This window comes from Stenotrophomonas sp. KH_052, assembly GCF_057838755.1.
Map to the genome: position 1 here is coordinate 2671021 of NZ_CM174475.1, position 115084 is coordinate 2786104.

The following is a 115084-nucleotide window of genomic DNA, read 5'->3' on the forward strand; positions in this document are numbered from 1 at the left end:
TTTTCCCTGCTCGCCTTCGCCCTGGCCGCTGCTCTTCCGGTCGCGCACGCCAGGGCCGCCGAGGCACCACTGCCGCAGTTGCGGGCCTACACCGTGGATGCTTCCTGGCTGCAGCCGATGGCACCGCTGCAGATTGCTGACCACACCTGGCAGATCGGCACCGAGAACCTGACCGCACTGCTGGTGCAGACCGCCGAGGGCGCGGTGCTGCTCGACGGCGGCATGCCACAGATGGCCGGCCACCTGCTGGACAACATGAAGGCACGCGGCGTGGCCCCGCAGGACCTGCGTCTGATCCTGCTCAGCCATGCGCATGCCGACCATGCAGGCCCAGTGGCGGAACTGAAGCGCCGCAGCGGCGCGCACGTGGTCGCCAACGCGGAATCGGCAGTGCTGCTGGCGCGTGGTGGCAGCGATGACCTGCACTTCGGCGATGGCATCACCTACCCGCCTGCCAATGCAGACCGCATCGTGATGGATGGCGAGGTGGTCGAGGTGGGCGGCATCGAATTCACCGCGCACTTCATGCCGGGGCACACCCCGGGCAGCACCGCGTGGACCTGGACCGATACCCGCGAGGGCAAGCCGGTGCGCATCGCCTACGCCGACAGCCTGAGTGCACCGGGATACCAGCTGCAGAGCAACCCCCGTTATCCGCACCTGATCGAGGATTACAGGCGCAGCTTCGCGACGGTGCGGGCGTTGCCCTGCGACGTGTTGCTGACCCCGCATCCGGGTGCCAGCAACTGGGACTACGCCTCCGGCAGCAAGGCCAGCGCCAAGGCGCTGACCTGCAAGGCCTACGCGGATGCGGCCGAACAGAAGTTCGACGCACAGCTGGCCAAGGAAACAGCCCGCGCCCGCTGATTCTGTAGAGTCGAGCTTGCTCGACTGAAGCAGAGCAGTCGAGCATCGCTCGACTCTACAAAAAAGCAAGTCGAGTGTGGGCTCGACTCTACAAAGAGCAAGCCGAGCGTGGGCTAGGCTCTACACAGGACGCGTGGAAGGGTGCCGGTCAATACCACCGGCACCCGTGACTGTCAGCCGCCCTGGCCGTGCTGCGCGAACGGCTCGGTGGTGCCATCGGTGCGCACCAGCTCGACGGTATACGGCTGCACGTAGCCATCCGGCATTTCCATGCCTGGCGAACCGGCCGGCATGCCAGGCAGCACCAGCCCACGCGCCGCCGGACGTTCGGCCAGCAGTCGCTTGATGTCCTCGGCCGGGATATGGCCTTCAACCACGTAACCACCGATCTCGGCGGTGTGGCAGGAGGCCTTGCCGACCGGCACACCCAGCCGGACCTTGATCGGGTTCATGTCATCGGTATTGCGCACATCCACCTGGAAGCCTTCGGCCTTCAGGTGGTCGACCCAGATACCGCAGCAGCCGCAGCTGGCGGTCTTGTGCACGATGGCGATGGGCAGTGCCGGATCCACCTGCGACGGGCTGGCCTTGATCGGCGCCGCCGGGGCTTGGCTGACAACCGGTGCGGCAGGCGATTCTTCAGCAGCACGCGCGCAGGCGGTGGTGGCCAGCACGGTGCCCAGCAGCAGGCCGAGGGAGAGAGAGCGGTTCATGGTGTTGATTCCTTTGCAGATGCGGGCAACGCGGCCCGCTGCCTGCGCGTCGAAGGCACAGGCAGAGTCGAGAGTGAGTCGAGCAGCTACGGCAGGCGCTTGAGGCCTGCAGGGAATCACACGATGGGAGGGCGCAGCGGATCCGGCAACGGAGGCGGTGCGCGTTGCTGGGTGCTGGCGGGCAAAGGCACCTCACGCCAGGGTGACGCCGGGGTTCCGCTCAGGGTGGCCAGCATGCCGAGGCTGGCCGGCGGGCATTCGCACTCATTGCTCTGGCAGACCGTTGATGCTGCCTCGTCGCAGCATCCGGGCATGGCAGCGGAATGCGGTGCGGCGCAATGGTCCGCGCTGGATTGCGCCGCGTACGAGGATGAGGCAACCGCAAGCGCCGGTGCATTCAGCACCAGGGCAAGGAGAAGCATCCATCTCAGCAGCAGGCCAGGCAGGTTCACCCGTTGATGATAGCCGATGAACGCATCACGCAATTGCCTCGGCCATCGCCCGCATCCGCACCGGAATCGACTTGGCCGCCGGCGTGCCGCTGACCCGATCGTAATAGTCCAGCGGTAGCAGCGGGTTCAACTCGGGGTAGTAACCGGCCAGCGCGCCGCGCGGCATCGGGTAGTCCAGCACGGTCAGGCCCTCGATGCGCCGCTGCACGCCGTCGCCACTGATCGTCTCCAGGCTGACCAGCGCTTCCTTCTCCAGCCCGCGCGCCAGCCGATCCTCGATGTTCATGAACAGCACCATGCGGTCGTTGTACACGCCGCGGTAGCGGTCGTTGTAGCTGTAGATGGTGGTGTTGTACTGGTCGTGCGAGCGCACTGTGGCCAGCCGCAGCATCTCGGGGTCGTCCACCGGCGCGTCCACGTCCAGGCCCGGCATCACCAGGATGTTCGCCTTGCCGTTGGGCGTGGGCCACACCCGACGGCGCGGTGGAATGTCCAGATGGAAGCCGTGCGGCTGCTGGATGCGCTCGTTGAAGCCGGTGTAGATCTCCGGGTACACCGCTGCGATCAGCTCGCGGATGGGTGCGTAGTCATGCATGCACCCGGCCCAGTCGACCTGGCTGTGCGGCAGTGTTGCCACCGCCATGCGGCAGACGATCTCGACCTCCGGGAGCACGTCCGTGCTGACCGGCTCGAGCACGCCGCGCGAAGCGGTCACGTTCGACATCGCGTCCTCGATGGTGACGAACTGCTCGCCTGCCGGCGTGACGATGCGCTCCGAACGTGCGACCACCGGCAGGATCAAGGCATCGCGGCCATGCACCAGGTGACCGCGATTGAGCTTGGTGGCGATGCCCACCGTCAGCTCCAGGCCGCGCATGGCCTCGTACGCGCGCGGCGTATCGGGCACGGCGTGGATGAAGTTGCCGCCCATACCGATGAACACCTTGGCGCTGCCGTCCAGCATCGCCTCGATCGATTCGACCACGTGATGACCGTGCTCGCGCGGCGGATCGAAGCCGAACACCTGCTGCACGCGGTCCAGATAGGCCGGCTTGGGCTTCTCGTCGATGCCGACGGTACGATCGCCCTGCACGTTGGAATGGCCACGGATCGGCCCGATGCCTGCGCCGGGCTTGCCGAAGTTGCCACGCAGCAACAGCAGATTGGCCACCTGCTGCAGCAGGGTCGAACCATACTGATGCTGGGTCAGTCCCATGCCGTAGCAGATCACCGTGGCCTTGGAGCGGATGTAGATCTCGGCGCAGCGGCGGATCTGCGCCTGCGTGATGCCGGAGACCTGCACGATCTCGTTCCAGTCCTGTGCCATCACGTCCGCGCGCAGTGCGTCCAGGCCTACCGTGTGCTCAGCCAGGAAATCGTGGTCAAGCACGCGCTCGCCCTGCGCTTCGCGCTCGAACATCACCTTCATCATGCCCTTGATCAGGGCCAGGTCGCCGCCGATGCGGATGTGCACGAACTCGCTGGTGATCTCGGTCGAACCGAACGTGGCCATCTGCACCATGTCCTGCGGTTCGGCGAAACGGATCAGCGCGCGCTCGGGCATCGGATTGACCGCCACGATCGGGATGCCGCGTTTGCGCGCCTCGACAAGGTTGCTCATCATCCGCGGCGAGTTGGTGCCGGTGTTCTGGCCGATCACGAAGATCGCCTCGGCGTGCTCGAAATCCTGCAGCACGATGGTGCCCTTGCCCACGCCGATGGCCGGCGGCAGGCCGCGGCTGGTCGGCTCGTGGCACATGTTCGAGCAGTCCGGGAAATTGTTGGTGCCAAACTCGCGCACGAAGATCGAATACAGGAACGCGGCTTCGTTGGGCGTGCGGCCGGAGGTGTAGAACTCAGCCTGGTGCGGGCTGTCCAGCGCCTGCAGATGACGGCCGATCAAGGCAAACGCCTCGTCCCAGCTACACGGAACGTAATGATCGGTGGACGCGTCGTAGCGCATCGGCTCGGTCAGCCGGCCCTGCATCTCCAGCCAGTAGTCGGTCTGCGCCATCAGCTCGGTGACCGTGTGCTGGGCGAACAGCTCGCGGCCGGCACGGAACTGGGTGGCTTCCCAGGCCAACGCCTTGGCACCGTTCTCGCAGAATTCCAGCTTCTTGCGTTCGTCGGCATCGGGGAACGCACAGCTGGGGCACTTGAAGCCACCGGGCTGGTTCATTGCCAGCAGCGCCTTCGAGCCCTTGCCGATCACACTCTGCTGCAACAGCACCTTCGCCGTGGCACCGGCGGCACCCCAGCCACCGGCCGGCTGGTTGTAGGGCTTGTAACGCGGCGGCTTCTGCTCGGACATGTTCGGGAACCTGGCGGGAGGAACACAACAATCAGCGGCGCGGGATGGGCCGGATGCGGCGTCTGCAGCGCGGCCAGCCCCGCAGTCAAGCACGGACAAGGCCGCTTCGCCAGAGGCAAACGCTGTTTTCAGCGCAGCCTGCCATGACAACGGTTACACCCGCGTCAGCGCCCGGCCACTGCGCTATTCTCGAAGCCGTGGGTGGTCCACCACCTGCGTATTTCCCTTGCCCGGACGCGCTGCATGCCTGACTCGACCCCGCCGCACACCCCGCCTGCCGGCACGGCCCAGCGCCCGTTGCAGCGCTGGCGCAGCGAGGGGCACCAGCAGCAGGTCGACGTGGTAGCCGAGGAAGTGCCGGTTGCACTGCGCTACAACGGCGCCGCCTTCGCGGTGATGATGGCAACGCCCTGCGACTTGGAAGACTTCGCGCTGGGTTTCTCGCTCAGCGAGGGGCTGATCACTACGCCCTCGCAACTGCTGTCGATCGAGGTCCGCCCGCAGCTGGAGGGCATCGAACTGCAGATGACCGTTTCCGAAGACGCACCCGGTGCCGATCTGGATCCGGCCAATGGCCGCCTGCTGCCCGGTCGCGGTGGCTGCGGCCTGTGCGGCACGCGCCAGCTGGAGGATGTGCTGCGCCCGCTTCCGCAGATCCGCGAGCGCCGCACCTATCCGCATGCCGCATTGCAGCGGGCGCTGGCCACGCTGGCGCAGCATCAGCCGATGAATGCGGTGAGTGGATCGACGCACGCTGCGGCCTGGGCCGATGCCAGCGGGCGGATTGGCTGGGTGCGCGAGGATGTGGGCCGTCACAATGCGTTGGACAAACTGATCGGCGCCCTGCATCACAACGAGCACGCCATCGACGGTGGGTTGCTGGTGATTTCCAGCCGCGCCAGCTATGAGATGGTCAGCAAGGCGATACGTGCGGGTGCCAGCGTGCTGGCAGCGGTGTCGGCGCCGACCGCCCTTGCGATCGACCTGGCCCGCAGTGCGGGACTGTGCCTGGTCGGGTTCGCGCGGGAGAGCGGGTTCAATGTGTATACCCATCCCGAACGGCTGCAGGCGGACGACAGGTAGCGCCGCCCCCCCGTCTGCTCCATTTCGACCGGCCCGGGCGGCCCATTGCCACCCGGGCCAGACCGTACCTCAGCGCAGCGCTACCTTCGGGAAGTCCACCGGCACGTCGAAGGCCACGTTGACGTAGTTGGTGAACAGATTGAGCGCCACATGGGCGAGGATCTCGACGATCTGCTCGTCATCGAAGCCGGCTGCGCGCAGCGCCTGCACATCACCGTCGGTGATCTGTGCACGCTGTTCAACCACCTTCAGCGCGAAGTCGAGCGCCGCCGAGGTGGCCGGGTCGCTGGACTGGCCGATCTGCGCGGCGGCCATCTGCTCGCTGCTGGCGCCGGCCTTGCGACCCAGCGCCGTGTGCGCGGCCAGGCAGTACTCGCAGGCATTGTGGTTGGCAATGGCGACGGCGATCTGCTCGCCCAGCAACGGCGACAGGCGACCGCCGCCCAGCGCGCCGAACGACCCCCACATGCTCTGCAGCGCGGCCGGCGAATTGGCCACCGCGCGGAACATGGCCGGGGTGGCGCCGAAGGCGGCGTGGACCTGGCCCAGCAGGGCCTGGCGGTCGGCGGTGGTGTTGGCGGCATCGATCAGGGGGACACGGGACATGGTGGATCTCCTTGGGAAAAGCGCCCGGGATTGGACGACCCGCTTATCCTAGGTAGACTTGGCGGACGAACTGGCCGTAATCAGCCGAATATGTTGTCCATTCGTCCATGAGCATGCCCACTGACACCTCCGCACCCGACCGCCTCTCCTCTCTGCTGGAACGCTTCCGGGTGCAGGCCGCGCTGTTCCACAGCGGACCTCTGTGCGGGCGCCATGTCTTCGAGCCGCAGCCCGGTCGGGCGTTCCTGCACATCCTGCGCCAGGGTGAAATGGAGGTCCGTCATCCCGACGGCGATACCGCGCTGCCGCGTTTGAAGATCGACACCCCCAGCCTGCTGCTGTACCCGCAGCCGCTGCATCATGTGTTCTTCAATGCGCCGCTGGATGGCCCGGACTTCACCTGCGCCACGCTCGACTTCGATGGCGGCGCGCGCAATCCCATCGTGCAATCGCTGCCGCCGGTGATGGTGGTGCCGCTGTCCGCGATCAGCGAACTGGACGACACCCTGCATCTGCTGTTCACCGAGGCCGACCGCCAACGCTGCGGTTCGCGGCTGCTGACCAACCGCCTGTTCGAGGTGGCGTTGATCCAGATCCTGCGCTGGGTGGTGGATCATCCCGATGCGGCCGGGGTCAGCCACGGGCTGATGCGCGGGCTGTCCGATGCGCGGCTGGCACGTACGCTGGTGGCGATGCACCAGGCGCCGCAGGACGAATGGACGCTGCCACGCATGGCCGCGACAGCCGGCATGTCGCGCAGTGCGTTCGCAGCGGTGTTCAAGGAGGTAATGCAGGCCACGCCGGCCAGCTATCTGCTGGATTGGCGGCTGAGCCTGGCCTGCGCGCAGCTGCGTGCGGGCGTGGCGGTCAAGCAGGTGGCGATCGAAGTCGGGTTTGCCGATACCGCGTCATTGTCGAAGGCGTTCCGGAAGCGGTTGGGGGCGTCGCCGAGGGCGTGGCTGGCGGCGACCGCAGCACAGGTCGGGTAAATGGGTGAGGGGTAGAGTCGACCGCTGGTCGACTATCGCGCGCAGCGCGGGGTTTTCGTGAGCAGCCGACCAGCGGTCGGCTCTACCAAGAGCGACGTCCCCGCGTCGGTCGACGGCTCAGCTGGACGTTCCATCAGACTTCGCCAGCAGCCCGGCGATGCGCTCCGCTACCTGGGCGCGCACACTTTCATCCAGCTGCCCTTCGTACATCGCTTCGTAGATCCACAGGCCATCGGCCGCCAGCCGCGCTACGAAATTGTCGAGCGCGGCCGGATCCTGTTCCGCGGCCGACGGCGGCAACGGCGCCCAGCGCCGCACTGCCGGTCCCCACGGACGCTCGTCGGCGTCCGGGTCAGCCGATTCAAGCATGAACATCAACTCGGCACGGGTGGCGCTCTGCGCCGACACACGCACGAAGGTCTGGTAGCGCTCCAGCGCCGTGGCCTCACCTGCGGTCTTGCCCAGCAGCGATTCCATCGACGCTTCCCAGGCCTGCACCAGATGCTCGTCGATGCCGCGCAGCAGCGCTTCGCGCGACGGGAAGTGGTACAGCAGGCCGCCACGGGTCAGCTTGGCCTCGGCGGCCACCGACTCGAAGGTCACCGCGCGCACGCCGTCACGATTGATCACGTTGACGGCGGCGTCGAGGATGCGGTCGCGCTTGCTGGTTCTCATCGCGTCATTTTACGCGATCGGCCGCACCCTCGCGGCCACCGACGCGCCCCCGCAACAGGCGCGCGATGATCGCCGCGCCCACTGCCAGCACCACCGTGATCACCAGCAGCACGATCTGGTAGCCACGGTCATACGCGGCCGTGGCCAGTGCGAACCACTCGCCCTGCCCGCTTTCGCGAGCCACGTGCAGCGCCTGGGTGAAGCCCTCGCGGGCAAGCTCGGGCATGTCCGCCGAGACCGGCAGGAAGGCACCGTACGTTGCCGCACTCAGGCTGCCCAGCATCGCCACCGCGAGCAGGCCACCAAACTCGTAGGACACCTCTTCCACCGACGAGGCCATGCCCGCGCGGTGCGCCGGTACGTTGTTGAGGATGGCAGTGGACGCCACCGAGATGGCCGAGCCCATGCCGAAACCGGTGATCGCCATGCCGGCCACCACCCAGCCGAGGCCGTGCGGGAAGCCGAACGCCACAACACCGACACCCACGGTGCCAGCCGCCAGGCCGCCGCAGATCAGCGGGCGCAGGCCCACGCGGTGCAGGATGCTGCCACCCAGCAGCGCACTGGGCAGGCTGCCCAGCGCCGCCACCGATACCAGCAGGCCTGCCTGCAGCGGCGTGAAGCCCGCCACCAGCTGGAAGCGCTGGGTGGTGACCAGCTGCAGGCCAGCCATCGCGAACAGGGTGAATACCGCCGACAGCGTACCGGCCAGGAACGCCGGATTGCGGAAGATCGCGAAGTCCAGCAACGGGTACGGCAACTGCTGCTGGCGACGTGCGAACGCCGCGCCGCTGATGACGGCCAGCAGCAGTGCACCGGCACCCAGCGCATACGACGGCGGCGTGGCGATCAGCGACTTGATGGCCAGCACCAGGCCGGACAGCGCCGCCAATGCCAGCAACGAAGACACCAGGTCCCACGGCCGCGAGGTATCGCGCTGGCCTTCCGGTGCCAGCAGCAGGGTAGCGACGAAGGCCACCACCACCACCGGCACGTTGATCAGGAACACCGAGCCCCACCAGAAGTGCTGCAGCAGCCAGCCGCCGATGATCGGACCCAGTCCCGCACCGACGATGGCCACCGAGCCCCAGATGGCGATGGCAATGTTGCGCTCGCGCTCTTCGTGGAAGCTCAGGCCGATCAGCGCCAGCGTAGCCGGCATCATCGCCGCCGCACCGACCGCCAGGAACGCACGGGCGGCGATCAGCTGCGCGGCGCTGTCAGCGAAGGCCGCCGCCAGCGAGGCAGTGCCGAACACCACCAGGCCGATCAGGAACATGCGGCGGTGACCGATGCGGTCACCAAGCGTACCGGCGCCCAGAAGCAGGCCGGCCATCACCAGCGGATAGGCGTTGATGATCCACAGCGCCTGGCCGGCACTGGCCGAGAGTTCCTCGGTGAGGGTGGGCAGAGCGGTGTACAGCACGGAGTTGTCGAGGGTGACCAGCAGCAGGCCGGCGGCGACGGTGAACAACAGTGCCCAGCGACGGGCACGCGACAGGGCCGGAGCGCCGGCCAAGGGCTGGGACAAAGCCATGGGGAAACCTGATGCGGTGGAGTACGGCCATAACTATACAGGATGTCCTGTATAGTTATGGCGACGGCGCCAAACGTTCAGATTTTGTCGGGGGTAATGTTCATGTTCCGGAGAGCGGTAGCGCCGGGCCATGCCGGGCGAACGGGGTATCCGCAACAAGACCGCCGGGCAGGCCCGGCGCTACCGGCAGTCTTCCGGCAGCGCGGCAATCACCGACACCACCGCACCCTGCATGCCCTGCCCCACGGCCATGTCCAGCTCCCCGCCCGTTGCCCCATGTTGGCGCCGCAGCTCGTCCTCGCACAGGCCGCGCACCCGCGCACGCGCATTGGCGCGCAGGCTGCTGCACCGCCAATCGGTGCCCCCCAGCGGCAGCACCGAATACACCACGCTGTTGCAGGCGTTGCCTGCGCGCTGCTGCAGCGACAGGCCGCCGAAATCACGCGGTTCGCTGCTGCGCTGCGGGTCGAAGTAGCTGTCCGGGAAGGTGCGCGCGTACTGTTCGATGTCCACCTGCATGCTGCGCCCACCGGCCAACGGCATCTGCAGCGGCTGGCCACAACGCGTGGCGTCTGCACGATGCTGGATGTACTGGTAGATCGGCCGGTCCAGCGTTGGATCCTGCTGGGTCACCGCACTGACCGCCGCCAGCACCGGCAACGATGCACGATTGGCCATGCGCGCCAGCAGCCCCGTCTGTGCCGGCTGGCAGCGGTCGCGCAACGTGGCCGCCAGCAGGAACAGCACATCATTGCGAAAGGCGTGGTCTTCGCCCAGGCGTTGCTCGATGCGCTGGCTGGCATCGGCTGCCGGTGCCGGAAACGCGACCGCCGGAGGCTCCGGGACTACGGCGCGCCGCTGCCAGCACACCGCCAACGCTACGCCTGCTGCCGCCAACACCACCGCAGCGATGATCCAGCGCGCGCGCATCAGTTGTGGATCGCCGTCAGCGTCGCCGCTGCGGCGTCGTAGGACGCGCTGGCGATATCCGCATCGAAGCGCTTGACCTGCAGGCGACCGGCCAACCGGTACGGATCCCACAGGTCGCCCAGCGCGATCGGCGTGGCCAGGGTCACATGGATGATCTGGTTCGGCGGCGGTGGCGGCACATGGATGCAGGCCCCGTAGAACGGCACAAACAACAGTTCGTCGACCAGTCCTGCGTCGTTGGTGCCCAGCGGCACCACGTAGCCATCCAGGTCAACGGCGCGGCCATCGGCAGTTTCGACCACCTGCGATGAACCGAACTGCTTGGCGCGGTCCGGGCTGGAATGGTCGATCTCCTGCCCCGGTGGCGTGCCCGAGCCGGTGTCGTCGATCAGCCCGCCCACCCCGTCCATGCCATTGCGTGACAGGCCGATCTGCGGCGGCGGACGCTGGTAGGTCACTTCGTCGGGCCGCAGTGCATCCCAGCGGTCGATGGGCGCCTCGGTCGTGGCCGGCTGTGCCGGTGCCGCGGTGACGGTCGTGGTGCCCCCACCCGCCTGCGTACACCCCAGCAAGCCCAGGCAGCACGCCAATCCGATCAGGACGCTACGGTTCATACGGCCTCAGCTGCGCATCGCGCATGGTGTAGGCGGAGCCGGCCAGATCATCGTCCAGCCGTTCGGCACGCAGGGTACCGGCCAGGAAGAACGGCGAATACATGTCCGGCATCTCGATCGGGCGCGGCAGCACCACGTGCACGATCTGGTTCGGCGGTGGCGGCGGCACATGGATGCAGGCGCCGTAGTACGGCACGAACAGGAATTCGGTCAGCCGCCCGTCCTGCGCGTTGGCCAGCGGCACCACGTAACCCGGCAAGCGCACCGGCCGCTGCAGTACGGTGTCCACGGTGCGGAACGTACCGAACTGCGGCATGCGCCGGTTGCCGTTGTGCTCGACCTCCGGGCCCTCGCCGCGCTCCAACGCCGCCAGTTCTTCCTTCGGCATCATCTGCAACCAGTCCAGTTCCTGTTCCTCGGCAGCTGCCGGGGCATCGCGATCGACCATCGGTGACGGTGGCAGCGCCTGCACGCCGGTATCGACCGGGCGTTCGCAGGCGGTCAGCACCAGCAACATTGGCAACAGTGGCAACCAGCGCATGCTCAGCCCCCGGGTGAAAGGCCATCGGCCAGCGTGCGCCGATAGGCCAGCAGCGCCGGCACCAGGCCGGCCACCGCGCTGATCGCCAGCACACCTGCGACCCACGCCAGTTCGCGGCCATCCGGCCAGATGTGGGTGATCGACAGGCCGAAGCTGGCCAGCGCCCAGCCACGCCCGGCCAGGCTGGCCACCACCAGTGCGGCCAGTGCGAGCACGCAGGCAAGCGCGCTGGTCGCCACCGCCTCCACCACCAGCAGGCTGGCGATATAGCCCGGGCGTGCACCGATGGCACGCAGCACCGCCATCTCGCGCCGGCGCTCCTGCAGGGTCGAGACCAGCAGCGCCACCAGCGAGACCATGCCCAGCAGCACCACCATCGCACTGATCAGCTGCAACGCCCGCTCGGCCGTGCCCAGTGATTGCCACAGCTGCTGCAGGGTCACGCCGGGCAGGATCGCCAGCATCGCCTCATCCGGATACTCGTTGATCCTGCGCTGTACCGAGAACGTGGCGATGCGCGAGTTCAGGCCGAGCATGAAGGCGGTGATGCTGGTCGGGGTCAGGTCCAGATGGCGCGCCTGCTCGGCGCTGACACTCTGGCTGCGCAGCTGCACGCCGGAGCGCCAGTCGACATGGATCGCCTCGATGGCCGGCAGCGAGACCAGCACCGACGAATCGACCGGCGTGCCGGTGCGCTGCAGGATGCCAGCCACACGGAACGGCTTGTCGGCATGCGTGGCCAGCGTGACCGCGCCGGTGCCATGGGCCAGCACGATCTCGTCGCCGATGCCGACCTTCTGCGCGCGTGCCACCTCCGCGCCGATCACGGCGTCGTACAGATCGTCGAACGGCCGCCCCTGCGCAAATGCCAGCGCATGCCCCGCGCCGTAACGATAGTGCTCGAAGTAGCCGCCACTGGTGCCGACCACCCGGTAGCCGCGCCAAGAATCGCCCAGCGACAGTGGTACCGCCCACTTCACCTGCGGCAGCGAGGACAGCTCCTGGTAGGACTGCCACGACACGTTGTTGGTCGGGTCGCCGATGTGGAACACCGAATACAGCAGCAGGTTCACCGGCCCGGAGCGGGCACCGACGATCAGGTCAGTGCCTGAGACGGTGCTGGCGAAACCTTCGTGCGCCTGCGTGCGCACGCGCTCAACACCGAGCAGCAGCACCACGCTGAGGGTGATCACCAGCACGGTGAGGCTGACGCTCAATGCGCGGCTGCGCAGGCTGGCCCAGGCAAGTTCAAGCATGGGTGCCACCTGCGTGATTGATCTGCGACAACGCGATGGTGCGGTCGAACAAGGGCTGCAGGCTTTCATCGTGACTGACCACCAGAACCGTGGTACCGGCGGCCCGGCACTGTGCGGACATCAGCTGCAGGAAGGCGGTCGCGGCCAGGCGATCCAGCGCCGAAGTCGGCTCGTCAGCCAGCAGTACTGCGGGGCGGCCGATCAGGGCGCGTGCGGCGGCCACGCGTTGCTGCTGGCCGACACTCAGGGTACCGGCCGCACGCTTGGACAGCGCCGGGTCCAGCTGCAGCGCTTCCAGCAGGCGCAGGATCTCGTCGTCCAGCGGCCCGCTGATGCGCTCACTGCGCACCGGAGAAAAGCGCAGGCCAAACGCGATGTTGTCGCGCACGCTGAGGAACGGCAGCAGGTTGAACTGCTGGAAGATCACGCCCAGGTGATCGGCACGGAAGCGATCGCGCGCGGCACCCCGCATCATCTGCAGCGCGTGACCTGCCACTTCGACGCGCCCCCTGCCGGGTAGCAGGACGCCGGCCAGCAGGCCGAGCAAGGTGCTCTTGCCGCCACCGCTCACTCCACGCAACAGCACGCTGCTGCCCTGCTCTATCAGCAGCTGCGGGATATCCAGCACCAGGCGTGTTGCGTAGCCGAACTGCACATCCTCCAGGGCGATCACCGCTGGCGTGCTCACGGCGCCAGCACCACGCGCAGGTTGTCGGCACTCAGCACGCTGCGGTCCTGGCCGTTGGCCGTCGCACTGTTGACGATGACTTCGTGCAACCCGGGGAACAGCACCGGCAGGCGCACGACCAGGGCGCGCAATGCACTCGGATTCGTGCAGCGATACTGCAGGTTGGCACTGAAACCGGCGTGGCGATGCTGCCCGGCCGCTGGCACAGCGGCGGTCGCAGCGAAGCCTTCGGCACTGGCGTCACTGCTGGCCAGGCGGCAGTTGGCGGCGGTGGGCAGGGTGACCCAGCTGCCGCCCTTCAGCAATGCCGTGGCGCGCGACAGTGCCGCCTGCTCGGTCGCGTTGGCGGGCGGTCGCTCGAAATCAAGAATGCCGATGCCCGGCGCCTGCAGGGCGAACTCCAGCGTTCCCTGGTCGAGAGCGAGATCAACAGTGGCCTGGCCGTGCACGTGTGGCGCGTGCTGGCGGACATCGTGTGCCTGGGCCGCGTTGGCAGCCAGCAGCAGGAAAAGAGCAGCAGGAAGCTTCATGGGGGAGGCTCAAATTGTTACTATGTAACATAATGAACCACATCCCCCCGACCCCCGCAAGGGCTCTGGCCCAGCCGCCAACTTCGGCACGCTGGCATCCCCGTTTCGATCTGGCCGGGGCCTGGCTGTCGCTGGCCTGCGCCGCCCATTGCATCGCCCTGCCACTGCTGCTGGCCTTCGTGCCAGCGGCAATGATGGCGCTGCGCTCGTTCCAGCACCCCGGCCACGGTCTGATGACGCTGCTGTTGATGATGTCGCGCTGGGAATGGTTGTTCGCATTGATGGCCTCGACGCTGGCGCTGGCCAGTACCACGGCCGGGCTGTACCGGCATGGGCGCTGGCTGCCGATGCGGCTGGCCGTGGTTGGCGCGATCCTGCTGGTGTCAGCGTCGCTGTACCTGCCGTTGAAGGAATCGCTGCTGTGGCATGGCGTGGCCACCGCCTGCGGTGGCGTGCTGCTGGCATGCGCGCACATCGGCAACCGGCGGGCATTGCACGGCCCACGGTAGCGCCGGGCCATGCCCGGCGGGGTGCCGCCATCCACGCTTGGCGTGGATCTACCGTGGATTCGTCAGAAGCGGTAACCCACTTCCGCGCCGAAGATGCGCGGGCTGTCGACCGGGCCGTAGTAGTTGCCGTCGCGCCCGAAGGCCAGGTTGTCGAAGATCAGGCCATTGATGCGGCGCTTGTTGGTCAGGTTCTGCACGAACACCCGCGCGCTCCACGGCCCGGTCTCATAGCCCAGCTGCGCACCAAGTACGGCCACCGCGGGCTGGAACGCGCGGTTGCGTTCATCCAGTGCACTGGAGCCGGTGAACTGCGATTCCAGCCGTGCATAGATGCCCGAGTCGAACTGATAGCGCGCCGCCAGATAGCCAGTGTAGTGAGGGGTCAGCTTGACCCGCTTGCCATCCAGGTTCTGGTCCACGCTGACCCACAGCTTGGTGTACTTCGCATCGACGTAGCCCACATTCGCCATCAGGGTGAAGCCCGGTAGCACTTCAAACACGCCCTCCAGCTCGGCACCGCGGGAACGGATCGAGGCATCCGAACCGACGTAGTCCGACGAGATCGGGCGGCCGTTGGCATCGGTGGCCACCTGGATCTCCTGCCAGTTGTCCGAGGTGATGTGGAACAGCGCGCCGCCGATGTGGCCACGACCGCCGGCCAGGTTCATCTTGAAGCCCAGCTCATGGCTCCACATGCGTTCGGACTCGTAGCGCAGCACCTTGTCGTTGACCACATCGCTCTGCGCCGCAGCCAGATTGAAGCCACCCGGAATGTAGCCCTTGGCCGAGGCCGCGTAGAAGGACAGGTCGTCAGTGGCGTCGTAGCGCAGCGACACCCGCGGCAGCGTGGCCGAGAAGGTATGCGCCAGCGCGGCATCGCGGTACAGCACGCGGCCACCGGCGCCAAGGTCCAGCGCACCGGCACGCTGTTCGGTGGCGCGCCGTGCCTGCTCATGGCGCAGGCCGGCGCTGGCGGTCAGCTTCGGCACTGCCGGGAAGGTGTAGCTGGCGGTGGCGAAGACGCTGTAGTCCTCGCCCTTGGAAGTCTGCCGCGGGGCCAGGTTGTAGCTGTTCAGTCCATGCAGCGCCGGGCCGACGAAGGTGCCGAGGATCGAATCCTTGCTGTTGCGGTAGGTCGACACACCGGCCATCCAGGTCAACGCCTGGTCGCTGGGGGAGCTGAAACGCGCCTCGGCCGTCCATTCCTTCTTTCTGTCGTAGATGCGGCCGGCCAATGCCGGGCTGTTGGTCATGTCGAAGTCGTAGCCGGCCGAGGTCACCTCCTCGTCCCGCCAGGAAGCGGCCACGTCCAGCGTGCCGGCCTGCAGCTGCCATTGCGCACTGAGGCCGGCCACCGTTTCGTCCTTTTCGGTGCGCTTGGGCGCGTCGTTGATGTAGGTGAAGTCACCGGCACGGCGGCCGCCATTGAGCGAGGTGCCGTAGGTGCGGTTGTAGAGGCCGGTATCCAGCGGCAGGTATTCATACTCGAACATGCCCGGCGCGCGGGTGCGCAGATGATAGGCCAGCGCGTTCACCGAAACGTAGTCGCTCGGCCGCCAGCGCAGCTTGCCCTGGAGGTAGCCTTCGCCGACCTTGCCGCGCGCACCGGAAGGCGTGAGGTTCTTCAGGTAGGCGTCCTCATCGGAACCCATGAACGCCACCGAGCCGGACAGGCTACCGTCCCGGCTCAGTGGCCCGGCGAGGAAGCCATCGATGGCGGTGCCGTTGCCGTTGCCGAACCAGGTGCTGCGCAGGTTGACCTCGCCTTCGCGCTTGTCCGCAGGACCACGCGTACGCACCAGCACCAGGCCGGATTCGCTGTTGGCGCCATACAACGTGCCCTGCGGACCGCGCAGCACCTCCACCGACTCGACCTGGTTGAGCACGGCATTGCTCAGTTCGCGGAACGGAATGCCGTCGATGTAGACCGAGGCACGATTGACCAGGAATGGATTGGACTCGATGCCGCGGATCGAGATGAACATGTTGCTGAGCTGGCCCATCGCATTGAACTTGACGTTCGGCGCGAGCTTGTCGAGGTCACGGAACTCGGTGACGCCCGCTTCTTTCAGGGCCTGCCTGTCGAGCACCGTCACCGACAGATCGCTCTTCAGGTAAGGGGTATCGCGCTTGGAACCGGTGACGCGGACACCGTCGAGCGTGGCCGGGTCGGCCTGCTGGGCAAGGGCGGGCAAGGCAGGAACGAGCAGGGATGCTGCGATGAGCGCGGCAGCAGGCGTAGACGACTTCAAAGCGGGAACCTCGACGGATGGAGTGGCGGACGCGCGGGCGGCGGCAGCGCGGGACAAGAGTGTTATCCTGTAACATTAGCGTCCTGCCGCCACTCCATTTCCGGCAGCGCCGCTCCATTCCCGGATCCGTGATGCCCGCCCTCGCCGACCAGTTGCTGCAGGAAACCCGGTCGCAGGCCCCTGCTGCCTACGCCAGCGATGACGGTGCGGTGGTGCTGCTGCGCCATCGTTTCGACGCCAGCGAAGGCGAGATGGGCCATCCGCACCAGCTTCGCCTGGGCCTGGCCGTGGACGGCGGCGGACGGCTGCAGCAACGCACCCTCAACGGCCTGCTGCAGGCGCCGTGGCGGCCCGGCCAGTTCAACCTGGTGCTGCCAGGAGACACCGGCACCTATGCCAGCCCCGCGGTCGATCTGCTCGGCATCGCCATCGATACCCGCCTGCATCCGCAGGATCCGCAGCGGTTGCAACACCTGCAGCCGCTGGCGGCGCGGCTGCACCACGACCCGGTGATCACTTCGGTACTGCAGGCGTTGTGGTGCAGCGCGCAGGCCGATGTTTGCCTGCCCGGCTTCCTCGAGCATGGCGCCCAGGTCCTGCTGCATCGCCTGGGTCAGCTTGCCGGACTTCCCTGCAGGGAACGCGGCAGGGACACGGCACTGTCCACGCGGCGACTGCAGCAGCTGGAGGCTTACATCGATGCACAGCATGGCCAGCCTCTTGAAGTCGCACAGTTGGCCGCTGCGGTGCAGATGGACCCGTCCACGTTCGGTCGTGCGCTGCGCGCCGCCACCGGCCTGCCACCCTATGCGTTCCTGACCCGACGCCGCATGCAATGGGCGCGCGGGGCACTGGCCCAGGGATGCAGCGTCACCGAGGTTGCGCTGGCCAGTGGCTACGCCAATCCCAGCAAGTTCAGCGCGGCCTTCCGGCGTGTGGTCGGTTGTTCGCCGTCAGCCTGGATCGCGCAGTCGCGGGCCCGGTAGCGCCGGCTGCGGGCCGGCAGCCAACATTACAGACCGGTAATGTTCGCGTCAGGGCAGCGAAAGGCGCGCTGCATCACCCTGAGGGCAACTTCCCGACAGGCGTTCCCGCACATGATCCGCTCCCTGCTCCGCCCCACCTCGCTCGCCCTGCTGCTGTCCGGCCTTGCGGTCGCACCGCTGGCGCTGGCCCATCCCAGCCTGGTGCGCGCAACGCCGGCCGCCGACGCCACCGTGGCCCCGGCCAGCCAGATCGAGCTGCAGTTCAGTGAAAAGGTGATGCCGCGTGCCACCCGCATCGAACTGAGCATGGACCATGGCCGCATGAAGATGGCGATGCCGACCACTGCGCAGGAGATCTCAGAGGACGGCCACACCCTGCGCGCGCGCTTCGCCAAGCCGCTGCCTGCCGGCACTTACGCGCTGCAGTGGCGCGCGGTCGGCCAGGACAGCCACCCGATCACCGGCAACTACCGCTTCACCGTGAAGTAAGGCCACCGCTGTGGCCGAGCTTTCGCCGTATGCGCTGCGGCTGGTGCTGTATGCCGTGTTGATGCTGCTGTTCGGGCGGATGCTGTTCGTCCGGCCCGGGCTGCCGCGCGGCGTCTCGCTGACGCTCACCGTGATCGCGTTGGTACTGGTCATCACCGACGCGGTGACCCGGTTGTCCGGCGTGCTTGGCGTATCGCCGGCCGACATCGACGGCGAGACCGCGCGCTGGTTTCTTGCCGGTACGCCGGTGGGTGAAGCGGGCCTGCTGCGCATCCTGGCCGTACTGGCAATGTTGCCACTGCTGGCCATCAACCGCCCCGTACAGGGCCTGCGCCGCCTCGCACTGCTGGCACTGTCTGCCAGCGCATTGGCCAGCCTTTCCTGGAATGGCCATGCCGCCGCCGGCGACGGGCTCGGCGGCACGCTTCGGCTCGGCGCCGGCATGCTGCATCTGCTGGCCGCCGGCGCCTGGGTCGGGGCGATCGCCGCCATCCTGCAGCTGGCGCTGCGACCGCAGGGCCTGCGTCTGCGCGAACGCACCCGCGAGCTGTGGCAGGCCGCGCACAGCTTCGCTGTGCCCGGCACAATCATCGTCGCCCTGCTGGCGATGACCGGCACCTATACCTATGTCGATCTCGGCGGCTCGCTGCACACCCTGGCCGAAACCGCACATGGGCGCTGGTTGCTGCTCAAACTGGCCCTGGTCGGCGGCATGCTTGGGCTGGCCGCGCTGCATCGCTGGCGGCTGGTGCCGGCGCTGGCGGTTTCCATCCGCGGAGGCTGGCAACCCAGGCCACTGCGTTCGCTGCGCCACAGCCTGGCCTGCGAAGCGGTGCTGGCGCTGCTGGTGCTGGCCTGTGTAGCGGTACTCGGCACCCTGGACCCGGTGGCATGAACCACCGCTGCCGACCCACCCGCAAGCTGCGATGATGGCCGCATCATGAAACTGCTGATCGTCGAAGACGAACCCAAGACCGGCAACTACCTGCGCCAGGGCCTGATCGAGGCCGGCTATGTGGTCGACCTCGCCAGCAACGGCATCGACGGCCTGCACCTGGCCGAGAGCGGCGAGTACCAGCTGGTCATCCTCGATGTGATGCTGCCCGGCCTGGATGGCTGGACTGTGCTGTCGCGGCTGCGTGGAGCCGGCTGGCCGCTGCCGGTGCTGTTCCTGACCGCACGCAGCAGCATCGCCGACCGCGTGCAGGGCCTTGAGCTGGGCGCCGACGACTACCTGGCCAAGCCCTTCGCTTTCGCCGAGCTGCTGGCGCGCGTGCGCACGCTGCTGCGCCGCGGCCAGGCGGTGCCGCAGGTTGAACGCATCGTCATTGCCGACCTGGTGGTGGATACCCAGCGCCGCCGGGTGGAGCGTGGCGGCCAGCGCATCGCGCTCAGCCAGAAGGAGTACACCCTGCTGGAGCTGCTGGCACGCCGCCGTGGCGAAGTGCTGCCGCGCTCGCTGATCGCCTCGCAGGTGTGGGACATGAACTTCGACAGCGACACCAATGTCATCGATGTGGCGATCCGCCGCCTGCGCGCCAAGATCGACGATGATTTCGCCGACAAGCTGATCATTACCGTGCGCGGCATGGGCTATGTACTGGAGGCGCCGGACGACGGCGCCGCGCGCAACGGATGAGCCTGCGCCGCTCCATCGCGGTGCGGCTGACGCTGCTGTTCGCCACCGTGGCCACGCTGGTGCTGGCGGCACTGGGCGTGGCGATCTATGTCAGTGCCCGTCACGATCTGGTCGCACAGGATTTCACCGAGCTGGAGAACAAGGTCGCGTTGATCAGCGACCTGGCCGGCAATGGGCCTGCGTCCGTTCGCTGGCAGCGACTGGCAGAGGCGCTGAGCCACCATCCGGATATCGCCTTCCATATCGTTGATGGAGACGGCACCGTGCTGTTTTCCACCGCGCCAGCGCTGCTGCGCGAACACGCACGCAGCCAGCCTGTCGACAGTGCCTTCCGTCGGCACGACTGGATCCTTGCCGACGGAACGTGCATGCATGCACTGCACCTGCGCCAGACCCTGGCCGACGGCAGCCAGCTGCTGATCCTGCTGGCCATTGATGACGCCCGCCATGCAGACTTCCTGCAGCGCTTCCGCCACCTGCTGGCGATCGCCATCATCGGTGCCGCCGTGGCCAGCAGCCTGCTGGGTGGCTATGTGGTGCGGCGAACGCTGCGGCCGCTGCGGACGCTGGCCGATGAAGCCCGTCAGATCACCGCAGGGCGCCTGCAACGGCGGTTGAACGCGCGCAGCGCGCCGGCCGAGCTGGAACAGCTGGCGCAGACCCTCAACGGCATGCTGGCGCGATTACAGCAGGACTTCGCGCGCCTGACCGAATTCTCCGGTGATCTGGCCCACGAGCTGCGCACGCCGATCACCAACATGCTGACCCAGGTACAGGTGGTGCTGGCCCACCCGCGCAGCAACGAGGCCTACCGTGAGACGCTGGCCTCGTGCGCCGAAGAACTGCAGCAGTTGGCGCAGACCGTGGGTGACCTGCTGTATCTGGCGCAGGCCGAGGCGCCGGGCGCACTGCCTTCGCGCGAGCCGGTGGCGCTGGATGCGGTGGTGGATTCGCTGCTGGAGTTCTATGGGCTGCTGGCCGAGGACCGGCAATTGGCCCTGCGCCGCGACGGCGCCGTGCGCGTGGAAGGCAACCGGCTGATGCTGCATCGGGCAATCGCCAACCTGTTGTCCAATGCCTTGAAGCATGCGGTGCCAGGAAGCGAAGTGGTCGTGCGGCTTTCCGGGATTGATGGCGTGTGCCGGATCAGCGTGCACAACAGCGGCACGCCGATTGCCGCCGAAGCACTGCCGCGCCTGTTTGACCGCTTCTACCGGGGCGAGCGTGGCCGCCATGACGGCGTCGGGCTGGGACTGGCGATTACCCGTGCCATCGTGCAGGCGCATGGCGGCAGCGTGAGCGTTGCATCGGACGAAACCGGCACCGTGTTCGAGCTGGTGTTGCCATGCGCTGCCACCCGGTAGTGCCGGCCGCTGGCCGGCAGCCCATGCACACCCAGCGTATTGCAGTTGCCGGCCAGCGGCCGGCACTACCCCATTTGGTCGAACACCGCGGCCACCCAGTCGATGAACACCCGCAGCCGCGGCGATGGTGTGCGGTTGCGGGGGTAGACCAGGCTCAACGGGCTCGGCGTCGGCGGTGCGTCCGGCAACAGCTCGACCAGCTGCCCACTCGCGATGTAGGGGTGCATCCGGTAGCGCGGTGCCTGGATGATGCCGAGACCCGCCAAGGCGGCACCAAGGAATGCGTCCGCGCCGGAAACCCTCACCCGCGCGGGCAGCGGCACGTAGCGCACCTGCGCGCCCTGCTGGAACTCAAGCGGAATCAGCTGGCCGGTGGCGCTGGAGCGGTAGCCGACCATCTGGTGGCCTTGCTCCAGTGATTCGATGGTCTCGGGCACACCGTGCGCCTGCACATAGCCCGGTGCGGCCACCGTAACTTCCCGCAACATCGTCAACCGGCGCGCCGCCAGATCGCTGTCGGCCAGGGTCCCCACCCGCAACGCCGCATCCACGCCTTCGCGCAGCAGGTCGACATAGCGGTCGCCTTCGCTGACCTCCAGTTCGATCTCGGGGTAATGCTGCAGGAAGTCCGGTAGATGCGGAAACAGCAGATGCCGGCCCAGCGTGCCATGCACTTCAATGCGCAGCGGGCCACGCGGCGGCACGTCACGGAACGCGGCTTCGGCATCGTCCATGTCGGCGATCAGGCGCAGGCAACGCCCATAGAACGCTTCCCCTTCCAGGGTGGGCACCACCAGCCGCGTGGTCCGGTGCAGCAGGCGCACGCCCAGCCGCTGTTCCAGTGCTTTGATCGCATCGGTCACCGTGGCCCGCGGCAGGCCCAGGTCCTCGGAGGCCCGGGTGAAGCTGCGGCGCTCGACGATACGGACGAAGGCACGCATGGCCGTGAATCGGTCCATTGTTCGGCAATCCGGATGATGTTGGCGGATTATGCATGATTATCCGAACTGATGAGATGGCGAAGATGGCACTGCGCCAGTCCGGCGCGCCCTGCTGGAACCAACCATGCCCACCTCCTCCGCCCGCCGCGTCGCCCTGGTCACCGGCGGTTCCCGTGGCATCGGCGCGGCCATTTCGCGCCGCCTGGCCGCCGACGGCCATGCCGTGGCGATCAACTACGCCGGCCGCCGCGACGATGCCGAGGCACTGGCCGCCGAACTCACGGCCACTGGCGCGCAGGCCATCGCGCTGCAGGCCGATGTGGCCGACCCGCAGGCGGTGCGCCAACTGTTCGACGCCATCGAAGCCCGCTTCGGCGGCATCGACGTGGTGGTGAACAGTGCCGGCGTGCTGCAGCTGGCGCCGCTGGCCGACAGCGACGACGCGCTGTTCGAACGGGTCATCGGCATCAACCTGAAGGGCGCCTTCAACGTGCTGCGCGAGAGCGCGCGACGGGTGCGTGACGGCGGCCGCCTGATCAGCCTGTCCACCAGCGTGGTCGGCATCAAGCTGGAGAACTACAGCGTGTACGCGGCCAGCAAGGCCGCGGTGGAGACGATGGGCGCGATCCTCAGCAAGGAGCTGCGCGGGCGCAACATCACCGTGAACGCGGTAGCGCCCGGCCCGACCGCCACCGGCCTGTTCCTGGATGGCAAGGCACCGGAGCTGATCGAGCGGCTGGCAAAGATGAATCCCCTGGAGCGACTGGGCACGCCGGAAGACATCGCCGGAGCGGTGGCCTTCCTGGCCGGTGCCGATGGCGGGTGGATCAACGGCCAGGTGCTGCGCGCCAATGGCGGGATGGTGTAGGTAGTCGCCCACCTTGGTGGGCGCGTCGCCGCGTGCCCACCAAGGTGGGCACCTACCGGGCCATGCCTGGCGGCCGGGTCGCACCCACGCATGGCGTGGATCTACGGTGCCGATCATCCGGCGCGGGCCTCGCGACGCCGGTGCACCCAGTAGTACAGCGTGGGCAGTACCAGCAGGGTCAGCAGCATCGCTGACAGCAGGCCGCCGATCACCACCACCGCCAGCGGCTTCTGTGTCTCGGCACCGATCGCATGCGAGGTCGCCATCGGCAGCAGGCCGAACATCGCCAGCAGTGCGGTCATCAGCACCGTGCGCAGGCGCTGCAGCGAGCCCTGTACCACCGACTGCAGCAGGTCCATGCCCTGTTCGCGCAGCTGAGCGAAACGACTGAGCATCACTACCCCGTTCAGCACCGCTTGTCCGAACAACGCAATGAATCCGATCGCCGCCGACACTGACAGTGGAATACCGGTCAACCACAACGCCAGGATGCCGCCGATCATCGCCAGTGGTACGTTGGCCAGGATCAGCGCCGCGCTGCTGATGTCCTTGAAGGCATCGAACAGCAGTACGAAGATGAGCAGCACCGACAGCGGAATCACCCAGCCCAGCCGCTTCATCGCACGCTGCTGGTTCTCGAACTCGCCGGACCACTCCAACCGGTAGCCTTCCGGCAGCTGCACACTGGCATCCACGCGCTTGCGCATGTCGGCCACCACGCTGCCCATGTCACGCCCTGCGATGAAGATGCTGACCGCCTTCACCCGCTGCGCGTTCTCGCGCGAGATGTTGATCGCGCCGCTGGCCATGCGGAAGTCGGCCACGTCGGACAGCGTCACCGTGTGGCCATCGCCGATGCCCACCGGCACCGTGCGCAGCCGCTGCAGGTCACGATCGGCATCGTCCAGGCGCAACGTGATCGGGAACCTGCGGTCGCCCTCCCACAGCTCGCCGACCTGGCGCCCACCCAGTGCTGTCTCGATCACTTCGTCGATGTCACGCACATTCAGCCCATACCGTGCTGCACGGTCGCGGTCGATCTCGATCTGCAGCTGCGGCAACGAGCCATCGCGGTCAATGAAGGCACTCTCCACGCCCTCCACCCCACGCACCTGGCCCAGGATCGCCTGCGCCTGCCGGTTCAGTACGTCCAGATCCGAGCCACTGACCTTGATCACCACCTGGCCTTTGATCTGCGAAATGCTCTCCAGGATGTTGTCGCGCACGGGCTGCGAGATCGAGAACTCCGGCCCCGGAATGCGTTGCTCCAGCGTGCGCTGCAGGTCGCTCACCAGCTGCCGCTTGTCCACGCCCTTCGGCCATTCCTTCTCCGGCTTCAACGCCACCAGCGCCTCGATCTGGTTGGCGCCCTTGGCATCGGAGCCGTCTTCCGGGCGCCCCAGCTTGGCCACCACCGTCGACACCTGCGGGAAGGTGCCGACCAGCTCACGGATGCGCCGCGACTGCTGCTGCGCTTCGGCCAGGCTGGTGCTGGGGTCGAGTGTGGCGGTCAGCCAGATCGATCCTTCGTCCAGCTCGGGCAGGAACTCCGAGCCCAGGCGGGTGCCCAGTGCCAACGTACCCACCAGCAACGCCACTGCGGTCAGCACCACCGCACGCGGTCTGGCCAACGCACGCTCCAGGATCGGCCGGTACCAGCCGGTCAGGCGGTCCATCAGCGGATTGCCATCTCGCATGCGGTCCCGTCGCAGCCACCAGTAGCAGAACAGCGGCACTACGGTCAGCGCCAGGATCAACGCGCCAATCAGCGCGGAGGTCACCGAGTACGCCATCGGCGCGAACATGCGGCCTTCCTGGCGCTGCAGGGTGAAGATCGGGATGTGCGCGGCGATGATGATCAGCATCGAGAAGAACGTTGGGCGGCCCACTTCCGATGCGGCCGACAGAATGGTCGAGAACCGCGTCTTCCGGTCGGCCGTAGGTGGCAGTTTCGACAATCGCGAGACGATGTGTTCGGTGACGATCACTGCACCATCGATGATGATGCCGAAGTCCATCGCACCCAAGGACAGCAAGTTGGCCGGCACGCCCCACAGGTGCAGGCCAAGGAAGGTCGACAGCAGCGCCAGCGGCATCATCGCCGCCACGATCAGCGCGGCGCGGGCGTTGTACAGGAACAGCCACAGCACCAGGAACACCAGCACCGCACCTTCCAGCAGGTTGCGGAAGACGGTCTTCAAGGTGGTCGACACCAGCCAGGAGCGGTCGTAGAACGGCTCGATGCTGACCCCGGCCGGCAGCTGGTTCGCTTCGATCTCGGCGATGCGCGCATGCAGGGCGTCGAGTACGTCGGACGGATTCTCGCCCTTGCGCATCAGCACCATGCCGAACACAGCATCGTCATTTTCGTCCTGGCCGACCAGGCCCTGCCGTGGCAGGCCGGTATCGGCGATCCCGGCGAGGTCGCGCACCAGGATCGGCGTACCGCCGCGCTGCGCCACCACCACGTTGCCGATGTCACCCGGCGAACGCATCAGGCCCACGCCGCGGATCAGGAACTGCTGCTGGCCACGCTCCACGTAGCCGCCGCCGGCATTGGAGCTGCCCTTCTCCAGCGCCTCGGCGAATTCACCGAGGCTGATCCCGCGGTCACGCAGCTTGTCCAGGTCCGGCTTGACCTGGAACGTGCGCGCGAAACCGCCGAAGCTGATCACATCGGCCACGCCCGGCACGGTGCGCAGGCTGCGCTCCATCGTCCACTCCTGCACGGTGCGCAGCTGGGTCGGTGTCATGTGCGGGCCCTTGAGTACGTAGCGGTAGATCTCACCCACCGCCGAACTCATCGCTTCCAGCTCCGGGGTCACTCCATCCGGCAGCTCCGCGCCCTGCAGGCGCTCCAGCACCTGCTGCCGCGCGAAATAGTCGTCAGCCTTGTCGTCGAAGGTCAGGATGATCATCGACAAGCCGAACTGGGTATGCGAGAACACCCGCACCGAATGCGGGATGCCGGACAGCGCCACTTCCAGCGGCATTGTCACTTCGCGCTCCACCTCTTCGGCGGCGCGGCCCGGGTGCAGCGACACCACCGTTACCTGGGTGTCCGACACATCCGGGAAGGCTTCCACCGGCAGTACGCGGAACGCGGCAATGCCAGCGCCGATGAACAGCAGCAGTGCCAGCATCACCATCAATGGCTGGCGCAGGCAGTAGGCAATCAGGCGATCGATCATGGCGCAGCGTGCCCGCTACCGGTGCTGACGGCGGCCGGCGCGCTGTCGACCAGCTGCTGCAGCAGCAGGCCGCCTTCGACCACCACCCGGCTGCCGGCGGCGAGGCCCTCACGTACCCACAGCCGGCCGTCACCCAGCTCCTCCGCGTGCACGGCGCGACGCACGAAGCGGCCCTTGCCCTCTTCCACGAACACCACCTGCTTGCCGTCGATCAGCAGCACCGCCGCATCGGGCAACGAGACACCGCCCTCGGCCGGCAACGCCACCTGGGCGCGCACATATTGTCCGGCCTTGAAGCCGCGTGCACGATTGTCCAGCTCGGCGCGTGCCTGCACCACGCGGCGTTCGCTGTCGACGAAGTCATCCACGTGCTGGAGGGTCGCCTGCAGTGGTTGCCCATCGGCGCCGGGCACGCTCACCTGCATGCCCGCCTTCAAGCGTCCGGCGAGGCTTTCGGGGATGTCCAGGAACAGCCACAGGCGGTCCGGATCGCCGATCACTGCCAACGGCTGTTCACTGTCCGGGCTGACCGACATGCCCGGGCTCATTCGCCGCTCCACCAGCACGCCATCGATGGGCGCGCGCAGCGGCAGGCGCTGATCGACGCGCTGGCCGTTGCCATAGGCCTTGGCGAAGGCAGTCGTGCGCGCATGATCGGCCTGGCTGCCAGCGAAGTTGGCCTCGGCCTCGTCCAGTTCACGACCCGACGCCACTCCCGCCGCATGCAGTTCGCGGGTACGGTCCAGTTCCTTGCGTGCCTGCTGCAGCTCGGCGCGGCCACGCGCACCTTCAGCCTGGGCCTGGCCGAACTCGGGCGAGGTGATCCAGGCGATCACCTGGCCAGCCTTCACCTTCTGCCCCGGCTGTGCCTCGATGCGCGCCACCTGCCCCGGCAGCGGCGTGTGGAGTGCGCTGGAGCGCGTCTCATCCCAGACCACCCGGCCCGGCAACTGCAGGCTGGCGCTGGCGCCAGCACTCACCGCCTCGCTGCGCAGCACGTCCAGCTGGCGGCTGTCGGCGGGAAACTGGATCTGGCCGGCGCTGACCTGAGGCGCATCCTCAAGATAGGATGCTGGCTCTCGACCGCAGCCGCCCAGCAGGGCCAGCGCCAGCAAGGCCGGCAGCACGGCGTGTCGCGCCTGCGGGCGATAAGTGACGGTGGACTTCATCGGGACTCTCCTTCAGCAACGGATGTGGCCGCTTCCCAGCGCGCCAGGGCAATGGCATGGTCGGCACGCGCTTCGATCAGCGCGGCCTCGAAGTCGCGCCAGCTGCGGCGCGCGTCCAGCAGGTCGGTCAGGCTTGCAGCACCACGCCGGTAGGCCAGCTCGATGCCCTGCACCGCCTTGCGTGCGGCGTCGGACTGCAGTCCTTCGTAGTCGCTGCGACGCTGCGCGGCGGACTGAGCGCTGGCCTGCAGCTGGTCCAGTTCGGCGCGTGCTTCGCGCTGCAGCACCTGCATTTCCAGTGCGGCGCTGTCACGGTCGGCCTCGGCACGCTGGATCGCGCCGCGCGCCCGCGACGGCCCACCCAGCGGAATGGTCAACGACACACCCCAGGTGACACCACTGATGTCGGTCGGCTCTCGTTCGGCCTCCACGCCCAACTGGATATCGCGGTGGCGCTCGCTGCGTGCCAGTGCGACGCCCGCATCGGCGGCGGCCAGGCGCGAACGCGCCGCACGCAGGTCGGCGCGCTGCTGCGGATCGAACGCGCGCACATCGGCCACGCTGCTGGCATCCGGCCAGGGGTCATCGGCACTGAGGTCGCGGCTGTCATCGCTGCCGAGCAGCAGGCCCAGCGCATGCCGCGCATCGCGCAGATCCAGGGCCGCTTCGCGCGCCGCGTCGGCCACCGCCAGATCGTCCACCGCCAGCCGCGCGCGATCCACCGGCGCCATCGCCCCGGTGGCCACCTGCTTGTCGGCCGCCGCCATCTGTTCGACCGAACTCTGGCGGTTGGCGTCGGCAATCTGCGCCCGCTCCTGCGCGCCCTTCAGGCCGAAATAGGCTTCATGCAGCGCCACCTGCTGGCGGCGCCGGGTATCGAGCATGTCCAGTCCGGCCACTTCCAGCAGCGCGTCCGCCTGGCGGATGCGCAATGCGCGCTTGCCGCCACGTTCCCAGGTCCAGCCCAGGCCCACGGTGCTGTCCACGCGCTTGTCCTGCCAGCGCCCCGGGCCGATGCCATGCTTGGGGCTGATCTTGCTGGTACCGAGCGACAGCTCGGTGGCCGGGCGCAATGCCGCCGTCTGCGCATCGCCCTGCACACCGCGCAGCTCCAGTGCCGCCGCACGCAGGTCCGGGTTGTGTGCTTCCATTGCACGCTGCGCTTCTGCAAGGGACAGCGCCGAAGCCGCAGGCGCGCACAATAGAGCGGCCAGCACCGCCGCAAGACGAGGGGAGAAATTCATGCACGTCACGGTAAGGTGACGGACTTGCGCCAAACTTGCCCCAACCTTGCACGAAGCTTGCAATGCGAATCCTGCTGATCGAAGACGATGCCGCCCTGGCCGATGGACTGATCCGCGCCCTGCAGGGTGCCGGCCATCTGTGCGACCACCTCTCGCGCGGACTGCACGCGCCTGCGGCGCTGGCCAGCGCACCCTATGACGTGATGGTGCTCGACCTCTCCTTGCCGGACGTGGATGGCCTCGACCTGCTTTCGCGCCTGCGCAACGACGGCGCCACATTGCCGGTGCTGATCCTGACCGCGCGCGATGGCGTTGAGGATCGCATCCTCGGCCTCGACCGTGGCGGTGATGACTATCTGGCAAAACCATTCGCGCTGGGTGAGCTGGAAGCGCGCCTGCGTGCGTTGTCGCGCCGCCGCAGTGACGCACCAGCACAGAAGCGATTGGGCCGGCTGTGCTTCGACAGCATCCGCAACGAAGTGCAGGTGGACGGCCAGCGTATCGAGCTGACCGCGCGCGAGATGTCGCTGGTCGAAGCGTTGATGCAGCACCCCGGCCGCACCGTGACCAAGCAGCGCCTGTTCGATGCGCTGTACAGCTGGGACCACGAGGCCAACCTGTCGGTCATCGAGGTGCACGTCAGCCGCCTGCGCCGCAAGCTGGAACAGGCCCGCGCCGGCGTCGGCATCCGCATGCTGCGCGGCCTCGGCTACCGGTTGGAGGTCGTGGGTGACTGAGCGCGTGCACAGCCTGCGTGGCCTGCTGCTGCGGCGCCTGTGGCTGCCGCTGCTGGTGCTGCTGCTGTGCAGTGCGGTGGGTTCATTCGCGTTGGCGCGCTTCTATGCCGGCCAGGTCTACGACCGCTGGCTGCTGGATTCGGCGATGTCGTTGTCCGAACTGGTGACGGTGCAGGACGGCCGCGCATCCATCGAAATCACCCCGTCGGTATCGCGCATGTTCACCTGGGACACCGCCGACGAAGTGCATGGCGAGGTGGTCGATGCGGATGGCGGGCGCCTGTATGGCGACCTGCCCGAGGCACTACCTCGCCCCATGGCCGCCGCTGGGAATGACGACGCGGTGTACTACGACGCGCGGCTACGCGGGCAGGCCGTGCGCATGGTTGAAGTTGTGGTCAGCGCCGGGCCGGGCCATGACATCCGGCTGCGCGTGGCCGAGACGCTGCGCAAGCGCCACCGGTTGGAACGCAAGCTGCTGCTGACCAGCGTGCCGTTCCAGGCCGCGATCCTGGCACTGGCGGCGTGGCTGGCCTGGTCCGGCACCGGCGCCGCCGCACGCCACGCCAACCTGGTCGCGAGGAAGCTGGCCAGCCCGCGGCCGGATCCGTTGGCACCGCTGGATCCAGCGCAGGAAGCCCCGCGTGAACTGTGGCCGGCGGTGGAGGCGTACAACGCGCTGCTGCAGCGCCTGGACGCGATGCAGGATGCGCAGCGGCGCTTCGTCAGCAACGCTGCACATCAGCTGCGCACACCGTTGGCGGCCATGCAGGTGGAGCTGGAGAGTTCATTGCGCCAGCATGATCCGCAGGCCCAGCAGCTGGCGTTGTCCGGCACGCTGGCCGGGTTGGCCCGCTTGCAGCATCTGGTCAACCAGCTGCTGATGCTCAGCCGATCCGAAGATCCGCATGGCAGTGCACTGCCGCTGCAGCCAGTGGACCTGGCCGCGTTGGCGCGCGCCGTAGTGGAGCGCTACGCCGACCGAGCGCTCGCGGCAGGCGTGGACCTGGGTTATGACGGGCCCGACGACGGCATGCAGGTACAGGGCGATCCGCAGCTGCTGCGCGAGGCACTGGGCAACCTTCTGGACAACGCGCTGCGCTACGGTGCCTCGCGTGGCGTTATCACCCTCGGCGTTGGGCAGGAGGCCGAAGGCGTGCTGGTGTGGGTGGACGATAACGGCGCCGGCATCGCCGAAGCCGAGCGCGCACGCGTCACGGAACGCTTCTACCGGGCCAGCACGGAAGGCGACGGCTGCGGGCTGGGGCTGGCGATCGTGGCCGAGATCGCGCAGCGGCATGATGCGGCGCTGGTGATCGATACCGCCCCGATCGGTGGCGCTCGGGTGGGATTGTGGTTTCGCTGACCTTTGTCGAATTGCCCTTGTAGAGCCGAGCCCATGCTCGGCTGCTCCTGGCACGATGCCTGAGCCGAGCATGGGCTCGGCTCTACAGTTCCACGCATCGGAATCACGCCGGGCATGGCCCGGCGCTACCGTTACAGCGTGCTCATCGAATACGGTGCCTGCGCGCCCTGCCCTGGCCACGCCTTGTTCGGCTCGGCCTGCATGCTGAAGCGCAGCTCGCCGCCGGCCAGGATCTCGTCATGGCGCAGGAAGGTGCGCTGCAACGGCTTGCCGTTGAGGCTCACGCTACCGACGTAGGTGTGCCTGTCATCCAGCCCGTCGGCCACGATGGTGAAGGTCTTGCCGTTGGGCAGACGCATCGCGGTCTTCGGCAGGAACGGGCGGCCCAGGATGTACTCGCCCGAGCCCGGCGCCACCGGGTAGAAGCCCAACGCGGTGAACACGTACCAGGCCGACATCTGGCCGACGTCATCATTGCCGGCCAGGCCATCGGGGCGGTCGGCGTACTGGGTGTCCATGATCTGCTTCAGGCGCGCCTGGGTGCGCCACGGCTGGCCGGCGTACGAGTACAGGTAGGCCACATGGTGGCTGGGTTCGTTGCCATGTGCATACCAGCCGATCAGCCCGGTGATGTCTTCCATGTGCTCGAAGATGGACGGATCGACCTTGGCGTTGAACACCTCGTCCAGGCGCGCGAGCAGCTTGTCACTGCCACCGTGCGCTGCCGCCAGACCGGCCACATCCTGCGGCACGTACCAGGAGTACTGCCAGGCATTGCCCTCGGTGTAGTCGGTGCCGTATCCACTGGCGCTGGGGTCGAATGGCGTGCGGAAGCTGCCATCGCGCTTGCGTGCGCGCATGAAGCCGGTGTCTTTGTCGAAGGCGTTGCGCCAGTTGCCGGCGCGCTTGTCGAAGGTGGCCGCAACATCGGTCTTGCCCATCGCCTGTGCCATGCGAGCAATGGTCCAGTCATCGAAGGCATATTCCAGCGTCTTGCTGGCCGCCTCACCTTCCTCGTCGATCGGCACGTAGCCCAGCTCGCGATACTGCGCGATGCCATCGTACGGGCCGTAGTTGGCGGTCTCGACCATTGCCTTCAGCGCCTTGTCGGCGTCGAAGCCGCGGATACCTTTCACGTAGGCGTCGGCGATCACCGGCACGGCGTGGTAGCCGATCATGCACCAGTCTTCCAGGCCATGGAATGACCACACCGGCAGCATGCCGTAGGGGCTGTGCTCATGGTGGGCCAGCATGGAATTGACGAAGTCGCTGTTGCGCTTCTCCGGCTGCACCAGGGTCAGCAACGGATGCAGCGCGCGATAGGTATCCCACAGCGAGAACGTGGAGTAGTTGGTATAACCCTTGGCCTGGTGCACGGCGTTGTCCGAGCCGCGGTACTGGCCATCGGCATCCATGAACAGCGTCGGCCCCAGCAGGGTGTGGTACAGCGCGGTATAGGCACTGCGCCGGGCGTGCTCGGGGGCGTCGATATCCAGCACCGACAGCGCCTGCGTCCATTCCTGCTTGGCCTGCGCGCGAACGCGGTCGAAATCGAAGCCGGCCACTTCCGCGTCGAGGTTGGCAATGGCACCGGCTTCGCTGACCGGCGAGATCGCGACCTTGACCACCAGCGGTGCGTCCAGCTTGCCGAAGGCGAAGGTGCCGACCAACTGGCGCCCTTCGATCTGCGCACGCTGCGCCGGATCCTTCTCGCCCGGCGGCGGGAAGCCCTTGTAGGCGATGTCCTGCTCGGTGTTGTGCAGCTCATGCCCGGAAAGCGGCCGCGAGAAACGCATCGCGAAATACAGCTGGCGGCCCGGCGCCCAGCCACGGGTTTCGCGGAAGCCGGTCACCGTGCCGTCGGCGCGCACCCGTACCCGCGACCACAGCACCTTGCCGGGGTAGTCGTACATGCTGGTGCGCATGTCCAGCAGCACCTTGGCATCGGCACCCTTGGGGAACGCGTAGCGATGCACGCCCACACGCGCACTGGTGGTCAGCTCCGCGCGCACCTTGTAGTCATCCAGGGTGACCGCGTAGTAGCCCGGCTCGGCCTTCTCGTCGTCGTGGCGGAAACGCGAGGCGTAGCCGCTGCGCGGCTTTTCCGGATCACCGCGCTCCAGGCCGGGAGTGCCGGTGAACGGCATCAGCAGGATGTCGCCGAGGTCCGAATGACCGGTGCCGGAAAAATGCGTATGCGAGAAGCCGACGATGCTGCTGTCGTCGTAACGGTAGCCGGCCGCCCAGCCATAGGCCTTCTCGCGCGGCTGGATGCGTGTGTCCGGGCTGAGCTGGACCATGCCGAACGGCACCGTGACACCGGGGTAGGTGTGGCCTTCACCTCCAGTACCAATGAACGGGTCGACCGAGGCGTAGGCCTTGTCGGCGGCGGTTTTGGCGGGAGCGGCCGACGCCAGGCCGGAGGCGAGCATCGCCGTGGCGGCGACGGCGATCAGGAGACGACGGTCCAGCGTGGGCATCGGCATTTGGATCGATTCAGGTGGTTGCCGGATGCTAGCACCGGGCCTGCCACACCGCATGCTGCAGTGCGACTGCCCGGTGTCCCGCGCCCGGTTCAATCATCAACCGGGAAGTGCGCTCTGCAACGACATGAGGTCCGCGCTGTCCAGCGGCCTTACCACCCGCGCGATCTCTTCTCCATCGCGCAGCAGCACCACCGTCGGCCACAGCTTCACCTTGAACGCGCGGCCCAATGGCTTGCCCTTGCCATCTTCGATCTTCCGGTGCGGAAGATCGTTCGCCTCGACGAAAGCTCGCAGCGCCGGCTGTGCGGCCTGGCAATGACCGCACCAGGCCGTCCCGAATTCCAGCAGCTGCCAGCCCGCCTGCGCCTCCACCTCCGCAGAGGTGGGCTCGGTCAGCAGGTGATCACGCATGAACGACATGAGCGCTATGCCGCCAGTACCTTCTGGATGTCTTCCAGCGGCGCGTTGGTCAGATCCTTGGCGATATCGCCCAGCAATCGCGCCTGGACTTCCTTGTGCAGCAGCGGGCGGATGCGGCCCAGCGTGGTCGGGTCGGCGATCAACACCAGGTGCGCATAGCGGTTCTTCAACGCATCTTCATTGAGCTGTTCGGCCACCTGCTTGGCAAACGTCGCTTCATTGAGCTGCGAGATCGACATGTCCTTGGGCACAGCACCGGCCGGGCCCTGCCCGGACATGCCCTGCTCGCTGATGTCCTGCAGGCGCAGCTCGCCTTCCTGCTTCAACGCAAGCTGGTGCGCGCTACCCACGTTGGTGAACACCCTTGCCGAACCACCATCGGCCACCACGATCAACGTTCCTTCGGGAATCGTACGCGCCATTGCACCCTCCATCAGTCAGAAAAAGTTGCTGTGCGATCCACCCTATGCACATCGATGTCACAGGCGCGCCTACAGGATGTGATCCGGTCATCGCAATCTGCAATCCCCCCTAAATCTGTCCAGCGGCCTGCCGCTATGGCCTCCATCATCGCGAGGAACCTCTGTGCACGCTGGCTCACTGTTCCACGTCTACTTCGCCACCAGCCTGGCCATCCTCGGCTGCGCAGGGTGCATCCATCAGTTCCTGCAGGGCCAACCGCTGTTCTCACTCGCCATCATGTTCTCCGTGTTGACCGTGGTCGGTGCCGCACTGGTTACGCGACGGCTGGCGTTGCCGGGTGCGGTGGCGGTGGTCTGCACCGTGCTTGGATTGATGGCAAAGTCGGCCTGAGTCATCTGAACAGGCGACGTGGAACACAGCGTGCAGATCAGCCCGCTTCGCTGCACGCTCACGTCGATGCCGTTATCATGAACGGATAATCGACACGACCCACTACGTGACGGGCGCACCTGTTACGTGGAAAGCACTGCCGACCGGCGCTTCGCTTGCCACGATTGCTCCCGCCCTGCATTTCCATCGCCTCGCGCTGGATCCCGGCGGCTGACGCCCGCAGGCCCCCCTGCCTGCATCCCCCACGCTGCTGTGACACCCGGCCGCTGACTGCGCTGCCGATGTGATCCCGTTGCTGCGTTTCCGCCCCTGCGGCGGTGCTTTGCCGTGCGCGTGGCGTTGTGCCTGCACACATTCCCCGGCCCCCACGCCGCGCTCCGATGCCCCTGCGCCACTTGCGCCTGCATCGCCGTTTCCGATTTCCGGGACACATCACATCGCCCATCCCCTATTCCATACCTACAAGGGAGCCCCCATGCAGGACACGCCTGATTCCCATGCCCATTTCGGCTGGTTCAAACGCCGCCGCCACCTCAAGGTCGATGAGATCACCGTCGTCGACAAGCCCATGCTCAAGCGTGCCGTCGGTGCCGCCGCACTGGGCAACGCGATGGAGTGGTTCGACTTCGGTGTCTACGGCTACCTGGCCGTCACCATCGGCCAGGTGTTCTTCCCGTCCAGCAACCCCACCGCACAGGTAATCGCCGCGTTCGCCACCTTCACCGTGGCGTTCCTGGTGCGCCCGCTGGGCGGCCTGGTGTTCGGCCCGCTCGGCGACCGCTACGGGCGCCAGAAAGTGCTGGCGTTCACCATGATCCTGATGGCGCTGGGCACGTTCTCGATTGGCCTGATTCCCTCCTATGAGCGCATCGGCATCTGGGCGCCGGTGCTGTTGCTGCTGGCGCGCGTGGTGCAGGGCTTTTCCACCGGTGGCGAATATGGCGGCGCGGCCACCTTCATCGCCGAGTATTCCACCGACCGCAACCGCGGGTTGATGGGCAGCTGGCTGGAGTTCGGCACGCTGGGCGGCTACATCGCCGGCGCCGGTACGGTCACCGCACTGCACATGCTGTTGAGCAACGCACAGATGCTGGACTGGGGCTGGCGCATTCCGTTCCTGGTGGCTGGCCCGCTGGGCCTGCTCGGCCTGTACATGCGCATGAAACTGGAAGAGACCCCGGCGTTCCGCGCCTTTGCCGAGGAAGCCGAGAAGCGCGAGCACGAGCGTCCGGGGCTGGGTGCACTGTTCCAGGTGCACGGCCGCCAGCTGCTGGTGTGCATGGGCCTGGTACTGGTGTTCAACGTCACCGACTACATGCTGCTGACCTACATGCCCAGCTACCTCAGCGTGACCATGGGCTACGCAGAGAGCAAGGGCCTGCTGCTGATCATCATCGTGATGCTGGTGATGATGCCGCTGAACATCGTCGGTGGATTGTTCAGTGACAAACTCGGCCGCCGGCCGATGATCATCGGCGCCTGCATCGCGCTGCTGGTGCTGGCCATTCCGTGCCTGCTGCTGGTCGGCAGCGGCAACGACTGGATGATCTTCCTCGGCCTGATGCTGCTGGGCCTGGCCTTGGTGTGCTTCACCAGCTCGATGCCGTCCACCCTGCCAGCGCTGTTCTACACACCGGTGCGCTACAGCGCGCTGTCGATCGCCTTCAACGTCTCGGTGTCGCTGTTCGGTGGCACCACGCCGCTGGTGACCGCGTGGCTGGTGGAACGAACCGGCGACCCGCTGGTGCCGGCCTACTACCTGATGGGCGCAGCGGTGATCGGCCTGATCACGATGCTGTTCGTGAAGGAAACCGCCGGCCTGCCGCTGCGCGGTTCACCGCCGGCGGTAGGCAGTGACAAGGAAGCCGCTGCGCTGCTGAAGAGCGATCTGCCAGTGACAGTGGACCCGAGCCTGCCGCCGTTGCCGGAAGCAAGTGAAGGTGAGGCGCCCAAGCCGGCCTGATACCACGCCGGCACCGATGTCACACCCCGTCCGGGGGCGCCTCGGCGTCCCCGCCCTCGCGGGCCAGCTGTCCGGGCGTCCAGCGCAGGGTCCACTCATAGGGCCCCTCTGGCGGGCAGACGTGGCGAAAATCGCGGGGAATTTCGCAGACCGTTGCGCCCGCGGTAACAGTGAAGGCAACGATGATCCGGTTGCCCTCGATTCGGATCGCCTGCACCGCACCAGGAATCTGGATGCCGGCATCATCGCCATAGCCTGACTCCCGGATGGCCGCGAAATCCTCGGCCTCCATCCGCGACAGACTCTTCGGATTTGCCTGGCCGCGCGGATCGTTCGCCGTCAGCTCCGTCATCACCGCCACCACATTGCTTTGCGCGAAGCTGCCACCGGTGTAGGTAGATGTGTAGAAGTACACAACCTCCGAACGGCCATCACCATCGAGATCGGCAACAGCCGTCCACGCCGGGCGGAAGTCCGATTCGATATCGCCGCCTGGAATAAGTCGCAGACTGGCTTCGGCGGCGTGCAAGGCCTGCACCAGGCTGGGCGGCGATGGTCGCTTGGCGGCGGGCGACGCGGCCATCGCCGGCGTGCAGGACAGCGCCAGCGCTGCAAGCGTCAGGCGGATCGGGGTCGAGCGGAGCGTTGCAGGTCCGTGCATGTCATCCTCCTTGAGTGTGCGGTCAGTCTAACCGCAGCTCCGGTGGCGCCCAGTCATGCACGGCGTGGTTTCGCGCGATTTGTGGAGGGCATCCACGCCTGGCGTGGATCTACTGCGGGGTGTCCAACTCCATCGCACGCATCACGATCGGCTTGGCCCAGTCAGGCGTATGCAGCAGTTCGGCCACCGAGACCGGGTATTGCAGCTGGCCGCGCTCCATCGCCAGCACTGGCAGCGGCTCGACACAGCCCTCGGCATCGGCCGGTGCGCTGTTGTCGTAGACATGCAGCTCGGCCAGGTGTGGCAGCAGCTCCAGCAGGTTCTCGCGTGCCGAATCAAAGCGGGCGTGGATCTTCTCCACTGGAATGTCGTGGCCACCAGCCGCCACCCGCGCCGCAACGCGGGCGATATGCAGCTCGACCGTGGCCAGGCCGCAGAACCATACCGCCACATGATGCTGCTCGCAGGCCTCGCGCAGCAGGCGTGGAATGGTGTTGCCACCCAACGTGGTCTCGAAGGCGAAATCCGTGCCATCGGCCATGGCCTGGCGGAGGCGGCGGGTGCCTTCCTGCCAGGCCTCGGCATTGGCTTCGGGCAGCGGCCAGCCGGCCTCGACCAGGCGGCGGGTGAACGAATCGGGATTGAACCAGCCCAGCCCTTCGGCTTCCAGCCAGGTACCCAGCAGCGAACTTTTGCCGGCGCCATTGACGCCGGCCAGCACCAGGATCCGCCCCATCGGTCAGAGCGGACGGCCGAGGGTGACCTTGCGGCCGCGACGGATCGGCTGACCCAGCACCTTGCCCAGCCCTTCCCCGCGCTGCAGGCCGGCCAGGGTCTGGTCGAACTCGCTGCGCAGGCGCAGCAGCTCCTCGCTGCGCTCACCCGCATCACCGCCGGCGGCCTTGGCCAGCAGCTCCTGATACGTGCGGATATCCACGATCACCGCTTCCGGATGATTATGGTTGGTGATGACCAGCGCCTGCTTCTCGCGCACGGTGCGCATCAGGCTCGGCCAGCCCCGGGTCTTCACCGACGAGGCCGGGGCCTTCTCAAGGCCTGGCAGATCCAGCGGGAGGGTCATGGCACGGCTCCAGACAGAAGTGGACTATGGCCATTATACCCAATTTGGCGAAATTGGGGATTAATGGCATTCACCTGCCGGTTCCAGCCTGAGGGGCGTCGGTCTGCAACAGGCTGTCGCGCTCGCGCAGCGGGAAGCGGATCCAGGCATCCAGGCCCTGCGCGCCAAAGCGCAGCTCGCCACTGCCGGCCAGTTCATAGGGAACGCGCTGCTCGATCAGGGACCGGCCAAGGCCCCGCTGCCGGGGCAGCTCCCAGTCCTCCACCTCGGCATGGCGCTCGCACCAGTGCAGACCCAGCCACGGCTGCCCTTCCTGCACCTGCAGGTGCCAGGACACGTCGATATGCCCATCCTCATGGGTCAGCGCACCATGCCGCAGCGCATTGGTGGCCAACTCATGGATGGCCAGCGACAACACTTCGGCGGCCTTCGGTGGCAGCAGCACGTCCTCGCCTTGCAGGCGGTAGACCGCAGCAGGCGGGGATTGCGCCGCGATCTCCTCATCCAGCATGCCGCGCAGGCACACCCCCGCGTTGGCGCCACGGGTCAGCAGGCTCTGCGTGCGCGCCAGTGACATCAGCCGCCCGCACAGGCGTTCGGCATACTCATCCACGCTGCCGACCGACTCGCGGGTACGCCAGGCGATGGCATGGATGGTCGACATGATGTTGCGCACCCGGTGCTGCAGTTCGGCCAACAGCACCGATTGGCGCTCGGTCGCACGCTTGAGATCATCGATGTCCACGGCGATGGCGAACACGCTGCTGACCTCACCGTCGGCATCGCGCAGGGGCGCGGCAGCGACCCGGGTCCAGCGCGCGCGGCCATCATCATGCAGGTACTGGAACTCCAGCCCCGGCACCACAGTCTCGCCGCGCATCGCACGGGCGATGGCGAAGTCGTCCGGTGCGATGGTGGTGCCATCGGGATGGCAGCCGTGCCAGCGATGCTGGTTGTCCGCGTCCCTGGAAGGCACCTTGCCGGTGGGCAGATAGGCGCGCATCTGATCATTGGAGAGCAGCATGCGACCCTGCAGATCGACGATGCACAGGCCCACCGGCAGCATCCTGAAGGCCAGTTCCAGGCGCCGGTCACTCTCGCGCCGCCGCAGCTCCTCGCGCTCACGCGCGGCCAGCGCCATGTGTGCCGCGGTGGTCTCGAACATGGTCACCAACACCCCGTTGATCCGCCCCTCTTCGCCACGGATGGGGCTGTAGGTGATGGTGAACCAGACGTCTTCCAGGCGCCCATGGCGGGCCAGCGGGTAAAGCTTGTCTTCGAAGGTGAGCGTCTCGCCCTGCCATACACGGGTGTAGAGCGGACCGTTGATGTGCCAGACCTCGGGCCAGCATTCACGGGTCGGCTGTCCAAGCCCGCCAGGATGCTTGTCGGCCAGGATCTCGGCGTAACCATCGTTGTAGAGCTGCACCAGCTGCTCGCCCCACAACACGATCATCGGGAAGCCGTGGGCCAGCATCAGATCGACGGTGGCGCGCAGGTGCGGCGGCCATTGCTCGATCGCGCCCAACGGGCTGCGTGACCAGTCATGGCGGGCGATACGCGCGGCCATGCCATCGTGGCGCGCGTGCGGGCGCGGCGTGGGTGGCATTCCGCCACGCAGCTCGGCGGCGTGAATGCCTTCAGGACGGCGCGACATGCCGCTCAATCAGGCGATGCCCGCAGGGACCTGCGGCGTCGCCACCAGCCCGGCCAGCTGCTGGACCAGGGCTTCGATGTGATAGGGCTTGGTACAGCGCGGCGCGCTGGCGAAGCGGCTGGGCAGGTTGTCGTCGTAGCCGGAGGTCAGCAGGAACGGGGTACCGGCCTCGGCCAGGCGGTCGGCCAGCGGATAGACCTGCTCGCCGCCCAGGTTGATGTCCAGCAACGCTACATCGATGGTATGGGTATCGACCAGCTGCCCCAACGCCTGCAGGTTTCCCGCCGGCCCCACCACCTGTGCGCCTTTCAGCTCCAGATAGTCGACCAGGAACATCGCGATGGCGAATTCATCTTCCGCCACCAGTACCCGCAGCCCCTTCAGGCCCTCCGGTTTGCTGCCCGCTTCCAGCACGTTCCTCGCTCCTCGATGCACGCGACCCGCCTGCGGTCGCAACGAGGGCAGGATGCGCGATCCGGCCTACAAGAGCGCGTGACGATCGATGAAGGCCGCGGGCACGGCGCGTTCAGAAGGCCCGCTCCCACTTCAGGCTGAGCAGATTGCGATCATGGCTGTACAGCCAGCCAACGTTGCTGTCGATGCGGGCATAACGCAGGCTCAGGCTGGGCACCAGCCCGGCCACGGCCAGGCGCTCGCTGCGGACGATGGCGATCAGGTTCTGTTCGCTGTCCTCACGCCGTGCTTCCAGCAACGGGCTCCATGCGTCGTAGTCACGCTCGCGCAGCGATACGAACACGGTGGCCGTGGTGCCGCTCCATTGCCGCGCCGCGCCCAGCCGCAGGCCGCGCTGGCGGAAGCCGTTGGCCGGGTCTGCTGCGCTGCTGTCGGTGACATCCAGCCCGGCGAAGACCGTCCAGCGCGGATTGAGCGCGCGGAACCAGGTGGCATACAACGATGCCAGCTCGCCGTCGTAGTTGCTGGCCAGGCCCTGCTGGCGATACCGCTGGCGCTTCCAGTCAGCCTCCAGCTTGAGCAGGCTGCGTGCATCCAGGGCGTACTGCCATTCCCCGTGCACGCCACTGCCGCCTTGCAGCGCATGGTTGCCCAGGCCCTGATAGTCATAGCTGGGGGCAAGCAGCACGGTCTGCCGTGCACTACGCCAGCTATAACCCGCCTGCACGTTGGCATTGAGCTCGTTGTACTCACTGTGCCCGCGCCATGTCTGACCGAAGGCCAGACCGCGCACGTACAGCCCATGATGCCCGCCGAGCACCCAGCGCCGCTCCAGGCTGGCGTCGAAGTCGAGGCCCGCCGCGCGCTGGGCGTCGGGCAGTTTCCGTTCGATGATGCACGCGTCGCCCACGCCGAACAGGCAGGTGCGGCTGGCGGAACTGCGGTTGATGTTGTCGCTCCATGCCGGGCCGGCGGACAGCGCGCCTTTCCAGCGCTGACGGGCCTGCAGGGCACTCAGGTAGCCGTCCACGCGCGCGCGGACGCCGGCCGTGGCCGGATCATCGGCATTGATGCCTGCAGCGATGGCCGTGAACAGCGCAACCGCATCGCGATCGCGCTGGTCTTCCGCATAGACACGCGCCAACTCAAGGCGGGCTGGCAGGAAATCCGGCTGCGCCGCCAACAGCGCTTCGTACTCCTTCACCGCGCGACGATGGTCGCCGGCCACCCGCGCCAGCGCCCCCTGCGCATAGTGGCGCAGCAGGGGATCATGCCCCGGCAGTTCGATGTACTCCTCGAGGAACGCAGCGGCGGCCTGCCATTGCTGATGCTGCAGCGACAGGTACAGCGCCTGGCCGAGATCATCGACGGTGCGCTCCACGCGCAGCGTCTGGCCGTCGATGGTGATGGTCGGCCGCTCCGACTCGGCCTGCTGCAGCCGCTGCTGGTCCTGCTGCTGGTGGCGCAGTTCGCTGCCCTGCTCGAGCACGCGGCGCAGATCGTCCTGCTGGGCGCGTACATCGGCGGCGATCAACAGCAGGAACACAAGAAGAATGGGGTGGCGCATGGGCGATCCGTGGTGATGCGATGCAGCGGGCCGAAGCAGGGACTGGCGGATCGCGGCTTGTCCCTGCCCTGCCCCGTCAGGGGCGTGGCAATCAGTTCTTGCTGCCGCCGAAGGCGGTGTCGTACTGGCTGTTGCCGCTGAAGGTGGCGATACCGGCCAGGGTGGCCGCGTTGGCGCCGAAGAACTGGCCCTGGGTGGTGCCGGCAACGGTGCCATTGGCGGTGGCCGAACCGGCGAACGACGCGTTGGCGCTGTTGATCGAGGCGCTGACGTTGACCGACAGGCCGCCGCCGGCCAGGCCGCCCTGCAGCGTGCCGCTGCCGAAGTTGGCGCGGAAGGTGCCCGACAACAGGTTGCTGCCATTGAACTTGTTCAGGCCCGCCACGCTGTAGGTGGCCACACCGGCCGGGAGGGTGGTGCCGGTACGATCACCGACGAAATACACCTGGCGGTTGTTGAAGCCACCGGCGGCGCCATCCTTGGACCATTCGCCGAACCACACGTCACCGCTGCCGACCTTGACGAAGTTGAAGTGGCCCATGCCGGCGTGGCTGCCCGGGGCGCCGGTGATCGGCATGGCCAGCGTGCGCACGTTGGTGCCATTGACGGTGGTGGTGCCCGAGTACAGGCTCAGGCCCTGGAAATCCACCGGCTTGGCATTGGAGACGGTACCGACACCGATGCCGGCCTTGCCCGCCGAGTGCGGACCACCATTGACCTGCGATTCGCCGACGGCGACGTACAGCTCGGCATCGGTTGCCGGGCTGGCCGCACCGACGATGTCGGCTGCATGGGCGGCACCGGCCAGGGCGAAGGTGGCGGCGACGGCGAGAACCGAACGGGAGATCATCTTCATGGTATTACTCCTTGGGTTATGGGAACTACAGGTACAACGCTTGAAAGCGGGAGGTCAGAAGCGTGCGGTGATGCCGAGCTTGAAGGTGCGGCCCGGCGCCGGCAGCGTTGAGCGCGTCGCCGGATCGACGTAGTAGCGGTTGCCCAGGTTGCTGCCCACCAGCTCGACGCTGGCGTGGTCGTTGACGCGCCAGCGCGCGTAGGCATCGACAGTGGTGATGTTTCCCCAGGTGAACGGCACGTTCTGCCAGAGCAGGCTGCTGCCACCGGCCAGCAGGCGGTCGCGGTAGGCCTGCAGATCGGGGTTGTCATGGCGCTGGTAGTGGACGATGCGGCTGCCCAGTTCCAGCCGCTCGTCGAACAGGCGCGTGCCCAGCGACCAGTTCACCGACAGCTTCGGGATCGCCTGGGTCAGCAGGTAGCCACTGACGAAGCCATCCTGCACGCAGTTGGGAACCAGGCCGCGATTGGCATCGAGCAGAACGGCGCTGCTTTCGTCGCAGACTTCGTTCTCCAGCGTGCGCGAGATGCCCAGGTCGGTGAAGAAGCGCCGGTTGTCGAAACGCGCCTGCAGCTCGATGCCACGGATGGTCTGCTTGTCGATGTTGTCGAACAGGAAGTAGGCATCGCGCTCGATCACGTTGCGGGTCTTGTGCACGTAGTAGGCCAGCTTGACGTCGGCATCGGCGGTGTTGCCGAATAGCCCCGACAGGTTGTGCACGTAGCCAAATTCGTAGTTGTAGGCATGCTCGGGCTTGAGCGTGTACAGCGGATTGAGGCTGCTGGAGAACGCAATGGTGCTTTCGAACATGCTCGGGAAGCGCACCGCTTCGCTGTAGCGCAGGTAGACGCGCGCGGCCTTGGACAGGTTCACCGTGGCCGAGAAGGTGGGCAGCCACGCGTGATCGCGCTGACGATCGTTGCGCCCGTCGACCGGCCTGGACTGCATGGTGTTGCCGATGTTGCAGACCCGGTCGCTGCCGGCATAGAGCGGCAGCACCCCGGGAATGGCCGCCACCTCGCCGTTGAGGCAGGGGTTGGTCGCGCGGGCATAGTTGCCGTTGGCATCGGGCAACCAGGGCACCCTGTGCTCCACCGCCTGCGGCGTTTCGTAATAGGCCAGCAGGCCGCGCAGTGCGTCATCGACGACCGAGCCCATGCCGATGCTCTCCCAGAATTCGCGGTCGGCCTCCAGCGCATCGATCTGCGCCTGCAGGCTGGCCGGACGCTCAGGCAGTTCATTGACCCGGTAGGTGGCCTCCTTGCTTCCCACGCCCTTGGTCAGCAGTTCCGGATGCGCCTGCAGGAAGTCGTCGAAGGCCCAGTAGCGGCTGTAACGCACGCCGGCATTGAGGGTAAGGAACTCGACCGGGCGCCATTCAAGGTTGAGATAGCCTTCGCCCTCCTGGCGGCGGCCGGTACGCGGGAACATGCGCCACCCATCGGTGGTACCAAAATACGGATCGCGCGAACCCAGCTTCTCGTACTGCCAGTTGCCGCCCACGGTCAGATCCAGGGTGGAATGCAGCGCGAAGCGGTTGCTCAGGGTCAGGCCGGTACGGTCGTTGCGTGCATTGGCCAGTGCGGTGTTGCGCAGGATCGGGCTGACCCCGGGGTTCCATGCCGGATTGCCCGGTGCAAAGTTGGGGAAGCCACCGGCGGTGTAGGTGTCACTTTCCGTTTCGGTGCGCCACAGATTGGCGTACACGTCCAGCCATCGGCTACCGGCCGGCTGGAAGCGGTACTCCAGGTTCCAGGCATCGGACGCAACCCGACTGAGCGGCCACTGGATGCGACCGTAGTCCGGCGCGGACAGGATGCGCGACGGCATGATCTCGCCGTAGTGCGACAGCGTGCGCCGCCAGGTGGCCTTCAGCTGCTGGTCGTCATTGATCTGCCAGGTTCCCTTGACCAGCCACGACTCCTGTTCGCTGGAGGTGTTGGGCACTTCATCGCCCGGCTTGAAGTAGCGCGCCAGCGTGGTGATGTAGTCGATGCCCTGGTACTCGTACTGCTCGCGCCGGTCCTGGTCGTAGTACGCGCTTCCCTTGCTGCCGGAGAAATAATTGCCACGCTTGCGCCAGGCGTAGGCGGCCATCAGGTCGACGTTGTCACCGCGCACACCCAGTGCCAATCGCCAGGCCTGGTCCTCACCATCGAAGGGATTGTTGCCACTACGCGACTTCACCGGCACCACCAGGCTGCGGTCGTCATAGGGTGAGTTCGGCGAGCCCTGCGGGAAGCCTGGCACGGTGCGGTAATCCTCGCCGGTGTGCAGCCTCGGCAGGCGCGGTGCCACTGCATTGCTGCTGCCTTCGATCTTCAGCTCCCCGCCGAAGCGCTCGCCGGCAGCAACAATGTCGTCAACGTCGATGGTCTTGATCACCAGCGCACCACCGATCCCGCTGTGCACATCGCGCACCAGCCCTGGCCCCTTGATGACCTGGATGCCACCAATCAGGTTGGGATCGATGTAGTTGCGGTTGCTGACGCCGTTGTAGCCGCGCCAGACCGTGAGCGCCTGTTCGCCACCGTCGATGCTGACCGGCACCCGCCCGGGCCCCTGGATGCCACGGATGTTGACGTCCAGCGCGCCGCTGTTGCGCGCATCGCCGCTGAACACTCCGACCAGATCCTTGACCACGTCGGCCGGATTGGAACCGCGATAGCGCTCCACCCGGTCGCGCCCCGAATACGCCGTGGTCAGATCCAGCGCGAACACATCATCGTAGCCGCGCCGATCGCGCGCCTCACCCCCTTCCGAGTGAAGGCGACCGGCCACGTCCAGTGTTTCGGTCACCCGCACCCCTTCCCCTTCACCCGCCTCCGCTGCGGCCCGCAGGCTCCAGGTGCCGTCCATGCCGCGCTGTGCGCGCACGCCGCTGCCGCGCAACAGCTGCTGCAGCGCCTGCATCTGGCTGTACTCGCCTTTGACTGCACTGGAGCGCCGGCCTTCCACCAGATCGCTGCGGAACACCACCTGCACATCGGCCTGGCGGCCAAAGGCGCGCACGGCGTCGGCCAAGGGTTGTTCCGGAATGGTGTACGGGCGCAGCGGCGCGACGACCGCCGGTTGCGCCTGCACGACCGGCACCCAGGCCAGCGGCAGCAATGCAGTAGAGATGGCCAGGGCCAGGACGGTGGCGCGGCGATGACAGGCAGATGCCGTGGACGGCATGGACAGGAACTCCTCAAGCGTGGCTGGACCACGGGCACATCCGGTGCCGGTGGTGTGTCTGGCTTGAGAAGAAACGGTGTTTCGCTCTGGCTATACCTCTATAGACAGCCGCGTGTGGCGACTGCCCACGGTTTTTTCATGTTTTTTTCATGCCGCGTATTCCGCCATGAACCGGCGGCACCTCACCACAGCACCAACGCGCCACCGGGCAAGCGCTGCACGCGCAGTCCTGCCTGTGCGGCCACCGCATCAATGGCGGTCTCCGGCTGCTGCAGGTGGAACAGGCCACTGACCCGCACGTTCGCGCCCTGCCCGCCCAGTACCCAGACCGGTGCACGCCGATAGCGCGCCAGATCGGCGATGGCCTGCGCGGCCGGCAGATTGTCGATCGCGACCTCACCACGCCGCCACGGCGCCATGGCCTCGGGATCTTCCAGCTGCACCGGCTGCAGCCAGCGACCGTCACGGAACGCCCGTGACTGCCCGGCATGCAGGCGCTGCACGCTGCCGTCGCCCGGACGCACGTCGACCACACCCTCGCTGACCTGGGTGGTGACCGTGGTGTCCTGTATCGACACGCTGAAGGCGGTGCCGATATCACGGACCCGGCCGCCCGCGGCCTCGACCTGGAACGGACGAGCCTCGTGCGCCACCTGGAACCAGGCCTGCCCGCGCAGCAGGTGCAGGCGACGCTGCTGGCCGTCGAACTCGAGCGCCAGCGCGGTGCCCGCATCGAGCACGGCGGTGCTGCCGTCTTCCAGCTGCACCACGCGTGGTGCATCGCTGCTGCGCAGGTCACTGCGTGCCAGCAGCAGCGCGTGCGGTGCCGCCGTCACCATCAGTACGACGGCGGCGGCACTGGCCAGCAGCCATGGCAGGCGGCGGCGCGGCGCGATCGGGCGCAGCCCCTCGCGATCGGTCGTGAGCTCGGGCAGCGCCGCCAGCACCTCGGGCCCGGCGGCATCCAGCCCCTGCCAGAAGGCCTGCTGCTGGCGCCAGGCCAGCGCATGACGTGGATCGGCCTGCAGCCAGCGCTGCAGGGTTCGTTGCTGGCGTTCCGGCAGCGGGCCTGCACTGCACCGGATCACCCAGCGCAACGCCTGCCTGGCCTGACGCGGCGAGGGTTCGGACGTGGTCATGGTTGTGGCCTGCCGCACCGCGAACGGGTGCGCTTTCCTGTTGTGACAATGGCGGGTGCGATCTGCCCACGGCAATCGCCGGTCATCGGCGCGTTCCCTGTTGATGCTGCTGGATCAGCAGTGCCGCGCGCAGCACATGCTTGCCGACCAGGCTCTTGGAAATGCCGAGCCGAGTGGCGATTTCACGCTCGCTCAGGCCCAGGTAGCGGTTCAGCACAAAGCACTCACGCACCTGCGCCGGCAGCGCGAGGATGGTCTGGGTGATCTCGCGCAGTTGTGCCTGGTCCAACGCCTGCGCCTCGCCATCGTGGCCGGCCTCGGCCATGTCGGCGGCGTACTCGGCCATCGCGCGCCGCTCGCGGGCGTCAGCCTGGCTGCGGTTGAGCGCGTGGTGGTAGGCCATCCGGTACAGATAACCACGCGGTTCCAGGATCGGCGGATCGCCGGGCACGCTGCTGGCCTTCAGGTACAGGTTCTGCAGGGTGTCCTCGGTACTGGCCGGGTCGAGATAGCGCGCGATGAAGCGCGACAACGCACGGCGCTCGCGGATCAGCAGCTCGACCAGCGCCAGGGCATTGGGAGACATAGGTGCCAAGGCCGGACCGGGGAATGATGGGCGTGATGGCGACGGTCCGGACGTGGATTGTGGGCTGCACGGCCGCAGGCGGCAAGCGAAGGCCCGTCGCGCGGCACCAGGATCATCCACGCATGGCGTGGATGCGGAGCCTACGGTTCATCCAACGCCTCGAAACGCTCGGCGAGGTAATCGATCAACGCGCGTACCGCCGGCAGCAGCCCACGCCGCGACGGGAACACCGCATGCACGATGCCGTGTTTCGGCACCCACTCGGGCAGCACCGGCAGCAGCGCCCCGCTCTCCAGCTCATCGGTGATCATCATCCGCGGCAGCATCAACAGCCCGACCCCGGCCACCGCCGCCGCACGCAGCGCGATCATGTCATCGCTGACCAGGCGCGGACGGTGATGCACACTGGCCTGTACGTCGTCCGGCCCGCTGTACTCCCAGACGTGCTGCTGGCTGGCCGAAGCGAGGTCCACCGTCGGCATCACCGCAAGATCGGCCGGCACCTGCGGCGTGCCCAGCCGCTGCAGCAGCGCCGGACTGGCACTGGTGCACCACACTCGGCGCGCCAGCACGCGTACCACAAGGTCACTGTCCTCCAGCGGCGGCGGCCGTACCCGGATCGCCACATCCACGCCCTCGCCCACCACGTCCACGCGGCGGTTGGTGGCGTCCAGCTGCACCGACACCTGCGGGTGCAGGGCCAGGAAGTCGGCCAGCATCGGACCGATGCGCGCGTGCAGGATCGCGATCGGGCACGCAAGGCGGATGGTGCCGCGCGGCTCGGCGCGTGACATCGCGATGGCTTCTTCTGCGGCCTCGGCCTCGACCAGCATCGCCTTGCAGTGGCGGTAGTAGTCCTGGCCGACCTCGGTGACCGAGAAACGCCGCGTCGAGCGCTGGATCAGGCGCACGCCCAACCGTTCCTCCAGCAGCGCGATGCGCCGGCTCAGTTTCGACTTCGGCATGGCCAGCGCCCGGCCTGCCTGCGAGAAGCCGCCGTGCTCGACCACCATGGCGAAATAGAACAGGTCGTTGAGGTCACAACGGCGGATATCTGCGATGAACACGGGGCGATCTCCTGCGGCCCACGGCCTGCGACCATTGTTCACCATATAGGACTATGACGGCAAATATTGGCGTCTACCGGCCCAATTGTCGCGGCGATATCGTCTCCTGCAACGAAGAACAGCGGCCGGCAGCCCCGGCCAGGAGATCGCCATGAAGCGTGTCACCGGTACCTACAGCGCCCCCCGCCCGCACTGGGTGGGCGACGGATTCCCCGCCCGCTCGATGTTTTCCTACAACACCCACGGCCAGCACCTGAGCCCGTTCCTGCTGCTGGACTATGCCGGCCCCTACAACTTCGCCCCCAGCGATACCCCGCGTGGCGTCGGCCAGCATCCGCATCGCGGTTTCGAGACCGTCACCATCGTCTATGACGGCGAGGTCGCACATCGCGATTCGACCGGTGCCGGCGGCACCATCGGCCCGGGTGACGTGCAGTGGATGACTGCTGCCTCCGGCATTCTCCACGAGGAATTCCACACACCGGAATTCAGCAAGCGCGGCGGCACGCTGGACATGGTGCAGCTGTGGGTGAACCTGCCGGCCCGCGACAAGATGGGCGCACCGGGCTACCAGACCCTGCTCGATGCGCAGATCCCTTCGGTGGAGCTGCCCGATGGCGCCGGCCGCGTCCGTGTCATCGCCGGCCGCTTCGACGGCCACGCCGGTCCGGCACGTACCCACACGCCGATGGATGTCTGGGACATCCGCCTGCAGCAGGGCCACCACGCCGAACTGGCGGTGGCCGATGGCCGCACGCTGGCACTGGTGGTGCTGAAGGGCACGGTCCGCGTCAATGGCGGCCAGCCGGTCGGTGAGGCGCAGCTGGTCACCTTCGACCGAAGTGGTGAAGACGTGTTCGTCGACGCCGACAGTGACGCCACCCTGCTGCTGCTCAGCGGCGAGCCGATCGACGAGCCGGTGGTGGGCTACGGCCCGTTCGTGATGAACAGCCAGGCCGAGATCAGCCAGGCGGTCAACGATTTCAACAGCGGCCGCTTCGGCCAGATCGCGCACTGAGCGCTTCCGCGCGGCGGGTGATGACCCGTCGCGCCAACGGGCCATCGCCCACCTTCCCCAGGAGACTGACCATGAGTACCCCCGCCAACTTCAACGGTGCCCGCCCGGTGATCGATCCGGACAACGCCGCGATGCTGCTGATCGACCACCAGAGCGGCCTGTTCCAGACCATCGGTGACATGCCATTCACCAGCGTGCGCGCCCACGCCACTGCGCTGGCGAAGATGGCCACGCTGGCGAAGATGCCGGTGATCACCACTGCCTCGGTTCCACAGGGCCCGAACGGTCCGCTGATCCCGGAGATCCACGACGCGGCCCCACATGCCCAGTACGTGGCGCGCAAGGGTGAGATCAACGCTTGGGACAACCCGGAATTCGTTGCTGCAGTGAAGGCCACCGGCCGCAAGCAGCTGATCATCGCCGGCACCATCACCAGCGTGTGCATGGCCTTCCCGTCGATCGCCGCCGTGGCCGATGGCTACCAGGTGTTCGCGGTGATCGATGCCTCGGGCACCTATTCGAAGATGGCTGAAGAGATCACCTTGGTCCGCGTGGTGCAGGCCGGCGTGGTGCCGATGGACACCGCCGCTGTGGCCTCGGAGATCCAGCGCACCTGGAACCGCGACGACGCCCAGCAGTGGGCCGAGGTCTACACGAAGATCTTCCCGAACTACCAGCTGCTGATCGAAAGCTACCTGAAGGCTCAGGACGTGCAGAAGAACCACGAGCAGCTGGATTCGCAGCGCAGCTGAGCTGCCCCCGGGGTGCCGGCCAGCCGCCGGCCCCCTCCCAACCGGAGACCCACCATGTCCAGTGAACCGATCCGCGACCCGGCCAGCGACCACCTGCTGACCCCGCAGAATTCCGCCTTCATCATCATCGACTACCAGCCGGTGCAGGTGAACTCCATCGCCTCGATGGACCGCCAGCTGCTGGTCAACAACATCGTCGGCACCGCCAAGGCCGCAGTGGCCTACGGGCTGCCGATCGTGCATTCGACGGTCAACGTCAAGACCGGCCTGAACAAGCCGCCGATTCCGCAGCTGCGCAAGGTGCTGGCCGACTACCCCACCTATGACCGCACCACCATCAATTCCTGGGAGGACGTCGAGTTCCGCCAGGCGGTGGAAGCCACCGGCCGTCGCAAGCTGATCATGACCGCGCTGTGGACCGAAGCCTGCCTGACTTTCCCGGCGCTGGACGCCTTGAAGGAAGGCTATGAGGTGTACGTGGTGGTCGACGCCGTCGGTGGCACTTCGCTGGCGGCACACGAAGCCGCACTGCGCCGCATCGAACAGGCAGGTGGCCAGCTGATCAGCGTGCCGCAGCTGTTCTGCGAGCTGCAGCGCGACTGGGCCCGTTCGGAAACGGTGCCGGCGTTCATGAACCTCTTCATCGAAACCGGTGGTACGGCGGGTATCCAGTTCTCGTACGATCGTACCGAGTGATTTCGTGGCGGCGCTGGCCTTGGCTGGCGCCGCCTTTATGGAGCAGTCGAGCACGGCTCGACGCTATAGACAGATGGAGACTCCGATGGCCTACGCACGCATTGTTTCGACCGGCGACAACTACCTGCACCACATCAGCAATGGCAGCTTTGATGTGGACGCGGACGAGCCGGCATCGCTCGGCGGCCAGGGCAAGGGCTTCGCGCCGTTCGATCTGTACCTTGCCTCGCTGGCGGCCTGCACCGCCATCACCCTGCGCATGTATGCACAACGCAAGGGCTGGGAACTGGGCGAGTTTCATGCCGAGCTGCGCTCTGAGCGTGACGAGGATGGGCGCTTCCACGTACATCGCGTGCTGCACGCCAGCGCTGAGCTGAGCGATGCACAGTGGCAGCGTCTGCTGGAAGTGGTGGAGAAGACCCCGGTGACCCTGGTGATGCGCGAGGGCGCACGGATCACCAGCGAGCGCGGCTGAAGCAGGTCTGGCCCACCTGCGGCGGATCTTGGCCGGTTCCTCGCTTGTTCCGGCCTCGCCCCTGTTCCAAGCTGCGCGTCCGCGTTCGGATGCAGTGAGCGCGCAGCAACAGGAGGACCGCACTCGATGTTACGTGCCCATGCTTTGGATCTGGATTTCAACGGCCGCGCCCTGCTGGCCGACGTCAACCTGCACCTGCCCTCAGGTGCCCGCATCGCCCTGATCGGCGACAACGGCAGCGGCAAGAGCTGCCTGTTGCAGATGTTGGCCGGTACTCTGGTGCCAAGTGGTGGGACCATCATCCGGCGCGATGGCGCACGCATCGCCTACGTGCCGCAGCACGTGCTCGATGACTCCTCTCGTAGCGGCGGCGAGCAGATGCGCCATGCGCTCGCCCGCGCGCTTGATGCCGACCCCGACGTACTGCTACTGGATGAACCCAGCAATCACCTGGACCGCAGTGCACGCCGCTCGTTGATCGCGCGCCTGCGCCAGTTCCATGGCGCGCTGCTGGTGGCCACCCACGATGAAGCCCTGATCGATGCGCTCTGTAATGAGCTCTGGCACATACGTGGCGGGCGCGTGAGCCACTTCGGCGGCCGCTACCGCGACTATCAGGCGGACCTGCAGCAGCGACGCGAGGCCAGCGACCGGCAGCTGCGCCAGCTGGATCAGGAGCGCGGCCAGGCCCATGAGGCGTTGATGCGCGAACAGCAGCGCGCCGCGAGCTCGCGGGAACGCGGTGTGCGCAAGGTGGAACAGCGCAAGTGGGGCGGCGTGCGTTCAGCCACCAAGCTCGGCCGTGGCAATACCACCGCCGGCAGCAAGCAACTGCTGATCCGTGAGCAGCAGGAAGACATCGAGGCTCGTCGCAATGACCTGCAGCGCGAGACCATCATCGAGCCTACCTTCGCGTTGCCGGCCGGCTGGCGACGTGAGGGAGTGGTGGTGCAGCTGACCGACGCCAGCGTGGCGCATGCCACGGAAACGGTGCTGGGTGGACTGCATCTGCGCCTGGATGTCGGTGATCGCCTGGCGATCACCGGTGACAACGGCAGCGGCAAGTCCACGCTGGCACGCGCGCTGTGCGGCGACCCAAGCATCCACCGTGATGGTGACTGGTTGCTGCCGCCAGCTGATCAGATCGCCCTGCTCGACCAGCACTACCGGGACCTGCCGATGCAGGCCACGCCTCTCCAGGCGCTGTCTGCCCAGATGCCGGACTGGAGCCAGACCCAGTGCCGGCTGCACCTGGCCGACTTCCTGTTCCGCGGCGATGCCACGGCGCAGACGCCCGTGTCCGCATTGTCCGGTGGCGAACGGGCGCGGCTTTCATTGGCATTGATGGCGGCCAAGCCCCCAGCGCTGCTGGTTCTGGACGAACCAACCAACAACCTGGACATGACGCTGCGGATGCACCTGCTGCAGGTGCTGCGGGTGTTCCCGGGCACGTTGGTGGTGGTGTCGCATGACGACGCGTTCCTGCGGGCGCTGGAACCGGGACAGGTGCTGGCGTTGTAGCTGCGGCCGGGTGTGGCCTATCCACATACGGCGTGGATCTACGGTAGAGCCGAAGGCAACGGCAGGGGCTGTTGCCAACGTCGCGTGCAACCGCCCGAAAAGCCGAGCATGGGCTCGGCTCTACGGAAGGCTCAGCGCCGCGAATGCAGCACGGTGCGATGGCGCATGGCGTTGAACTCCTGCTCCACCTGCTGGATGTCCTCGGCCTGGAAACCGGCCGCATCCAGCAGCTGCTCGGCGGCAGCCGCCGCCAGCGGGTCATCGTCGCGCTGACGCCAGCAGCGCGCCGGCAGGAAGTAGCCCACTTCGCTGCGCCCGCGCATGATCACCACCGGCCGGCCTGCGTACAGCAGGAACTCGGCCAGGTGTTGGCGCAGGCCCTCCACTGAAACATAGGCCGGTCCAACACCCAGCATCTGGCTGGACGGTTCGGGACTTTCGAACAGCTTGCGACGGCTCATCCATTCCTCCTTTGTGCAACGCGTGGTCTCCTTTCCTTAGACGGGTGCATCGCTGCGCCCCCGCCACGCTTCGCGTGATGCCCATCACGCCATCCGCTTAGAAGCCGGTGTTGAACTCCAGCTGGAACACGTCGATCGACAGCGGCGCACCGGACACTTCCTTGGCCGCCATCCACTTGCCGCTGATCCAACTGCGCGCGTCGAGCGCGTAGGCACCGCCCACGTAGTAGCCGCGGGCATTGGTGCCGCCCAGGTGGAAGTTCGGATCGTTGTAGGCGTCGGGCAGCGCGTCGGCCTCAATGTGCTTGTAGCCCAGCAGCGCCTGCCACTGGCCCTTCTCCTTCAGCTCGGTGGCACCGAAGGTGGCCTGCACCATCCATGCGGTGTCGCCACTGCGGAAGGTATCGATGCCCACAGTATCGCCGGCGCCGTAGTTGTTGACGATGCCGTTCTGGGCGCGACTGAACATGGCCTGCTTGTCGTAGGCCAGGTTGCGGACGTAATCGCCATCCAGGCGCAGACCGATACCCTGCGCCAGCTGCGTGTCCCAGCGCAGGTTCAGCGTGGCCAGACGGAACGCCGAGGCCAGGCCGACATACTGCGGGGTCGGCGTACCGGCCGGATCCACCGGATTGCGCGCGATGTTGCGGATCAGCATCAGGGTGTTGCCCTTCTGCATGAACGCCGGGCGCGACCAGTCGGTGTCGCAGCCTACCGCGCCCGAATACAGCGAGCACGTTGAGGACAGGCGACCGCTGATGTTCTTGAAGTCGTAGTAGCCCAGCGCAGCACGCAGCGCGTTGTCATCGTTGAAGCGCCAGTTCACGCCCACCTGGGCACCGGACAGCCACTTGTTCTCGTTCGGAGTCTTGACCTTGCTCTGGCTCGGCGAGCTGTCGGAGGTGTACTCCAGCGGTACCACCGCGAGGTTGCCGAACAGGTCGAGGTCGCCACCATCGAAGTCATACTTCAGGTTGGCGGCCAGGCCATCGAAGTTGAGATCGTTGGAGAACAGCGTGTCGCTGGTCCAGAACGGATTACCGAAGCGGCCGCCACGCACCGTCACCCAGTCCGCCGGGCTGTAGGCCAGCCAGGCCTGGTCCAGCCACACGTCCTTCTTGCTCAGGCCGCCACCCAGCTGCTCGGTGGTCGACACGGGGCCATTGCTGCTGCCGCTGGCCAGGCGCACGCCGGCCGTGGTGTGCTGGCCAATGGTTGCCTCGATGCCCAGGCGGGCACGGATGCGCCACAGGTTGCGGCGGTCCTGGCGGGTGTTCAGCAGCGGCGGCAGCTGCAGGTTGGTATTGGTATTGGTGTCGAAGCCGTTGCCGGCGTTGATCGACGACCAGTTGCTCACGATGTCGCTGTTGCGCTCGGAGTAGAAGCGCGACTCGCTGCGCACACGCATGTCACCGGTGACCTTGATGCGCTTGGTCCACTCGGCCACTTCGTTGGGTGCCGCCCAGCCTTCCGATTTCGCCTGCGCCATCACGTCCTGGCGCACTTCGTCACGGATACCGTCGCGCACGCTCTGCGGTACGTACGGCACGCGCACGTCACCGGCCTCCAGTGCCACGCCACCGCTCGCCGCGGTGCTGCCCGTGGCTGCAGTGCGCTGTGCGGCCGCCGCTTCGGCCTCGGCCTGCACCAGCAACGCCTGGCCGTCTTCGGGTTTCAGTGCACCGCTGGCGATCAGGCCCTTGATCAGCTTGACCATGGTGGTTTCGGCGGCCATCGCACCGGCCGGGGCGGCCAGGCTGAGCAGCACGGCGCAGCACAGCAGCGCCCGTCGGGCCGGCCGCGGGCGGCGGGAGTCGGTTCGTGCGCGGACGTGGTCGTTCATCACGGTTCTCATCGAAAGAAGGGAAATCATGGAAGTCGGGAATCAGGCCCCGGGCCGGCGGCCCTGGATCAGGACGCGGGCGGGGAAATCGAGTGACGGCGGCGGTGCCTGGTCGACCTTGCCGATGCGTCGCAGCGCGTCGAGCACGGCCGCGTCGGCCTCCTCGTTGCCACTGCCACGCACCAGCTCGACTTTCTCCAGCCGACCATCCGTGGCCAGCCAGACGTTCACCTGCAGCTGGAACGCGAGGCGCTTGACCTTGTCGTCACGCGAGATCGCCTGCTGCATCAGGTAGCCGAGATAGCGACCGTAGGTGGCATTGCCGGCGCCGCCACGGCCGACGCCGGACGAACCGCCGCCACTGCCGGACTGGATGCCGAAGTTGTCACCGCCAGCCTGCGCATCGGCATTCATCGTCACCGGATCGGCATTGTCCGGGGTCGGCGTCGGCTCTTCAGCGGGCGTCGGCTGATCCAGCGGCTCCGGCTCGGGCATCGTCTCTTCCGGCGGCGTTTCCGGCTCTGGCGGCTTTTCCGGCGGCGGGGGTGGCGGCGGAGGCGGCGGTGGCAGTGCCAGCATCGGCGGCTGCACCACCGGCCGACGGGTGCTGGCGGTGTCCTTGAACAGCAGCCACCACACCGCGATGCCGAGTACCAGCACGGCGGCCAGCACCAGCACGACGGTCACCAGCAACTGGCGACCGCGCATGCCGGGCTCTGGCCGAGGGGGTTGATGGGCCGTCATGCCTCAGCCCTGCGCCTTGCCGGTGACCAGGCCGACCTGGGCCAGCTCCAGCCGCCGCAGCAGGTCCAGTACCTCGACCACGCGGGCGTACTGCACCTGCGCATCACCGCGCACGATCACCGGGAAGTCCGGTGTGGTCGCGCGCTCGGTACGCAGGCGGTCTTCCAGCTCAGCCATGGTCACCGGGTAGGCATCCAGGAACACCTGGCCGCTGGGGTCGATGGTGATCGCCTTGGTCTTCGGCTTCTCCAACGCCGTGCTGTTGCTGGCCTTCGGCAGGTTGACCTCGATGCCGGGAATGGAGGCGTTGCTGGTCAGGATGAAGATCACCAGCACCACCAGCAGCACGTCCACGAAGGGCGTCACGTTGATGCCCTTCTCGCGCTTCTTGATGCCGAACTTCGCCTTCTGGCCCATGGCGCGCCCCTCAGCCCTGGACCGCGGCCGGGCCGCGCCCGTCCTGCTCTTCGGCCAGGCGCGCGGCGAACTCGTCGATGAACACCGCCATGTCGGCGCCGATCGCCTCGGCGCGTGCGCCCAGGTAGTTGTAGCCGAACAGCGCCGGGATCGCGACGCCGAGGCCGGCTGCGGTACACAGCAGCGCTGCAGCCATGCCCGGCGCCACCGAGTTGATGTCCACCGCGCCGGCCATCGCCGCCACCACGAACACCAGCATGATGCCGATCACGGTGCCGAACAGGCCCACGTAGGGCGCACCTTCGATGGTGGTCGACAGCCAGTTCATGCGCCGTGCCATCGCTTCCTGCTCGCGCACCATCACCGCATCCATCGAGGCACGGATCGCGGCGATGGTGGCGCCGCTCAGGTAGCCACTGTTGCCATCGCGCTGGTGGCGCTGCTGCATTTCATCGATGGCCACCTGGTAGATGCGCCACAGCGAGCCGTCGTGCATCGCGGTCGGCGCCTTGCCCTGGCGGTCCATCTCGGACAGAGTGCGCAGCGGCACACCGGACAACTTGCCGAAGCTTTCGGTGAATACCGCGTTGGCCTTGCTGGTGCGGCCGAAGTGGCGGCTCTTGGCAATCATGATCGCCCATGACATCAGCATCATCAGGCCGAGGATGGCGACCACCACCCAGGCATCGAACGGCATCGCCTTGAGAATGAAGCCGAAGTGGCTCTGCCCGGCGGATTGCTCGTCGGCGCCGTAGCTGATCAGGCGCGAATCGGCGCCCTGCGCGGTGGCATCGGCCAGCAGCAGCGCGGCCGGACGTGCCACCCGCGAGACGCGCAACTCATCCAGCGCACCTTCGAAGTTGGCCAGCGGCTGCGCCGCGCCCGGCGCATCGGCGCCCACCACCGGCGCGGTGGCCAGCGCCGGCAGCTCGCCGCTCAGCTGGGCAACTACGCGACCATTGAGGTACAGCTGCAGCGCGCCCTTCTCCGCGGTCAGTGCCACGTGCGCCCACTGCCCTTCCGGAATCGGCTGTGCCGGCGTGCTGCGCTGGCCATTGAGCTGCACGAACGGCACGCGGTTCTCGATACCGACCACCAGCTCGGAGGCGCCATCGCGACGGGCGTAGATCGCCTGCGCCGCATTGTTGCTGCCCGGCTTGATCCAGGCCGAGATGGTCAACGGCGTACCCGCTTCCTGTGCCAGCGAGGCGCTGGCCGGCAACGGCAGCGGGCCTGCGCCCAGCTGCACGCCACGGCCGATCACCGAACCCTCGGACGGCGGTACCACAGCACCGGCATTGTTGCCGTAGGCGGTGGTGTCGCGTGCCGGCGCATTGGCTTCGGCGAAGTGGTAGACCAGCGTGTAGTCCGGGTCGAATACCTGCTGGCCGTTGCCGCTGGCCGGGGCCTTCTCGTTGCCGTAGTACATCCAGATCGTCTGCGGCGCCGCGGCGCTGACCGCCGGCACGTCCACCCAGACCAGGGCCAGGCCCAGCTTGGGATCGAACTGCTCGATCTGGTGGGCCAGCACGGTGCGGCCATCACCCGAGACGAAGCGCAGGTCATTGCCCGCATCCTGGGTGCCGTCAAAACCGAAGTTGCCGGTATGCAGGCGCAGCAGCAGCGGCGTACGGCCCGGGTCACCGGCCAGGCCCGCACCCTGCGGGCCGGCATCGACGGTAATCGGCTTGCGGTACTTCCATTCGGCCTGCCACCAATTGGCATCGGCCGCAGCGGCGGGCAACGCAACCAGCGCGGCCAGCAGCAGCAACACTCGGGAAAGCAAACGGTCCATGCGAAGGGTCTCCGGAGAACGCATGTTCAAGGAAAGGATCAGTAACTGGTGCTGATGTTGAAATGCAGGCGCGGGTCGTCCTTGCGCGTGACCGGGCCATCGGCATAGGGCCAGGCGTAGTCAAGGCGCAGTTGCAGGTGTTCGCCCAGGCGCAGCTGCGCACCCAGGCCGACCGACGCCAGGTTGTACTTGTCACGCTGCTCGGGCAGCGGCTGGCGCAGGCGCAGGTAGGCCGCGTCGGCAAAGCTGTAGACGCGCAGATCGGTGCCGCTCCACAGCGACCATGCCGGGGTACGCCACTCCAGGCTGGCCAGGCCGCCGTAGTCGCCGATCGCCTCGGCCGAGAGATAACCGCGCACGGTGTACATGCCACCGGCGGCGAACTGCTCGGCCGACACCAGCGGCGCATCGGTTACCTGCAGCGAGCCGCGCGCGTACCACTGCCAATCGCTGCCGAAGGTGTGGGTGTTGGCCACATCGGCCTTGAAAGCCACGAAACTCGGATCGGCCCAGTAGCGCTTCTGCCCGAAGCCGATGGCATCGCTGCCATAGCCGAACAGGCGACGGGTGCCGGCGACCAGCTGGGTATTGATGCTCAGCTGGTCCTGCTCCCCCTGACGCACTCCGACGAATGCCAGGGTGATCGGCGCGTACTTCAGCGGCGTTTTCAGGCTCTCCTTGCCCATCTGCGTGTCTTCCTCGGTGTCCTTGAAGTCCACACCGAGGCTGAGCTGGCGCCACCACTGGCTGCTGCCGGCCAGTCGATAGTTGAGCTTGACGCCGATCGAATGGCCGTTGCCGATCACGTTGGTACCGGTGCCGGTACCGACCTGTCCGCCTGCGTTCAGTACGCGGCTGTCGGACTTGTAGCCGGACGCTTCCAGGCTCCACGGCGTGCCTTCGAACGGCATCATGTACGAGGCCGAAAACACCTTGGCCTGCTTGGTATCTTCCGGGGCCAGATACACGCCGATGTTGGCGCTGTGCCCGCGCTGCCACAGATTGTCGTAGGCCAGTGATGCACTCAGGCGCAGCTTCTCGGTGTCGGCGCTGTGGTCGTTGTTGAGCGCCACGCTGGCCCGCCACGGCGACTTCTCCTCGACCTGCAGGTCCACATCCATCGTGCCCGGCACCTGGCCTTCGCGCACCAGTGGCATCACCTGGCGACGGCCACCTTCGTTGAGCGCGGTCAATTCCTTCTGTGCCTGGTCGAAATCAGGCACCTTGCCCTCGGCCAGTGCCGGCACGCGCTCACGGATGCGTTCGGGCGATTCGTGCTTCGTGCCTACGACCCGCAGCTGGCCGATCGGCGTCTGCTGCACTTTCAGCAGTACCACACCAGCACTGACCTGTTGTTCGGGCAGCTCGACATAGACCGACTGGTAGCCCGCCTGCTGATACAGCGCATTCACCGCGTCACGTGCCTTTTCGACATCGGCCAGGGTCTTGCCCGGGCCGAGGAACGGCTCCACCGCGCGTTCAATCTTGCGCGGATCGAGCACGGTGTTGCCACGCACGATGTACTCATTGATGTTCACGCTGGGCGCAGGCGCCGCCTCCTGCGCAAACAGTGGCAGCGGCAGGGTTGCCAGGGCCAGCACCAGCGGATGCAGGCGCAGCGGAAGGCGGACGGCTCGGTACGGAACAGGAGTCATCGAAAGCATCGCGTCGTATCGAAGGAAGTGGCCATGGAGCGGCGCGTGGGTCTACCAACAGGACGTGTAGGTCGCGTCAAAGCCGCCAACAGTTTTGTGACAGCACTGTCATCTTTTGACAGCGCCGGAACACTCGCGGGCGGAGACTGCCCTCGCCACACGTCTTCATTGCAGAACGTCGGTTGTCGCAGGAGATTCAAGATGAGTGAGTCGTTGAAGGCGGGCCATCGCCCTGCTCTCGCCCTTGCCTTGTTGCTGGCGTTGCCATCGGCCTGGGCCGGAGAGGCGAAGAAACAGGACGATGCCGCACCCTGCATCGAAGTACAGGTCAACGGCGAGCGCATCCCCGCCTGGGAGTGCCTGCAACGCAAACTGGCCCCGGCGCCGAAATCGGCGAAGTCACCGGCGCTGCCTGAAGCCGAACGCCTGATGCGGCAGCCGGGCAACCAGCTGATGCAGTACAACCTGGAAGGCACACGACAGCGCATGGGCGATGCCTTTGGTCGTTCGGTGGAACCGCAGCGTCCGGCGCGCTGAGCCTGCGCAGCCGTGGAGCCGGGCCCGCGCTCGGCAGGATTTTGTAGAGTCGAGCCATGCTCCACTGGATTTTGTAGAGTCGAGCCTTGCTCGACTGTTCTTCCAGACGCAGCCGAGCGCGGGCTCGGCTCTACAGGGACCCGCCCGGCACGATGCCATCGGTCGGCACCGGTGGCAGCTCCGGCACCGGCAGGCTGCGCGACTGGCCTGCCTGCTGCAGCTCCACCGCGCTGGCACTGATGCCGGCCAGTACCGTGGATGGACCCAGCCGCTGACCGGGGGCATAGGCTTCCGCCGGGCGGCCATCCACCGAGAGCAGGGCCAGTGGCGCGTGGTCACCGGCCATCACGCCCAGCACGACCACTTCTGTCTGCACCGCACCGGGTGAAAGCAGCCGCACCAGCGGCAGGCTCGCCGCTGCGTCGAACACGGGCCGCACAGGCACATTCGGCTGTGCCTCACTGGCGACCACCGAGGGTATTGGGCCGACAAGGGTCACGCCCCAATAGGCCACCACCGCCAGCAGCAGCGTCGCCGCCAGCAGGGTCAACACCCGATTGCGATCCCAGCGCCTGCCATCCATGTTCCGCACCATTGCCACGTTCGTGTCCGACCACGCTAGCAGCCGTCGCTGACGCTTTTGTTTCATCATCCGCGCGTACGCTGGCAGGCATCGGCAAGGACAGGAGGCGATGTCGATGCAACGCATTCCGCACGGCTTCACCCTGATCGAACTGATGGTGGTGCTGGTGATCATCGGCATCTGCACGGCCGGGATCGGCCTGGGCCTGGGTAGCCTGCTCGACCCCGGCCGGCAGCTGCGGCAGGAAGCCGAGCGGCTGGCGCAGCGCCTGCAGGTGGCACGCGACGAGGCCCGCATCGACGGCCGCAGCATCCGCTGGCAGGCCGACGCCAGCGGCTATCGCTTCAGCCGCCGTGAGGGCAACCAATGGGTGACCGTGCAGCGCGACGACCTGTTGCGGCCGCAGCGGTGGCAGGCTGCCGGCATTGCGGTGCAGCCCACCAACGCCATCGAACTGAGCCCGGAGTGGATCGGTACCGCCTGGGAGCTGGGGCTGTCGCTGGAGGGCCGCACACTGCGCCTTCGTGATGATGGCAGCGGACAATTGCAGATCGTGCAGTGAAGCGGAACATGCACGGATTCACCTTGATCGAAGTGCTGATCGCACTGGCGATCGTTTCGATTGCGCTGGCGGCGGTGATGCGCTCGGTGGCGGTGGCCACCGACGATCAGTCACGGCTGCGTGATCGCCGCCTGGCACTGATGTGCGCGCAGGACCGCTGGCAGGAGCTTCGTTTGGCCGGGCAGGCACCCCAGGATGCGCGGCAACGCTGCGTGCAGGGACGCGGAACCTTCCTGGTGCTGCAGCACCTGGGCACGGGCAGCGACGGCCAGCCGCAGCTGGAACTGAGCGTGGTCGCCGAGGATGCACCGCGGCAGTCGCTGGCGCGGATGCAGCTGCCGTGGACGGCCGCGCCATGAAGCGCGCCGTGGGCGGTTTCACCCTGATCGAGGTGATGATCGCGATCACCATCATGGGCGTGCTGGCGCTGATCTGCTGGCGTGCGCTCGACAGCGTGGCCAGCAGCGACCAGCGCCTGCGACAGGCAGATGCCGAGACCACCACCGCACTGCGCGTGCTGCAGCAGTTCCAGCGGGATATCGAGATGCGTGCGGATGATGCGCTGATGAATGGCGCGGTGCGTCCGGCTGATCGTCCGCAGCGATTGCTGCCTCCGTCGCTGGTGAGTGAACGGCACCCGGATGGAAGCTTCGCGCTGGAGATCACCCGCAGCGTGGGCAGCGATGGGCTGCACTGGCAGCGGGTGCGCTGGTGGCGTCAGGGCAGCACACTGTGGCGGGCCAGTGGTGCGGCTACGGACCGGTATCCCCTGCCCGCACCGGATCCGTCGAAGGGCATTGCGGTGGCGCGCGATGTGCAGCGGTTCGAGGTGCGGGCGTGGCAGCCTGGAACGGGATGGGCCGTGTTGCCGAGCGAGGGCGAGGTATTGCCGGCCACCGGACTTGAACTGCGGTTGGGCCTGCGCGATGGGCGTGGGCCGTTGAGTTACCGGCGGGTGCTGGAGCTTTAGGACTCGTTCGTGGCACCGCATCCACGCATGGCGTGGATCTACGGCCGAGCGGCTCCTGCTGCCACGCCTGCTCTGGTGGGTGCCGACCGTTGGTCGGCACTGAGGCTGTCCGGGCATCCACGCATGGCGAGGATCTACTGCCGACCAAGGTCGGCATCTACCGTGACACATGCGCGCGTCCCTCCGGCCGCCGGGTGCTCTCCTGCACCCGGCGGCGCTGTGTCGGTGGTCCTCACCGCTGATGGCCGCTCCCTGCCCTCCGTGCCGTCCTGGCTGGGGCCGCCACCGTTCCCTGGCGGCTGGCCCGATGCTGCAGCCCGATGCGGTGCATCGGGCAATGCGTACCGACCAAGGTCGGCACCTACCGGGGCGTGCTATGCCTATCGGCGCTGCGTGCCTTCGTCGCGGCTTGCCTGCGGGAACTGGAAGGCGCTGTTGGCGTCGTAGCCGCTGCTGGCGGTCGTGCCGCGCGCCGGCGGCGCAATGCTGCTGGTGCCGCTGCCGAAGCCGAGAATCTGCACGCTGATCACTGACGGCTGGTTGCGCCGTGCGTCGTCCTGGCTCTTGCGCATCACGTCCTGTGCGGCCTGGCTGGCACTGTTCGCTGCCGCACTGGCCGACGCCAGCGCATTGACGTTCACCGTGGCCAACACCGGCAGGCCCTTGCTCTCGCCCTGCACCTGGATGTTGGCGGCGTTGAGCACCTGCAGCGCTGCCAGGTTGATGTTGCCCGAGACTCGTATGCCTGCTTCGCCCGCGTCGATGGTGCCCAGCGGCGCGATCAGGTCGACGTCGCCCGGCGGCACTTCGGCGATGGGGTTCAAGGTGGCGATGCCTGCGCCACTGGCGGGAGCCTGCGGCGACAGGATCACATTGCCCCAGCCGTCATAGACGCGACGCGGTGGCGTGTACAACAAGGTGGTCTGCGAACCGCGACCGGCATTGATGTCGCCCTGCTCCGACCAGGCGAGGATGTCACCGCCGAACGTCGTCATCACCCGCGACAGGCCCAGCAGCACGCTGTCCTGGCTGAACAGCCGGATGTCACCCTGCCCCTGGGTCACCAGCCCGGCACTGGCCGGTGGCACCACGCCCTGCACGCCCACCACGATCTGTCCGCCCGGTGCCATCAGCTCGATATTGCCACCGGCTTCGGTACGTACGCCGGCGCCGCCATACATCAGGATATCGCCGGTGCGTTGGATCGTCGCACCTGCTGCATCCTTGTCCGGCATCAGCGTGGCGATGGCCTCACGGCCCCGCAGGTAAGAACCAAAACGTGGTCCATTCCGATCGTTGTACTCGCGGCCACCTTCGCGCAGTTCGGCGTAGTAGACCTGGCGCAGGAATATCCGTTGCTGTTCGCTCGGCAACCGGTCGAACGCAGCCAGCGCCTCGGCGCCGTCGACGGCCAGGCCGAAGCGCTGCTGCAGCCACTGCTTCAACTCCTTGTCATAGATCTTCACCGCCTTGCCGGGCTGCGATGCCAGCGACTGCGCCGGATCGGCCAGGTTGGCCGGGTCCAGGTAGCGCGTGCGCAGTGCATCGAAGTCAATGCCCTGATTGCCGGCAGTCACTGCGATGCTGGCACCGGGACGGGCATCGCCCTGGACGACGCCACCCAGGCTCACGATGCTTCCGGCCTCTTCCTGGCGCAGCTGCCGGCCCGCACTCACTTCAACGTTGCCAGGGCCGGCCACCGTCAGGTTGCTGCGGATGATGTCCCGGCCCGCCTCGATCCCGCTGATATCGGTACCGCTGGTGTTGAGCGCGGTGACGTTCGCATTGATCACGTCGCGACCGGCGCGCAGCTGTACGGCCGAGCCCGCTTCGTACCAGTCGAACAGTGTCCGGCTCTCCTCGCCGATGTTCCGCCTCAATTGCCTGCGCCCGCCGCTGCCCAACCCGATGATGTCACCGGCAACGGCATAGAAGCGGCTGGGCGACGTGGGCCGGGACGTCAGCGCACCCGTGGTCGGAGTACTGGGGCCGAACGCGAACAAGGGCAGGTTCGCCGACGGATCCGCTCCCTGCACCCCATCGTCGGAGAGATTGTGGCCGACCCGGGTCAGGCTGGCGCCCCGCTGGGCCATGAATGCAGGATCAAACGGGCCAGGCAGGCGGGCGTCGCTACCGGAACGTGCAATGCCGGTGGCGTTGATCGCGGCATGGATCGAGCCTCCGGCCAGAACATCGAGCTGGCCGCTGGCCGAAGGCGCGAGCAGGATCACATCGCCCGTAGTCGCCCCTGGTCCGAGACCTCGAAGCGGGGCGCTGATGATGTCACCACTCGCTGCCACCGCGCTGAACCTGGACGGATACAGCCAGTAATTGATGCTGGCGGGAACGGATTGCTCGCGCAGCGCGATGCCTTCAGCGAACATGTTGCTACCGGTTGCATGCAGACTTCCGGCCAGGCTGGGTGCGAGATTTCCGCCTGCCGAGAACAGGTCCAGTGCCGTGCCTCGGGTCCAGAGCGAGAACCACGTCGTGCCAGCTGCATGCTGGCCATCGCCCAGAACCACGTCGTTGTAGTTGGCCGTCGGTACACGCCCTGCATCTGCGGCGCCACCGAGAACAATGTCACCACGGGCCTGCAGGCGGGCAGTGGAATCACCCAGAGTGAGCAGGGGCCCCGCCATCGCCACCGGGGCGTCCGCCACGAACGGATCCATCAGGCCCAGCGTTCCGTAGCTGCTCTGTATCGCGCTGAGGCCACCGATGCGTGCCGCCTGCAGCAGGGTGCTGCCGCGCAGGTTGGTCACCGCGCCATTGAGATCCAGATCCTGCAGGAAACTCTCCGGCTGCTGCGCGCTGGCGCGCAGGCCAGGATTCAACGCACCGCCACTGCGCAGGGTCAGGTCGCCGCCACCGGTCAGATGCAGCTCACCATTGCTGACGCGCCCGGTCGACCCGACCGCAGCAACAATCGCGCTGGAATGAGGCGCGGTCAACAGACCCAGGGCATTGCCCATCGGGTCGAGCACGCCCGCGTGGCGGCCCGCTTCCAGTGACAGATTGCCGCCTCCCAGCGTGCCGAAGCCGGTGAACCCGACCATGCGGGGAGCTGCGTCCGCTTCGGCGCCCACGGTGCTGTACGTGCCGAAGTTGATCCACCAGCTCGTCGGTGTTGCCTGGACGCCTTCGGTGGTGCCCGTACCCTGCCGCCACAACCAGCCGCCCACGGCGGCGCTTGAATGCCCGGCCTGGTCGCGCTGCGCCGTACCGGATTCGGACCGGGCGGTCCAGGCGTCGCCGATGATGTCGCGTCCAGCTTCAACCCTGACATCGCCGCCATGGTCGGGATACCACGCACGGTAACTGGCCAGCGCCGCATCATAGTTGCCCGAGACCTGGTTCCTGCCCAGCAGCGAGGTGTGCCAGGGCGCAGCCGTACGCACCGGATTGAACTGGGGGTCGCTGCCATCGCCCAGCAGCGTCGGCGCACCTGCGGTGTACACGCCGAAGCCGGACTTCATGCGCACGTCCTGCGCGGCCAGCAGTGCCAGATCACCCTTGCCGGTACGCAGCACGCTCCAAGCCGGCGAGCCCAGGCGCTTGCCGTAGGTGGTGACTTCGGTAAGCGTACCGCCGCCGTAGCAGTAGCCCATTGCCGCGCAGATCTCTTCCTCCGACATGCCCATCTCGGCACCCAGCTCCGTAGCCGGGCGGCCGACCCAGGATTCATCGCCCCACCATGCCAGCGAGCCTTCCTTGTCCACCAGGCGCGGGGCCGGGCCGCAGAAGGCGCCTGCGCCACAGATCTCCGCCTCGGTGGTCCCGATGATCTCGGCCACCTCGGCAGGTGACTTTCCGGCCAGACTCTCATCGCCCCACCAGTACAGAGAACCTTCCAAATTGACGATTCGATCACCCTTCCATTCCGTCGTCTTGGTCACCGTCCCGATGGTGCTGTAGTGGCTGTCGGCCAGCACGATGCTGCCGTCGCTTCCCCAGCTGCGGGTACGCGGATCGGCAGCGGTCGTATCGGCACCGGCCACTGCAGTCAGATCCCACGAGGTGGTGCCTTCGGGCAGCATCGCCGCCAGCGCCCAGTTGCGTCCCTGGCGCCCGCTGGCGTCGGCAGGCCGCAGTTTCACCGGCGCATCGCCGGCCAGCTCCACCTTGGTCATCGACGGGATGATCGCGCCGGCATGCAGGTCCACCGCGTCTGACAGCTTCATCGCCATCGGCAGCGCGACGCCGGCCGGCCACACCTGTGCGGCCACCGGCGCCGGCGCGCGCAGCCGGAAGCCGGCCCCCAGGCGCGCACCCGCCTGCAACGTCAATGCCTGGGCCAGCACGGTTCCAGCCGCTACCACCTCGCCACCCGCCGTCGTCACTGCCGCGCCCAGCACAGTGCCGGCCGGCAGCAGCAGCGGTCCCGACAACCGCATTTCCGCGGGCAGGACGGTTCCGGCCGGCAGGGTCACGGCCTCGAAGGGCAGTGCATAGTTCAGCGTCGCGCCAGCACGGAATTCGGTGCCGCGCTGCAGCTGTACACCTTCGCCGGGCACGATCAGATCGCCACCGAACGCCGTGTTGGGCGTACCGGCACTGCGCCCCTCCAGCAGCACCCAGCCGTCCTCATCGGGATTGGCAGGCGGCGGCGCGAATCCATCGTTGATGCTGCCGTAGACGTTGATATCGCCTTCGGCGCGCAGCACCAGCGCTGCCGATTCACCGAAGCCTCGGCGCGCTGGATCGGTCCGGTTCGACTGCGGTCCGTAGCGGTAGCCGGACAGATCGATATCGCCGGCCACGACCAGATCGCCACGCGGGTTGTCACTGCTGGTCCGCGCCACGATCTGCACGCCGGGACGCAGGCGATAGCTGCCCAGTGCGGCAGTGCGCTGCTGCAATCCCGCATTGGCCAGTGCGGCATTCATCCACTGGCTGTTGTCCGGGTCCACAACCGTGTCCAGCCAATGCTGGTTGATCACCTGCGGACGATGGCCATGCACGTCCGGAGCGCTTGCCAACGGCGCCGAATCATAGCTGCGGAAGGCGTTGACCTGGAGATCGGCGGCACCGGCGATGCGGAGTCCGCTGGCCACGTCAATCGCAGCGTCGTTGCTGCCCACGCGTGGCACGTTGAGCTTGACGCTGCCGCGTGCGCGGCCATCGTTCTGGCCAGGGCTGCTACCCGTGGCCACCTCGGTGCCGGCGCGCAGGTCCATCGATGAGGTCGCGCCCAGCTGCAGGCTGCCACTGGCCGAGGTCAGTTCGATCATCGCCCGGTTCGGGCTGTCGATGATCTTGCCGTAACTATCGACGCGCAAGGCGCTGCCATGCGCGTCCAATGTGCCGTCGATACGCAGCACATCGCGGGCGGACAGGCGGATGCTGCCGACCTGTTCGCCACTGGCATCAATGCGGCCATTGACGAGCAGGCTGCCACCATCGACGCTGATATCCACGTTGCGTGCCTTCACTTCATCGCCGATCACCAGGTCGCCTACGCTCAACTGGAACGTCCGGCCACCGGTAATGCCACCGGCCGTAAGCCGGGTGTTCAGGCCGGAGAAGTCCTGCAACTGGCGTGCACGCACTACCAGCTCGCCGCCGTCGTAGGGCACTTCAGTGCCACCGGCGTCGTAGCGGCCGCTGGCTCCGCCAAGCAACGTGCCTGCCAGATCCACACGGCCGCCCTGCGCGCCCAGCGCAGCGACCGTCAAGCGGCCGCCGCGGTTGTTGCGGGCGGAAAGATCGATGCGCGACGCCGCGTCGGCAACGATGTCACCGTCACGGCTCGACAGCGCTACGTCGCCGCCCCAACTGTACTTGTCCACGTCGAACAGGCTGACCTTCCGCCCCGCCATGTCCAGTACTGCATTGCTGCCAAGCGCCACGCCCTGGCGGGCATTGGCTTCGAACCGGCCGGACGCCAGCGCCACCCGGCTGTCGATCACAACGCGTTCGGCCGTGATGGACAACTCCGCACCCAACGCATCGCTGCCCGCGGTTGCCGCAGCACCGCGCACCTGCACCGTACCGCCATTGCGGATTGCCAGCTGCGCGCCCGCACTGCCGGTCAGCAGCGGGGTAACGATATCCAGCGCGCCGCCGCTGAACTGCCAGCCGCTGCCTGCCACGTAATCGCCCTGCCGCTGGAAGACATCCAGACTGCCCTTGCCGGAGAACAACATGCGATCCGATGCTGCCAGGGTAACGCCGGCGAAGCCGAGCACCTGGCGATCCGCGGCCACCGACGAACTGGGCCGGGTAAAGGGCGCACGCCCCAGCTCCAGCACCCGTGCATTGATTTCCAGCTGCCCTTGGCCAAGCCGGCCCACCATCGCCTCGCCGGCCGGCTGGGTCTGCTCACCGCCGGGCAACGTGGTGCCGGCCAGCGTACCGTCCCAGACCAGCGTATCGGCGAAGATGCGCGCGTGGTCGGCCGCAGAGCCGTAGCCATGAATGGCAGGGGCGCCCAGCACCAGGCTGCGCAGGCTGCTGCGACCGGTCGCACCGTCACGCGTATCCAGGTCCACGCTGCCGAACACATTGATGGCGTCGCGCGCGGTCAGGCTCAGCGCCTCCAGCGCCGGCGCGCCGGTGGCGGTGTTTCCCCGCAGCAATCGCTGCAACACCTCCTGGTTCATGGTCATGCCCGCCGGCAGGGCGCCGGCCGCCGCTGCCGCCGCAATGGCCTCGGCGCTGCCGAGATTGAGCGCCGACATGCCCAGGCCGAGCTGGCGCGTGCCGTAGCTCACCGAATCACCAATGTTCAAGGCACCGTCGGTGACCACATTGATGCTGCCTGCCGACAGCAACCGGGTCTGGCCATTGCAGTCCACCACGCATCCGCCGATGTCGATCGCCACCGGACCGGCGGCACTGCCGCCCTGCGCACTGAGCGCCGTCAAGCGCTGGTTGGACACGGCAAGCAGGCCGCCCGACACCAGATAGGGCGCCGTGGGCTGCGCCACGCGCGAGGTATTTGCCCCGGTCAAGGTATCGATCGAAGCGCCCTGCTCCACCAGGATTCCCTTGCCTCCGAACGCGGCCGACAGCAGCACTTCCTGCGCCGTCAGGTTGACGCCGTTGCGCACCACGATGTGCTGCGCCCTGCCCTCCAGCGAATGGGTCGTCGCGTCACGCCGCAGCACGCCGCCGATCAGCATCGTCTCCGGGCGGAACGCATTGAGCGCCGAGTCGAAGACGGTGGCGCCGCTACCGCTGCCGGCGCTGCCGCCTTCGGTGACAATCTCCAACATCGCGTCATTGGAGGTGAGCAGATTGACCGAAAGCGTGCCCCCGCGTCCGTCATTGCTGCCGGCGTTGAAGCGCGACACGCCTTGGAAGATCGCCGCTGGCACACTCGAACGTCCGGCGCCCTCACCCAGTGCCAGGTTGAGGTTGCCGGCGTCCGTAGGCCGCCAGCGCAGCGCTTCGCCACGCCGTTCGGCCACGCCCTGTACGAACGTGCTGTAGGACGTTTCGTTGTAGTTGGCATGGCGGCGCACCGCTTCCGCGGGCGTCAGCACCAGATCGGTGAGCAGCGGCGACACTGCCCCGCCAAGGCTTTGCGCCCGGTGCCCGCTGACACGCCATGAGCCTGTGCCGGTCGCCACTGCCTGCCTGCTGCCGACGGCGCGTTCGGCGCCGACTTCGACGCGGAATGCGCCCTTCTGCAGTGCGTAGCTGGCCGGCAGCAGCGTGTAGGTTCCGGCCGGGAGGCCGGGGACCCCCGCAGGTATGACGATCTGCTGGCCGATGCGCGGGTCCGCGCTGCCATCAGCAACCGCCTGTGGCGCCTGCGTGCCAGAGCGTCCCGGCATGATCGCGTAGACCGCATTGTCACTGCCGCTGAAGCGGTAGCGCGGGTTCGCATCCGCCAGCGCATGCCGCAGGATGTCCACCGAGCCACCGCGCCCGGCCACGAATGCAGCGCCGGACAGCTCGCCTCCGCCGGACACGTCCAGCACGCTGCCCACCACGCCATCGACGGCGTTGGCGACGATGTCGATACCGATCGGGATGTTGGTCGAGCCGGGGCCCAGCACATCGAAGTCGGCACCGTTGCGGCGCCAGCCCACACCATCCACGGTACCGCCAAACGGCAGCTGCAGGCCGGCACCGCTCACCGACGTCACGCTGCCTGCAAGCAGGTCGACGCGGCTGGCCGCATCAGCGTTGAATTCCCTGCCACCCAGCTGCACATGGCCCCAAGGCGCCTGCACATTGCCGCCCTGCACCACCGTCGCTGCCACCAGCTCCAGGCTTCCGAACGCAGAGTCCGGTGCCGGTTGCGCGCCGCCTGCAATGCCATGGATGCGCAGTACGGCGTCGGGGTTCTGCCAGAACGGCAGGCCTGAAGGACCGATGTCGGGGACGCCCGCCACGATGCGTCCCTTGGCCCGGGCCGCCGGATACATGCGTGCGGCGCTGATATCGATCGAACCCGGGCTTGCAAGCGTGGATTCCCGTGAACTACTGGCGACCGCGGCCAGCATGCGAATGTCACCGCGGCTGCGCAGCGCGACCTGATCAAATCCCGCCAGCCAGGTGACGTCGCGCAGGTCAATCAGATCGGCGCTCACGTCCAGGCGATGCTGGCGGCCGCTGTCGAACCCCGCTTCCTGCGGGCGCAACGTGCCTTCCCCGGCCGGCTGCCACCAGCGCCCCTGCGCAAGGCGGACATACGGCGCGTCCAGTTGCAGACGGTTGCCCTCGCTGTTGCCCGGGACGAAGCCGAGGTAACGCTCGTTCAAGCCCTGGAGGCGCAGGCTCTGGTCCATGCGCAGAGTGACATCTCCCTGGGCGCGGATATCGCCGAACAAGGCCAGATGATCGAAACCACCGGCCTCGATCTGCTCCACCGACAGTGCCGCATGGCCGTACTCAAGGCGTGCAGGCAGGTCGGTCGTCTGCGCGGCGTGCTGGGTCAGCGAGATCACCCTCGGCGCCAGCACTTCCTTGTTCATTGCCGTTCTGCCGTAGGTTCCGCCACCGAAGGCAACGCCGAGGGTGCCACCGCGCGCGCCGTCGCCGCCCGCTGCTGCGTCCAGGTCGCCCTGCAGGTACAGCGCATTGCCGGCGCGCAGCACGATGCTGCCGCCGTCGCTGTCCACCCGGGTGCGCCCGCTGCCATCAATGTCCAGCAGCGCCGAAGCACCGGACGCGTCCAGCCGCGCACCGCGCTCCACCACCACGAAGGTATCGGGCGGCAAGTGGCGTACGTTGTCCTGGTCTTCCCAGTCCAACGCCCCCCCGATCTCGATCGTTCCGCCCTTGCGCACCTGTCCGCGCAATGTCCCGCGCGCGTCGGGCAGGGAAACGCTATCGCCGCTCACGTCCAGCAGGGCGCCCTCGGCAATCGTCCAGCGACGTTCGCGGCGTTGATCGCCACGCACACCGGTCGGATCGAATGCCTCGTCCAGGCGGATACGGCCGCCGGCCGCCTTCAGACTGCCAGCCACGTCCAGGTTGCCGGCGCTGAACAGTTCGATCGTCTGGCCGGCATCGACCTCGATCCTTGCGCCCTTGCCAACGCGCAGATCGGCCGTCGACAGCGGATGCCCTGCGCGCAGTGCCAGGCTCGCGCCGCCGCGCTGCGATACACGCCCGCTGGCCGGATCCGCCTCATACAGCGACGGCGTCCAGGCCTGAACGCCCTGCTCGCGGGCCAGTGCCTGCTGTGCGCCCTCAGCCAGGCGCAGCGCCGGTCGTTCCACCAGCAGCTGGGTACCTTCTTCAACCGTCAAACCGTTGTGACCGGCGATGTCATAGCCGGCGAAGCCACTCCTGAACAGTGCTGACTGCAATCGCAACGACGCCGCCGATGCATCCGTGCCAGGCGCGCCGATAGACACCGCACCGCCTGTTGCCAGCGTGAAATTGCCGCTTCCATTGCCGAGCGCGCTGAAGCGTGTGCCATCGCCGATACGGATCCGCCCGCTGCCGTCGGTGGCAACCTCGGTGCTGGCCGCGAGCAGGCTGACACTGCCGCCCTTGCCTACGCGCCCTTTGCCACTGGCATCGATCGCGCCGCCGGCATCGACAAGAATCGCTGCCCCTTCACCCACACGGATGTCGTGACTGCTGTTGAAGCGCATCTGTCCACCGTCGATCCACGCCTGCGCGGGGTCGCCATCCGGCGCAGCAAGCGCGTTACTCCAACTGCCGCCAAGATCGATCCGTGCGCCCGCCGCAACATCCACCGCGCCGCGTCCGGACCTCAGCAGGGCCGTGGGCCCGCCGAGCGCCGGAAGCAGGTTGCCGGCCTCTACCTGCCCGCCGGCAATCTGCACCGTTCCACCGAAGCTGACGCGGCTTGCAGTGAGCCCAAGCCGGCCGCCCTCCTGCAACCTGAGCGTGCCATCCAGGTCAATACGGCCCGCCGAAGCGAGGTCCACCTGCCCCCAACGCTGGGCGCTCAGGACCTCACTGTCCAACCACACGGTATTGCGCTGTGTTTCCCCGATCGGCGCCTGCAACGTCCATGACCGGGTGTCGGCCTGGAGCGCTCCGATGCGGATCTGCGAATCGAACACTGCACTTCGGCCGGTGTTGTCGAAACGCCCGAGCCAGAGCTGGGCGTTGCGGGCCGCGGCCGTCTGTGCCTGCACGTACCCGTCCTGCGCCTGATCCGGGCGGCGGGTCTGCTGCAGGCCCTGGAAGGCCACCGTATCCACCTGGCCCTGCAGGACAGCCGTGGGCGCCGAGATCAGCAGACGGCCTGCATCGCGTCCCACGGTATAGCCATTGTCGAAACGCTGGGTGGGTGCCACCAGCGGATTGCGGAACGATTCGGTCACCCCCCAACGTTCCTGCTTCACTTCATAGCCCTGGTACAGACCGTCGTACAGCATCTCGGCCGGTGCATCATCAAGCCGGTACAACTGCCCGTCGCGGCCACGCAGCCAGCTCTGCTGCACCACGCCGGACTGCACATCCAGGCTGCCACCGGCCAGATTGATGCGCGAACCGGCGTGGCTGACGACTTGCTTGCCTGCCAGCTGGACGGTTCCACCCTGTGCTGCCCATTCGCTGATCGAATGCCCCTGATTGTCCAGGTAGCCCCCCACTTCCAGCAGGCCGCCGCCGGCATACCAGCGCGTACCTTCATAGCCGCCGGTACCGGCGGCGACTTCGGTCAACTGGCGGCGGTCGATCCACACCTCGCTGCTGATCAGCTTGCCGCTGTCACGGTTGTCTGGCGAATCGCGCAACTCATTGCCCTGCACCTTCACCTTGACGTTGTTGCTTTCCATCGCCACCTGCACGCCCACCGCACCGGAGACGTCCACGCGCGCACCATCATCCAGATAGCTGCGCCGGCTGGCGTCGGCGATCACCTGGCCGCCGGTGGCCACTGCCAGTGCGCCGGCCTGGAAGTTCACATCGCCGCCGGAGACGACTTCGATGCGCGATTGCTCGCGGCGGTCCTGCAGGCGCGAAAGATTGTCGAAGGTGCCGCTGCTGCTGGAACCGCGCAGCTTGTCCTGCTCGGTGGATTCCTTGATGAGCGCGTCGCGCTGGCTGTCCAGCGCCGTGCTCTTGCCATCGTCTTCCAGCAGTACTGCAGTGGTCGAGCCGGAGGCCAGGGTCACACTGCCCGCCGCATCGGACGCCGAGTTCAACAGGTGCACCGTACCGCGTTGATTCAGCGTGGTGGACGCGACTGCAACGCCAGCCTGTTCGACCCGGCGTCCAGCCAGGGTGATGTCACCTTCGCGCGCCTGGATCAGGCCACTGTTGCGAACGCCGCCCGCCGTACTGTCAGCGATGAAGCGCGGGGCAATCTCATTGCCTCGGGTGGTGGACGCGGTGTTCTGGGCGGTGCCCATGCCGCGGCGGATCACGAAACTGTCACCGGCGGCGAGCTGGGCCTGGCCTTTTCGAGTCTCGATCTGTCCGGCGTTCTCCACACTGTGGCCGGCCAGCAGTACATAGCCACCGCCGCGGGTGGCCGTGGTCGGTTCGTGCGTGGTGATGCGTGCACCGCGCTCGACCATGACCTTGCCCACGGCGTCGGTCAGCGCCGAGGTGTTCGCGTCGGCACTGTACAGGCCGTGCTCACGGAACTGCGCATCGCTGATGCGTGCGGCCGCTGCCACCAGATTGCGGACATTGACCTGGCTGTTGTTGCCGAACACCACACCGTTGCGGTTGGCCACGAACACCGTGCCATTGGCCTTCAGCTGGCCAAGGATCTGGCTGGGCCTTGCGGCGGGATCGTTGACCCGGTTCAACACGGCCCAGTCGGGGTTCTGCAGGAAATTCAGTGTGGTGTTGCCACCAATGTTGAAGGTTTCCCAGTTCAGGATCGCTTGGTCGGCTGTCTGCTCAATGTTGACCAGCACCCGCCCGTCGGCGGCCTGCGACTGTATCGCCTCGCGGGCGTTGATCCAGCCGCGGGTCAGCGGATTCTCGTCGACCTTCAGGCCATCCTTGCCCAGGCCATCGGCGACCACGAAGCCCGCCTCGCGGCGCGCCTGCCGTGCCTGTTCCTGCAGGCGCTGCTGCAGGGCGATGGCCTGCGCGGCCGTACCAAGGTTGTCGATCGACTGCTGCAGCTTCTGCCGTGCCGCATCCTGCTGCTGCGCGGGTAGCTGGAACTGGATCGGCACGCCATTGGGCATGCGCCCGCTCTGTGCCGCCGCGCCCTGCGCCGCACCGCGCTCGGCGAACCAGCCGGGGCTGAACGCCTGTTGGGCCTGAGTGGCCGGAGCCACCACGCTGCCCAGGGCCACTGCGACGGCCCAGGCCATCGGATGGCTGCGCCACAAGGCAGCAGGGAAACGGGCGGTGGGCGAATGCGGGTGCGACATCGGGGACCTCGTCAACCTGATGGGCCGCGTCGGCGGCGGCGTGTGTACGGATGGGCCTGCTCGAGGCACGCCCTGCACCTCATAGACGGTGGCGACGGCGTGAAGGCGACAGGCGCATCACTGTCATGCAGCGGACATACGCGGAAGGCGCCGGCATTGCTGCCGGCGCCCTTGTGCGTCTCCTGAAACTACAGAAGCAATTGCAGTTACAGCGGACGGCCGATTCCCGAGCAGGTGCTCGGATTGTTCAATGCTCCAGCGTTGCTGGCGTTGACAAAGCGGGAACGGACCGCATCGCGCCAGGCTTTATTCAGCGGAATGAACCTGTGCGCAACGATGGCGGGATCCTGCGGGCCCTGTTCGACACCGTTGACCACGGTGCTGCCATAGATTCGAAGAAGCCCGCCGCGAATTCTTGCAGCCACCAGTACATCCTTGTAGCACTGCCCAAACAGGAGATTGGTGGTACCCACGATTGGATATCCTGAGCTCGGGTTGCCGAACCACGGCACCCAGTTCGCTGGGTTCTCGGCAGCGGCACCGGCCGGCGGTGGCACGTTATCCAGTGTCGCCTGAGTACTCACGTCCTTTGGAGAGAAGCCCTTGACCTGTGCAACTCGAGTAGCATCCGAGAGATCAAGAGACAGGTCTGGACCTGTGTATCCCATTGTTCCGACGGTCGCAAAAATGGCGGCGTACACCGCCGCGTCACCGGACGCCGGAGCTGCAACAAAGTTCTCGGGAACACTAGTGAAAAGATTGGCGAAGGTCGACTGCACCGAAAACGCCGGCACGCCGTTGGTCAGCTTCAGCGTGGTGCCTGAGACATCGGCCGGCTGGCAGGCGCTGGTCAGGAAACGGGCCAGCAATTCAGTGGCGCCGCTGCTCTCGCCACGGTAGACAACCCGAATAGTGCCGGTGCGGGCGCTGTCGATGCTCGACCAGTTGGTGATCTTGCCGGAGAATATCCCGCAGATCCGGGTGACCGACAGGTCAATTGCTGAACCAGGCTTGTTGAAGGGAATAATCACCGGAGCCAGCGCAACGGGAATCTGGATCAATGCCCCATAACGGGTGGGATCACCAGCCCGGTTGAAGGTGCTGTTGTAGCTGTACAACTCGGTGCTGCTCAGTACCGCATCGCTGCCAGCAAAGTGGACAGTCCCCGTCGTCGAAAACAGTGATGGGTCATTGCTCAGGAATGCCCGCTTGCCGACGCCCGAGCCCCTGGGAGCATAGCTGAACGACGTCGGAAGAATGCTGTCCGGACTCCCTTGGTACAGGGCCGCGGGCATTGTCGCACCGCCGCCCTGGACAAGAATCTGGGCATTTGCTTCTAGAGTTCCGACCAGCGCGCAGCTGGCCAGCCAGAATGCGTTCAATGGCGGCTTCATGAAATTGGCAACTCCCTGCCTTCTCTGGATACGGTCGTTCATACCGCAGTGCGCCGGCCTGACGGCCGGCGCACCTGGAGAACACTTCTATGTCGCAGTTACAGCGGACGGCCGATGCCCGAGCAGGTGCTCGGATTGTTAACCGCACCGGCGTTGGTGGCGGTGGCGAAGCGAGCACGGACCGCATCACGCCAGGCCTTGGTCAGCGGGATGAACTTGTGCGCGCGGATGGCGTCGTCGTTCGGGCCCTGCTCCACACCGTTGACCACGGTGCTGCCGTAATGGCGGGTCAGGAAGCCGCGCACATTGGCGCCCACGGTGGCGTTCTTGTAGCACTGGCCGAACACGAAGTTGGTGTAGCCAGCGATCGGATAGCCCGCGCTCGGGTTGCCGAACACCGGCACCCAGTTGGCGGGGTTCTCAGCAGCAGCGCCGGTCGGCGGAGCAGCGGTCTCCAGAGTCGCCTGCACGCTCACTTCATCCGGCGAGAAGCTCTTGACCTTGGCGACCTTGGTGGCATCGGTCAGGCTCGGGATGACGTCCGGGCCGACGTAGCCGACGCGGCCGTCAACGGCATAGACAGCGTTGTACAGCGCGGAGCCACCGGTGGCCGGGGCAGCGACGAAGTTCGACGGCACGGTGGTGAACAGGTTGGCGAAGGTCGACTGCACCGAGAACGCCGGCACGCCGTTGGCCAGCTTCAGGTTGGTGCCCGACACGTCAGCCGGCTGGCAGGCGCTGGTCAGGAAGCGGGTCAGCAGTTCGCTGGTGCCGCTGCTCTCGCCGCGGTAGACAACCTGGATGGCACCGGTACGGCCCAGGCCCGCCAGCTGGCTCCAGTTGTTGATCTTGCCGGAGAAGATGCCGCAGATCTGGGTCACCGACAGGTCAACGGCCGAACCGGCCTTGTTGAACGGAATCGTGACCGAGGTGGCCACCGACGGGATCTGCACCAGGGCGCCGTAGCGGTTGGCATCGCCGGACACGTTGTAGGTGCTGTTGTAGGTGTTCAGCTCGGTGCTGCTCAGCACCGAATCGCTACCGGCGAAGTGCACGGTACCGGTGGTGGAGAACAGCGCCGAGTTGTTTTCCAGGAAGGCCTTCTTGCCGGTACCCGAGCCGGTCACGGCGTAGCTGAAGTTGGCCGGCAGGATGCTGTCAGCCGAACCCTTGTAGAGGTCGGCCGGCAGCGAGGCGCCGCCACCGGTGACGGCAGTCTGCGCCGAAGCGGCACCGGCGGTGGCGAGCAGCGCGGTAGCAACCAGCGCGGCCAGGGTCTTGTACTTGTTCATGATCTTCTCCTGAAGGGTTTACTGCGAAGGGAAACGCCAAGGGAGGAACGGTCACTACACGCCTGCTGCCGCCGAGGGCCTCCCAGCCCACTCTGCGGCGACGTGGCTATGCTGGTCTGCGCCGATGACAGGCCGCTTAAGAAACCTGTGGAAGATCGAAAAAAGGTGTGGAGGATTGTGTGGAGAATCGAAAGCGTGCCGTGATGCGCGTTGCGCATCACTGGACCAATTGATTCATTTCCATGATCGGCATCAGCACGGCCAGCACGATCGTCAGCACCACACCGCCCATCACCAGGATCATGGTCGGTTCCAGCAGCGCGGTCAGTGCCATCGCGCGACGTTCGATCTCGCGCGAGATCGTCTGTGCAGCACGATCCAGCAGCGGTGCCAGCGAGCCGGTCTTCTCACCGCTGGCCACCAGGTGCACCAGGATAGGCGGATACACCTTCTGCACCTTCAACGCAGCACCCAACGCCGCACCTTCGCGCACGCGCGCGGACACATCATCGGCACAGCGCGCCAGCAGCGCATTTCCAAGCGTCTGCCGCGCCGCCTCCAATGCGCGCAGCAGCGGCACACCGGCGTCCAGCAGGATCGCCAGCGTCGAGGCAAAGCGCGCACTGTTCACACCCAGCACGAAACGCCCGACCATCGGCACCCGCAGCAGCATCGCGTCCCAGCGCAGGCGCAGCTCGGGCCGACGCAAGGCCAGTCGCCATGCCACCACCAGCGCACCTATTCCCAGCCCTGCCCACACGCCCCAGCTGCGTACGAACGCGCTGGCCGCCAGCATCACCTGGGTCAGCATCGGCAGCGTCTGCCGTGCCTGCACGAACGCGGTCACCACCTGCGGCACTACGTAGCTGAGCAGGAAGATCACGATCGCCACCGACACCAGGCTGATTGCCGCCGGGTAGATGAAGGCGGTCAGTACTTTGGCCTGCAGCGCGTTGCGTTCTTCGATGTAGTCGGCAAGGCGCTCCATCACCCGCGCCAGGTCACCGGAGTCTTCACCTGCGCCCACCAGCGCCCGATAGATCGGCGGGAAATCGCGTGGCCGCGCGGCCAGCGCAACGGTCAGGCGCTGGCCGGCACGCACGTCGGCGCGTACGGCGGTGAGTGCCTGGGCCACATGCGGGCGCTCGGCCTGTTCGATCACCGCGCTCAAAGCGCCTTCCAGCGGCAGGCTGGCGGCCAGCAGGCTGGCCAGCTGCCGCGTGGCCCACGCCAGCTCGCTTGCCGAAAGCCTGCGCGCGCCCCAGCCACTGCCCGCACTGCGCGCCGGGCTTACCTGCACAGGGGTCAAGCCACGCCCGCGCAGCAGCTGGCGCACGCCACGCGGGCTGTCGGCGTCCAGCTGGCCCTTCTCGATGCGGCCCTGCGCGTTGGCGGCCTGGTAGTCGAACAGTGCCATGCAGGCCTCAATCGTCGCCGGTAACGCGCAGGATCTCTTCCAGCGTGGTCACCCCGCTGTCGACCCAGCGCTGGCCATCCTGCCGCAAGGTCCGCATGCCGGCACGCCGTGCGGCCTCGCGTAGCGCAGGCTCGCCCTGCCCTTCATGGATCAGTGCACGCACGCGGTCATCGACCACGAACAGTTCGTGGATACCGGTTCGCCCGCGGTAGCCGCTGTTGGCACAGGCCGCGCAGCCCACCGCACGCCACACGGTATGGCCCTCGTCGTCCACCTCGGCGCGCCGGCACTGCGTGCACAGACGCCGCACCAGCCGCTGCGCCAGCACGCCGCGCAGCGACGAGGCCAGCAGGAATGGTTCCACGCCCATGTCGGCCAGACGGGTCACCGCCGAGATCGCATCATTGGTGTGCAGCGAGGCCAGCACGCCATGGCCGGTCAGCGACGACTGCACGGCAATCTGCGCGGTCTCGAGATCGCGGATCTCACCGATCATGATGGTGTCCGGATCCTGGCGCAGGATCGCACGCAACGCGGTACCGAAACTCATGCCGATACGCGCGTTGACCTGGATCTGGCCGATACCAGCGAAGTCGTACTCCACCGGGTCTTCCACGGTGAGGATGTTGCTGGTGCTGCTGTCGAGCTGGCCCAGCGCCGCGTACAGCGAGGTGGTCTTGCCGCTGCCGGTCGGCCCGGTGACCAGCACGATGCCATGCGGCTGCCGGATCAGGCCGGTGAACGTGGCCAGGGTGTCATCGGCCATACCCAGGCGCTGCAGCTGCAGCCGGCCGGCATCCTTCTCCAGCAGTCGCAGCACGGCGCGCTCGCCATGCCCTGTCGGCACGGTGGAAACGCGGATATCCAGCGGCCGACCGCCCACGCGGATCGCGATGCGCCCGTCCTGCGGCAGGCGCTTCTCGGCGATATCCAGGTGCGCCATGATCTTGATGCGCGATACCAGCGCCGCGTGCAGTGCGCGCCGTGGCTGCACCATGTCGCGCAGGGTGCCATCCACCCGGTAGCGCACCACCGAGTGGGTCTCGAATGGTTCGATGTGCAGGTCGCTGGCGCCATCGCGTGCGGCCTGTGCCAGCAGCGCGTTGATCATGCGGATCACCGGCGCATCGTCCTGCGCGTCCAGCAGATCGGTGACTTCCGGCATGTCCTGCATCAGCCGGTCCAGATCGACTTCGCTTTCAGCGGCGCCGACCACGGCAGCGGCATCGCCGCCGTCACGGTACTGCTCACCCAGCCGCTGCTGCCAGGCCGCTGCATCCAGCGCCTGGAACGGCAGCGGGCCATGCCGGCGGCGCAGTTCGGCCACGGCCCACGCCGCAGTTTCGGCGGTGCCCAGCAACACGGCCTCGCCGCCCGCCTCGGACAGCATCACGCCATGGCTGCGCACCCAGGCGTACGGCAGCGGCGCGGCGGCGCTCACGGCCCGATCACCAGTTCCGGCGTGTAGCCGAGTCCGCGCAGCTGCTGCAGTGCCGGGTCCAGCGTCGCCGGATCGCGTGGCAATCGCACGCGCAGGCGTTGCCCGCTCTCGCCGGGCGTCGCTTCGGCATACGCCTGCAGGCCCAGTGCCCGCACCTGCGCCACGCCCTGGCTGGCACGCGCCGGGTCCAGCCCCTGTGCGAACTGCACCAGCTGGGCATCGCCCTCACCGGCCGGATACAACGCCGCCAGGCTGGTGTTCTGCAGCGGCTGGCCCTGTCCATCGCGCGCATTGCCCTGGCCGAGCACAGACAAGTCCTGCGGTGGCAGCTGCGGCGCCGACAAGGCGGGCAGTGCCCAGCTCTGTACCGGCTGCGCGCCGGCCTGTGCATTGCGCATGTAGTCGTAGCGGTCGCGGGTCAAGCGCTGCCCGGCGGCAGGGTCCCGCACCACGTGCGGGCGCAGGAACACCATCAGGTTGGTCTTGGCGCGCTTGCGCGTGTCGCTGCGGAACAAGGCGCCCAGCACCGGGATCTTTCCCAGCCCCGGCACCGCATCACGGCCATGGCTGACGCTGTCTTCCAGCAGGCCACCCAGCACCATGATCTGGCCGTCGTCCAGCAGCACGCTGGTATCCAGGGCGCGCTTGTTGGTGATGATGCCGGCCGTGCTGTTCGCGCTCTGCGCGTCGATGCTGCTGACTTCCTGGTAGATGTCCAGCTTCACCGTGCCACCCTCGGAGATCTGCGGGCGAACCCGCAGCTTCAGGCCCACGTCTTCGCGCACGATGGTCTGGAACGGGTTGTTGCTGCCGCCACCACCGTCGGTCACGTAGCGGCCGCTGACAAACGGTACGGTCTGGCCGACCATGATGCTGGCCGCTTCGTTGTCCAGCGTCATCAGGTTCGGCGTGGACAGGATGTTGGCACCGCCCTTGCTCTGCAGCGCGTTGGCCAGCGCCTTCATGTTGAGGATCTGGCCGACGCCGGGCAGGTTGATGGTGCCGTCGATCACCCCGATCTTCAGGCCGTCCTTGGGCAGCACGTCCAGGGTGGTGCGCGCGGCGGTGTTCAGGCCGCTGCCGCCGGTTGTACCACCGAAATGGGTGCCGCCGAAGGTGCGGCCGTTGCCCAGCATCCACTGCACGCCCAGCTCGGCCGCGTCGGTCTGGTTCACCTCCACGATCAGGCTTTCCACCAGCACCTGTGCACGGCGCTGGTCGAGCTGGTCGATCACGCGCCGCAGGTTGCGGTACACCGGTTCGGGCGCCGAGATCAGCAGCGTGTTGGTCGCCACGTCGGCCTGCACCGAGATGCCGTTCTGGCTGAAACCGGTGCTGCCGGCATCAATCGGATCACGGCGATTCGGGTCCAGCCGCTGCGACTCCAGCGCATTGCCACCGGTCTTGGCCTGCTGTGGCTGCGACGGTTGCGCGGGTGTGGAACGGTTTGCATCGCCGGGCAGTGGCGTGATGCCTTCGTTGCTGCCCATTGCCGGTGCATCGCTCTGCCCGGCCACCACGCCGCGCAGCACACCGGCCAGCTGGTTGGCCTGGGCATTGCGCAGGTAGACCACATGCAGATTGCCGGACTCGTCCTGCGCCTTGTCCAGCTTCTCCACCAGCTGCCGCGCCAGGCGGGTACGGCCGGGGCTGCTGGAGCGCAGAAGCACGCTATTGCTGCGCGGGTCGGCCATCACCACCACCTTCTGGCTGGGTTCGGCACCCTGCGCATCCAGCAGCGGCGCGACCATCGCCGCCACGTCGACGGCGATGCCCTGCTGCAGCTTGACCACGTCGGTGTCCATGCCCGCCGGAGTGTCCACGCTGGCAATCACCCGCGCGATGCGTTCCAGGTTGTCGGCGTAGTCGGTGATCACCAGGGTGTTGTTGCCCGGGTTGGCAGTGATCGGATTGTCCGGGCTGATCATCGGCCGCAGCACCGCTACCAGCGCGGCGGCATTCTCGTAGCGCAGCGCGAAGGTGCGCGTGGCCACCTCGCCGCCGGCCCCACCGGCGCCCACACGGCCACCGAGCAGCTTGGCGTCGGCCTGCGGCACCACCCGGCTGACACCGCCGTTCTCGACCACGGCAAAGCCACGCATGCGCAGTGCGCCAAGCAGCAACTGGTAAGCCTGGGTACGGCTGACCGGGCCATCAGAGACCACGGTCATCTTGCCGGTCACCCGCGGGTCGACCAGAAACTGGCGACCGGTGAAGCGCGCCGCCATGCGCAGTACACCGCCGATATCGGTCTCCACCAGGTTCAACTGCACCGGCTCATCGCGGGCGTCCTGCGCCAGCACCGGTGCCGGAACGTGGGCCATGCCCACCACCAGGGCCAGCGCGGTGCTGCAGGCAAGGCTGCGCATCACCCTCATGGACGGCCACCCACGGTGGGTGCCATCACGATGTTTCCGGAAATCCGTGCCACCGGCATGTTCGCGTCCCCTGTGCGTGTCAATTGCAGCTGCTGCAGTTCGATGGCCGGATCGGCCAGCACGGGCAGCAGCCAGTTCCACAGCGCGTCAGCGGGCACCGCCTGCACCTGCAGGTGCCAGCGCCCGTCGCGTGCGTCGATATGCAGTCCGTCGGCAAGGCCGGCGGTCTTGATCTGTCCGCGCAGCCCAGCCAGCGTCGGCTGATGCCCCTGCGCCAGTTGCTGGCGTTCGCGGGCGTGCAGCAGCGGCGCCAATACGCGCGCCTGCGCCTGCAGCCGTGGCAGTTCGGCCTGCCAATGCGTGCGCAGCTTCAGCAGTGGCTCCAGCCACAACATCCACAGACCCGCCGCCAGCAGCGCCACCACCATCACCCACAGCATCAGCCGGTCGCGCGGCGGCAGGCGCTGCCAGCGCTGCTGCAGGCCGGCCAGACCTTCGCCCAGGCGCAGCGTCCTGGCAGTCACTGCCCGCCCCCGCTCACGCGCAGGCGGCCGCCCGCGTCCCACACCAGTTGCAGACCCTGCGCCTGTACGGCCTGCTGCCATTGCTCCAGCCGTTGTGCGTCATCGGCCAATATCCGTGCGTTGTCATCCAGCTCCAGTTCCAGCTGGCCCGGCGTGTAATGCAGACCACGCACCTGACCACCCAGCTCCGGCACTGCCTGCAGTGTGGTGGCAACCTGCCGCTGCACCGGTGGCAACGGCGGCGCCGGCAACGGCACCGCCAGCGCGCGCCGCGCCTGCAGTACCGGGTCCACCACATCGGTGATCTCCGGGAAGCGCGCACTGAACTGCCGCGCCATGTCCTGCTGCAGCGCCTCGCCCTCGCTGCGCCAGCGCGAGACCTGCAGCTGCAGGCCCAGCGCCGCCAGCACCAGCGCCGCCACTGCCAGGCCGACTGCCAACCGCGGTGCCTGCCTGCTGCGGCCCGGCAGTGGCAACGACCACGCTGGCAGGGGGCCGCACGCCTGTAGTTCATGCGCGACCACGGTTGCCGGCAGACTCTCCGGCCACACCGACGGCACGCTGTCGATCCATTGCACGGCCTGCACCCCGGATTGCTGCAGGCGCGCCGCGAGCGACTGCAGCACCGCCCCCACGTCGCGCCCACCGCACCACTGCACAACGCCACGATCGCGCCCGCTGCGCACCAGCAGGTGCTCGCCGCAGGCCTGCAGCGTGGCCTGGGCCTCCTTCCACGGCAGCAGCAGCGGCGTCGGATACAGCGCCTGCAGCTGCAGGCCGCACGACGCCAGCAGATGCTGCACCTGCATGATTGCCTGCTGCCCGAGCCAGGCCACCGGCACGCTGCCGTCGGCCGCCTGGGTACCATGCGCCAGCGCGACCTCCTGCAGGTCATCCAGCAGCATCGCCTCCACTTCACCCTGCAACGCGGCCTGCAGCCTGCGGCCCGACAGCGGCGGCAGCTGCAGCTCCAGCAGGATCAGATCCTGCGGATCGAGGCAGGCCAGCACCCCTGCCTGCGGATGACGCTGACCCAGCACGGCCAATGCGTCGCGGCCCTTGGCCAGCACCCCACCCTTGTGCAACTGCGCCCACTCAACCGCACTGTCGGCACACAGGCGTTCCAGCGCCGGCAGGCGCACCCTCAGCTGCACGCTCATGCACCGATCCTCGTCCACACACGCTGCACGCGCACACTGTCGTCGCGGTACTCGCGCCAGATCAGCGCGCGGAAGTCGACCACACTGCCATCGGCCTGCACCTGGCCGACGGCGAGGAACCACTCGCTATGGATGCCAAGCGGTACCACCGCCATCTGCGCGTTGCTCAGTTGAAGCCGATTGGCGATGTCGCCGCGGTTGAGCAGCCAATGGCCACCATCGCGCTCACCGAGCAGCGCCTGCAGGCGCCTGGATTCGACACTGGGTACGACCGCCTGCAGGACGCTGAGATCGCTGGTGTTGGCGTTGACCAGGGTCTGCGCAGGCAGCACCACGGTGCGCCGTGCCAACGCCTGCACGGCCATTGGATCGGAACCCGCGAAGGCCTGCTCGATCAGTGATTCACGCGGCAACGGAGCCTGCGCCTGGACATCGCCATCGCGCAGGCGAGCCTGGATGTGATCCGCCGCAGACGCACAGGCACCCTGCCCCAGGCCCTGCCCGGAGCACAACGCGATGAACGCGCGCCGCGCTTCCGGGTCCGGCTTGCCGTAGGCCAGCAGGTTGCGCAGGTTGAACATGGACTGTGCATCGACCAGCTGCAGCTGCACTGGCAACGGCGCCTGCAGCTGCAATGGCCGCGCCCAGCGCCCGTTGCGGACCGTGGTCAACTGTTCGCGCACATCCTCACGCAGCTGCTGCGCGGCACGCTCCAGCGTCGCATCCACGGCCATGCGCACCTGCGCACGCAGCTGGTCGCCACGCAGCGCGCGCAGCTGCGCCGACTGCCGGGTCAGCAGCGCGGTGGCGATCACGGCCACCAACGCCACCACCAGCATCGCCACGATCACCGCCATGCCGCGCTGGCGGGCGCACGAAACCGAACACTTCCTGGCTGCCATCGGCGCGCCTCAGAGCTGCCAGGAACCGACGTCCGCGTTCCCGGCGTCACCGCCGGGCTTGCTGTCCGCGCCCAGCGAGAACACATCGATATCGCCATGGGTGCCGGGAATCTGGTACTGGTACGGGTGACCCCACGGATCATTCGGCAGCCGGTCCAGGTACGGCGTGACCGGCATCGTGCCGCTGCCCTGTGGCGGCTTCACCAGCGCCTGCAGGCCCTGCTCGGCACTGGGGTAGCGGCCATTGTCCAGCTTGAACAGCTTCAAGGCCTGCATCAGCGCGGCGATATCCTGGCGCGCCGCAACCACCCGCGCCTGGTCCGGGCGATCCATCAAACGCGGCACGATCAATGCGGCAAGGATGCCGATGATCACTACCACCACCATGATCTCGATCAGGCTGAAACCCTGCTGCCGAGCCCTGCGACCACCCACCTGCCTTGCCATTGTTCCGCCCTCATCATCCTGGAAGAGACCGCTGCGCCATGGTCAGCGGTGCATGTGTCAGTACGATAAACATCCGCCTGCTATTCGCTGCGGCTGTGCCTGCAGCGGTGCAGCACGTACCGCTGGCGCACACGCCGCTTCAAGCAACGGAGATGGAAGGCTGCCCAGCGTGTCGTCGATACAGGCCCGCAGCAGTGGATGTGCGCAGGCCTGCAACAGACGTACGCACTGCATCGGCGACCAGGCCGTGCCGTGGTCGAGGCCGATGAACTGCCGGTAGGCCTGGTGGTAGCGCAGATCGTCGTACACGCGCTGCGCGCTGTTCAGGCCGCGCATCACCACCAGCAATGCCGCGCGTTGCAGCACGCGCACATCACCGGCCTCAAGCGGCAGCAGCGCCGCCGCACATTCGGGCCAGGGCCGCAGTTGCGGGTCGAGCGCCCTGCGCAATGCCAGCAGCGGATGCGACGAACTGTCCAGTGCAGCCCAGCGCGCGGCGTCGGCCCAGGCGTCGCTGGACAGCACCCAGACCCATGAATGCCCGTAGCGCTGCACGTTCAATGGTGCATGCCGCGCCTGTTCCAGCGACTGGCTCAGGTGGCGATCCAGTTCCAGCATATTGATCCTGCGACTGTCTGCCATCAGCGCCGCCTGTGCTCCGCGACGCGTGGTGCGTCGTACTCTGGAGAAGACGTCGACAAGGCAGGTGAAGCGACAACGCGAATGCATCTCTGTGCACTGGGTGGCGCTTCATCCGCAGCGTCACAGCAACGTCATCCGCCTGCAGGTTTCGCGATCCAGCCGTGGTGCGTCGCCACCGCATCGCCGCGCCAGCACCGCCACGTCGCTGCGCTGCGCGAACGCCGCCAGCACATCGGTCATGCCTGCGTCATCCAGCCATGACGCCATCGCGACACGCAGCGCTGGCAGCTGCCAGCCGTCCATCACGCCATGGCCGCCGGCCACAAACCAGTGCCACAGGCGCTGCTGCTGGACCTGCTCGTGCAGCTGCGGAAGATCATCGATGCCGTGCATGTCCGCCAGCAACAGCGCACGGGCGATCGCCGCCGGCGGCAACACGCCACTTTCGGGCAACGGCACAGCCTGCTGCTGCAGGCGCAGCAGCATCGCCAACGGGTGTGACTGCGGATCGAACTCAAGCAGCACTGCTTGTTGTTGCCAGTGCGCATCGGACACCACGCACACCCAGGGCGATCCATAGCGATGCACCATCAACGGCCGCCGCTGCGTGGTTTCCAGCAACGCCGACAGGTTGCGACGCAGATCCAGCACACCGATGGTCTCGTTGCGCATCCTTGGCTTCTCCTTGCTTGCAACAGCCCCGCGCGACGCGCACGGGCAGCGTCTTCATCTAACCAAGGACGGCAATGCCACCCGGAAAGCGACGCAGATCCAGTGACATCGTCAGTCGCAGCTGCTCCAGCGCTGCATCGGGATCATCGATGCGGAAGCGGCCGCTGACCGGCGCGCGGGCCAATGCCGATTCGCCCAGCATTACCTTGCCACGGCGATAGCGGTTGATCTCGTCCACCACCTCGTGCAGCGGCGCGCGGCGAAACACCAGCATGCCTTCGGTCCAGGCGCTCACGTCCGAGGCCACGGCCTCGGCCACCACGCCACTGAGGCGCTCGTCGTACTGGGTCTGCTGGCCCGCCTGCAGCTGCAGCCGGCCCTGCGAATGCTCGATGCGGGCGCTGCCCTGCAGGCAGGTCACCCGCACCTGGCCATGGGTGTTGCGTACGTCGAGGCGCACCGCACCTTCATCAGCGATCACGCAGCCCGGTCCAGCGAACAATGCAAGGCGCAGGCCAGGCTGGGTTTCGATCGCGGCCTGGCCCTGTACGAGCTCGAAGCCTTCGCCCTGCGCGTCCTCACGGCGGCGCAGGCTGCTCTGGGTGTCCAGCTCAATCTTCAGCTGTGGCGAAGGCGCGATCTGCAGCCGCTCACCGGTGCCGGTATGGAAGTCGGCCGCCATCGCCGTCACCGATGGCCACAGCCCCAGCGGTGGGCGGATCGCCGCCACCACTACCAGACTGGCCGGGGCGGCAATCGCTGCACCGAGGAAGGCACGACGGCTCCAGCGCTGCGCAGGACTCGCGGCAATTGCCTGGCGCGCAGCGGCGGGCAGCTGCTCGCCGGCCAGGCGCACCTGCTCCCATTGCCGGCGCGCGCGGCCGAATGCTTCACGATGGAGAGGATCGGCCTCGCACCACGCCCGGAACCTGCGCCCGTCGGCGGCGGTGGCTTCGCCCGAGGTCAGGCGCACCACCCACGCGTGGGCCTGACGCTCGACGGCATCCAGCGGGCGTTGCGGGCGATCGTCAGGATCCATGGGGGCTCATGCCGGACCCGCACGCTGCGGGGTTCTGCTCGGCGTCAAAGTGTAGACGGATGCCGCCGCTCAGAACCGCACCTGGCGCCCCTGCCCGCTGCGCTCGGCCAGATAGTCCTGGGCCGCCTTCAGTTCACGCTGCACCAGCCGCAGCGACACGCCGAGGTGATCGGCCACATCACGCTGCTGCAGGCCATCAACACGGATCGCCAGCAGGATGCGGCGGCGGCGCTCGGGCATGCGCTGCAGCAGGCCGACCATGTCCTCCAGCGCGAATTCGAGCTCGGCGGCCTGTGCCGGGCCCGGACCCGGGTCGGCCATGTCCATCAGCGTATCCACCTCTTCCAGGCTCAGCAGGCGATGATCGGCCCGCTGGCGGTCGATCACCGTGTTCATCGCCATGCGCAGCAGGTAGGCCGCCGGGTTCTGCACCGCATCCAACCGGTCACGACGAGCACTTAGACGCATCCAGGTGTCCTGCAGTGCATCACCGGCCAGTTCTTCCGAGCCGAGCTTGCGCACCAGGCGGCGCTTCAGCTCGTCGTAGGCCCCCAGAAGGTGGTCCATCAGGTCAACTGCCCCAGCCGTACCGTTGCTCATGTTCGAATCCTTGAAGTCATGGAAGGGGCGAGCGCCGGCCACAGTCGTGGTCGGTGCCGGAAGGTCGGATCTGCAGCGTCACCGGCTGCGGCAGCGCGGCGGCATCGGGCGCCAGCACCAGGCCCTGCAGCGCCTGCAGCAGGCGCGCATCACGGCGGGTGCTGCCACTGCCTGAGAGCAGCTCGGGCGCATGCACCTGGCCTTCGCTGTCGACGTGGAAGAGCAGCGTCGCGGCATAGTGGCCCGGCGCGATCTCGGGGTCGTCACAGAACGCCGCACGCAGGCGCTGCTGCAGCCCGCCATAGCGACGCCGAAGCTCGGCCTCGGGAAGTTCGGCACCAGTACCGGGTTCGGCGACCGAGGGCGTGCCCCGGCGCAGCACCACGCGCTGCTCACCGATCATCTCGGCCTCGATGCCGGTGCCCTGCAGCAGCGCCTGCAACGCGGGGAGTGCCGGCAAGCTGGCCCTCAATGCGTGACTGCTGCGCCCAGCAGCGAGGTCGCCCGGGTACATCACCGACCACCCGCTGATGACACTGAAGCGCTCGACCGCCTGTTCCAGCGGCTGCGCAGGGATGTCGTAGGCATGAACACCGTCCTGTGCGGCAGCGGCAAAGGACAGCAGCAACCATGCGGCGATGGCCACCTTCCAAGTTCTGACCGCATGGTGTCCATTCAGCCCCCTGACGTAGAACACATGACCCTCGGCAGCGACAGCAGCTGCAGTGGACGCGCGACACGACCGAAGACCCGGCCCGCGCGCGACCAGCAAGCGGGCTCAAACCGTACCGGTGCCAGATGTCATTGCGATGACCGCTGCCTACGGCCTGGTATCGAGGCAGGCTTCGTGACGCCCCCCACGAATCAGCAATCAATCAATAGAGCGAACAGACATCTTCATCTGCTCCTGGGGTCAGAGCCCGTTGCGCAGCAACGGGATCCGACCCCGACAGGTCGCGGGGAACTGTCAGGCAGCGGGGCGGTGTGGCCAGGCAGGACCGTTGGCGCCATGGATGGCGCCACCGAGCCCCCAAGGAAGGGTTTACGGCGTGTCCTGCCTGGCCACACCGCCCCGCCGCCCCAGGGAACATCGCTGTTGCCGTTGCGGTTGCTCCGGCTGTTGCCTCTGCGGGTGCCGGGTGCAACCCGGCCAGAAATCACCCATCCCTCAAAGCGGCAGCTGGGTCGTCTGCTTGATCCGCTGCATCGGGATCTCGGTCTTGGTGTTCTGCACCCCGGTAATCCGGTTCAAGTGCTGCATCTGGAACTGGCGGTAGGCATCAAGATCGGCCACCGCCACCCGCAGCAGGAAGTCGCAGTCACCGGCCATCAGATGGCATTCAAGCACTTCCGGGAAAGACTTGATGCTGTTGATGAAGTGGTTAGTGGTGTCCTCGTCCTGCCCGCGCAGCCAGACCCGCACGAACACCGTGAAGCCACGGCCCACTTTGGCCTCGTTCAACAGGGCCACGTAGCGGTCGATGTAGCCGCCTTCCTCCAGCAATCGCACCCGGCGCAGACAGGCCGAGGGCGAAAGGCCCACCTGCCGGGCCAGCTCCAGGTTCTGCAGGCGGCCGTCACCCTGCAAGGCGTCGAGGATGCGGCGATCAAGGTTGTCGAGCTGGTACTGCATTGGATTTCACCTTTGGCGACCCTGGCCGCATGGAATCTCAATATTCTCGAATCGAATGGCATCAACGCAACCCGATTTCGCGATCGGACCGCTAGCATGGGCCACCCCTACCTCGTTGTGCCGTTCCATGGACGCCCGTACCACCCTCCCCCTGCCCGACACCTGCGATACCGCGCCGCGTGCCGAATTCCTGCGCGGCCTTCGCGCTGCCGTGCCGGTGATGATCGGCTTCATTCCGTTCGCCCTGGTGCTCGGCGCCCAGGCGGCACAGAAGGGGCTGAGCGCACTGGAAGTGCCATTGATGACCGGCCTCAACTTCGCCGGCGGCTCGGAATTCGCCGCCGTCGAACTGTGGAGCTCGCCGCCGCATATCGCGCTGATCGTGGTGATCACCGCGCTGGTCAACAGCCGCCACCTGCTGATGGGTGCCAGCCTTGCCCCGCTGCTGCAGCACCTGCCGCGCCGTCGCGTGCTGCCGGCCCTGTTCTTCATGTGCGACGAAAGCTGGGCGATGGGCGTGGCCGATGCGCGCCGCCGTGCGCTCGGCTTCAGCCTTTCCTACTACCTGGGCGTCTCGGCCGGCCTGTACACGGTCTGGGTGGCCTGTACCGCGCTGGGCGCGATCGTCGGCCCGATGCTGGGCGACATCCACGCCTATGGTTTTGACATGGCCTTCCCGGCCGTGTTCCTGGTCCTGCTGCGCGGCATGTGGCAGGGCATGAAGGCCGCGCGGCCGTGGCTGGTCAGCCTGGTGGTGGCCGCCGCCACTTACCTGCTGGTGCCGGGTGCGTGGTACGTGGCCAGCGGCGCACTGGCCGGCCTGGCGGCAGCCTGGCTGCTGGCGGAGGACGCGGCATGTTCTTCAACGGACTGATCCACTGGACCTCGGTGCTGACCATCGTGCTGATGGCCGCGGCGACCTACCTGACCCGCATCGTCGGCTTTCTCGCTCTGCGTAACCGCACGTTGAGCAAGCGCGCGGTGACGGTGATGGAAGCCGCGCCGGGCTGCGTGCTGATCTCGGTGATCGCCCCGGACTTCGTTGCCGACAAGCCGGCTGATCTGGCCGCGCTCGCCATCACGCTACTGGTCGCCACGCGCTTTTCAATGCTGCCCACGGTGTTGATCGGCGTGGTGTCGGCCGGCGTGTTGCGTTACCTGATGGGCTGATGCCTCTTCGCCGGGCATGGCCCGGCGCTACCCTTGCACCGCCACCCTGGTAGCGCCGGGCCATGCCCGGCGGAACACCCCTGCGACACCCGGTCGCAGCCGATCCAGCCACCCGCTTGATCAATGTCAATCCGCCCGCCGCTGCGCGGGCGTATCTCTATGCAGGAACCCAATACGCCGGCGTCACCGGCATCCAAAGGACCTGCGATGAGCTACACCCCCGACAACGCCCAGCTGCTGAATTCCATGCAGAACGTCATGGTGATCTCCACCACCGACCTGCAGGGCAACATCACCTACGCCAACGACCTGTTCTGCACGCTCACCGGGTTCGCGCGCGAGGAGCTGATCGGTCAGCCGCACAGCATCGTGCGCCATCCGGATGTGCCCAAGGCGGTCTACAAGGACATGTGGGACACCATCAAGGCCGGCAAGACCTGGACCGGCATCGTGCCCAACCTCGGCAAGGGCGGCGTGCTCTACGTGGTCGACACCACCGTGCAGCCGCTGTTCGACGCCGACGGCAACATCACCTCGTACATCAGCATCCGTCGCGTGGTGAACGACCTGATGCAGAACTACGACCTGGTCGAGTTCAGCAAGGAAAAGTTCGACGACTTCTACGAGGCCGCGTGAACGCTCTCCCGACCAGTACGCCCTTCAGCCGCCTGCTGGTGGGTTTCGCGTCCGAGTCGGGCAATGCCCGCGCCCTGGCCCAGCGCCTGGGCGCGGACCTGCAGCCGCACGCGCCGCAGGTGCTCCCGTTCAACGATATCGACGTGGCCAGCCTCGGTCACGGCGATGTGCTGCTGGCGATCTCCAGCTCGTTCGGTGACGGTGAACCGCCGGCCAACGGCGAACAGTTCTTTGAAACCCTGCGCCAGACTCCAACACTGAGCGGCCTGCGCTATGCGGTGTTCGGCCTCGGTGACACCGGCTACCCCAGCTTCTGCGGCTTCACCAAGGCGCTGGATGCCGCGCTGAGCGAGCGCCAGGCGCAGCCGCTGCTGCACCGCGTGGATGCCGACCTGGGTTACGAGCAGTTCTTCCAGCAATGGCAGCCGGTGCTGGGCCAGGTTCTGGATGGCGACCTCGACGCTGGCCAGGACCTGCACCTGCAGGTCACCGCCTATGGCGAAGACAATGCCTTTGCCGCCCCCATTCTCGAACGCCGCCGCTTGAACAGCAGCGACCCGGCCGCCTGGCACCTGCAACTGGACATTGCCGGCAGTGGCATGGCGTACCGCGCCGGTGACACCCTGCACGTGGTGCCGGAGAACGACCCCGTGTTGCTGCAGGCGCTGGCTACCTGGTACGGCGACGCCAGCGCCGTCGCCACCCTGCATGACCGCGAGCTGCGCCTGCTGAGCAAGGGCGTGCTGCGCGAACTGGCCAGGCTCGGCGGCAGCGAGCTGCTGAAGGGTCTGCTGAAGGTCAGCCAGAAGCGCGAGCTGGACGCCTACCTGCACGGGCTGGACCTGCTGGACGTGCTGCAGGACCACGCTACCCCGGACAGCGTGCCGCTGGCCCGGTTGCGCGAACTGCTGTCACCGCGACTGCCGCGCGCCTATTCCATCGCCTCACACCCCTGCGACGACCAGCTGAGCCTGTGCGTGCGCGAAGTGCGCTACACCCTGCGCGGCCGCGAGCGCTTCGGCACTGCCACCGGCAGCCTGCTGCACGGCGGCGACCACGCGCGCGCGTACTGCCGTTCAAATCCCGGCTTCCATCTTCCCGATACCGGCGAAGCGCCATTGCTGCTGGTTGGCACCGGCACCGGCATCGCGCCGTTGATGGGCCTGATGCAGGAGCTGCAGGCCAACGCCTGCGAACGCGAAGTACACCTGGTGTTCGGCGAGAAGCACAGCCAGCACGATTACCTGTACCGCGAGCAGCTGCAGGACTGGCGCGCGCGCGGTGTGCTGGCCGGCCTGCATACCGCGTTCTCGCGCGATGGGGCCGAGAAGGTCTATGTGCAGCATGTGCTGCAGCAGCGCGCCGCCGAAGTGCGCGATGTGCTGGCCCGCGGTGGGCACCTGTACCTGTGCGGCAACAAGAGCCACCTGGAAGGCGCGGTGCGCGAGGCCATCGATGCCATCGTTGGCGAAGGGCACTGGGACGCGCTACGAGGTGAAGGCCGCACGCACTGCGAGCTGTATTGATCCATTCCACTGGATTGCCCGAACGCTGGATTGGTAGAGCCGGCCTCTGGCCGGCTGCTCCGGATTCCATGGTTGCCGGCCAGCGGCCGGCACTACCATCAGCTGTAGTCAACCATCGCCCGTGCGTCGCGAAACCCCTGAGCCGGTAGAGCCGGCCGCTGGCCGGCTGCTCCGGATTCCATGGTTGCCGGCCAGCGGCCGGCACTACCATCAGCTGTAGTCAACCATCGCCTGTGCGTCGCGAAACCCCTGAGCCGGTAGAGCCGGCCGCTGGCCGGCTGCTCCGGAATCCGTGGTTGCCGGCCAGCGGCCGGCACTACCATCAGCTGTAGACAACCATCGCCCGTGCGTCGCGGAACCCCTGAACCGGTAGAGCCGGCCGCTGGCCGGCTGCTCCGGAATCCGTGGTTGCCGGCCAGCGGCCGGCACTACCATCAGATGCAACCAACCCTCGCCAGTGCGTCCATCACGGATCAATCGCCGACGATGCGACCGTCGACGACGCGTGCCACCTGCTGGCCGAACATGGCCACATCCTGCGGGTCGTGGCTGATCAATAGCAACGGGATGCCGGTCTTGTCCAGCACGGTCTCCAGCTCCTGGCGCAGGTGCTGGCGCAGATCATGGTCCAGCGCGGAGAACGGCTCATCCAGCAGCAGTGCCTGCGGCTGCGTCACCAGGGCTCGTGCCAAGGCGGTACGCTGACGTTGCCCGCCGGAGACCTGCGAGGGCAGCAGATCGCCCACTGTGTCGATGCGGAATGCGTGCAACCATTGCTCCACTGCATCAAAGCGCTGCCCGGTGCGTGGATTGAGCCAGCCCTTCTGCAGACCGAACGCCACGTTCTGGCGCACGCTCAGGTGTGGGAACAACGCATAGTCCTGGAAGACATAGCCCAGCCGGCGGCGCTGCGGTGGCAGGTCCACGCCGGCCGCCGCGTCAAACAAGGTCTGCCCCTGCAGGCGCACGTGGCCCTGGCCCGGCCTCAGCAGCCCGGCCGCTGCCTTCAGGGTCAGGCTCTTGCCCGCGCCCGAGGGCCCGAACAGCACCACCTGCCGCTGCGTGCACTGCAAAGCTACGTCCAGCACGAAACTCTGGCCGGCCGCCTGCAGTCGGCGCTGCACCTGCAGATCAAGCCACATCGCGCAGCTCCCGGCGACGCCCGCCCACCAGCCGTGCGGCCAGCAGCAGGATCACGATGCACACCACCGAGGTCAGGATCACCAGCGCATTGGCCTTGCCGTCCTGACCGGCCTGCACCGCTTCGTAGATGGCGATCGACAGCGTCTGCGTGCGGCCCGGAATGCTGCCGGCCACCATCAGCGTGGCGCCGAACTCGCCCATCGCACGGGCAAATGCCAGCAGCAGGCCGGCGAGGATGCCGCGCCAGGCCAGCGGCAGCGTGATGCGGAAGAACACCGCCGCTTCGGACACACCAAGCGTGCGTGCGGCCTGCTCCAGCTGTCCGTCCACTTCCTCGAACGCCGCGCGTGCCGGCTTGAACACCAGCGGCAGCGAGGCCACCGCCGCAGCGATCACCGCCGCCTGCCAGGTAAACACCAGGTTGATGCCGAACCACGACTGCAGCCACGCACCGATCGGTCCATTACGGCCGATCAGCACCAGCAGGTAATAGCCCAGCACCGTCGGCGGCAACACCATTGGCAGGGTCAGCAGCGAATCCAGTAGCTCGCGGCCGGGAAAGCGCCGACGCGCCAGCAGCGCGCCCAGTGCCACGCCCAGCACCAGATTGATCGCGGTGGCCCAGCCGGCCACCTTCAGCGACAACCCCAGCGCGCTCCAGTCGAGATCCATGCCTCAGGGCTTGCCGAATCCGTGCTTGGCCAGGATCGCCTGGCCCTGCGCCGAACGCACGAAGGTGGCAAACCGCTGGGCCTCCGCCGGCTGCGCGCTGGCCTTGGTCACCGCCAGCGGATAGGCGATGCGCCCGACCACCGGCACCGCGAAGGCACGGCGCACCCGGTCGGGCATGGCCTGTGCATCGGTGGCATAGACGAAGCCGGCATCCACTTCACCGCGCGCCACGTAGTCCAGCGACTGGCGCACGTTCTGCGTGGTGATGACCCTGCCCTGCACCGACGGCCACAGGCCCGCTGCTTCCAGCGCGCCCTTGGCATAGCGGCCGACCGGAACACTGTCCGGGTTGCCCAGTGCGATGCGCTGCACGTTGCCACCGGCCAGATCCTTCAGGGTACGCGGCGCGGCCTTGGCCTGCGGCGGCACCACCACCCACAGCGCGTTCACCGCGAATACCTCGCGGGTACCGGGCGCCAGCAGGTCCTGCTGCTGGGCCTGGTCCATCGTGGTTTCATCGGCCGAGGCGAACACGTCCACCGGCGCGCCGCGGCTGATCTGCTGCAGCAGTACGCCGGACGCGGCGAAGTTGAAATCGACCTTGGTTCCCGGGTGCGCCTTCTCATAGGCGGCGCCGAGTTCGCGGAAGCTCTCGGTCAGGCTCGATGCCGCCGACACCGTCAGGTCGGCCGCCCAGGCTGGCAGCGTGGCCAGCAGTCCCAGCAACAACAATCCAGCGCGTTTCATCGTCGGCTCCCGGCCAGGCTCAGTTCGGATCGGATTCGTCGGCCACCGCCAGCGCCGCCAGGCGCTCGGGCTGCAGCAGCAGGATCTCACGCTGCTTCACCGCGATGATCCCATCATCGCTCAGGCGGCGCAGCACGCGGCTGGCGGTTTCCGGCGCCATCCGCAGGTAGTTGGCAATCTCGGTACGCGCCATGGTCAGGTTGAAGCGCGTGGCGGAAAAACCGCGCCGCGCGTAACGCTCGGACATGTCCAGCAGGAATGCGGCCATGCGCTCTTCGGTACGGTGGTTGGCGGCAAGCGTGGCGACCTTGCCGATCTCCGCACTGAGCAGGCTGAACAGCTTGGCCTGCAGCCCCGGCATGCGCGTGGCCAGCAGGCTCAGCTTGGGGAACGAGATGCGGCACAGGTGCACGGTGTCCAGCGCCACCGCATTGCAGGGGAAGCGCGAACCGTGGATCGCATTGAGGCCGATCACTTCGCCCGGCAGGCTGAAGCCCAGCACCTGCTCGTTGCCCTGGCTGTCATCGACGAAGGTCTTGACCATACCGGCGCGCACCGCAGCGATCGAATCGAACGACTCACCGGCGCGGAAGATGTAGTCACCCGCATGGAACGGGCCAACGTGGTCGACCAGGACGTGCAGATCGCCCAGCGCGGTCTTGTCATAACCCTGCGACATGCAGGCATCGGAAAATGCACAGGTACTGCAGAAGTGCAGCGCGTCGCCATCATCGGCGGCGGCGGGGTTCGGCGTGGCCCGGCCGAGGCGACCCTGGGAAGGCGGAGTTGAAGACATCGGGGCAGGACTCAAGCGATGGCGGCCGCCGGCCGGAAGCATGCGGCCATCATACGCCACAGCAACCGCCCTTCTTCGGCCAGCCGCAGTACGCGTGCATCCCACTGCGCCCAGCCGCGCGCCAGCAGCGGCGACAGCGCCGGCAGCTGTTCGGCGAAGCATTCCTCGAAGGGTTCATCATTACGCCACTCGAATGCAGCCGCATCGAGCGCATGGTCGCAGGCGATGCTCTGTGCCACCTCGGCCGCAAGCCGCTCGTCCTCGGACAGGATCAGGCCCGCGGCCACGCCCATGTGACCGGACTGCAGGCGCGCCCGCCATTCACCCAGCTCGTCCTCCAGCCGGTAGAACACTTCGCCGATCTGGCTGCAGGCAGACAGGCCAAGGCCAATGAAGTCGCTGCGGTCACGCCGTGGCACACCCGCCAGGTCACGGTGGCGCTGGCCATCGCCGGGCCCATGCGGATTGGGCAGGTCGCCACGCTGGTAGTGGTCGCCGCCGATGGGCTCATAGCCGGCATCGCGCAGCAGGCGCCAGGCCTGCAGCCAATGCGCTGCCGACGGACGCTGCGGTAGCGCGCACGGTGCCGGCAGCAGGATGCGCTCGGGTGCTTCGGCCAGCACCTCATGCAGACGTTCGATGAAACCGGTGTCCTCACAGGCGGGCACGCGCAGCTGGTAGTAGCGCGCGGTGAAGCCGACCTGCCGCGCCTGTACCAGCAGGGTCGGCCCCGGCGCATCGGCACGGTCGATCACGTTCAGGCGGGTGCAACCCACCGCGCGCAGCTGCGCCGGTGACAGCGCGCTGCCGGCGTCCAGCCGCACCTCCACCTGCGGGCGCGCCACCGTGCGCAGGTGCTGCGGCACGGCGTCCAGCAGCTGGCCGAGCTGCGGCGGCGGCAACGTCTCGGCCAATCCCAGCTGCAACACCATCGCCACGACTTCGCGGTCCTCGGCCAGGGCATCGGCCTGCAGCTGCAGGGCCAGCAGCAAGGTGTCCAGATACGCCTGTGGCGGCACATCGCGTCCGCCGCGACCGGCCTGGAAGCCGAGGGTCAAGCCACGCGGGATCAGGTGCTCGTTGCTGGCGCCCACGGCGGCGCGCCAGCCGCTTTCACCAAATCCGGTGCTGAACTGGTCCGCAGGCGGGAACAGCACGTGCCGGGGCTGCCGCAGCAATGCCGCCTGCAGCGCAGTGTCCTCGCTCTCGTCAACGTGGAAGCTCATGGCACACATCTTCGGGCGTTCCTCTTCGCGTGGCCCTGATTGAAATCAAGCGTGGCGCATCGGTAGGTTCATGCCGGCCAGCGGCCGGCACTACCCTTTCGGCCGCTGGCCGGCAACCCCGTTCAACCGCCACGCACCCGCTCGGCGGCGGCCGCATCAATGGCTTCGGGCAGGTCGGTCTCGCGGTCGATCTGCGGGAAGTGACGGCGCTCCATGCGGCGAATAGCAAAATGCATCCACGCCAGTGCAGCCGCCACCAGCACGAACAGCAACATGAAACAGCTGCTCCAGATGCCCAGGGCGTCATTCAAGGCCCCGAACACGATCGGCAGGATGAAGCCACCAAGTCCGCCGATCATGCCGACCACACCACCCACCGCACCCACGTGCTGCGGGTAATACACCGGAATGTGCTTGTACACCGCGGCCTTGCCCAGTGACATGAAGAAGCCCAGCACGAACACCAGCACGGTGAACATCACCACGCCGATGGCCAGATGGAAGTGGATCGGGCCGTGGATGCCTTTCACCACATATTCGGTATCCGGATAGGCCAGCAGGAAGGTGCAGATGGCCGACACACCGAAGGTCCAGTACATCACCCGGCGCGCACCCATCCGGTCCGACATCCAGCCACCGACCACCCGGAACAGGCTCGCCGGGATCGAATAGCACGCCGCCAGCATGCCGGCGTGGCCCACGTCCATGCCGTAGGCGCCCACCAGGTAGTGCGGCAGCCACAGCGCCAGCGCCACGAAGCCACCGAACACGAAGAAGTAGTACAGCGAGAACCGCCAGACCTGCAGGTTCTTCAGCGGCGCCATCTGCTCGGCGAACGGCACCGGTTTCACGCCTTCGCGGCGACGCTGTTCCAGTGACGGATCTTCCTTGCTGAAAAGGAAGAACAGCACCGCCGTGACCGCCAGCGCGACCGCCCAGACCTTGGCGACCATGGTCCAGCCGGCGGCCACCATCACCAACGGCGCCAGCAGCTTGGTCACCGCCGAGCCGATGTTGCCGGCGCCGAAGATGCCCAGCGCGGTGCCCTGCTTGCTGGCCGGGAAGAATTTGGACACGTAGGCCACGCCCACCGAGAAATTGCCACCGGCAATACCCACGCACAGCGCGGCAAACAGGAACTGCGGGTAGGTGTGCGCATAGGTCAGCATCCAGGTGGCCACCGCGCCACACAGCATCACCAGCGCCATCACCTTGCGGCCACCGAACTGGTCGGACCAGATGCCGAGGAAGACGCGGCTGACCGAGCCGGTCAGCACCGGCGTGGCGATCAGCAGGCCGAACTGGGTGTCATTCAAACCGAGCTGTTGACTGATCTGGATGCCGATGATCGAAAAGATCATCCACACCGCAAAGCACACGGTGAAGGCGAACGTGCTCAGCCACAGCGCACGCTGCTGCTGCCCGGCACTGGCGGGGGCAAGGGCCTGGTTCATGGGGTCTCCTCGTTCAATGGGGTTCAGCCGATATCCGCTTCGGCGTCGATCTCGTCCAGCCCGCGCACCGGGTAGCGCTCCTGCAGCTGCAGCAGGTAGGCCTGAACCTCGCGCTGGCGCACCTGCAGTTCCAGGTAATCACGCAGCTGCGGCAGCACCGCCTCGAACGGCTGCGGCTGGCCTTCCTCGCGGGCATCGACGCAGACCACGTGGTAGCCCCAGCGCGATTCCACCGGAAATCCCGCCATGCCCTCGCGCAGCCGGAACACCTGGCGGTCGAACTCCGGCGTGGTCTGCCCGCGCTGCAGCCAGCCCAGGTCGCCGCCCTCGCTGCTGGACGGGCAGCGCGAATGGCGCAGGGCGAAATCGGCGAACAGGTGCGGCGACTCCTTCAGCAGTCCGACCAGCCGCTCGCCTTCGGTGCGTGCGGCGAAGCGCCCGGCCACGTCGTCGGCCGGCGCAGCCAGCAGGATATGGCGCAGGCGCACGCGGTCAGGCGAGCGGAAGCGCTCCGGGTTCTGCTCGAAGTAGCGGCGACAGTCCTCATCGGTCGGCACGCGGTCTTCGATCGCGTCTTCCAGCAGTTGCTGGATCAGCACTTCCTCGTCGCTGACCCGGTTGCCCTCCGGTGCCTGCAGGCCCAGCCGCTGCGCTTCCAGGCGCAGCAGCTCGCGCACCACCAGTGCACGTGCCGCCTCGGCACGTGACTGTTCCGGGCGCATCGCCCGGTGGTGCTGCATCTCGCGGGCGATATCGGCCTCGCTGATCGCGGTCTCGTCCACGAACAACCGGCACGGTGCCGGCTGCCCGAGCGAGCGCGGTCCCTGCTCCGCCGCGTCGTGATGGTGCGAATGGGCCTCGGCCGGAACCGGGGCATTGGAGTCGATCACGGTGATCGGCAGGAATTTCGGCAGGCTGCCCATGGCTTACTCCCGCGGACCGTAGCGCAGCGTGGCCTGGCGGCGGCGCACCACCTGGTAGGGCCGCCACAGGTAGCTGACAGGAATGCTCCACACGTGCACCAGGCGGGTGAACGGCGCGATCAGGAACAGGGTCAGGCCCAGGAAAATGTGCATCTTGTAGACCCAGCTGACGCCCTCGATATAGTCGGCGGCACCGGCGCGGAAGGTCACGATGTGCTGCGCCCACTCGGCCAGCTGCACCATCACCCCACCGTCCAGGTGGCCGGACGAGACGCGGATGCTGTACAGGCCCAGGCACAGCTGGGCGAACAGCAGCACCAGCACCAGGGTGTCGCCAAAGCTGCCAGTGGCACGCACGCGCGCATTGAACAGGCGGCGAACCAGCAGGATGCTGATGCCGATGAAGCACAGTGCGCCGAACACACCACCAACCACCATCGCCAGCATCTGCTTCTGCGACGACGTGATGAAGTGCTCGTACACCGCGTGCGGGGTCAGCAGACCGACCAGATGGCCACCGAGGATGGCCAGGATGCCGATGTGGAAGCAGTTGCTGCCGATCCGCATGCCCTTGTCCGACAGCATCTGGCTGGAGCCGGTGCGCCAGGTGTACATGGCCTTGTCGTAGCGCGCCCAGCTGCCGATCAGCAGCACCGCCACGGCGATGTACGGGTAGTACTGGAAGGCGAATTGATGCAGGGAGTAACTCATGGCTGGACCTCTCGATGCGAAGGCCGGGCCGGCGAACGCACGGGCGGCTTGCAGTCCTCGGCAGGGGCTTCGGCGCCGAAGCGCACCGCCTCCTCCTCCCACAAGCGGTCCATGGCCTCGGCGGTATCGTCGCGGACTTCCTCGCTGGCACGCTGGCGCAGCGCCTGCAGATCGGCCTTGCCGTCGCCGGCTTCGACCAGGATCTCGAACAGCACCCGGTGCGGCAGCTCACGCTCGGCGGCACGCGCCGCCAGCATCCCGGCGATATGGCCGATGTGGTGCAGCCACTCGCGGGCCTCGCTGCCAGGGCGATGGGCCAGGAACTCCAGCAGCAGCGGCAGGTAGTCCGGCAGCTCGCGCGCATCCAGTTCGAAGCCGTTGCGGCGGTAGGTCTCGACCAGATCGACCATGGCCTGGCCGCGGTCGCGCGACTCGCCATGGATGTGTTCGAACAGCAGCAGGCTCATCGAACGGCCGCGGTCGAAACTGGCCAGCCATGCGGCCTGTGCATCCAGCGCATCGGTGTCCAGCAGCTGCTGCACGAAGCTGCGCAGCTGCTGGCGGCGGGCGGCGCCCAGCGCCGGGTCGTCGCAGGCGGCGAGCAGTTCCTCGCCGTGCTGCCACAGTTCTTCACGGGGGTAGTCCAGCAGCACCCCGACCAGCTTGAGCACGCTCATCACACCACCTCCTTGCGGCGGTGGTTCGGGCCCTTGTCCACCACGAAGGTCGTGCTCTTGCGCTGGCCGAACAGGTCGGCCGGGCTGTCACCGTTGCAGCCGTTGCCGAAGGTGAAGCCGCAGCCGCCGCGCTCGCCGAAGGCATCGTTGGCGTACTCGCGGTGGCCGGTCGGAATCACGAAACGGTCCTCGTAATTGGCGATGGCCAGGTAGCGATACATCTCTTCGACCTGGGCAATGCTCAGCCCGGTCTGCTCCAGCACTGCGGTGTCTTCCACGCCGTCCACGTTCTTGGCCCGGCGCCAGGCACGCATCGCCATCAGCCGTTCCAGCGCACGCACCACCGGCGCCTCGTCACCGGCCGTCAGCAGATTGGCCAGGTAACGCATCGGGATGCGCAGCGAGGCCACGTCCGGCAGCTCGCCACTCATGCCCACGCGGCCACGTTCGGCGGCCGACTGGATCGGCGACAGCGGTGGCACATACCAGACCATCGGCAGCGTGCGGTATTCCGGGTGCAGCGGCAGCGCCAGCTTCCAGTCGATCGCCAGCTTGTACACCGGCGACTGCTTGGCCGCATCCAGCCAGCTGTCCGGGATGCCTTCCTTGCGCGCCGCAGCGATCACCGCCGGATCGTTCGGGTCCAGGAAGATGTCCAGGTGGGCCTGGTACAGGTCTTTCTCGGCGGCCACCGAAGCGGCCTCGGCGATGCGGTCGGCGTCATACAGCATCACGCCCAGGTAGCGGATGCGGCCCACGCAGGTTTCCGAACACACGGTCGGCTCGCCCATCTCGATGCGCGGGTAGCAGAAGATGCACTTCTCCGACTTGCCGCTCTTCCAGTTGTAGTAGATCTTCTTGTACGGACAGGCCGACACGCACATGCGCCAGCCACGGCATTTGTCCTGGTCGATCAGCACGATGCCATCTTCCTCGCGCTTGTAGATCGCACCCGACGGGCACGCCGACACGCACGCCGGGTTCAGGCAGTGCTCGCACAGGCGCGGCAGGTACATCATGAAGGTCTTCTCGAAGGCGCCGTAGATCTCCTTCTGCACCTGGTCGAAGTTGTAGTCGCGCGAGCGCTTGCTGAACTCCGAACCCAGGATCTCCTCCCAGTTCGGGCCCCACTCGATCTTCTGCATGCGCTCGCCACTGATCAGCGAGCGCGGCCGCGCGGTGGGCTGGTGCTGGCTGTCCTTGGCGGTGTGCAGGTTCTGGTAGTCGAAATCAAACGGCTCGTAGTAGTCGTCGATCTGTGGCAGGTCCGGGTTGGCGAAGATCTTGGCCAGCATCCGCCAGCGGCCGCCGGCACGCGGCACCAGCTTGCCGGCGCGGGTGCGCACCCAGCCGCCGTTCCACTTGTCCTGGTTCTCCCATTCCTTGGGGTAGCCGATGCCCGGCTTGGTTTCCACGTTGTTGAACCAGGCGTACTCGACGCCCTCGCGCGAGGTCCAGACGTTCTTGCAGGTGATCGAGCAGGTATGGCAGCCGATGCACTTGTCCAGGTTCAGCACCATCGCGATCTGTGCACGGACCTTCATCACACCACCTCCTTGGCGGCGGCCGGTACGGCCTCACCGGTCGCTCCTGCGCGTCCTGCGCCCGCGACACTCGAACTTCCCTGTTCATCGTCCAGCCAATCCACCTTGTCCATCTTGCGCACGATCACGAACTCGTCGCGGTTGGTGCCGCAGGTGCCGTAGTAGTTGAAGCCGTAGGCCAGCTGCGCGTAGCCGCCGATCATGTGGGTGGGCTTGAGCACGATGCGGGTCACCGAGTTGTGGATGCCGCCGCGGGTCCCGGAAATCTCCGAGCCCGGCACGTTGATGATGCGTTCCTGGGCGTGGTACATCATCGCCATGCCCGGCATCACGCGCTGGCTGACCACCGCACGCGCGGCGATCGCACCGTTGACGTTGAACAGCTCGATCCAGTCGTTGTCGACGATGCCGGCGCTGCGTGCGTCGTCCTCGCTGATCCACACGATCGGGCCACCGCGCGACAGCGTCTGCATGATCAGGTTGTCGCTGTAGGTGCTGTGGATGCCCCACTTCTGGTGCGGGGTGATCCAGTTCAGCACGATCTCCTTGTTGCCGTTCGGGCGCTGGTTCAGCAGCGGCTCCACCGTGCGCGTATTGACCGGCGGCCGGTAGCCCATGAAGGCCTCGCCGAAGTCGATCATCCACTCGTGGTCCTGGTAGAACTGCTGGCGACCGGTCACCGTGCGCCACGGAATCAGCTCGTGCACGTTGGTATAGCCGGCGTTGTAGCTGACGTTGTCGTCTTCCAGGCCCGACCAGATCGGCGAGGAGATGATCTTGCGCGGCTGCGCCTGGATGTCACGGAAGCGGATCGCCTCGTGCTCCTTGCCCACCGCCAGGTGGGTGTGCTCGCGGCCGGTGAACGTGCCCAGCGATTCCCACGCCTTCACTGCGACGTGGCCGTTGGTCTCCGGCGCCAGATGCAGGATCACCTCGGCCGCGTCGATCGCGGTCGAAATGGCCGGACGGCCCTGGCTCACGCCCGCGTCGTGCACGGTGTGGTTGAGCTTGCCGAGGAATTCGACTTCGCGCTTCGTGTCCCAGCTCATGCCCTTGCCGCCATTGCCCAGCTTGTCCAGCAGCGGGCCCAGCGAGGTGAACTTGCGGTACAGATTGGGGTAGTCGCGCTCCACGACCGTCATCGACGGCATGGTCTGGCCCGGAATGGCCTCGCACTCGCCCTTCTTCCAATCAGCCACGCCGAACGGCATGCCCAGCTCGTTGGGGGTGTCATGCAGGGTCGGCACCAGCACCAGGTCCTTCTCCACGCCCAGCACACCGGGCGCCATCTCGCTCACGGTGCGGGCAACCTCCTTGAAGATGTCCCAGTCGCTGCGCGATTCCCAGGCCGGATCCACCGCCTTCGACAGCGGGTGGATGAACGGGTGCATGTCCGACGTGTTGAGATCGTCCTTCTCGTACCAGGTGGCCGTGGGCAGCACGATGTCCGAGTACAGCGCGGTGGTGCACATGCGGAAGTCCAGCGTCACCAGCAGGTCGAGCTTTCCTTCCGGCGCTTCGTCGCGCCACTTCACTTCCTCCGGCTTGACCGCGCCCATCTCGCCCAGGTCCTTGCCCTGCAGGCCATGGCGCGTACCCAGCAGGTGCCGCAGCATGTATTCGTGGCCCTTGCCCGAGGAACCGAGCAGGTTCGAGCGCCAGATGAACATCATGCGCGGGTGGTTCTGCTGCGCGTCCGGATCAGCAAAGGCGAAGTCCAGCGAACCATCCTTGAACTTGCCCAGCGCATAGTCGGCCGGGGCCACGCCGGCCGCTTCGGCCTCGCGCACCAACTGCAGCGGGTTGCGGTCCAGCTGCGGTGCGCTCGGCAGCCAGCCCATGCGCACCGCACGCAGGTTCAGGTCGGCCAGGCTGCCGCTGTACTTGCTCGCATCCGCCAGCGGCGACAGCAGCTCATCCACCTGCAGCTTCTCGTAGCGCCACTGCCCGGTGTTGAAGTAGAAGAACGAGGTGCCGTTCATGTGACGCGGCGGGCGGCTCCAGTCCAGGCCGAAGGCCAACGGCTGCCAGCCCGTCTGCGGGCGCAGCTTTTCCTGGCCCACGTAGTGCGCCCAGCCGCCACCGGTCTGGCCCACGCAACCGCACATGATCAACATGTTGATCAGGCCACGGTAGTTCATGTCGTTGTGGAACCAGTGGTTCATGCCGGCGCCGACGATGATCATCGAACGGCCATGGGTCTTGTCGGCGGTACGCGCGAACTCGCGGGCGATCTCGATCACTTCCGCACGCGACACGCCGGTGATGCGTTCCTGCCAGGCCGGGGTGCCCGGCACCATGTCGTCGAAGCTCGATGCCACGTTGCCGCCGCCAAAGCCACGGTCCACGCCGTACTGGGCCAGCAGCAGGTCGTAGACCGTGGCCACCAGGGTCTCGCCACCCTCGGCCAGGGCCAGGCGACGCACCGGGATGTTGCGCTCAAGCACGTCGTCAGCCGGCGCAGCGGTCCAGCCCTCCGACTCGATGCCACCGAAGTACGGGAAGCTGACCGCCTCGATGCCCTCATGAGCGTCGGCCAGGCTCAGGCGCAGGCGCGTATCGGCGCCATTGCTTTCCTTCTCCTCGATGTTCCACTTGCCCTTCTCGCCCCAGCGGAAGCCGATCGAACCGTTGGGCACCACGATCTGGCCGCTGCTCTCGTCCAAAGCCAGCGTCTTCCAGTCCGGATTATTGGCTTCACCCAGGCCACCCAGTTCGCTCGCACGCAGGAACCGGCCCGCCACCAGACGGCCATCGTCGCGGCGTTCCAGTCGCACCAGCATCGGCATGTCCGAGTACTGCCGGCAGTAGTCCTGGAAGTACTGCGAGGGCGAATCGACGTGGAACTCGCGCAGGATCACATGTCCGAAGGCGAAGGCCAGCGCCGCATCGGTGCCCTGCTTGGGGTGCAGCCAGTGGTCGGTCAGCTTGGCCAGCTCGGAATAGTCCGGGCAGATCGCCACCGTCTTGGTGCCGTTGTAGCGCGCCTCGGTGAAGAAGTGCGCATCGGGCGTACGCGTCTGCGGCACGTTGGAGCCCCAGGCGATGATGTAACGGCTGTTGTACCAGTCGGCCGATTCGGGCACATCGGTCTGCTCGCCCCATATCTGCGGCGAGGCCGGCGGCAGATCGCAGTACCAGTCGTAGAAGGACAGGCAGGCGCCGCCCAGCAGCGACAGGTAACGCGCGCCGGCGGCATAGGACACCATCGACATCGCCGGAATCGGCGAGAACCCGACCACGCGGTCCGGGCCGTACTGCTTCACCGTGTACAGGTTGGAGGCGGCGATGATCTCGTTGGCCTCTTCCCACTGCAGGCGCACGAAGCCGCCCATGCCGCGGCGGGTCTTGTACGAACGCGCCTTCTCCTTGTCCTCCACGATGCTGGCCCAGGCATCGACCGGGGCCTTGCTCTTGCGTGCTTCGCGCCACAGGCGCAGCAGCGTGCCGCGGATCAGCGGGTACTTCAGCCGGTTGGCGCTGTACAGGTACCAGGAATAGCTGGCGCCACGCGGGCAGCCACGCGGTTCGTGGTTGGGCAGGTCCGGGCGCGTACGCGGGTAGTCGGTCTGCTGGGTTTCCCAGGTGACCAGGCCGTTCTTGACGTAGATCTTCCAGCTGCACGAACCCGTGCAGTTCACGCCGTGGGTGGAACGCACGATCTTGTCGTACTGCCAGCGGGCGCGGTAACTGTTTTCCCAGTCACGGCCTTCGCTCTTGGCGAATCCGTGGCCATCGGCAAAGGTCTGGGGGTCACGCTTGAAGAACTGCAAGCGATCGAGGAAATAACTCATCGGGGATCTCCCTTTGCGGACATCGGCATCGTGGCTGTGTGTGTCATCTGGCTGCGGTGCGTTTTCATGTCGTCAGCAGGGTGTCTCGGCACCGCGCCGGTAGTACCACCACCAGGTCACGGCCAGGCAGGTGACATAGAAAACGACGAACCCGTACAGCGCCATGTCGGGGCTGCCGGTCAAGGTGATGGACGAGCCGTAGCTCTTGGGAATGAAGAAACCGCCATAGGCACCGATCGCACCGGAGAAACCGACCACCGCGGCCGACTCGATGCTGGCCTGGTGCGCGGCCGAGGCCTTGCCTTCGGCGTTGTCGTTGGCCGACCAGCGCTCATGCAGGGTGCGGAAGATCACCGGAATCATGCGGAAGGTGGTGCCGTTGCCGATGCCACTGAGCACGAACAGCGCCATGAAGCTGAGCAGGAAGCCATGGAAGTTGCCGCCCTGGCCGTGACTGGGCAGGAAGTGCAGCACACCGAACACGGCGGCGATCATCAGCGCGAACACCCAGAAGGTCAGGCGTGCGCCGCCCCAGCGGTCGGCCATGCTGCCACCCACCGAGCGCATCAATGCGCCCAGCAGCGGGCCGATGAAGGCGTAGGCCAGCGGGTTCACGTCCGGGAACTGGCTCTTCACCAGCATCGGGAAGCCGGCCGAGAAACCGATGTAGGAACCGAAGGTGCCGATGTACAACCAGCACATCAGCCAGTTGTGCTTGCGGCGGAAGATCACCGCCTGCTCGGAGAACGACGAGCGGGCGCTGGTCAGGTCGTTCATGCCGAACCAGGCCGCGATGGCGCACAGCGCGATGGCCGGCACCCAGATGAAGCCGGCGTTCTGCAGGAACAACGGCGCCCCGCCCTCCGCCGTGGGCTGCGGTGCACCACCCAGCGCACCGAACACGCCCACGGTGATGACCAGCGGGATCACCGCCTGCGCCACCGACACGCCCACATTGCCCAGGCCGGCGTTCAGGCCCAGCGCCAGGCCCTGCTTCTGCTTGGGGTAGAAGAAGGAGATGTTGGACATCGACGAGGAGAAGTTCGCGCCACCGAAGCCGCACAGAATTGCGATGGCCACGAACACCCCGTACGGCGTGGCCGGGTTCTGTACCGCAAAGCCGAGCCAGAGCGTCGGCGCCAGCAGCGAGGCCGTGGACAGCGCGGTCCAGCGGCGGCCGCCGAAGATCGGGATCACGAACGAATAGAAGATGCGCAGCGTGGCGCCGGACAGGCTGGGCAGCGCCACCAGCCAGAACAGCTGGTCGGTGCTGAAGTTGAAACCGATCTTCGGCAGGCTGATCGACACCGCCGAGAACAGCACCCAGACCGAGAAGGCCAGCAGCAGCGAGGGGATCGAGATGACCAGGTTGCGGGTGGCGACCCGCTTGCCGGTGCGCTCCCAGTAGCCGGGGTCCTCCGGCGTCCAGTCGCTGATGACGCGACCCGGACGGGCAGTGCTGCGGACAACAGAATCGCTACCGACGGTCATACATGGCTCCAAGGCTGTGGAATGACGTGGGTACTGCGTTTCAAGTTGTGACCCGTCGTCATGCAGCCATTAGGCCGCGCAGCAACAACGACGGGGTTGATCTGGATCAATCAGGGGCCGGTTTCCGCCGTGCCCCTGACAAATGTCAAACCGGTGAAGCGGTGTTGCGGCGGGTCACCCCGCGCTGGCGCACGCTGTCGCGCACGTCCACATCGAACTGCAGCTGAAGCTGGCCGCCATCTTCCAGGGCAATGTCGAATGGCAGCCCATCCCGGCACGGCAGCCGCGCCGCCAAGGCCTCGACTGCCGGGCGCGGCAGTACCAGGCGGCAGAAGGTGCCGCCATCGAGCAGCACCGGTTGATCGCCGCCATGCAGCGACACCGCCATGCCCCAGCCCTCGATGCCGCCAAAGCGGGTCATGTTCTCGACCGATTCACCGGCCAGCAGGCGCGCCAGTTCGGCCTCGTCCAGGCGAAGCCGTACTGATTGATCCTGCAACTGCACTTTCATGACGCAACATCCTCCCATTGTTCGGGGGTATTGCAGTTGACCAGGCAGGCTTCGTCAACGCTTTCCAGCAGCAGCGCGTGCATCTGCAGGCGGTGCTGGAAGGCCTGTACCGAGCGCGGCCCCTGCGCATCATCCAGCATCGCGGCCAGCACGCTACGAGTGGCATTGTCCACATTCAACAGCATGGGAAAGGGATGCCCGTCAAAGATCGTGCATGCACCCTGCCCCTCGGCGGCCAGCCGTTGCAGCAGCCGCAGCGACAGCAACGGGGTATCCACCGCTACCACCCAGGCCGGGCTATCCGGCATCTGCTGCATCACGCTGTGCAGTCCACCCAAGGGACCGCAGCGCGCCACCTGATCGGGGATGCCGCCGAAGGCCGGATAGTCGCCGCTCACCCACACCCGTTCGGCGCCGGCCTGCAGCAGCAGGCCACGCATGTGTTCCAGCAGCGTGCGCCCCTGCCACGGCAGCAGCGCCTTGTCGCGCCCCATCCGGCTGGACAGGCCGCCGGCCAGCACGATGCCGTTGATGGTTCCATTCATGGTAGAGCCACACCATGCGTGGCTGCGCCGGTTGGATACGCGGGAACGGCCCCATCCACGCATGGCGTGGATCTACTGAACCCCACGGCCATCCAGACATTCGGTGGTAGAGCCACGCCATGCGTGGCTGCAGCGGACTCAATGGTGGTGGTCGTGCGCATGGTCATGGGCGTGTGCGGGTTCGCTGTCCGCATGACACAGGCTGCAGCCCTCGCTCCACTCGCTGTCGCCGTCCTCGTAATGCTCCTGCTTCCAGATCGGGCACTGGTGCTTCACCACCTCGATCAACTGCCGGCAGGCCCGGAATGCCTCGTCCCGGTGCGGGCTGCCCGCAGCCACCACCACCGCCACATCGCCAATGCCCAACCGGCCCTTGGCATGGGCCACATACAGCTTCAACTTCGGACCAAACGTGGCCTCCACCTCTGCGGCCAAGCGCTTGAACTCGTTCAGCACCAGCGGCTCGAACAGGTCGTAGGTGATCCCGTTCACCGGCCGGCCAATGTTGACGTCGCGCACCTTGCCGACGAACACATCGATGCCACCGAAGCCCGGATCGGACACCGCAGCGATGCCCTCGGCAGGATCGATCGCAGCCTGCGCGCGGTCCACCACCTTGGCGATGATCTTCTCGCTCATCGCTCAGCCCCCGCTCACCGGCGGCAGGATCGCAACCCGGCCATCGTCGGGCAGCGCCTCGTGGTCACGCAGCACGCGTTGCTGGTCGGCAAATGCCGAGTAATCCAGCAATCCGGCGCGGAAGCCCGGCCAACGCACCGGCAGCAACTCGCGCAACGCCTGTCGCAGGTCGGCCACGGTGCCTCCGGCCACCTCCACCGCGATCTCGCGGCTGGCATCCAGATCGGAAAACGCACCGAACAGCTGCAGATTCACCTGTTTCATCATGACTCCTGGCTCGCCAGCTGCACCGGGTCATGGTGACCCCAGCCCTGCACGCCCACGTAGGTACCAGCGCTGGCCAGGTCTCCCTCGGCCTCCAGCACCACCCAGGCGTTGGCCTGCAGCATGGACATCAAACGGAACGACTCCTGCCCGGACAGCACGCGCGCACTCAGGCGCCCCTGGCCGTCCACTTCCACCCGCGCCCGCGCGTGGAAGCGCAGGCCCGGCGGCTTGCGCACGTCGGCCTGCAGCGGCAGCTGCAACACGGTTTCCGGTGCCAACCCCAGCAGACGCCGCAGCACCGGCTCCACGAAGAAGCGCTGGCCCACGGCGGCCGACACCGGGTTGCCCGGCAGGCCGAAATACAGCGCGCCGTTGGGCAGCACCGCGAACAGCAACGGCTTGCCCGGGCGGATCGCCACCTTGTGGAACACGATGCGCGCACCACGTCCACGCAGCGCATCGGGAACGAAATCGTAGCGGCCGGCCGACACGGCGCCGGTGCTGATCAGCAGCTGCGCACCTGCGGCCAGGGCTTCGTCGAGCACCGCGTTGAATGCGGCCACGTCATCACGCACCGTGCCCTGCCAAACCACCTCGGCACCTGCGGCCTGCAGGCGGCCGACCAGATAGGGCCGGTTGCTGTCACGGATCTGGCCGGATTCCAGCGCCTGCGCCGCCTCCGTCACCAACTCCTTGCCGGTAGCGATCACCGCCGCCTTTGGCCGCGCCACCACCGCCACCTGGCCCACGCCAATGGCGTGCAGCAGGGTGCGTGCATTGATATCCAGTACCTGGCCGGCCTGCAACACACGCTCGCCTTCCCGTACATCCTGGCCGCGCAGGCGCACGTTCTGGCCCAGCTTCACCGTGCCCTTCAGGGAGATGCGGGTCGGGCGGCCGTCCTCGCTGGTAAGGATCTCCACGTTCTCGACCGGTACCACCGTATCCAGCCCAACCGGCATGCGCGCACCGGTCATGATTTCCCAGGCACCCTCGCCGCCTTCGGCGCCGGCATCGCCGGCCGCCTGCCAACCCTGCACCACGAATTCGGTACCGGCCTCGAACGTCGCGCCGTTGGCGCGCAGCGCGAAGCCGTCCATTGCCGAATTGTCGAACGGCGGCAGCGACTGCCCACTGATGATGTCACTGGCCAGAGTGCGGCCAGCGGCCTCATGCAGCGGCAGGCGCTCGGCCGGCAGCGGCGTGGCCGCGTCCAGCAGGTGCTGCAACGCTTCGCTGTAGGCAATCATCAGTGGCCACCACCGTCGACCATCGCCAAGGCGTGGCCCAGTACCGGCGCCAGGATATCGAGGCACTGCGCCGCCGCCTTCGGGCTGCCCGGCAGTGCAAACACCAGCATGTTGCCCAGCTGCACCACCTCGGCGCGGCTCAGCCAGGCCATCGGCGTGTGCTGCGCGCTCAGTGCCCGCACCATCTGCGCCAGGCCATGCACCGGCCGCGCGTTCAAGGAACGCAGCGCCTCCGGGGTCAGGTCACGCGGGCCCAGCCCGGTACCGCCGGTACACAGGCACAGGCGCACACCCTCGGCCGCCAGCGCCTGCAGGCGGCCGGCCAACGGCTCGATGCCATCCGGCAATACCTCGGCCGCCACCACCTCGCCGCCCAGCTTTTTCACGCCGGTCACCAGGGTCGGGCCAGACACATCCTCATACGTGCCCTCGCTGGCGCGGTCACTCAGCGTGATCACCGCGCAGGCCGCGCCCTCCAGGCCCTTCGGCGCACGCGGCTTGAAGCGCGCGCGCTCGGCATCGTCCATGCCATCCGGGTGCAGCCACACGCCGCGCTTGCCACCTTCCTTGAACAGCAGGCGGATGCCTTCAATGCGCAGGGCCGGTTCCACCGGCTTGCTCAGGTCGTACAGGGTCAGCAGCGCCGCGTTGACGCCGGCCAGTGCCTCCATCTCCACGCCGGTGCGCGCCTCGCTGGCGCACTCGCACCACACGCGGATCGCCTGCCGTTCCGGCACCGCCGCGCAGAACACCTGCACCAGCTCCAGCGGCAGCGGGTGGCACAGCGGCATCAGCATCGAGGCCATCTTGGCACCCTGCAGGCCGGCAATCTCGGCCATCACCAGCGCATCGCCCTTGGGCAGGCGGCGCTCGACGATCAGCGGATAGGCCACCGGACCGGCATGCAGCTCGCCCACCGCCACCGCACGGCGGCGGGTGATGCGCTTGTCGCGGACATCGGCCATATGGAAGGCCGCATTCAATTCCCCACTCATCGTGTTGCTCATCCTCCGATGGAGGCCAGGTGCGGGGTCAGCCCGGTCTGGCCCTGGTGCAGTCCATGCCCGGCCGCTTTCAGGCCAAGCTGTGTGGTGATGCGTGCCAGCAGCGCGTCGTGGTCGTCGTCGCGCTGCAGCAGCGGGCGCAGCGGTACGCCGAACTCGCCGAACAGGCACAGCCGCAGGTCGCCCTTGGCGGTCACCCGCAGGCGGTTGCAGCCCTTGCAGAAGTCACGCGAATACGGGGCGATGATGCCGATGCTGCCGCGATGGTCGGGGTGGCCGAACTCACGCGCCGGGCCGGCATCGGCCGCGCGCGGGCGCTCGTGCCAGCCAGCGGCCAGCAGCTGCTCGATCACCACGTCGGCGCGCAGGTGGTGGCGCTGGAAATAGGCTTCGTTGTCGCCGGTGCGCATCAGCTCGATGAAGCGCACGCTGAAAGGACGGTCACGCAGGTAGTCCATCCACTGCGGCAGCTCGTCGTCGTTCAGGCCACGCAGCAGTACCGCGTTGAGCTTGACGGCCGGCAGGCCCAGCGCCTGTGCCAGGGCCAGGCCCTGTTCGATCTCCGGCAGGCGGTCATGCCCGGTGATGGTCCTGAAGCGTTCGCGCTGCAGGCTGTCCATGCTCACGTTCAGCGCGGTCAGGCCGGCGCGGTGCCAGCCCGGCAGGCGACGCGGCAGCAACGTGCCATTGGTGGTGATGGCCACCTTGCGGATGCCCGGCGCCGCCGCCACGGTGGCGATGATCTCGTCCAGATCCTTGCGCAGGCTGGGCTCGCCACCGGTCAGGCGGATCTTGCTCATGCCCAGCGCGGCGAACGCGCGCACCAGGCGCGCGATTTCATCCACCTGCAGGAAGCGCGGGCGGCCATCGACCTGGTAACCGTCGGGCAGGCAGTAGCTGCAACGGAAGTTGCAGGCTTCGGTCAACGACAGGCGCAGGTACGGAAAGCTGCGTCCGAAACCGTCGGTGAGTTGGCTCATGGCTGGTCCACCTTGTTGCTCCACCGTCTTGCCTGTACCCGGAACGGCCCGGAAACCCTCGTCTGCTGGAACGATTGCCAGAGTACGCGGCAGTCAGTTCCATGGGCATGACTTAAATCAATCGTCTTCGGCCCCGCGCGGCAGGCGTTGTGGCAGCATGCGGCTTTCCGTGCAGCGGGCGTGTGACAACCCTCATGATGATGAACGATTTCCAGCAGCTGCTGCACGCCGCAGGCCAGCAGGCTGAACCGCAGCGCTTGCTGTTCGTATTCGTGCGCGCCGAGCTGCCCGAATCGCCCACCGACGACCAGCGCGACCGGCATGACCGCCGTGAGGGCGGCACCCTGTCGCCGGTGCTGTGCGTGGACAAGCTGCCAGCCGAGGTGCCCAGCTTCAAGGCGCTGGCCACCGAATCCACCACCACCGGCATCGACTGGGACCTGGTGTTCGTGGCGGCGCTGGACGGTCGCGCCGGTTTCGCTCCCAACAGCGATGAGGCCGCCCGCCCGCTGCAGCTGATGGTCAACGCCATCCATGACGGTCAGATCGGCCGCTTCGCCGCCTTCGACCGGGGCGGCGAGCCTGTTCAGTTCTA

At 67.1% G+C, this 115084-nt stretch carries 101 protein-coding genes (3 of these 101 only partly in view); 28 read left to right on the forward strand and 73 right to left on the reverse strand.

Features of this window, described 5'->3' with window-relative positions; genetic code table 11:
• Positions 1–867, forward strand: the 3' portion of a protein-coding gene (blaL1, locus tag AC3ITW_RS12325) for a L1 family subclass B3 metallo-beta-lactamase (protein WP_489389559.1). 6 nt of this gene lie to the left of the window's left edge; only the last 867 of its 873 coding nucleotides appear in the window; its start codon lies beyond the left edge, outside the window; it ends in the stop codon at positions 865–867.
• A gap of 173 nt (positions 868–1040) precedes the next feature.
• On the opposite strand, the gene AC3ITW_RS12330 is transcribed toward blaL1, so the two are convergent.
• On the reverse strand, positions 1041–1580 hold the full coding sequence (locus AC3ITW_RS12330) for a DUF411 domain-containing protein (protein ID WP_100468700.1): 540 nt from the start codon (positions 1578–1580) through the stop codon (positions 1041–1043).
• 477 nt (positions 1581–2057) lie between these two features.
• On the reverse strand, positions 2058–4343 hold the full coding sequence (locus AC3ITW_RS12335) for an FdhF/YdeP family oxidoreductase (RefSeq protein ID WP_100468701.1): 2286 nt from the start codon (positions 4341–4343) through the stop codon (positions 2058–2060).
• A 243-nt stretch (positions 4344–4586) separates the two neighbouring features.
• Between AC3ITW_RS12335 and fdhD the strand changes: the two genes are divergently transcribed.
• The gene (gene fdhD, locus AC3ITW_RS12340; RefSeq protein ID WP_153675775.1) at positions 4587–5426 is read left to right on the forward strand and encodes a formate dehydrogenase accessory sulfurtransferase FdhD; all 840 of its coding nucleotides are present in this window, start codon (positions 4587–4589) and stop codon (positions 5424–5426) included.
• A gap of 69 nt (positions 5427–5495) precedes the next feature.
• Here fdhD and AC3ITW_RS12345 read toward each other — a convergent pair whose 3' ends face one another.
• Positions 5496–6032 (reverse strand): carboxymuconolactone decarboxylase family protein, encoded by a 537-nt coding sequence (locus tag AC3ITW_RS12345; protein ID WP_049462647.1) that lies wholly within the window; start codon positions 6030–6032, stop codon positions 5496–5498.
• 107 nt (positions 6033–6139) lie between these two features.
• Between AC3ITW_RS12345 and AC3ITW_RS12350 the strand changes: the two genes are divergently transcribed.
• Positions 6140–7021 carry an AraC family transcriptional regulator gene (locus AC3ITW_RS12350; protein WP_153675777.1) on the forward strand — a complete coding sequence of 294 codons (882 nt, stop codon included), beginning with the start codon at positions 6140–6142 and terminating at the stop codon, positions 7019–7021.
• 117 nt (positions 7022–7138) lie between these two features.
• On the opposite strand, the gene AC3ITW_RS12355 is transcribed toward AC3ITW_RS12350, so the two are convergent.
• The 8 genes from AC3ITW_RS12355 to AC3ITW_RS12390 form a co-directional block, all read right to left on the reverse strand.
• Positions 7139–7696, reverse strand: a complete 558-nt coding sequence (locus AC3ITW_RS12355; protein ID WP_100434731.1) for a TetR/AcrR family transcriptional regulator — start codon at positions 7694–7696, stop codon at positions 7139–7141.
• Positions 7697–7700: 4 nt separating this feature from the next.
• Positions 7701–9233, reverse strand: a complete 1533-nt coding sequence (locus AC3ITW_RS12360; RefSeq protein WP_489389560.1) for an MFS transporter — start codon at positions 9231–9233, stop codon at positions 7701–7703.
• 180 nt (positions 9234–9413) lie between these two features.
• Positions 9414–10163, reverse strand: coding sequence for a hypothetical protein (locus tag AC3ITW_RS12365; protein WP_489389561.1), 750 nt, complete (start codon positions 10161–10163; stop codon positions 9414–9416).
• Positions 10163–10777 carry a DUF3299 domain-containing protein gene (locus AC3ITW_RS12370; protein ID WP_100468707.1) on the reverse strand — a complete coding sequence of 205 codons (615 nt, stop codon included), beginning with the start codon at positions 10775–10777 and terminating at the stop codon, positions 10163–10165. The genes AC3ITW_RS12365 and AC3ITW_RS12370 overlap by 1 nt, the downstream gene beginning before the upstream one ends.
• Complete coding sequence (locus AC3ITW_RS12375) at positions 10767–11318, reverse strand: DUF3299 domain-containing protein (RefSeq protein ID WP_489389562.1); 552 nt, start codon at positions 11316–11318, stop codon at positions 10767–10769. Before AC3ITW_RS12375 ends, AC3ITW_RS12370 begins: the two co-directional genes overlap by 11 nt.
• Positions 11319–11320: 2 nt before the next feature.
• The gene (locus tag AC3ITW_RS12380; RefSeq protein WP_100468711.1) at positions 11321–12574 is read right to left on the reverse strand and encodes an ABC transporter permease; all 1254 of its coding nucleotides are present in this window, start codon (positions 12572–12574) and stop codon (positions 11321–11323) included.
• Positions 12567–13262, reverse strand: coding sequence for an ATP-binding cassette domain-containing protein (locus AC3ITW_RS12385; RefSeq protein ID WP_100468713.1), 696 nt, complete (start codon positions 13260–13262; stop codon positions 12567–12569). The genes AC3ITW_RS12380 and AC3ITW_RS12385 overlap by 8 nt, the downstream gene beginning before the upstream one ends.
• Positions 13259–13792: a ZrgA family zinc uptake protein gene (locus AC3ITW_RS12390; protein WP_049462652.1), complete on the reverse strand. Its 534-nt coding sequence runs from the start codon at positions 13790–13792 to the stop codon at positions 13259–13261. Before AC3ITW_RS12390 ends, AC3ITW_RS12385 begins: the two co-directional genes overlap by 4 nt.
• A 32-nt stretch (positions 13793–13824) precedes the next feature.
• On the opposite strand from AC3ITW_RS12390, the gene AC3ITW_RS12395 reads away from it, so the two are divergent.
• Positions 13825–14301: a MerC domain-containing protein gene (locus tag AC3ITW_RS12395; protein WP_489389563.1), complete on the forward strand. Its 477-nt coding sequence runs from the start codon at positions 13825–13827 to the stop codon at positions 14299–14301.
• 62 nt (positions 14302–14363) lie between these two features.
• Here the strand turns inward: AC3ITW_RS12395 and AC3ITW_RS12400 are convergent, their stop codons facing one another.
• On the reverse strand, positions 14364–16496 hold the full coding sequence (locus tag AC3ITW_RS12400; protein WP_489389564.1) for a TonB-dependent receptor: 2133 nt from the start codon (positions 16494–16496) through the stop codon (positions 14364–14366).
• A 188-nt stretch (positions 16497–16684) separates the two neighbouring features.
• Between AC3ITW_RS12400 and AC3ITW_RS12405 the strand changes: the two genes are divergently transcribed.
• The 5 genes from AC3ITW_RS12405 (at position 16685) to AC3ITW_RS12425 (ending at position 21031) form a co-directional block, all read left to right on the forward strand.
• Positions 16685–17539, forward strand: a complete 855-nt coding sequence (locus AC3ITW_RS12405; protein ID WP_012511210.1) for a helix-turn-helix domain-containing protein — start codon at positions 16685–16687, stop codon at positions 17537–17539.
• Between the two features lie 111 nt (positions 17540–17650).
• Complete coding sequence (gene copC / locus AC3ITW_RS12410) at positions 17651–18028, forward strand: copper homeostasis periplasmic binding protein CopC (RefSeq protein ID WP_012511211.1); 378 nt, start codon at positions 17651–17653, stop codon at positions 18026–18028.
• 10 nt (positions 18029–18038) lie between these two features.
• Positions 18039–18923, forward strand: coding sequence for a copper homeostasis membrane protein CopD (gene copD, locus AC3ITW_RS12415; protein ID WP_012511212.1), 885 nt, complete (start codon positions 18039–18041; stop codon positions 18921–18923).
• 45 nt (positions 18924–18968) lie between these two features.
• Complete coding sequence (locus AC3ITW_RS12420) at positions 18969–19667, forward strand: heavy metal response regulator transcription factor (protein ID WP_006370165.1); 699 nt, start codon at positions 18969–18971, stop codon at positions 19665–19667.
• Positions 19664–21031: a heavy metal sensor histidine kinase gene (locus tag AC3ITW_RS12425; protein WP_489389565.1), complete on the forward strand. Its 1368-nt coding sequence runs from the start codon at positions 19664–19666 to the stop codon at positions 21029–21031. The genes AC3ITW_RS12420 and AC3ITW_RS12425 overlap by 4 nt, the downstream gene beginning before the upstream one ends.
• Positions 21032–21096: 65 nt before the next feature.
• On the opposite strand, the gene AC3ITW_RS12430 is transcribed toward AC3ITW_RS12425, so the two are convergent.
• Positions 21097–21990 (reverse strand): LysR family transcriptional regulator, encoded by an 894-nt coding sequence (locus AC3ITW_RS12430; protein WP_489389566.1) that lies wholly within the window; start codon positions 21988–21990, stop codon positions 21097–21099.
• Positions 21991–22096: 106 nt separating this feature from the next.
• Here AC3ITW_RS12430 and AC3ITW_RS12435 point away from each other — a divergent pair, with 106 nt between their 5' ends.
• A complete protein-coding gene (locus tag AC3ITW_RS12435) occupies positions 22097–22840 on the forward strand; it encodes an SDR family oxidoreductase (protein WP_489389567.1) in 744 nt (247 codons plus the stop codon).
• A 113-nt stretch (positions 22841–22953) separates the two neighbouring features.
• On the opposite strand, the gene AC3ITW_RS12440 is transcribed toward AC3ITW_RS12435, so the two are convergent.
• From AC3ITW_RS12440 to AC3ITW_RS12450, 3 genes are read right to left on the reverse strand one after another with little or no spacing between them, the layout of a single operon-like run.
• Complete coding sequence (locus AC3ITW_RS12440) at positions 22954–26031, reverse strand: efflux RND transporter permease subunit (protein WP_489389568.1); 3078 nt, start codon at positions 26029–26031, stop codon at positions 22954–22956.
• Positions 26028–27200, reverse strand: coding sequence for an efflux RND transporter periplasmic adaptor subunit (locus AC3ITW_RS12445; protein WP_489389569.1), 1173 nt, complete (start codon positions 27198–27200; stop codon positions 26028–26030). The genes AC3ITW_RS12440 and AC3ITW_RS12445 overlap by 4 nt, the downstream gene beginning before the upstream one ends.
• The gene (locus AC3ITW_RS12450; protein WP_489389570.1) at positions 27197–28444 is read right to left on the reverse strand and encodes a TolC family protein; all 1248 of its coding nucleotides are present in this window, start codon (positions 28442–28444) and stop codon (positions 27197–27199) included. The genes AC3ITW_RS12445 and AC3ITW_RS12450 overlap by 4 nt, the downstream gene beginning before the upstream one ends.
• A gap of 62 nt (positions 28445–28506) precedes the next feature.
• Between AC3ITW_RS12450 and AC3ITW_RS12455 the strand changes: the two genes are divergently transcribed.
• Together AC3ITW_RS12455 and AC3ITW_RS12460 are read left to right on the forward strand one after the other, a co-directional pair.
• Entirely contained in the window at positions 28507–29181 is a 675-nt protein-coding gene (locus tag AC3ITW_RS12455; protein WP_489389571.1) for a response regulator, read from the forward strand.
• The gene (locus tag AC3ITW_RS12460; protein ID WP_012511220.1) at positions 29174–30547 is read left to right on the forward strand and encodes a sensor histidine kinase; all 1374 of its coding nucleotides are present in this window, start codon (positions 29174–29176) and stop codon (positions 30545–30547) included. Before AC3ITW_RS12455 ends, AC3ITW_RS12460 begins: the two co-directional genes overlap by 8 nt.
• A 131-nt stretch (positions 30548–30678) precedes the next feature.
• On the opposite strand, the gene AC3ITW_RS12465 is transcribed toward AC3ITW_RS12460, so the two are convergent.
• The 3 genes from AC3ITW_RS12465 to AC3ITW_RS12475 all read right to left on the reverse strand — a co-directional run bounded on the left by AC3ITW_RS12465 (position 30679) and on the right by AC3ITW_RS12475 (position 33875).
• The gene (locus tag AC3ITW_RS12465; RefSeq protein ID WP_100468731.1) at positions 30679–33033 is read right to left on the reverse strand and encodes a GH92 family glycosyl hydrolase; all 2355 of its coding nucleotides are present in this window, start codon (positions 33031–33033) and stop codon (positions 30679–30681) included.
• A gap of 96 nt (positions 33034–33129) precedes the next feature.
• Positions 33130–33453 carry a thioredoxin family protein gene (locus tag AC3ITW_RS12470; protein ID WP_100468733.1) on the reverse strand — a complete coding sequence of 108 codons (324 nt, stop codon included), beginning with the start codon at positions 33451–33453 and terminating at the stop codon, positions 33130–33132.
• Positions 33454–33458: 5 nt separating this feature from the next.
• Entirely contained in the window at positions 33459–33875 is a 417-nt protein-coding gene (locus tag AC3ITW_RS12475) for a baeRF12 domain-containing protein (RefSeq protein ID WP_006370287.1), read from the reverse strand.
• Positions 33876–34038: 163 nt separating this feature from the next.
• On the opposite strand from AC3ITW_RS12475, the gene AC3ITW_RS12480 reads away from it, so the two are divergent.
• Together AC3ITW_RS12480 and proP are read left to right on the forward strand one after the other, a co-directional pair.
• Complete coding sequence (locus AC3ITW_RS12480; protein ID WP_032970634.1) at positions 34039–34266, forward strand: hypothetical protein; 228 nt, start codon at positions 34039–34041, stop codon at positions 34264–34266.
• Positions 34267–34741: 475 nt separating this feature from the next.
• Complete coding sequence (gene proP, locus AC3ITW_RS12485; RefSeq protein WP_012511224.1) at positions 34742–36229, forward strand: glycine betaine/L-proline transporter ProP; 1488 nt, start codon at positions 34742–34744, stop codon at positions 36227–36229.
• A 19-nt stretch (positions 36230–36248) separates the two neighbouring features.
• Here proP and AC3ITW_RS12490 read toward each other — a convergent pair whose 3' ends face one another.
• The 11 genes from AC3ITW_RS12490 to AC3ITW_RS12540 form a co-directional block, all read right to left on the reverse strand.
• Entirely contained in the window at positions 36249–36890 is a 642-nt protein-coding gene (locus AC3ITW_RS12490; RefSeq protein WP_012511225.1) for a hypothetical protein, read from the reverse strand.
• Between the two features lie 109 nt (positions 36891–36999).
• The gene (locus tag AC3ITW_RS12495; RefSeq protein WP_012511226.1) at positions 37000–37626 is read right to left on the reverse strand and encodes an ATPase; all 627 of its coding nucleotides are present in this window, start codon (positions 37624–37626) and stop codon (positions 37000–37002) included.
• A 3-nt stretch (positions 37627–37629) separates the two neighbouring features.
• Positions 37630–37971 (reverse strand): type II toxin-antitoxin system prevent-host-death family antitoxin, encoded by a 342-nt coding sequence (locus AC3ITW_RS12500; protein ID WP_012511227.1) that lies wholly within the window; start codon positions 37969–37971, stop codon positions 37630–37632.
• Positions 37972–38041: 70 nt separating this feature from the next.
• Complete coding sequence (locus AC3ITW_RS12505) at positions 38042–39628, reverse strand: sensor histidine kinase (protein ID WP_100468739.1); 1587 nt, start codon at positions 39626–39628, stop codon at positions 38042–38044.
• A 9-nt stretch (positions 39629–39637) separates the two neighbouring features.
• Complete coding sequence (locus tag AC3ITW_RS12510) at positions 39638–40042, reverse strand: response regulator (RefSeq protein ID WP_012511229.1); 405 nt, start codon at positions 40040–40042, stop codon at positions 39638–39640.
• 112 nt (positions 40043–40154) lie between these two features.
• Positions 40155–41609, reverse strand: coding sequence for a surface lipoprotein assembly modifier (locus tag AC3ITW_RS12515; protein WP_100468742.1), 1455 nt, complete (start codon positions 41607–41609; stop codon positions 40155–40157).
• Positions 41610–41700: 91 nt separating this feature from the next.
• Complete coding sequence (locus AC3ITW_RS12520) at positions 41701–42465, reverse strand: Slam-dependent surface lipoprotein (protein WP_012511231.1); 765 nt, start codon at positions 42463–42465, stop codon at positions 41701–41703.
• A 54-nt stretch (positions 42466–42519) separates the two neighbouring features.
• Positions 42520–45642 (reverse strand): TonB-dependent receptor, encoded by a 3123-nt coding sequence (locus tag AC3ITW_RS12525; RefSeq protein ID WP_489389572.1) that lies wholly within the window; start codon positions 45640–45642, stop codon positions 42520–42522.
• Positions 45643–45824: 182 nt separating this feature from the next.
• Entirely contained in the window at positions 45825–46781 is a 957-nt protein-coding gene (locus tag AC3ITW_RS12530) for a FecR family protein (protein WP_006370406.1), read from the reverse strand.
• Between the two features lie 82 nt (positions 46782–46863).
• Positions 46864–47367, reverse strand: a complete 504-nt coding sequence (locus AC3ITW_RS12535; protein ID WP_006370408.1) for an RNA polymerase sigma factor — start codon at positions 47365–47367, stop codon at positions 46864–46866.
• Positions 47368–47507: 140 nt separating this feature from the next.
• Complete coding sequence (locus AC3ITW_RS12540) at positions 47508–48434, reverse strand: LysR family transcriptional regulator (protein ID WP_012511234.1); 927 nt, start codon at positions 48432–48434, stop codon at positions 47508–47510.
• A gap of 151 nt (positions 48435–48585) precedes the next feature.
• On the opposite strand from AC3ITW_RS12540, the gene AC3ITW_RS12545 reads away from it, so the two are divergent.
• The 5 genes from AC3ITW_RS12545 (at position 48586) to AC3ITW_RS12565 (ending at position 52896) form a co-directional block, all read left to right on the forward strand.
• Positions 48586–49452, forward strand: coding sequence for a pirin family protein (locus AC3ITW_RS12545; RefSeq protein ID WP_100434750.1), 867 nt, complete (start codon positions 48586–48588; stop codon positions 49450–49452).
• A 71-nt stretch (positions 49453–49523) separates the two neighbouring features.
• Positions 49524–50204 carry a hydrolase gene (locus tag AC3ITW_RS12550; RefSeq protein ID WP_489389573.1) on the forward strand — a complete coding sequence of 227 codons (681 nt, stop codon included), beginning with the start codon at positions 49524–49526 and terminating at the stop codon, positions 50202–50204.
• 54 nt (positions 50205–50258) lie between these two features.
• Positions 50259–50900, forward strand: a complete 642-nt coding sequence (locus AC3ITW_RS12555; RefSeq protein WP_065723428.1) for a hydrolase — start codon at positions 50259–50261, stop codon at positions 50898–50900.
• An 85-nt stretch (positions 50901–50985) separates the two neighbouring features.
• Complete coding sequence (locus AC3ITW_RS12560) at positions 50986–51375, forward strand: OsmC family protein (RefSeq protein ID WP_032129425.1); 390 nt, start codon at positions 50986–50988, stop codon at positions 51373–51375.
• Between the two features lie 126 nt (positions 51376–51501).
• The gene (locus AC3ITW_RS12565; RefSeq protein ID WP_489389574.1) at positions 51502–52896 is read left to right on the forward strand and encodes an ABC-F family ATP-binding cassette domain-containing protein; all 1395 of its coding nucleotides are present in this window, start codon (positions 51502–51504) and stop codon (positions 52894–52896) included.
• A gap of 131 nt (positions 52897–53027) precedes the next feature.
• Here AC3ITW_RS12565 and AC3ITW_RS12570 read toward each other — a convergent pair whose 3' ends face one another.
• The 6 genes from AC3ITW_RS12570 to AC3ITW_RS12595 all read right to left on the reverse strand — a co-directional run bounded on the left by AC3ITW_RS12570 (position 53028) and on the right by AC3ITW_RS12595 (position 59811).
• On the reverse strand, positions 53028–53357 hold the full coding sequence (locus AC3ITW_RS12570) for a hypothetical protein (protein WP_489389575.1): 330 nt from the start codon (positions 53355–53357) through the stop codon (positions 53028–53030).
• Positions 53358–53454: 97 nt separating this feature from the next.
• Positions 53455–55200, reverse strand: a complete 1746-nt coding sequence (locus AC3ITW_RS12575; RefSeq protein WP_489389576.1) for a putative porin — start codon at positions 55198–55200, stop codon at positions 53455–53457.
• A 42-nt stretch (positions 55201–55242) separates the two neighbouring features.
• Entirely contained in the window at positions 55243–55908 is a 666-nt protein-coding gene (locus AC3ITW_RS12580; RefSeq protein WP_041864528.1) for a TonB family protein, read from the reverse strand.
• A 39-nt stretch (positions 55909–55947) separates the two neighbouring features.
• A complete protein-coding gene (locus tag AC3ITW_RS12585) occupies positions 55948–56361 on the reverse strand; it encodes an ExbD/TolR family protein (RefSeq protein WP_012511243.1) in 414 nt (137 codons plus the stop codon).
• A 10-nt stretch (positions 56362–56371) separates the two neighbouring features.
• A complete protein-coding gene (locus AC3ITW_RS12590) occupies positions 56372–58156 on the reverse strand; it encodes a DUF2341 domain-containing protein (RefSeq protein ID WP_012511244.1) in 1785 nt (594 codons plus the stop codon).
• A 38-nt stretch (positions 58157–58194) separates the two neighbouring features.
• A complete protein-coding gene (locus tag AC3ITW_RS12595; protein WP_489389577.1) occupies positions 58195–59811 on the reverse strand; it encodes a ShlB/FhaC/HecB family hemolysin secretion/activation protein in 1617 nt (538 codons plus the stop codon).
• 201 nt (positions 59812–60012) lie between these two features.
• Here AC3ITW_RS12595 and AC3ITW_RS12600 point away from each other — a divergent pair, with 201 nt between their 5' ends.
• Positions 60013–60348: a hypothetical protein gene (locus AC3ITW_RS12600; RefSeq protein WP_100434756.1), complete on the forward strand. Its 336-nt coding sequence runs from the start codon at positions 60013–60015 to the stop codon at positions 60346–60348.
• Between the two features lie 130 nt (positions 60349–60478).
• Here the strand turns inward: AC3ITW_RS12600 and AC3ITW_RS12605 are convergent, their stop codons facing one another.
• Positions 60479–60931, reverse strand: a complete 453-nt coding sequence (locus AC3ITW_RS12605) for a hypothetical protein (protein WP_489389578.1) — start codon at positions 60929–60931, stop codon at positions 60479–60481.
• A gap of 115 nt (positions 60932–61046) precedes the next feature.
• Between AC3ITW_RS12605 and gspH the strand changes: the two genes are divergently transcribed.
• From gspH to AC3ITW_RS12620, 3 genes are read left to right on the forward strand one after another with little or no spacing between them, the layout of a single operon-like run.
• Positions 61047–61493: a type II secretion system minor pseudopilin GspH gene (gspH, locus tag AC3ITW_RS12610; RefSeq protein ID WP_489390362.1), complete on the forward strand. Its 447-nt coding sequence runs from the start codon at positions 61047–61049 to the stop codon at positions 61491–61493.
• Between the two features lie 8 nt (positions 61494–61501).
• Positions 61502–61852: a type II secretion system minor pseudopilin GspI gene (gene gspI / locus AC3ITW_RS12615; RefSeq protein WP_012511249.1), complete on the forward strand. Its 351-nt coding sequence runs from the start codon at positions 61502–61504 to the stop codon at positions 61850–61852.
• Positions 61849–62463, forward strand: a complete 615-nt coding sequence (locus tag AC3ITW_RS12620; RefSeq protein WP_100469190.1) for a prepilin-type N-terminal cleavage/methylation domain-containing protein — start codon at positions 61849–61851, stop codon at positions 62461–62463. The genes gspI and AC3ITW_RS12620 overlap by 4 nt, the downstream gene beginning before the upstream one ends.
• A 380-nt stretch (positions 62464–62843) precedes the next feature.
• Here AC3ITW_RS12620 and AC3ITW_RS12625 read toward each other — a convergent pair whose 3' ends face one another.
• The 16 genes from AC3ITW_RS12625 to AC3ITW_RS12700 form a co-directional block, all read right to left on the reverse strand.
• Positions 62844–75242, reverse strand: coding sequence for a filamentous hemagglutinin family protein (locus AC3ITW_RS12625; RefSeq protein ID WP_489389579.1), 12399 nt, complete (start codon positions 75240–75242; stop codon positions 62844–62846).
• Between the two features lie 206 nt (positions 75243–75448).
• Complete coding sequence (locus AC3ITW_RS12630) at positions 75449–76636, reverse strand: substrate-binding domain-containing protein (RefSeq protein WP_489390363.1); 1188 nt, start codon at positions 76634–76636, stop codon at positions 75449–75451.
• Positions 76637–76734: 98 nt separating this feature from the next.
• Positions 76735–77928, reverse strand: a complete 1194-nt coding sequence (locus AC3ITW_RS12635; protein ID WP_006370827.1) for a substrate-binding domain-containing protein — start codon at positions 77926–77928, stop codon at positions 76735–76737.
• Between the two features lie 217 nt (positions 77929–78145).
• Entirely contained in the window at positions 78146–79345 is a 1200-nt protein-coding gene (gene gspF / locus AC3ITW_RS12640) for a type II secretion system inner membrane protein GspF (RefSeq protein ID WP_447781741.1), read from the reverse strand.
• A gap of 7 nt (positions 79346–79352) precedes the next feature.
• Positions 79353–80786 (reverse strand): type II secretion system ATPase GspE, encoded by a 1434-nt coding sequence (gspE, locus tag AC3ITW_RS12645; protein ID WP_489389580.1) that lies wholly within the window; start codon positions 80784–80786, stop codon positions 79353–79355.
• Positions 80783–83164: a type II secretion system secretin GspD gene (gspD, locus tag AC3ITW_RS12650; protein WP_489389581.1), complete on the reverse strand. Its 2382-nt coding sequence runs from the start codon at positions 83162–83164 to the stop codon at positions 80783–80785. Before gspD ends, gspE begins: the two co-directional genes overlap by 4 nt.
• Positions 83161–83688: a type II secretion system protein M gene (locus AC3ITW_RS12655; RefSeq protein ID WP_489389582.1), complete on the reverse strand. Its 528-nt coding sequence runs from the start codon at positions 83686–83688 to the stop codon at positions 83161–83163. Before AC3ITW_RS12655 ends, gspD begins: the two co-directional genes overlap by 4 nt.
• Positions 83685–84848 (reverse strand): type II secretion system protein GspL, encoded by a 1164-nt coding sequence (gene gspL, locus AC3ITW_RS12660; protein WP_489389583.1) that lies wholly within the window; start codon positions 84846–84848, stop codon positions 83685–83687. Before gspL ends, AC3ITW_RS12655 begins: the two co-directional genes overlap by 4 nt.
• The gene (gene gspK / locus AC3ITW_RS12665; protein WP_006370833.1) at positions 84845–85750 is read right to left on the reverse strand and encodes a type II secretion system minor pseudopilin GspK; all 906 of its coding nucleotides are present in this window, start codon (positions 85748–85750) and stop codon (positions 84845–84847) included. Before gspK ends, gspL begins: the two co-directional genes overlap by 4 nt.
• A 9-nt stretch (positions 85751–85759) precedes the next feature.
• Positions 85760–86197: a type II secretion system major pseudopilin GspG gene (gspG, locus tag AC3ITW_RS12670; RefSeq protein ID WP_006370834.1), complete on the reverse strand. Its 438-nt coding sequence runs from the start codon at positions 86195–86197 to the stop codon at positions 85760–85762.
• 57 nt (positions 86198–86254) lie between these two features.
• A complete protein-coding gene (locus AC3ITW_RS12675) occupies positions 86255–86839 on the reverse strand; it encodes a hypothetical protein (RefSeq protein WP_012511258.1) in 585 nt (194 codons plus the stop codon).
• A 120-nt stretch (positions 86840–86959) separates the two neighbouring features.
• Positions 86960–87511 carry a hypothetical protein gene (locus AC3ITW_RS12680; protein WP_006370836.1) on the reverse strand — a complete coding sequence of 184 codons (552 nt, stop codon included), beginning with the start codon at positions 87509–87511 and terminating at the stop codon, positions 86960–86962.
• A gap of 58 nt (positions 87512–87569) precedes the next feature.
• On the reverse strand, positions 87570–88550 hold the full coding sequence (locus tag AC3ITW_RS12685; protein ID WP_006370837.1) for a FecR family protein: 981 nt from the start codon (positions 88548–88550) through the stop codon (positions 87570–87572).
• Between the two features lie 69 nt (positions 88551–88619).
• On the reverse strand, positions 88620–89150 hold the full coding sequence (locus AC3ITW_RS12690; RefSeq protein ID WP_006370838.1) for an RNA polymerase sigma factor: 531 nt from the start codon (positions 89148–89150) through the stop codon (positions 88620–88622).
• A 16-nt stretch (positions 89151–89166) separates the two neighbouring features.
• Entirely contained in the window at positions 89167–89847 is a 681-nt protein-coding gene (locus AC3ITW_RS12695; protein ID WP_489389584.1) for an STN domain-containing protein, read from the reverse strand.
• A gap of 471 nt (positions 89848–90318) precedes the next feature.
• A complete protein-coding gene (locus AC3ITW_RS12700) occupies positions 90319–90783 on the reverse strand; it encodes an Lrp/AsnC family transcriptional regulator (RefSeq protein WP_100434797.1) in 465 nt (154 codons plus the stop codon).
• 127 nt (positions 90784–90910) lie between these two features.
• Here AC3ITW_RS12700 and AC3ITW_RS12705 point away from each other — a divergent pair, with 127 nt between their 5' ends.
• The 4 genes from AC3ITW_RS12705 to AC3ITW_RS12720 all read left to right on the forward strand — a co-directional run bounded on the left by AC3ITW_RS12705 (position 90911) and on the right by AC3ITW_RS12720 (position 94115).
• The gene (locus AC3ITW_RS12705; protein ID WP_100434798.1) at positions 90911–91657 is read left to right on the forward strand and encodes an AzlC family ABC transporter permease; all 747 of its coding nucleotides are present in this window, start codon (positions 90911–90913) and stop codon (positions 91655–91657) included.
• A complete protein-coding gene (locus AC3ITW_RS12710; protein ID WP_100434799.1) occupies positions 91639–91953 on the forward strand; it encodes an AzlD family protein in 315 nt (104 codons plus the stop codon). Before AC3ITW_RS12705 ends, AC3ITW_RS12710 begins: the two co-directional genes overlap by 19 nt.
• Before the next feature lie 207 nt (positions 91954–92160).
• Positions 92161–92589: a PAS domain-containing protein gene (locus tag AC3ITW_RS12715; RefSeq protein WP_100434800.1), complete on the forward strand. Its 429-nt coding sequence runs from the start codon at positions 92161–92163 to the stop codon at positions 92587–92589.
• The gene (locus tag AC3ITW_RS12720; protein ID WP_100434801.1) at positions 92586–94115 is read left to right on the forward strand and encodes a diflavin oxidoreductase; all 1530 of its coding nucleotides are present in this window, start codon (positions 92586–92588) and stop codon (positions 94113–94115) included. The genes AC3ITW_RS12715 and AC3ITW_RS12720 overlap by 4 nt, the downstream gene beginning before the upstream one ends.
• Positions 94116–94588: 473 nt before the next feature.
• Here the strand turns inward: AC3ITW_RS12720 and AC3ITW_RS12725 are convergent, their stop codons facing one another.
• The 19 genes from AC3ITW_RS12725 to moaA all read right to left on the reverse strand — a co-directional run bounded on the left by AC3ITW_RS12725 (position 94589) and on the right by moaA (position 114489).
• On the reverse strand, positions 94589–95257 hold the full coding sequence (locus tag AC3ITW_RS12725; protein WP_489389585.1) for an ATP-binding cassette domain-containing protein: 669 nt from the start codon (positions 95255–95257) through the stop codon (positions 94589–94591).
• Positions 95247–95930 (reverse strand): molybdate ABC transporter permease subunit, encoded by a 684-nt coding sequence (modB, locus tag AC3ITW_RS12730; RefSeq protein WP_006371078.1) that lies wholly within the window; start codon positions 95928–95930, stop codon positions 95247–95249. Before modB ends, AC3ITW_RS12725 begins: the two co-directional genes overlap by 11 nt.
• 3 nt (positions 95931–95933) lie before the next feature.
• Complete coding sequence (modA, locus tag AC3ITW_RS12735) at positions 95934–96677, reverse strand: molybdate ABC transporter substrate-binding protein (protein WP_489389586.1); 744 nt, start codon at positions 96675–96677, stop codon at positions 95934–95936.
• Between the two features lie 19 nt (positions 96678–96696).
• Complete coding sequence (locus AC3ITW_RS12740; RefSeq protein WP_012511268.1) at positions 96697–97473, reverse strand: helix-turn-helix domain-containing protein; 777 nt, start codon at positions 97471–97473, stop codon at positions 96697–96699.
• Between the two features lie 11 nt (positions 97474–97484).
• Positions 97485–98699: an oxygen-independent coproporphyrinogen III oxidase gene (locus AC3ITW_RS12745; protein WP_489389587.1), complete on the reverse strand. Its 1215-nt coding sequence runs from the start codon at positions 98697–98699 to the stop codon at positions 97485–97487.
• A 122-nt stretch (positions 98700–98821) separates the two neighbouring features.
• A complete protein-coding gene (locus AC3ITW_RS12750; protein ID WP_489389588.1) occupies positions 98822–100153 on the reverse strand; it encodes an MFS transporter in 1332 nt (443 codons plus the stop codon).
• 23 nt (positions 100154–100176) lie between these two features.
• On the reverse strand, positions 100177–101076 hold the full coding sequence (locus tag AC3ITW_RS12755; RefSeq protein WP_489389589.1) for a peptidylprolyl isomerase: 900 nt from the start codon (positions 101074–101076) through the stop codon (positions 100177–100179).
• A 3-nt stretch (positions 101077–101079) separates the two neighbouring features.
• Positions 101080–101787 (reverse strand): respiratory nitrate reductase subunit gamma, encoded by a 708-nt coding sequence (gene narI, locus AC3ITW_RS12760; protein WP_065723458.1) that lies wholly within the window; start codon positions 101785–101787, stop codon positions 101080–101082.
• The gene (gene narJ / locus AC3ITW_RS12765) at positions 101784–102464 is read right to left on the reverse strand and encodes a nitrate reductase molybdenum cofactor assembly chaperone (RefSeq protein WP_110712537.1); all 681 of its coding nucleotides are present in this window, start codon (positions 102462–102464) and stop codon (positions 101784–101786) included. Before narJ ends, narI begins: the two co-directional genes overlap by 4 nt.
• On the reverse strand, positions 102464–104008 hold the full coding sequence (narH, locus tag AC3ITW_RS12770; RefSeq protein ID WP_012511273.1) for a nitrate reductase subunit beta: 1545 nt from the start codon (positions 104006–104008) through the stop codon (positions 102464–102466). The genes narJ and narH overlap by 1 nt, the downstream gene beginning before the upstream one ends.
• The gene (locus tag AC3ITW_RS12775) at positions 104008–107802 is read right to left on the reverse strand and encodes a nitrate reductase subunit alpha (RefSeq protein ID WP_489389590.1); all 3795 of its coding nucleotides are present in this window, start codon (positions 107800–107802) and stop codon (positions 104008–104010) included. The genes narH and AC3ITW_RS12775 overlap by 1 nt, the downstream gene beginning before the upstream one ends.
• Positions 107803–107874: 72 nt before the next feature.
• Positions 107875–109293, reverse strand: a complete 1419-nt coding sequence (locus AC3ITW_RS12780) for a NarK family nitrate/nitrite MFS transporter (RefSeq protein WP_012511275.1) — start codon at positions 109291–109293, stop codon at positions 107875–107877.
• 145 nt (positions 109294–109438) lie between these two features.
• Positions 109439–109804: a hypothetical protein gene (locus AC3ITW_RS12785; RefSeq protein WP_012511276.1), complete on the reverse strand. Its 366-nt coding sequence runs from the start codon at positions 109802–109804 to the stop codon at positions 109439–109441.
• On the reverse strand, positions 109801–110349 hold the full coding sequence (mobA, locus tag AC3ITW_RS12790) for a molybdenum cofactor guanylyltransferase (RefSeq protein ID WP_489389591.1): 549 nt from the start codon (positions 110347–110349) through the stop codon (positions 109801–109803). Before mobA ends, AC3ITW_RS12785 begins: the two co-directional genes overlap by 4 nt.
• A 138-nt stretch (positions 110350–110487) precedes the next feature.
• A complete protein-coding gene (locus AC3ITW_RS12795) occupies positions 110488–110988 on the reverse strand; it encodes a molybdenum cofactor biosynthesis protein MoaE (protein ID WP_489389592.1) in 501 nt (166 codons plus the stop codon).
• Between the two features lie 3 nt (positions 110989–110991).
• Positions 110992–111252, reverse strand: a complete 261-nt coding sequence (locus AC3ITW_RS12800; protein ID WP_049401279.1) for a MoaD/ThiS family protein — start codon at positions 111250–111252, stop codon at positions 110992–110994.
• On the reverse strand, positions 111252–112505 hold the full coding sequence (locus AC3ITW_RS12805) for a molybdopterin molybdotransferase MoeA (protein WP_489389593.1): 1254 nt from the start codon (positions 112503–112505) through the stop codon (positions 111252–111254). The genes AC3ITW_RS12800 and AC3ITW_RS12805 overlap by 1 nt, the downstream gene beginning before the upstream one ends.
• Positions 112505–113500 carry a bifunctional molybdenum cofactor biosynthesis protein MoaC/MoaB gene (moaCB, locus tag AC3ITW_RS12810; protein ID WP_012511280.1) on the reverse strand — a complete coding sequence of 332 codons (996 nt, stop codon included), beginning with the start codon at positions 113498–113500 and terminating at the stop codon, positions 112505–112507. The genes AC3ITW_RS12805 and moaCB overlap by 1 nt, the downstream gene beginning before the upstream one ends.
• Before the next feature lie 8 nt (positions 113501–113508).
• The gene (gene moaA / locus AC3ITW_RS12815) at positions 113509–114489 is read right to left on the reverse strand and encodes a GTP 3',8-cyclase MoaA (protein ID WP_489389594.1); all 981 of its coding nucleotides are present in this window, start codon (positions 114487–114489) and stop codon (positions 113509–113511) included.
• Positions 114490–114683: 194 nt separating this feature from the next.
• Here moaA and AC3ITW_RS12820 point away from each other — a divergent pair, with 194 nt between their 5' ends.
• A protein-coding gene (locus AC3ITW_RS12820) for a ribonucleotide reductase subunit alpha (RefSeq protein WP_489389595.1) crosses the window boundary here: on the forward strand, positions 114684–115084 show its 5' portion. The gene runs 4 nt beyond the window's last position; only the first 401 of its 405 coding nucleotides appear in the window; its start codon is at positions 114684–114686; the stop codon falls past the right edge of the window.
• Positions 115082–115084 carry the 3' portion of a hypothetical protein gene (locus tag AC3ITW_RS12825; RefSeq protein ID WP_197584709.1) on the reverse strand. Its footprint extends 327 nt past the window's final position, so the window shows 3 of its 330 coding nt (coding positions 328–330); its start codon lies beyond the right edge, outside the window — the gene reads right to left on this strand; it ends in the stop codon at positions 115082–115084. The genes AC3ITW_RS12820 and AC3ITW_RS12825 overlap by 7 nt on opposite strands.

Coding starts and splice junctions, on each gene's coding strand:
- moaCB (WP_012511280.1), bottom strand. CDS start 113,500: ATGAGTGGGGAATTGAATGCGGCCTTCCATATGGCCGATGTCCGCGAC.
- AC3ITW_RS12360 (WP_489389560.1), bottom strand. CDS start 9,233: ATGGCTTTGTCCCAGCCCTTGGCCGGCGCTCCGGCCCTGTCGCGTGCC.
- AC3ITW_RS12780 (WP_012511275.1), bottom strand. CDS start 109,293: ATGACCGTCGGTAGCGATTCTGTTGTCCGCAGCACTGCCCGTCCGGGT.
- gspF (WP_447781741.1), bottom strand. CDS start 79,345: ATGGCACTGTTCGACTACCAGGCCGCCAACGCGCAGGGCCGCATCGAG.
- AC3ITW_RS12745 (WP_489389587.1), bottom strand. CDS start 98,699: ATGAGCTTCCACGTTGACGAGAGCGAGGACACTGCGCTGCAGGCGGCA.
- AC3ITW_RS12750 (WP_489389588.1), bottom strand. CDS start 100,153: ATGAACCAGGCCCTTGCCCCCGCCAGTGCCGGGCAGCAGCAGCGTGCG.
- modA (WP_489389586.1), bottom strand. CDS start 96,677: ATGAAACGCGCTGGATTGTTGTTGCTGGGACTGCTGGCCACGCTGCCA.
- AC3ITW_RS12600 (WP_100434756.1), top strand. CDS start 60,013: ATGAGTGAGTCGTTGAAGGCGGGCCATCGCCCTGCTCTCGCCCTTGCC.
- AC3ITW_RS12515 (WP_100468742.1), bottom strand. CDS start 41,609: ATGCGCCACCCCATTCTTCTTGTGTTCCTGCTGTTGATCGCCGCCGAT.
- AC3ITW_RS12595 (WP_489389577.1), bottom strand. CDS start 59,811: ATGACTCCTGTTCCGTACCGAGCCGTCCGCCTTCCGCTGCGCCTGCAT.
- gspD (WP_489389581.1), bottom strand. CDS start 83,164: ATGAGGGTGATGCGCAGCCTTGCCTGCAGCACCGCGCTGGCCCTGGTG.
- AC3ITW_RS12590 (WP_012511244.1), bottom strand. CDS start 58,156: ATGGACCGTTTGCTTTCCCGAGTGTTGCTGCTGCTGGCCGCGCTGGTT.
- AC3ITW_RS12620 (WP_100469190.1), top strand. CDS start 61,849: ATGAAGCGCGCCGTGGGCGGTTTCACCCTGATCGAGGTGATGATCGCG.
- AC3ITW_RS12530 (WP_006370406.1), bottom strand. CDS start 46,781: ATGACCACGTCCGAACCCTCGCCGCGTCAGGCCAGGCAGGCGTTGCGC.
- AC3ITW_RS12795 (WP_489389592.1), bottom strand. CDS start 110,988: ATGAGCGAGAAGATCATCGCCAAGGTGGTGGACCGCGCGCAGGCTGCG.
- moaA (WP_489389594.1), bottom strand. CDS start 114,489: ATGAGCCAACTCACCGACGGTTTCGGACGCAGCTTTCCGTACCTGCGC.
- AC3ITW_RS12525 (WP_489389572.1), bottom strand. CDS start 45,642: ATGCCGTCCACGGCATCTGCCTGTCATCGCCGCGCCACCGTCCTGGCC.
- AC3ITW_RS12710 (WP_100434799.1), top strand. CDS start 91,639: ATGTTCTTCAACGGACTGATCCACTGGACCTCGGTGCTGACCATCGTG.
- AC3ITW_RS12375 (WP_489389562.1), bottom strand. CDS start 11,318: ATGCGCTGGTTGCCACTGTTGCCAATGTTGCTGGTGCTGACCGCCTGC.
- AC3ITW_RS12680 (WP_006370836.1), bottom strand. CDS start 87,511: ATGCGCAACGAGACCATCGGTGTGCTGGATCTGCGTCGCAACCTGTCG.
- AC3ITW_RS12605 (WP_489389578.1), bottom strand. CDS start 60,931: ATGGATGGCAGGCGCTGGGATCGCAATCGGGTGTTGACCCTGCTGGCG.
- AC3ITW_RS12435 (WP_489389567.1), top strand. CDS start 22,097: ATGCCCACCTCCTCCGCCCGCCGCGTCGCCCTGGTCACCGGCGGTTCC.
- AC3ITW_RS12440 (WP_489389568.1), bottom strand. CDS start 26,031: ATGATCGATCGCCTGATTGCCTACTGCCTGCGCCAGCCATTGATGGTG.
- AC3ITW_RS12755 (WP_489389589.1), bottom strand. CDS start 101,076: ATGGGCAGCCTGCCGAAATTCCTGCCGATCACCGTGATCGACTCCAAT.
- AC3ITW_RS12535 (WP_006370408.1), bottom strand. CDS start 47,367: ATGTCTCCCAATGCCCTGGCGCTGGTCGAGCTGCTGATCCGCGAGCGC.
- AC3ITW_RS12420 (WP_006370165.1), top strand. CDS start 18,969: ATGAAACTGCTGATCGTCGAAGACGAACCCAAGACCGGCAACTACCTG.
- AC3ITW_RS12520 (WP_012511231.1), bottom strand. CDS start 42,465: ATGAAGATGATCTCCCGTTCGGTTCTCGCCGTCGCCGCCACCTTCGCC.
- AC3ITW_RS12785 (WP_012511276.1), bottom strand. CDS start 109,804: ATGAAAGTGCAGTTGCAGGATCAATCAGTACGGCTTCGCCTGGACGAG.
- AC3ITW_RS12330 (WP_100468700.1), bottom strand. CDS start 1,580: ATGAACCGCTCTCTCTCCCTCGGCCTGCTGCTGGGCACCGTGCTGGCC.
- modB (WP_006371078.1), bottom strand. CDS start 95,930: ATGGATCTCGACTGGAGCGCGCTGGGGTTGTCGCTGAAGGTGGCCGGC.
- AC3ITW_RS12395 (WP_489389563.1), top strand. CDS start 13,825: ATGAACCACATCCCCCCGACCCCCGCAAGGGCTCTGGCCCAGCCGCCA.
- AC3ITW_RS12335 (WP_100468701.1), bottom strand. CDS start 4,343: ATGTCCGAGCAGAAGCCGCCGCGTTACAAGCCCTACAACCAGCCGGCC.
- AC3ITW_RS12775 (WP_489389590.1), bottom strand. CDS start 107,802: ATGAGTTATTTCCTCGATCGCTTGCAGTTCTTCAAGCGTGACCCCCAG.
- AC3ITW_RS12705 (WP_100434798.1), top strand. CDS start 90,911: ATGGACGCCCGTACCACCCTCCCCCTGCCCGACACCTGCGATACCGCG.
- AC3ITW_RS12490 (WP_012511225.1), bottom strand. CDS start 36,890: ATGCACGGACCTGCAACGCTCCGCTCGACCCCGATCCGCCTGACGCTT.
- AC3ITW_RS12585 (WP_012511243.1), bottom strand. CDS start 56,361: ATGGGCCAGAAGGCGAAGTTCGGCATCAAGAAGCGCGAGAAGGGCATC.
- AC3ITW_RS12805 (WP_489389593.1), bottom strand. CDS start 112,505: ATGATTGCCTACAGCGAAGCGTTGCAGCACCTGCTGGACGCGGCCACG.
- AC3ITW_RS12355 (WP_100434731.1), bottom strand. CDS start 7,696: ATGAGAACCAGCAAGCGCGACCGCATCCTCGACGCCGCCGTCAACGTG.
- AC3ITW_RS12690 (WP_006370838.1), bottom strand. CDS start 89,150: ATGAGCAACGGTACGGCTGGGGCAGTTGACCTGATGGACCACCTTCTG.
- AC3ITW_RS12370 (WP_100468707.1), bottom strand. CDS start 10,777: ATGAACCGTAGCGTCCTGATCGGATTGGCGTGCTGCCTGGGCTTGCTG.
- AC3ITW_RS12425 (WP_489389565.1), top strand. CDS start 19,664: ATGAGCCTGCGCCGCTCCATCGCGGTGCGGCTGACGCTGCTGTTCGCC.
- AC3ITW_RS12635 (WP_006370827.1), bottom strand. CDS start 77,928: ATGAACAAGTACAAGACCCTGGCCGCGCTGGTTGCTACCGCGCTGCTC.
- AC3ITW_RS12550 (WP_489389573.1), top strand. CDS start 49,524: ATGAGTACCCCCGCCAACTTCAACGGTGCCCGCCCGGTGATCGATCCG.
- AC3ITW_RS12380 (WP_100468711.1), bottom strand. CDS start 12,574: ATGCTTGAACTTGCCTGGGCCAGCCTGCGCAGCCGCGCATTGAGCGTC.
- AC3ITW_RS12390 (WP_049462652.1), bottom strand. CDS start 13,792: ATGAAGCTTCCTGCTGCTCTTTTCCTGCTGCTGGCTGCCAACGCGGCC.
- fdhD (WP_153675775.1), top strand. CDS start 4,587: ATGCCTGACTCGACCCCGCCGCACACCCCGCCTGCCGGCACGGCCCAG.
- AC3ITW_RS12725 (WP_489389585.1), bottom strand. CDS start 95,257: ATGTGGCTTGATCTGCAGGTGCAGCGCCGACTGCAGGCGGCCGGCCAG.
- AC3ITW_RS12365 (WP_489389561.1), bottom strand. CDS start 10,163: ATGCGCGCGCGCTGGATCATCGCTGCGGTGGTGTTGGCGGCAGCAGGC.
- gspG (WP_006370834.1), bottom strand. CDS start 86,197: ATGGCAAGGCAGGTGGGTGGTCGCAGGGCTCGGCAGCAGGGTTTCAGC.
- AC3ITW_RS12575 (WP_489389576.1), bottom strand. CDS start 55,200: ATGAACGACCACGTCCGCGCACGAACCGACTCCCGCCGCCCGCGGCCG.
- narJ (WP_110712537.1), bottom strand. CDS start 102,464: ATGAGCGTGCTCAAGCTGGTCGGGGTGCTGCTGGACTACCCCCGTGAA.
- AC3ITW_RS12565 (WP_489389574.1), top strand. CDS start 51,502: ATGTTACGTGCCCATGCTTTGGATCTGGATTTCAACGGCCGCGCCCTG.
- AC3ITW_RS12555 (WP_065723428.1), top strand. CDS start 50,259: ATGTCCAGTGAACCGATCCGCGACCCGGCCAGCGACCACCTGCTGACC.
- AC3ITW_RS12445 (WP_489389569.1), bottom strand. CDS start 27,200: ATGAAGTCCACCGTCACTTATCGCCCGCAGGCGCGACACGCCGTGCTG.
- AC3ITW_RS12495 (WP_012511226.1), bottom strand. CDS start 37,626: ATGGGGCGGATCCTGGTGCTGGCCGGCGTCAATGGCGCCGGCAAAAGT.
- AC3ITW_RS12470 (WP_100468733.1), bottom strand. CDS start 33,453: ATGTCGTTCATGCGTGATCACCTGCTGACCGAGCCCACCTCTGCGGAG.
- AC3ITW_RS12675 (WP_012511258.1), bottom strand. CDS start 86,839: ATGGCAGACAGTCGCAGGATCAATATGCTGGAACTGGATCGCCACCTG.
- AC3ITW_RS12570 (WP_489389575.1), bottom strand. CDS start 53,357: ATGAGCCGTCGCAAGCTGTTCGAAAGTCCCGAACCGTCCAGCCAGATG.
- AC3ITW_RS12475 (WP_006370287.1), bottom strand. CDS start 33,875: ATGGCGCGTACGATTCCCGAAGGAACGTTGATCGTGGTGGCCGATGGT.
- AC3ITW_RS12740 (WP_012511268.1), bottom strand. CDS start 97,473: ATGTCTTCAACTCCGCCTTCCCAGGGTCGCCTCGGCCGGGCCACGCCG.
- AC3ITW_RS12700 (WP_100434797.1), bottom strand. CDS start 90,783: ATGCAGTACCAGCTCGACAACCTTGATCGCCGCATCCTCGACGCCTTG.
- AC3ITW_RS12560 (WP_032129425.1), top strand. CDS start 50,986: ATGGCCTACGCACGCATTGTTTCGACCGGCGACAACTACCTGCACCAC.
- AC3ITW_RS12580 (WP_041864528.1), bottom strand. CDS start 55,908: ATGCGCGGTCGCCAGTTGCTGGTGACCGTCGTGCTGGTGCTGGCCGCC.
- AC3ITW_RS12545 (WP_100434750.1), top strand. CDS start 48,586: ATGAAGCGTGTCACCGGTACCTACAGCGCCCCCCGCCCGCACTGGGTG.
- AC3ITW_RS12800 (WP_049401279.1), bottom strand. CDS start 111,252: ATGAAACAGGTGAATCTGCAGCTGTTCGGTGCGTTTTCCGATCTGGAT.
- AC3ITW_RS12505 (WP_100468739.1), bottom strand. CDS start 39,628: ATGTCGCGCCGTCCTGAAGGCATTCACGCCGCCGAGCTGCGTGGCGGA.
- AC3ITW_RS12405 (WP_012511210.1), top strand. CDS start 16,685: ATGCCCGCCCTCGCCGACCAGTTGCTGCAGGAAACCCGGTCGCAGGCC.
- gspI (WP_012511249.1), top strand. CDS start 61,502: ATGCACGGATTCACCTTGATCGAAGTGCTGATCGCACTGGCGATCGTT.
- AC3ITW_RS12430 (WP_489389566.1), bottom strand. CDS start 21,990: ATGGACCGATTCACGGCCATGCGTGCCTTCGTCCGTATCGTCGAGCGC.
- narH (WP_012511273.1), bottom strand. CDS start 104,008: ATGAAGGTCCGTGCACAGATCGCGATGGTGCTGAACCTGGACAAGTGC.
- AC3ITW_RS12625 (WP_489389579.1), bottom strand. CDS start 75,242: ATGTCGCACCCGCATTCGCCCACCGCCCGTTTCCCTGCTGCCTTGTGG.
- AC3ITW_RS12685 (WP_006370837.1), bottom strand. CDS start 88,550: ATGGATCCTGACGATCGCCCGCAACGCCCGCTGGATGCCGTCGAGCGT.
- gspL (WP_489389583.1), bottom strand. CDS start 84,848: ATGAGCGTGCAGCTGAGGGTGCGCCTGCCGGCGCTGGAACGCCTGTGT.
- AC3ITW_RS12450 (WP_489389570.1), bottom strand. CDS start 28,444: ATGAATTTCTCCCCTCGTCTTGCGGCGGTGCTGGCCGCTCTATTGTGC.
- narI (WP_065723458.1), bottom strand. CDS start 101,787: ATGAGTTACTCCCTGCATCAATTCGCCTTCCAGTACTACCCGTACATC.
- gspK (WP_006370833.1), bottom strand. CDS start 85,750: ATGGCAGCCAGGAAGTGTTCGGTTTCGTGCGCCCGCCAGCGCGGCATG.
- AC3ITW_RS12465 (WP_100468731.1), bottom strand. CDS start 33,033: ATGCCGATGCCCACGCTGGACCGTCGTCTCCTGATCGCCGTCGCCGCC.
- AC3ITW_RS12500 (WP_012511227.1), bottom strand. CDS start 37,971: ATGACCCTCCCGCTGGATCTGCCAGGCCTTGAGAAGGCCCCGGCCTCG.
- gspH (WP_489390362.1), top strand. CDS start 61,047: ATGCAACGCATTCCGCACGGCTTCACCCTGATCGAACTGATGGTGGTG.
- copC (WP_012511211.1), top strand. CDS start 17,651: ATGATCCGCTCCCTGCTCCGCCCCACCTCGCTCGCCCTGCTGCTGTCC.
- AC3ITW_RS12455 (WP_489389571.1), top strand. CDS start 28,507: ATGCGAATCCTGCTGATCGAAGACGATGCCGCCCTGGCCGATGGACTG.
- proP (WP_012511224.1), top strand. CDS start 34,742: ATGCAGGACACGCCTGATTCCCATGCCCATTTCGGCTGGTTCAAACGC.
- AC3ITW_RS12350 (WP_153675777.1), top strand. CDS start 6,140: ATGAGCATGCCCACTGACACCTCCGCACCCGACCGCCTCTCCTCTCTG.
- AC3ITW_RS12630 (WP_489390363.1), bottom strand. CDS start 76,636: ATGAAGCCGCCATTGAACGCATTCTGGCTGGCCAGCTGCGCGCTGGTC.
- AC3ITW_RS12345 (WP_049462647.1), bottom strand. CDS start 6,032: ATGTCCCGTGTCCCCCTGATCGATGCCGCCAACACCACCGCCGACCGC.
- mobA (WP_489389591.1), bottom strand. CDS start 110,349: ATGAATGGAACCATCAACGGCATCGTGCTGGCCGGCGGCCTGTCCAGC.
- AC3ITW_RS12715 (WP_100434800.1), top strand. CDS start 92,161: ATGAGCTACACCCCCGACAACGCCCAGCTGCTGAATTCCATGCAGAAC.